The sequence below is a fragment of the Roseovarius sp. B-10 genome (assembly GCF_056859295.1).
This window is the reverse complement of record NZ_JBSXOE010000036.1, coordinates 55933-142480: the sequence shown is the minus strand read 5'-3', so window position 1 is coordinate 142480 and position 86548 is coordinate 55933. Positions and strand designations below refer to the sequence as shown.

Genomic DNA, 86548 nt, shown 5'->3' with positions numbered 1-86548 from the left:
TCGCTCAAGGACCGGGATTTGACCCTCTATCGGCGAGATCATGTCGGGTTCGTTTTTCAGTTCTACAACCTTGTGGCCAGCCTGACGGCGCGCGAGAACGTGCAGCTGGTCACCGATGTCGCGCCCAACCCGATGCCCGCCCAAGCTGGACATGGTCAGCTATCCCTACTTGCCACACGCCGAGGTCGAGACGATCTCTGACCTGCCCCTCCATCATCCATGAGATGCTGCGGTGTGGCCCGTGGAAGCGAACATTCACCGCGAGCGTGAATTCTGCCTTTCAGGGGCCAGTAGGCAAGCACGACAAGCCGGTCACCTCTCACCGTGGCCCTGAGAAATCGTCTCGCGGCCAGTCGGGACTTGCCTGGATTGCCGGGTGATTGCTGCGCCGCGTGCCGCGGAAGGTCGAGATTTCGGTTGGGCATCAGGTGGCTTTTTCACAGGCCGGATCAGTTTCTCCTCGTCCAGCAGGCCACTCGCAACGCCAGCCCGCGAGGTGGATCATCGGCGGTGTAGGCCTGCACCGATCTTGGCCCGCCTCATCAATAGGAACTGACGATGGCGTCGAACTCCTCGGACAGCGCCGTTTCCTTGTGCACCAGATCGTAATGGCACACGATGCAGGTGATGTTCTTTTCCTGTGCCTCGGCATGTTGGCGCTGGCCGCGCACGCGCTCGGGCTTGATTTTCTCCATCACATGGCAGGAGCGGCAGTTCTCGCTGTCATTGTTGACAAGATGCATGCGCACCCGGTTCGCGGCATCAAAGCGAACCTCCTCGAACTCCTCTACCGTGTCGATGCCCAGGATGAGGTTGGCATAAAGCTCCCGCGTCCCCTTGATGTGATCGATGTAGGCACCGATCAGATCCTCGGACACATGGCAGTCTTTGCACTGCGGAACGACACCGGAGAAGGTGGTCCCGTGGGCGGATTCTGCCAGTTCGACTGCCACTGTCGCTTCCATTACATGGCAGGTCTGTGCGCAGAACTTGTTCGACGAAAAGTACCGGTCGACGCCATCGGCGGCTGGCGCGCCAACGACAACCCCGACACCTATGCCGACCAGCACGGCGATGCCTGTCAGCCCGCCTGTCCATTTCCAGAGCCGCATCTCGTCTCCCCTTCCTGTGAAGTTGTCCGGGATCGGGCTGGCGTTGCATCATGTGCCGGTGCGACGCCAACCCGAAATGCGTGGGGCAAGCCGCTTACTGAAGCGGCGTTGCCTGGATATCACCCTCGGCCCCGAAGCCTATGGAGACCGGGAAGCCAACGTAGTGGAAGCGAGTGGTGACATTGTCGTCGTGAACCGCAAAGCCAAAGTTGTAGGCCTTGCCGTCTTCGATGATCTTGTCGTCCTCCGGGTGGCCAGTGTCCCGCTTGCGCGTCCACTCAACCGTCCAGACACCGTCTTCCCACTTGCTCGTCACCTGGTCGTTGTCAGCGGCCGAGCCCTCGGCGCCGGCACGGCTCACCAAACGACCGGGAAGCACGTCACCCGCCTTCCAGTCCGCGTCGGGATCGTAGGCGACGACGTTCTCCTCGTGGATAAGCACATAAGGCTTCGAAGGATCGCCGATGTCATCGACGGTGATCGCCTTCACGCCGACTTTCTCGGCGTCGAACATGAACTTCGGCGTCATGGTCTTGCGATCGACGTTCCAGCTGAACGGGTTTTTACCGGCGTCGAACAGGCGATATTCAAGCACATAGCCGTCGTCCGCCATGCCCACCGGCGCGCTGCGCGCCGCCCGCCACTGCATGAGGTCGACGAACTTGCCCTCGGCCTTGAGCGCGGCGATCTCGTCGGCGAGCTTCGTCGCATCCCAGCTCGCCTCCTCATCGGTGCGCGAGGGCGGCAGGTACTTGCGGATGTCGCTCTTGTTCAGGCCCTCGCTTCCCAGAATGGGGTTTGAAGCGATGTCGTCCTTGCTCGCCTCCTCGGGCATGTCGCGCATGCCGTTGTGGCAAGAAAGCCAGCAGCCCTGCGCGGCGAAATTCGGCACCGAGCCGTCATCGACCATGATCGCCAGCCGGTCCTCGTAGAGCGGCGGCTGCTCGCCGCTGCGTACCTTCGAGGACGCCCGGTGGCTGCCGTAGAACTCCCACGCCTCGCCGTTGTAGCGGATGTAGTTGTGCATTTGGCCCGGGCGGTCCATCTGGGTCTTCCACTGGAACCGGAAGTGGGTGTTTTCATCGTCGTAGGCGACCTGCATGGCAAGGTCGACAGTGGGGTTCTTGCCCTCGATCGGATCGGGCTCAAGCCGCTCGCCCGTGACGATCAGCTGGCCAATATCCTTCTCCTCGCCTTCGTGGCAGGAGACGCAGGAATCGCCCTCGATCACCTTTGAATAGGCCCGCTTGTGGTCGGAACTGCGCAGCCAGTCATAGCCGCTTTGCCCGGGGTAAAACAACGTAAGGGTGGTTGTCGGGATCGCCGACCAGTCCACCGCCGATTCCGCCCGGACATTCGATGGAAGCGAGAGCGCTGCAAGAACCCCCGTGGCAAGCCCGATCATAGGTGCAAGTGGTAACTTCATGGCAGATCCTCCTCTCGTTGTTGGGCTTCGATCTCAAAGAGACCCCGGAAACGGGGCGCCCTCCAAACACGTCGATCGACATTGAGAGAACCGGCTATGATCGGCTAAAGCGCCCACAAGCAATGGTTGAACCTCAGCGGACGCTACGGCCTCCGTTGCGTCCGCACATTGATCTCAATCAAGGCGGAACGCTCAAAGCGTGCCTCGTCTGGCTGATTCGTTGCGCATAGATGTGTCTGGGTGACTCAAGTCGGCCGACCCGAGCCAAGGCCACGTTGGCTCGACCGTGCTGCGTCCGCTTGTTCAGGCATATCTGAATGGCACTTCCAGTCTGGAAAGTGGTATCAACGATGCCGTTTGGGCGCTTGGTGTCAGCAGGGCAACGGACTGGCGTTGGATAAAGCGTCTCGCCGACTTCATGGACGCATACCACTTCGCTCGCAGACTCAAGACGCTCAGCGCGTCTCACACCCTACGAATACATCTGCAAAATCTGGACTTCAGAGCCAGATCGATTCATCCTCGATCCGATCCACCAAATGCTGGGACTGAACACCTAGAAAGGCCACTTGAGATACAAGTTATACATGGGCATCCCGCTGAGCAACCATGCCGTGTACGTCCGCACGGAAGAGCGGTCGCTCAACCTGTCAAGTTGATCAATCTGGTAGAGGGTGCTTGGTGTTTGCTTGGCATCCCAACAATAGGAGCGCGTGATCCCAGAGCTCGATTTAGGAGCTCGTCAGTCAAGAAATGATACCCGAGCGATACCCGAGGCAACTCTTAGCTACCGCGTCAGAGGCGAATTTTTACGTAAACCTATGATTTTGTTTGTATTTAATGGTGCCCGGGGGCGGAATCGAACCACCGACACGAGGATTTTCAATCCACTGCTCTACCCCTGAGCTACCCGGGCACGGGTGAGGGTCTGGCCCTCGGGTGGGCGTGTCTTAGGCGAGCGTGGGCGGGCTGTCCAGAGGCTTCGCGCGATTTCAGTGCGGTTTTTGCGCTTCGTTTTCCGCCGCTTCCACGGCCTCGGCGATCTCGTCGGGATCGTCAGACGGCACGCGGTATCCCTCGGCGAACCACTTGCCAAGATCAATATCGGCGCAGCGGCGCGAGCAGAACGGGCGATAGCGCGCCACCGTCGCCTTGCCGCAGATCGGACAGCTCATCGCATCACCTCGGCAAGCGGGATGCGCGCGCGCTGTCGCTGCAACTCGTAATGGCCGAGCGGGGTCCATCCGGCCAGAACCGTCTCCACCTCGTCGCGGCGGAACGCGGCGCGCAGCGCGTCCTCGAACACGCGGCGGTCTTTCTTCGGCATCGGCGCGAGGTCGAGCGTGATTTGCCCGCCGAGGCCCCGCAGCCGCAACTGCCGCGGCAGGTCGCGCGCCAGCGCAAGGTTGGCCTTGAGACCGGCAGCGGGGCTCGTGTCGGTGCCGGTGTTCACATCCACCGCGATGAGCGCGCGCGTCGGCTCGACAAAGGCACTCGCGCCACCCGGCAGGGTCATCCTCGGCGTGCATAGATCGTCGATCCGCTCGAGAACCCCGAACTCTTCGAAACAGCCGGGCTCGCGGCCCAGCTCGTCGGGCAGCGGCCAGTCGCGCCACGCGCGGGCATGGGGACCATCCCCCTCGAGCAGCTTTTCCGGCCCACGCCCCTCGGCGTCGCTCTTCACCGCCTCGGCCACCTCGCGCATCTGCGCGATATCGGCGGCGATCTCGTCATCCCCGGCGCTCTCGCAGGCCGAGCGCAGGATCAGCCCCATGCTACTCCCGCCCATTGCCTCCGCCGCAATCGCGTGGAGCCGCGCGCGCTCGTCCTCATCGCGGATCGCGCGCGAGACGTTCTGCCCCGGCGCCTCGGGGGTGACGATGGCATACCGGCTCTTGAAGAGTACCCGCGCGGTGACCGGGATTGCCTTTCCCGGCTCGGCATGACCCGTCACCTGGACGAGCAGCGCCTGTCCGGGTGTAATCCCCTTGACCTGCCGCAGGAAGGCATTGCCATCAGGCGTGCGCAGGAACAGGCCGCCCTGCCCCTTGACCGGGCGGTCCGCGATGGCGCGATAGATGGTGCCCGGACGGGGAGTTTCACCGTCGATGAGAAGATCCTCGAGCCGACCACCATGCATCAGCGCCGCCGCCTCGCGACCGCCAAGGTGATCGAGCGCGACAGTGATGCGTTCCGTCATGCGTCGGCCTTCCACATTGGGTAGCCTGCGGCCTGCAACAGCCCGGCGGTTTCAGTCAGCGGCAGCCCGACGATGCCTGTGAACGATCCCGATATCCACGCCGCAAACGCCCCGGCCATGCCCTGGATGCCATAGCCGCCCGCCTTGCCCTGCCACTCGCCGGAGATGAGGTAGGCGTTGATCTCCTCGTCCGAGAGCCGCTTGATCTTCACCGCGCTCACCACGTCGCGCTGCCACAGCCGCCCGTCGCGCCGCACCGCCACCGCGGTGATGACCCGGTGCCGCCGCCCCGAGAGCGCGTGGAGGAATTGCGCCGCCTCGCCCACATCGGCGGGCTTGCCGAGGATGCGGCGGCCCATGGCGACAGTGGTATCGGCAGCAAGCACGATGTCATCCGTGTCGGCTTCGACGGCCCGCGCCTTTTCCCGGGCCATGCGCGCGCAATAGGGGCGGGGCAACTCACCCTTACCGGGGGTCTCGTCGATCTCGGGCGGGCGGATCGCATCGGCGATCACGCCGATCTGCGCCAGCAGGTCACGGCGGCGCGGGCTGCCCGAGCCGAGGATCAAGCGCATCGAACCGCGCTTACTTGAAGCGGTAATTGATCCGGCCCTTGGTCAGGTCATAGGGTGTCATTTCCACCTGCACCTTGTCACCCGCAAGAACCCGGATCCGGTTCTTGCGCATCTTGCCTGCCGTGTGCGCGATGATCTCATGGCCGTTCTCAAGCTCGACCCTGAATGTCGCGTTCGGCAGGAGTTCCTTGACGACACCGGGAAATTCGAGCGTGTCTTCCTTGGCCATGGTCTCTCCTTGCACATAGATTCCGCCCTCGTGCGGAACGCGCCTTTAAATGCGCCCGTTTCCGGCGATTTTCAAGGTCTAATCAGCGCAGGCGCTCGGGTGTGACCGTGGCGTCACGACCGGTCTGATCATCCCAGTGACGGCGGTTGAGCACGACGCCATCGGCGCGCACATGGGCAACGGTGCCGAGGTCCACCTCTGCCACGGTCCATCCGGGGCGGTTGAGCGTGCCCTCGGCGATCACACCGGTGGGCGGAAAGCCGGTATCGGGCGGGCCGAAGATGCCGCCCATGCCGGTATTGGCATCAACCGCCGGTGACCAGGCCGCATCCCCCACCGTCGAGGCCATGACGGTGACGCATTGCGCCTCGAGCGCGCGGGCCATCGCACCGATGCGAACGCGGGAATAGCCGGTGAGCGCCTCGGTGCAGGACGGGGCGAGGATCAGGTCGGCGTCGCTCAGCGCGCGGCCCAGCAGGGGAAACTCGCAGTCATAGCAGATCAGCACGCCGATTTTCCCAAGCGCAGTGTCGAAGAGCCGCAGCGGCCCGCCGGGCGCCACGCCCCACTCCTCGCGCTCGAAGCGCGTCATGATCTGCTTGTCCTGATGCCCACGCGCGCCGGTCGGGGTATAGAGCGTGGCGCGATTGACAGGCCGGTCGCCGAGTGCGGAATCGAAGACCGGGGCCGATGCACCGAGGATATGCAGCCCGTGGTGCGCAGCCAGATCGGCATGAAGATCGCCCGCATCCGTCATCGCGGCATCGACTGCGTGCAACGACCGCTCCAGGTCACCCGCGGCCTCCGCGCCCGAGAGCATCGCAAGCTCCATCGCCCCGTATTCGGGAAAGACGGCGAGATCGGCACCTTCGGCCGCCGCCCGGCCCACCCAGTCCGACAGCTTCGCGGCATACTCCGCCCATTGGCTGAACGGATCGAGGGGATAGGCGGCGGTGGCGATTTTCATGGCGGTCGACTCCGGGGTTGTGGTGCCTTCTTCCATATCGCCCGCATGCGGGCACGTCGAGCAATTGCCGCCATGTGCCGCACCGTGCTACGCTCACGCGAACGAGGCAGGGCAGCCCGGCACATGAGAAGAACGGCACTCCGGAAATACCAGCGGCTCGAAGCGGCGGGGCTGTGGCGGCCTGAGCCGGGCGCACAGCGGCTCGATGTCGTCGTGTCGCTCGGCGAGGCGACGCTCACCATCACCGATATGCGCGACCGTGTGCAGGCGCACTGGTCACTGGCGGCCATAGCCCGTGCAAATCCCGGTGCGTCCCCTGCGCTCTATCACCCCGATGCCGATCCCGGCGAGACGCTGGAGATCGCCGAGGGCGAGGACGAGATGATTGCCGCCATCGAGATGCTGCGCACCGCCATCGCGCGCCAACGGCCAAGACCCGGGCGCCTGCGCTTTGCCGGGATGGCGGTGAGCCTTCTGGCGGTGGTTCTGGTTGTCACGCTCTGGCTCCCGGGGGCAGCGCGCGATCACGCGTTGCGCGTCGTGCCAGAGGCCAAGCGCACCGAGATTGGGCAGGCGTTGCTCGATCACGTCTTCCGGGTGACAGGGCCGCCCTGCCGGACGCCGGGCGGCGCGGGTGCAGTCGCCGCTCTGGAACAGCGGCTGCCGCCGGAAGATGGGCGCGCACGGCTCGTGGTAGTGCGCAGCGGTGTCCGTGACGCGCTGCGGCTGACCGGCGGCACAACGCTTGTCAACGCCGATCTCGTCGAGGATCACGACACGCCGGACGCGGTGGCCGGTCACATCATCGCGGCACATCTGCGCGCCGAGGCCCGCGACCCACTCGACCGGCTTCTGGCCGACGCCGGTTTGTGGGAGGTGCTTCGGCTGATGGCCACCGGAAGCCTCAGCGACGAAACCCTGCGCGCCCATGCCGAAGCGTTGCTCAGGAACCCGCCTGAACCGCCGCCCAACGATGCGCTGATCGCTGGGTTTGCCCGCTGGCAGGTACGCGCCACGCCCTACGCCTATGCCCGCGACATCACCGGCGAGACGGTCCTCGGCCTGATCGAGGCCGATCCCTTCGCGCGTGACGCCGATCTGCCCCCCATCCTGAGCGACGGCAACTGGCTGCGTCTGCAGGGTATCTGCGGGGGGTGAAGCCTGGACGGCGACAAGGGGAAAGGGTGTCTTGTCCCGCTCGGTTATGGTATCCCGGCATCGGCAAAGGACCAGTTCGCCTCGCAGTTCCGGGCATTCACGCAAAGCCGGTGATGAGCTGCCGCAGGCCGAGCGCCGCCCCTGCGAAGATGGCAGCCAACGTGACCGGCGCGCTCAGCGCCAGCACCGAAAACGCCGACATACCCTGCCCGACCGAGCAACCCACAGCGATCACCCCGCCAAAACCCATGCAAACCCCGCCGAGAATCTGGCGGCGCAGTTCGCGCGGGTCTTCGCACGCCTCCCAACGGAAATGGCCCTGGACAAAGCTGCCCAGGAGCGCCCCCGCCAGCACGCCAAAAACCGAGGCAACGCCAAAGCTGATGCCGGTTCCGCTGCTCGCGGTCATCAGGTAGAGGATCGTATCGCCCAGCGGGGCCGAAAACGTGTGCGAGATCACCTCCTGCGGGGCGAAGCCGTGGGTAGCCACATGCGAGGTCACCGCCCAGCCCGAGGCAATGGCGAGTCCGACTGCCGAGCCCCAAAACACCGCGCGCCGATTGGCGAGGAACGGACCCGACGCCAGCGCCATCACCGCGATGCCAAGCGACAGGCCAAGCCCTGCCCAGACCAGCGGTAGCCCGGTAAGCGTGGACACAACCTCGGCATAGCTGCGGGTCTGCCAACCAAGGCTGGTGGCGTCGGTCAGGGCCACGCGTAGCGCGGCCAGCGGGCCGGACATCATGATATAGGCCGAGATGCCCATCACCAATACGATGACGAAGGCCCGCAGATCGCCTCCGCCCAACCGTGCCAACGCACCGTGGCCGCAATTCCCGGCGATCGACATGCCATAGCCGAAGAGCAGCCCGCCAACCGCGCTGGCAAGCGGCGACCACGGCGTGCGCCAGTAGACATTAGCGCCGATGTCGAAGAGGCCCAGCGCTGCCATGCCGAACCCTGCCACCCCGGCAAAGCCAATGGCCAGCCCCCACATCCGCAGGCGCGTGTCGCTACCTTGGTAGAGCAGATCCTCGATCGCACCCAGCGTACAGAACCGCCCGATCCGGGCCGCGAGCCCCAGAAGGATACCGCCACCGAACGCCACCAGCGCGATGAGGATCGGATCGGGAATGTCGGTGGCCATTACGCTTCCTCCCTCCGCCCGGCGCCACGACCCCTGTCACGCAGTATGGCAGAACAGGTCATACACCACCGAGAGCATTCTCCTGGTGCGCTCGTCTGTCAAACGATAATAGATCGTCTTGCCCTCACGTCTCGGAGTGACCAGCCCCTCCTGTCGCAGCCGCGAAAGCTGTTGCGACACCGCCGCCTGCCGCGCGGAGAGCAGCGTTTCAAGCTCGGAGACAGATTTCTCGCCGGTGGCAAGGTAGCACAGGATCATCAGCCGCCCCTCGTGGCTGATCGCCTTGAGAAACTCCGCCGCGTTGCAGGCGTGGCGGTGAAAATCGTCAAGGCTTTGCGGTGTGATGTCCATCGGATCAGGTCCGTCATTTGGGTGGGGTCACGGCAGGGACGTGGCCTTGGGATGCGCGTCAAGAAGCTGGCCGAGCAGGAACCAGAAGAACTCGTCGCCTGCGTAGCCCTCGATCCGGCCAAGCTCGCGCCCGTCGTCGATCAGCACGAAGGTGGGCGTGAACACTGGCCGCGAGGCGAACTCGACATTCTCCGGCAGGTCATTGATCTGCGCGCGGCGCAGCGGCGCGCGGGTGGCCTCGTCGGTCTTGGGATAGATCGGGCCGATCTCGGCGTTCCAGCGCTCGCACCAGTGACAGCCGTACCGCTCAACCATCAGCAATTCCGCCGCTTGCGGCGCGCCGGGCAGGACGGCGAGGATCAGACCGAGAATGAAGACGGGCACGCGCATAGGCGCTCCGATTGACGGATGTTCAAAAACATATGATAGTTTGAATGTGAATCTGTTGCAACCTTCCCGGGGGCCCTGATGTTCGATGTCTCCTTGCTGAGTGCCTTTCTTGGTGGGCTCGTGGTGTTCTTTTCGCCCTGCGTGCTTCCGATCGTGCCGTTCTACCTCAGCTACATGGCCGGGGCGTCTGTCTCTGCGGTAACGGCTGAGGGCGCCATTCCCGCGGGAATGCGGGCGCGTGCTTTCGCCGCCTCGGTAATGTTCTCGGCGGGGATCATTACGGTTTTCGTCCTTCTGGGTGCTGCTGCCTTCGGGCTGAGCCAGGCGTTTCGCGCGCATCAGACAGAATTTCGCGCAGTGGCTGCGCTCATCGTACTGGTGATGGGGTTGCACTTCCTGGGCGTGCTGCGCATCGGCTTTCTCAATCGCGTGTTCCAGATCGAGGCGGGCGAGACCAAGGGCATGTCGGTGATGGGCGCATATCTCGTCGGCTTTGCCTTTGCCGCCGGCTGGACGCCCTGCGTGGGCGGCGTGCTGACTGCGGTGGTGTTCACCGCGAGCACCGAGGCCACGGCGATCAAGGGGCTGGGGCTGATGCTGGTATTCGGCCTCGCCATGACAACGCCGTTCATGGTGGCGGCGCTCTTCATCGGGCCGTTCCTGCGCTTTGTCGCGCGGTTCCGGCGATATCTACCGGTGGTGGAAAAGGCGATGGGCGTGCTGCTGATCGTGTTCGCGGTGCTGATTGCCACCGACAGCGTCAACTACATCGCGCAATGGATGCTCGAGGCCTTTCCGGTCTTTCAGAAAATCTAGGGAGGAGACGACATGACACGAATTCTGACCCTGATGGCGGCGCTCCTGCTGGCGGTGCCGGTCGCCGCGGCGGAGCTCGGCGATGACGGGCTGCACAAGACCGACTGGATGCGCGAGACGTTCAAGGACTTGCGTGAGGATCTTGCCGAGGCCAATGCCGAGGGAAAGCGCCTGATGCTGATCGTGGAGCAGCGCGGCTGCATCTACTGCACAAAGATGCACGAGGAGGTGTTTCCGCGCGCCGAGATCGCAGACTATATCCGCGAAAACTATTTCGTGGTGCAGATCAACCTGCACGGCGATATCGAGGTGACCGATTTCGACGGGGAATCACTGAGCGAAAAACAGGCCACGCGAAAGTGGGGCCTGCTGTTCACTCCGTCGATCCTGTTCCTGCCCGAGGAGGTGCCGGAGGGGCAAACCGCGGCCGAGGCGGCGGTTGCGATGATGCCCGGCGCATTCGGCCCACAGACTACGCTCGACCTGCTGACATGGGTGAGGGAAAAGCGATACGCGCTTGATACGGATGAGGATTTTCAGAGGTATCACGCACGGATGATCGAGCAGCGCGCTGCCGCAAAGTCGGAGTGAACACGGCCAATCATGAGCGCGCGAATACATCAAATTCAATAATCAGAATTTAATGTTGTGTGCTCGCGCGTTTGTGTTCTATGATATACTGAATTCTGAATGTGTTAGGGAGGACGCATGAGACGCAATATTATTTCCCTGGCCCTCGCCTGTGCGGCTTCGGGTGCCGCGGCGGCGGAGGTCGCGCCTGGCGACGTGGTCTTCGAGGTGGGCGCCGTGGCGCAGTCTCTGACCGGACAACCTGGCGACCCGGTTCGGGGGCGCGAGGTGGTCGGGACGAAGTCACTCGGCAATTGCGTGGCGTGCCACGTCAATTCCGAGATGAGCGACGTTCCGTTTCAGGGCGAGATCGGCCCGCCCCTCGACGGGGTCGGCGACCGCTGGAGCGAGGCGGAACTGCGCGGCATCGTCACCAACGCCAAGATGATGTTTCCCGGCTCGATGATGCCGTCCTTCTACAAGGTCGACGGGTTCATCCGCCCTGGCAACGCCTATACCGGCGACGCGGCGGACGACAGCTTTGGCCCGCTTCTGACCGCACAGCAGATCGAGGATGTGGTCGCCTACCTGCTGACCCTCAAGGAATGATACCGCGCCCGCGCGCCGGGCGGCCTGTAAAGGAGAAACACGAGATGACACTGACAAGACGCAGCGTGATGGTGATGGGGGCGGGCGCGTTCGTGGCCTTCGGCCTGCCGATGCGGGCGACCGCCGCCGCCGAGGACCGGATCGCCGAGTTCACCGGCGGGGCGGAAATGGGCAGCGAAGGCATCACCCTGACCGCGCCCGAGATCGCCGAGAACGGCAATACCGTGCCGATCGAGGTGGATGCGCCCGGCGCCGAGGCGATTCTTGTGCTGGCAACGGGCAATCCGACGCCCGGCGTGGCCGAGTTCAAATTCGGCCCGCTGGCTGGATCGCAGAGCGCCTCGACCCGCATCCGGCTGGCTGGAACGCAGGACGTGGTGGCGATCGCCAAGATGAAGGACGGCTCGTTCGCCAAGGCATCGAGCAACGTCAAGGTCACCATCGGCGGCTGCGGCGGCTGAGGCAGAGACAGGAGACTAGGACAATGGCAGACAACGTCAGACCCCGCGTGAAAGCACCGCGCAAAGCCAAGGCCGGTGAGGTGGTTACCATCAAGACCCTCATCAGCCACCCGATGGAATCGGGCCAGCGCAAGGACAAGGATGGCAACACCATCCCGCGCTCGATCATCCACCGCTTCACCTGCGAGTACAACGGCGAGATGGTCGTCGACGTGGCGATGGAGCCCGCAATCTCGACCAACCCGTATTTCGAGTTCGAGGCCGTGGTGCCCGATGCCGGTGACTTCAAGTTCACCTGGTACGACGACGACGGCTCCGTCTACGAAGAGACCAAGAGCGTCGCGCTGGCCTGATCGGCCTCATCGTCAGGGAGGGACGAACATGAAAAGAACCGCAGCCATAACGGCGCTACTGGGCGCGATCACGGCGGGGGCGGCCTGGGCCGAACCCGTCGAGGATAAGCTGACCATCAATGGCGAGATCGAGATGACCACCTGGACCGAACCCTCTGCGGTGGTCGAGGGCGCCCTGCCCGAGGTGATCTCGGGCTGGCACTTCCGTGGCACCGAGACCCGGGCCATGCAGTCGGACGATTTCGACAATCCCGGCATGATCTTCGTCGAGGACGCGATGGCGGCCTGGGACGAGGTCGAGGGCGAGGCAGGCAAATCCTGTGCAAGCTGCCACGGTGACGTGGAGGACAGCATGAAGGGCGTGCGCGCGGTCTATCCCAAGTGGAACGAGACCGCGGGCGAGGTCCGCACGCTGGAGATGCAGGTGAATGCCTGCCGCACCGAGAACATGAAGGCCGAGCCGCTGAAATATACCGGCACCGACATGACGAGCATGGTGGCACTGATTTCCTCGGTCTCGCGCGGTCTGCCCGTCAACGTGGCCACGGATGGCCCGGTGGCCGAGACGTGGGAGAAGGGCAAGGAGCTCTACTACACCCGTACCGGCCAACTGGAGCTGAGCTGTGCCAATTGTCACGAGGACAATTACGGTCGCATGATCCGCGCCGACCATCTCAGCCAGGGGCAGATCAACGGCTTCCCGGTCTACCGGCTGAAGAACACCAAGCTGAATTCGGTGCATGCCCGGTTCAAGGGCTGCGTGCGCGACACCCGCGCCGAGACCTACAAGCCCGGCAGCCCCGAATTCGTGGCGCTGGAACTCTACGTCGCGAGCCGCGGCAATGGCCTGTCGGTCGAGGGACCGTCGGTCCGCAACTGATTGGAGAACCCCGCCGGGCGCTGCCCGTGCGGGGTTTTCTTCAAGCTTAAACATTCAAAAAACCGCATGGGTTTCATGCGGAACGTGGAAAGGCCCGACATGATCTCGCGTCGCGATTTTCTTCAAACGAGCATGGCCGCGTCGGCCATCCTTGGGGCATCGTCCTTTGGCAACTGGGCCAAGCTGGCCGCGCAGCAGGCGCTGACGCAGGACCAACTTTTGCAGTTCGACACATTCGGCAATGTGAGCCTCATCCACATCACCGACATTCACGGACAGCTCAAGCCGATCTACTTCCGTGAGCCGTCGATCAATATCGGCGTGGGCGACAATAAAGGTGCCGTTCCGCACGTCACCGGAGCCGACTTCCGCAAGCTCTACGGCATCGACGATGGCAGCCCGTCGCATTACGCCCTGTCCTCGGGTGATTTCAGCGCCCTCGCGCAGGCCTATGGAAAGGTGGGGGGACTGGACCGCATGGCCACAGTCATCAACGCGATCCGCGCCGATCGCCCCGACGCGATCCTGCTCGACGGCGGTGATACCTGGCACGGCTCCTACACCTGCTACCACACCGAAGGGCAGGACATGGTCAACGTGATGAACGCGCTCAAGCCGGATGCGATGACCTTTCACTGGGAATTCACCCTAGGTTCCGCCCGGATGCAGGAACTGGTCGAGGGCCTGCCTTTCGCCGCGCTCGGGCAGAACATCTTCGACGCCGAATGGGACGAGCCTGCCTCGGATATCTACCCTCCTTACAAGTTCTTCGAGCGGGGCGGCGCCAAGATCGCCGTGATCGGTCAGGCCTTCCCCTACATGCCGATTGCCAACCCGGGCTGGATGTTCCCCGAATATTCTTTCGGTATCCGCGACGAGAACATGCAAGCCATGGTCGACGAGGTGCGCGGGCAAGGGGCCGACCTGGTGGTCGTGCTCAGCCACAACGGCTTTGACGTGGACAAGAAGATGGCGGGCATCGTCAGCGGTATCGACGTGATCCTGTCGGGTCACACCCATGACGCCCTGCCCGAGCCGGTGCTGGTGGGCGAGACGATCATCGTGGCCTCCGGCTCCAACGGCAAATTCGTCAGCCGCGTCGATCTCGACGTGCGCGATGGCCGCATGATGGGCTTCCGCCACAAGCTGATCCCGATCTTCTCGGACGTGATCGCACCGGACAAGGAGGTGGCCGCGCTCATCGACGCCGAGCGCGCACCGTTCAAATCCGAGCTGGAAGAGGTGATCGGCCAGACCGAGAGCCTGCTCTACCGGCGCGGCAATTTCAACGGATCGTGGGACGATCTCATCTGCGAGGCGCTGATCGAGGAGCGCGAGGCGGATATCGCCATGTCGCCCGGCGTGCGCTGGGGTCCGAGCCTCATCCCCGGGCAGGACATCACCCGCGAGGACATCTTCAACGTCACCTCGATGACCTATGGCAAGGCGTATCGCTCGGAGATGACCGGCGAATTCATCAAGGTCATTCTCGAGGACGTGGCCGACAACATCTTCAACCCCGACCCCTATTACCAGCAGGGCGGCGACATGGTGCGCATCGGCGGTATGGGCTACCGGATCGACATCAACCAGCCGCAGGGCAGCCGGATCAGCGACATGACTCTGCTCAAGACCGGCGAGGCCATAGACCCCGAGAAGAATTACGTGGTCGCCGGTTGGGCCAGCGTCAACGAGGGCACCGAGGGGCCGCAGATCTGGGACGTGGTCGAGAGCCATATCCGCAAGCAGGGCACCGTGCGTGTCGCACCGAACGAGAGCGTCAAGGTTATTGGCGCGTAAGAGCATGTTGAAAGGAGGCATTGGCAATGTCTGAATTCTTCAAGGGCAAATCGACCTCGCGCCGCGCTTTCCTGCGGGGCAGCGTCGCTGCGGCGGCGGGGGCGGTGACGGCGGGGGCGGCGAAGGCCGGTCCCGATCCCCTCATCACCGAGGTGCAGCCCTGGGCCACTGGGCTGGGTGACGGGGTGGATGCCACGCCCTATGGCCTGCCCATCGAGTACGAATCCGACGTGGTGCGCCGTAATGTCGAGTGGCTGACCGCCGACACGATCTCATCGATCAACTTCACGCCGATTCACGCGCTCGACGGCACGATCACACCGCAGGGCTGCGCCTTCGAGCGGCACCATTCGGGTGCGATTGATCTGAAGAAAGAGGATTACCGCCTGATGATCAACGGGCTGGTGGATACGCCGCTCGTGTTCACCTATGCCGATCTCGAACGCTTCCCGCGCGAGAACCACGTCTATTTCTGCGAGTGTGCCGCCAATACCGGCATGGAATGGGCGGGTGCGCAATTGAACGGCGCGCAGTTCACCCACGGCATGATCCACAACATGGAATATACCGGCGTGCCGCTGCGCACTCTGCTGGAAGAGGCCGGGCTCGACGCGGCGGGCGATCTGCAGGACAAGTGGGTCTATGTCGAGGGCGCGGATGCGTCCTCCAACGGCCGCTCGATCCCGATGGGCAAGGCCCTTGGCGATTGCCTCGTGGCGTTCAAGGCCAATGGCGAGGCGCTGCGCAAGGAGCATGGATACCCCGTGCGCCTCGTCGTGCCGGGCTGGGAAGGCAACATGTGGGTCAAGTGGATCCGCCGGATCGAGGTGACCGACGGCCCGGTGGAAAGCCGCGAGGAAACCAGCAAGTACACCGATACGCTGGCAGATGGCACCAGCCGCAAATGGACCTGGGTGATGGACGCCAAATCGGTCATCACCAGCCCAAGCCCGCAAGCGCCGATCACCCATGGCACGGGCCCGCTTGTCATCACCGGCCTCGCATGGTCCGGTCACGGCGCCATCACCCGCGTCGATGTGTCGAAGGACGGCGGCAAGACGTGGGAAACCGCCCGCCTGGCCAAGGAAGGCGAGGCCAAGGCGCTGACCCGGTTCTACCTCGATACCGAGTGGAACGGCGAGGAGATGCTGCTGCAAAGCCGCGCGATGGACGAGACCGGCTATATCCAGCCCACCAAGGCGCAGCTACGCGAGGTGCGCGGGCTCAACTCGATCTATCACAACAACTGTATCCAGACATGGTGGGTGCGACCGAACGGGGAGGCGGAAAATGTCGAGGTTTCTTAAGTTTACCCTGATCGCGGGCCTGACCATCAGCGCCACCGCCACCGCCGTCTGGTCGGGCGAATACGGCCTTGGCCGCCCCGCGCTGCCCGAGGAGGTCGCCGCCTGGGATGTGAATGTCATGCCCGACGGGCGCGGCCTGCCCGAAGGGTCGGGCGACGTGTGGACCGGCGAGCAGGTGTTCATCGAGAACTGCGCCGTCTGTCACGGGGATTTCGCAGAAGGCGTGGGCAACTGGCCCAAGCTCGCTGGCGGCGAAGGCACGCTGGCCAACGAGGATCCGCTCAAGACCGTGGGCTCCTACTGGCCCCATCTCTCGACGGTCTGGGATTACGTGAACCGCTCGATGCCCTTCGGCAATGCGCAATCGCTCAGCCCCGACGATGTCTACGCAATCACCGCCTATATCCTCTATTCCAACTTCCTGGTTGAGGACGATTTCGTGCTCAGCCACGAGAACTTCGCCGAATTCGAGATGCCCAACGCGGACGGCTTCATCGTCGATGACCGCGCCGAAACGGAATACGCGACCTGGCATGGCGAGCCGTGCATGGAAAACTGCAAGGACAGCGTCGAGATCACGATGCGCGCCGCCGTCCTCGACGTGACGCCGGAGGAAGCGGGCACCGAGGCGGAGGAGGCCGCCGCCCCCGCCGCCGAGGAACAGCCGGTCGAGGTGGCTGCCGCCGAGCCGGAGACCGCCGCCGCTCCCGATCCCGAACTGGTCGCCGCCGGTGAAAAGGTGTTTCGTCAATGCAAGGCCTGCCACATGGTGGGCGAAGGCGCCAAGAACCGTGTCGGCCCGCAGCTCAACGGGGTGATGAACCGCGCCGCAGGGGCGGTGGACGGGTTCAAGTATTCCTCCGCGCTTCAGGACATGGCCACCGACGGTCTGGTCTGGAACGAGGAGAACCTCGCCGCCTTCCTCGCCGATCCGCGCGGCTTCATGAATGGGACGCGCATGGGCTTTGGCGGACTGCGCTCGGACGAGGATATCGCGGCCATCACTGCCTATCTCTCGACTTTCGGAGAATAGATCGTTGCGCCCGCTGCTGCCCGCCTTGACACTCGCCGCACTGATCGTCGCGGGCGGCGCTCGGGCAGACCTGATCGGCGATGCCGAAAAGGGCGCGCGGCACTTCAACGCGTGCACGGGCTGTCACCAGGTCGGCAAGGGGGCCGAGGACCGCATCGGCCCCCATCTCAACGGCCTTTTCGGGCGACGCGCAGCCGCACACGAGGGCTATCGCTATTCCGCCTCGATGGAGCGGGCGGGCATCGACGGGCTGACATGGACGCTGGAGACGCTCGACGCCTATATTGCCAATCCGCGCGCGCTCGTCTCCAAGACGCGGATGAGCTATCGCGGCCTGAAGGACGACCAGGCGCGCGCTGATCTGCTAGCTTTTCTGCGCCAATTCTCGGACAACCCGGCAAATATCCCGGAGGCCGCACCCACGGCTATCGGCACCGATCATTCGGTCGCCCCCGAGATCCTCGCGATCCAGGGCGACCCGGAATACGGCGAATATCTCAGCAGCGAATGCGTGAGTTGCCACCGCGCCGATGGCAGCGCCGAGGGCATCCCCTCGATCACCCGCTGGCCAGAGCAGGATTTCGTTGTGGCGATGCACGCCTACAAGGAAAAGCTGCGTCCCCATCCGGTGATGCAGATGATGGCCGGGCGCCTGTCGAACGAGGAGATCGCGGCGCTGGCGGCCTATTTCAGGGACCTCGAATAATCGGGGGCCATTCAAGGGAGGAAACATTGTGACTTTGAACCGACGCAAATTCATTGCCGTTGGAACGGCTGCGGCTGCCACCCTCTCGGCGCCTGCGTTGCTGGCTGACGGGCACGGCAAGCCACGCGTCGTCGTGATCGGCGGCGGCTCGGGCGGGGCCACGGCCGCGCGCTATATCGCCAAGGACAGCAAGGGCGCCATCGACGTCACGCTGGTCGAGCCCACGCGCAGCTATTTCACCTGCTATTTCTCCAACCTCTATATCGGCGGCTTCACCGACCTCGAAGATATCAGCCACACCTATGGCACCCTGGCCGCGAAATACGGGATCAACGTGGTGCATGATTGGGCGGTGGACGTGGATCGCGATTCCAAGACCGTCAGCCTCGCCGGCGGCGCGGTTCTGCCCTATGACAAGCTGATCCTCAGCCCCGGCATCGATTTTGTCGAGGATGCCGTGCCGGGCTGGTCCGTGGCCGAGCAGAACAAGATGCCCCATGCCTACAAGGCCGGATCCCAGAGCGAGCTTCTAAAGGCGCAGATCATGGCCATGCCAGAGGGCGGGCGCTTTGCCATGGTGGCCCCGCCCAATCCCTATCGCTGCCCGCCGGGCCCCTACGAGCGGATCTCGATGGTGGCGCATGTGCTGAGCCAGGTGAACCCCACCGCCAAGATCCTCGTGGCCGATCCCAAACCCAAGTTCTCCAAACAGGCGCTGTTCGAGGAGGGATGGCAGCGGCACTACAGCGGCATGATCGAGCGGATCGGCCCCGATTTCGGCGGCGAGAACGTGAGCGTGGACACCGACGCCATGACCATCGACATCGACGGTATCGTGGAGAAGGTCGATGTCTGCAACGTGATCCCGGCGCAGAAGGCTGGCCGCATCGCCGATATGGCGGGCGTCACCGATGGCCGTTGGGCTCCGGTCAACGCCGCCGATCTCTCGTCCACGGTCGACCCGGACGTGCACGTGCTTGGCGACGCCGCCGCTCAGGGCGACATGCCCAAGTCCGGCTTTGCCGCCAATTCGCAGGCCAAGGTCTGTGCAATGGCGGTGCGCGGTGCGCTGACGGGGTCCAAGGTGTTCCCGGCCAAGTTCACCAATACCTGCTGGTCGCTCATCGCCGAGGATGACGGCGTCAAGGTGGGGGCAACCTACGAGGCGACCGAGGAAAAGATCGCCAAGGTGGACGGTTTCATCTCGCAGACCGGCGAAGACGCCGCGACGCGCAAGGCCACCTACGAGGAATCGGTAGGTTGGTACTCGGGGATCACCACGGACATGTTCAGTTGACCGGCGCGCGAACGCCCGTCTGATAAAGGAGTAAAGGAAATGAAACAGACAATTCTGGCCGGGGTTTTCGGCCTCATGGCGCTGCCCGCAATGGCGCAAGAGGCGGTGACCTATCCATTCAATGGCACATTCGGCGATGCGACATTCGCGGTCGAAAGCGCCATCCTCGACCGGGGGCTGGTGATCGACCTCACCAGCCATGTGGGCGACATGCTCAACCGCACCGGCACGGATGTGGGCAGCGACGTCAAGATCTTCGAGGCGGCCGACATCTTCCTGTTCTGCTCTGCCACCCTCTCGCGCGAGGTGATGGAAGCCGACCCGATGAACATCGCGCATTGCCCCTATGGCGTCTTTGTCGCGGAACGTGAGGGAGAGGTGATGGTGGGCTATCGAACCTACCCCGAGGGCGAGATGCAGAAGGTGCAGGCATTTCTCGACGAGATCGTTCAAGACGCGCTGGAATAAGGCCTCCGACCGGGCCGCGCAGGCGGCCCGGTTGACCTGACTCAAGGCAGGCAGGCCGCGTGCAGGCCAGACCCGTGCAAGACCATGTGAAAGGCCCGCGATGCTGGAAACACTGATCGACACCTACGGGGATGGGGCCGTGCTGGCGATGGCCGGCGCGCTTGTCGGCGTGATCTTCGGGGTCGCGGCACAGCATTCGCGCTTCTGCCTGCGGGCAGCGACAATCGAGGTGGCCGAGCGCCATTTCGGCCCCCGCCTGTCGATCTGGCTCATCGCGTTCTCCGCCGGGGTGCTCTCCGTTCAGGGGGCCATCGCGACCGGGGTTCTCGATGTGAGCCAGTCGCGTCAGCTTGCCGCCACCGGTAGCATGTCCGGGGCAGTCATCGGCGGATTGATGTTCGGCGCGGGCATGATCCTCGCGCGCGGCTGCGCGAGCCGCCTGCTGGTGCTCTCCGCCACGGGCAACCTGCGCGCATTGATCACCGGGCTGGTCCTGACCATCGTGGCACAATCGGCGCTGCGCGGGGCCCTCTCGCCCGCACGCGAGGGGCTGGCGCGGCTCTGGCTGGTTCCGGGCGGAGAGGCGCGCGACCTGCTGGCGCATCTGGGCCTGACGCACGCCACGGCGGCGACGCTGGCCGCTCTGGCGCTGATGGCCAGTGTCATGCTGGCGCTGATGCGCCATGTACGGGTTAGTCATGTTCTGGCCGGGATGGGCGTCGGATTGGCCGTCGGACTAGGCTGGCTCGCGACCTACGCGGTCTCGCAGACGTCTTTCGAGGTGATCCCGATCTCCTCGGTCACCTTCACCGGTCCCTCCACCGACACGCTGATGGGGCTGGTCAACAGCACCTCGCTTCCCCTTGGTTTCGGCGTGGGGTTGGTGCCGGGTGTGTTCGTCGGTGCCGCCTCGATGGCGCTTGTCACCCGCGAGTGGAAGATCGAACGCTTCGGGCCCGACACACCGATGGAGCGCTATCTTCTGGGCGCGGTGCTCATGGGGTTTGGCTCGATGCTGGCGGGGGGCTGCGCCGTGGGCGCGGGAATGTCCGGTGGTGCGATCTTTGCGCTGACAGCCTGGGTCGCGGTCACCGCGATGTGGCTGGGCGCGATGGCCACGCATCTGCTGATGCTGCGCCCCACCCGGCGGGCAGCGCCGGGTTAGACGGCACACCCGGGGTATTGCTGCCAAGACGAAACCCGGTCCGGTTCACGCGATTGCCCGGCTTTTTCCTGGTTCAAATACTCTGCCCGAGTACCGATCTCACTCCCATTCCATCTGCTCGTAGACGCGACCCGCGTTCTTGGTGGCCAGCTCCTCGAACGTGTCGAGATGTGCGTAGGGGGACTGGTCCACGTAATAGGCGTCCGCGAGGTCACCGCCCGCATCGAGATGCTCGGCGATGCGCGCGCGCAGATACTCGAGATAGCCCTTCGTGTAGCGGCGCACCTGGTCCATGTTCGTGGGGTGGCCATGTCCGGGGATTACGTAGGTGGCGTTTAGCGCCTCGAACTCGGCATCCCAGGTATCCAGCCAGTCGCGCGTGATCGTCTCGGGAAAGATCGGCAGCATGCGCTCATGAAACGCCATGTCGCCGGAGATGACGAGGCTCTGTTCGGGCAGCCAGATCACGATATCGCCGGGGCTGTGGGCGGGGCCCAGGTGGCGCGCCTCGATCCGATACGCGCCCATCTCCAGCAGGTAGTCGTCGGCAAAGGTTTCGGTGGGCATCACCACCTCGGTCCCCTCGGCGCGTTCCTTGGTGACGCGGCGCGCGGCCTCCAGCGACGAGCCGCCGTAGCGCTCGATCTCGTGCAGCGCATCCTCGTGGGCGATCACCGGTACGCCCTGTTCCACCCAGTAGGAATTGCCCAGCATCGCGTGGCCCTGCCCGTTCTCGTTGAAGACATGGGTCACGGATTGATCGGTAATGGCCTTGATTTCATCGTGCAGGGCCTTGGCCAGCCCGTAGGAGGCGCCGCCGTTGATGACCACGACGCCCTCGCCGGTGACGATGAAACTCAGGTTGTTGTTGTGGCCCGCGTTCTCGTAAGTGGGCGGCGCGGTGGCGCCTATGGCGGACCAGATACCGGGGATGAACTCCACCGGTTTGGAATAAAGCAGCGAGCCGGGATACTGGTCGGCGATATCCTCGCTGGCAAGCGCAGGGGCGGCGACGAAAAGGGCGGCTATGAAGAGACTGCGCATCTGATCACACCTCCGTCACGAAGCGATAGGCGCCATCCGCGCGCTCCACCCGGCCAAGCCCGCCGCCGGGCAGGTGAAAGCCCACCATTGCCATGCCGTCGGTGGCCAACTGATCGAGCAGACGCACCCGCGTGGCGATGCCCTGTTCGGTATCCTGATCCGCGCCGCTAGCCCAGTCGGGATGCGCCAGCGCAAGGTGGCCGTTGCCGATGGCGTCGCCCACCACCATCACCGCCGTACTGTCCTGTCGGACCTCGAAGCTGATATGGCCGGGCGTGTGGCCGGGCGTATCGTGGGCGAGGATTCCGGGCAGCACCTCCTGCCCGCCAGTGAAGGTCTCAAGCCGGTCCGCGATCGCCTCGAGCCGCCGTGCCGCGCCAACGGCAAAGCTGGCGCGCGCTGTACCGATGGTGTCGACGGTGGCGGGATCGGTCCAGTAATCCAGCTCCGCCTGCCCGATCATGTGGGTGGCGTTAACGAAGACCGGATCATCAAAATCGTCGAGCACGCCCCAGAGGTGATCGGGATGGGCATGGGTGAGCAGCACGTGGGTGATCTCGTCTGCGGAGACCCCGGCGGCGTCAAGCGCATCGGCGAGACGGCCCGCGCTGGGCATGAAGGCATGGCCCGAGCCCGCGTCGAACAGCACCGTGTTGGTGCCGTCGCGGTAGAGGGTAACGTTGCAGGGCGGGGTGAGCGTGTCGCCGGTGATACCGTGCTGCGCGAGCGCCTCGATGGCCTGCGCCTGTGGCAGATCGCCGATGAGGAAATCGAGCGGCAGCACGAGATTGCCATCGCTGAGCGTGGTCAGGCGCGCGGTGCCGAGTTCCATGTCAGTGGCGGCGAAAGCCCGCAGCCCTACGCCTCCCGAGAGCGCAGCCAGCCCCCCGACCATGAGCTCGCGTCTGGTAATCCGCATCTCTCCCCCCGTTCGTTAAATGCAAATATACGAATATGATTTCACGATGAGCGGCAAATAGCAAGGAAGATGCGTTGTTACTGACCTCTGAGCGTCGAGGGTTGGCAGCACGCACGCACGAAGTCAGTCGAGGCGTATCAGACCCATACGCTTGCCTGTCATCGCACCATGAACCTGCTCCATGCCTATTGGCACTTGCTATGCCCGCAGCTTGCGCAGGTCATGCAGCCCTCGATCATGCGCATCTCGTAGCTGCCGCAGGCCGGGCAGACGGGGCCCCTCGGGACATTTTCCAGCCCCACGACCTGCGCCGTCGGATCGGACTTGAGGCCCAGCCCCTCACCCTCGAGAAATCCGATCTGCACCATGTGCCGCTCCAGAATGCCGCCGATCGCCGCGAGGATCGAGGGCACGTACTTGCCCTGCATCCACGCCCCGCCGCGCGGATCGAACACGGCCTTGAGTTCCTCCACCACGAAGGACACGTCGCCACCGCGCCGAAATACCGCCGAGATCATCCGCGTCAACGCCACGGTCCAAGCGTAATGCTCCATGTTCTTGGAATTGATGAACACTTCAAAGGGGCGCCGGTGCCCGTTCAGCACGATATCGTTCACCGTCACATAGATCGCATGGTTGCTGTCGGGCCATTTGAGCTTGTAGGTCGCCCCCTCCAGCTCCGCGGGCCGGTCGAGCGGCTCGGACATGTAAACGACTTCACCGCCCTCGGCGGGAAAGTCGCCCCGGGCCTGATCCGAGCCCTCCCCGGGCACCTTGTCCTCGGTTTCGCTCACGCTCAGCACGGACCCCGTCACCTCGTTGGGCCGGTAGGTTGTGCAACCCTTGCAGCCGGACTCCCAGGCCTGCATGTAGACATCCTTGAACGCCGCGAAGGAGATATCGGCGGGGCAGTTGATGGTTTTCGAGATGCTCGAATCCACCCATTTCTGCGCCGCCGCCTGCATCTTCACGTGATCCTCGGGTGCCAGCACCTGCGCGTTCACGAAATGCTCGGGCAGCGGGGCGTCACCCATCTTCTCCCGCCACATCTGCACGGCGTAATCGACGACCTCTTCCTCGGTGCGGCTTCCATCCTTTTGCAGCACCTTGCGGGTATAACTGTAGGCGAATACCGGCTCGATGCCGCTGCTGACATTGCCTGCGTAAAGGCTGATCGTGCCCGTCGGCGCGACCGAGGTCAGAAGCGCGTTGCGGATGCCATGCTTCGCGATCGCATCGCGCACGCTCTCGTCCATGTCCCGCATGGTGCCGGACGCGAGGTACTTGTCGGCATCAAACAGCGGAAACGCCCCCTTCTCCCGGGCGAGGTCTACCGAGGCGAGATAGGCGGCGACGGCGATCTTGTGCATCCAGATTTCGGTCTGCCGCGCCGCCTTGTCAGAGCCATAGCGCTGCCCCAGCATCAAGAGCGCATCCGCCAGCCCCGTGACCCCAAGCCCGATGCGGCGCTTGGCGCGCGCCTCCCCGGCCTGCGCCTCAAGCGGGAATTGCGACACGTCCACCACGTTGTCCATCATCCGCACCGCCACCCGCACCAGATCCTTGAGCGCGGCCGCGTCGAGCCGCGCACGCGGCCCGAACGGGTCAATCACCAGCCGTGCGAGGTTGATCGAGCCCAGCAGGCAGGCGCCGTAGGGCGGAAGTGGCTGTTCGCCGCAGGGATTGGTCGCAGAGATATTCTCTACATAGCTCAGGTTATTCGCCTGGTTGATCCGATCGATAAAGATCACTCCCGGCTCGGCATAGTCGTAGGTGGCCTGCATGATCCGGTTCCACAGGTCGCGCGCGGGCAGCGTGTGATAGACCTTGCCGCCGAATTGCAAATCCCACGGCCCGTCGGCCTTGACCGCGTCCATGAAGGCATCGGTCACCAGAACGCTCAGGTTGAACATGCGCAACCGCGCCGCGTCGGATTTGGCAGCGATGAATTCCTCGATATCGGGATGGTCGCAGCGCATCGTCGCCATCATCGCGCCCCGGCGGCTCCCCGCAGACATGATCGTGCGGCACATCGCGTCCCACACATCCATGAACGACAGCGGCCCGCTCGCATCCGCCGACACGCCCTTGACCACCGCGCCCCTGGGCCGGATCGTCGAGAAATCATAGCCGATCCCGCCGCCCTGCTGCATGGTCAGCGCCGCCTCGCGCAGGTTATCGAAGATACCGCCCATGTCGTCCGGGATCGTGCCCATGACGAAGCAATTGAAGAGCGTCACCTTGCGCCCGGTGCCCGCCCCGGCGGTGATCCGGCCCGCGGGCAGGAACTTGAAGTCCTCAAGCGCGGCATAGAACCGTTCCTCCCAGACATCCGGTTCGGCCTCGACCGCGGCCAGCGCCCGCGCAACACGCCGCCACGTGTCCTCGACGCTTGCATCGCCGCCCTCGTCGGCAACATAGCGGTACTTCATGGACCAGATCTGTTCGGCGATCGGGGCGGAAAAGCGGGTCATGAGGCGTGTCCCTTGCGCTGGAGCGGAGATTGACAATAGCCCGCGCGTCGCGCGATTTCCAGCCGTGCCGGTCGCTCCCGTCTCAGCCCCTGGACCTGCGTGCCTCGCGCGGGGCGTGGCCGAACCGGCGGCGATAGGCGCGCGAAAAGCTCGACCTGTCCGAGAACCCTGTGCGCAGGGCGATCTCCAGAAGCGGGTGATCGGTGTCGCTCATCATCCGCCGCGCCGCCTGTAGGCGCAAATCCAGGTAGCAGGCCGCAGGTGCCTTCCCGAGCCCGTCTCGGAATATCTGTTCCAGCCGCCGCGTCCCGACCCCGAGCGCCGCGGCAATCCGGGGGACAGGCAAGGGCGCATCGACCGCCTGCCCCATTATCGTCAGCGCCTTCGACAGCCGCCGGTCGCGCGCGCCGGGGACCAAACCGGGGCGTTGCGGGCGCGTGGCATCGGAATACTGGTCATAGAGAAACGAATCAGCCACCTGCCCCGCCACGCCGAGGCCGCAGCGCGCGCCGATGAGGTGCAACATCATGTCCGCCGCGGGCACCGCCCCGCCCGCCGTCAGCCGGTTGCCCGAGCGCACGTAGCGGTCCGCCACCACCTCGACCGCCGGAAAGGCGGCAGCGAAATCCTCCAGGTCCTCCCAGTGCACGGTGGCGCGGTGCCCGTCGAGCAGCCCGGCCCGCGCCATGATCCACGGCCCGGCGTCGATCCCGCCGATCGCACCGAACCGCCCGGCCATCCGGCGCAGCGCGGCAATCAGGCTCCGGGTTGCCACCTCGGCCTGATCGTAGCCGGAGATCACCATCAGAAGATCGGCCCCCGCAACGTCGGCAAAGGCCCCCGATGCGGGCAGTTCGATCCCGCAGGTCAGCGGCGCCGCCACCCCGTCGGGGGTCACCACCCGCCAGCGGAACGCCTCGCGCCGCATCTGCCGGTTGGCGTTGCGCATCGGATCGAGCACCGAGGCCACCTCGAGGATCGAGGCGCGCGGCAGGACCAGCACCGCGATGTCGAGGGTGGCGCGCGAGGGCGCAAAGATCGTTTCGGAATTTGCCATCTTCCTTTCGTAAATCGTCAATCATCTCACCGCAACTCTGCTAGGCTTTGCGACAGCCAAGGAGGAATCCATGCCACTCAACATGAATCGCGAGGTGTTCATCACCTGTGCCGTGACCGGATCGGGCGGCACGCAAGACCGCAGCCCCAACGTTCCCCGCTCGCCCGCGGCCATCGCCGAGAGCGCCATCGCCGCGGCAAAGGCCGGCGCGGCGGTGGTGCACTGCCATGTCCGCGACCCCGAGACCGGCGCGCCCTCGCGCGATCCCGCGCTCTTTCGCGAGGTGACAGAGCGCATCCGCGACAGCGCCACCGACGTGGTGCTCAACCTCACCGCCGGGATGGGCGGCGACCTGATGTTCGACGGCACCGAGGCGATGGCCCGGATGTCGGCCGCGTCGGACATGGCTGGCGCGGCGGAACGGGTGGCCCATGTCGTCGACTGCCGCCCCGAGATATGCACGCTGGATTGCGGCACGATGAATTTCGCCGAGGCCGACTACGTCATGGTCAACACGCCGGGAATGCTGCGCGACATGGCCGCACGGATGGTGGCCGCCGGCACGCGGATCGAGATCGAGGCGTTCGATACCGGCCACCTGTGGTTCGCGAAACAGCTCGTGGACGAAGGGATCATCCCCGAGCCGGTGCTGGTGCAGCTTTGCATGGGGGTGCCGTGGGGCGCGCCCGACGATCTCAACACCTTCCTCGCGATGGTGAACAACGTGCCCGCAGGCTGGCACTGGTCGGCCTTCGGCCTCGGGCGCAACGAGATGCCCTATGTCGCGGCGGCGGTGCTGGCGGGGGGCAATGTGCGCGTCGGGCTCGAGGATAACCTGATGCTCGACCGCGGTGTGCTCGCCACCAACGCGCAACTGGTCGAGCGCGCGGTGGGCATCGTCGAGGCGATGGGCGCACGCGTGGTCGGCCCCGACGCGGTGCGCGAGCGGCTGAGCCTCGAAAAGAGGGCACCACTGTGACCGGCGCACCCCGCAAGGCGGCCATCATCGGCGGCGGCGTCATCGGCGGCGGCTGGGCCGCGCGCTTCCTGCTCGCGGGCTGGGACGTGGCGGTGTTCGACCCCGACCCGCAGACCCCGCGCAAGATCGGCGAAGTGCTCGACAATGCCCGCGCCGCACTCCCCGCGCTTTCCGACCTGCCGATGCCGGAGGAGGGCCACCTCACCTTCGCCGACAGCGTCGCCGAGGCGGTGGCGGGGGCGGCCTATGTGCAGGAATCGGTGTCCGAGCGGATCGCGCTCAAGCACCGAGTCTATGCCGAGATACAAAAGACCGCGCCAGATGCGCCGCTCGGCTCTTCCACTTCGGGCTACCGCCCCTCGGTGTTGCAGGAAGAGGTGGCCAACCCGGCCTCGATCTTCGTCGCGCATCCGTTCAACCCGGTCTACCTGCTGCCCTTGGTCGAACTCGTGCCCTCTCCCGCCACCGCGCCGCAGGTCATCGAGACGGCCAAGGGGATATTGCAGGAAATCGGCATGTTCCCCCTCCATGTCCGCAAGGAGATCGACGCCCATATCGCCGACCGCCTGCTAGAGGCCGTCTGGCGCGAGGCGTTGTGGCTGGTGCGCGATGGCGTGGCCACCACCGAGGAAATCGACGACGCGATCCGCATGGGCTTTGGCCTGCGCTGGGCACAGATGGGCCTCTTCGAGACCTACCGCATCGCCGGGGGCGAGGCCGGGATGCGCCATTTCCTCGGTCAGTTCGGCCCCTGCCTGCAAGAGCCGTGGACGCGGCTAATGGACGTCCCCGAGTATGACGACGCCCTTGTTGACCTGATCGCCGGACAATCGGATGCGCAATCGGGCCACCATTCCATCCGCGAGCTGGAGCGTATCCGCGACCGCAACCTCGTGGGCTTTTTGCGGGTGCTGAAGGAAAACGGCTGGGGCGCGGGGCGCGTGATCGCCGATCACGACGCGCGCCGCGCAGGCGCAGGGGAGTGACCGCAATGGACTTTGCCCTCACCGACGAACAGCGCATGATCGTCGAAACCACCCGCGCCTTTGTCGAGGCCGAACTGCTGCCGCACGAGGCCCAAATCGAGCGCACCGGCCACCTGCCGATGGACCTCGTGGCCGAGGTTCAGAAAAAGGCGATGGCCGCCGGGCTCTATGCCGCCAACATGCCCGAGGAGGTGGGCGGCGCCGGGCTCGATACGCTCACCTGGCTGCTCTACGAGCGAGAGCTTGGCCGCGCCAATTACGCGCTGCACTGGACCTGCGTGGCACGCCCCTCCAACATCCTGCTCGCGGGCACGCCAGAACAGCGCGAGCGCTATCTCATGCCCTGCATCCGCGGCGAGACATGGGATTGCCTCGCCATGACCGAGCCCGACGCCGGATCGGACCTGCGCGGAATGCGCGCCACCGCCCGCCGGGTGGGCGGCGACTGGGTGCTCGACGGTACCAAGCATTTCATCAGCCACGCCGACATCGCGGGTTTCACCATCGCCTTCATGGCCACCGGCGAGGAGGACACGCCAAGGGGTAAGCGCAAGCGCATCACCGCGTTCTTCGTGGACAAGGGCACGCCCGGTTTCACGATCCGCCCCGGCTATCGCTCCGTCTCGCATCGCGGCTATACTAACGCGATCCTCGAATTCGACGGCTGCCGGGTGCCCGACGCCAACGTTCTGGGCGAGGTGCACAAGGGCTTCGACGTGGCCAACGAATGGCTGGGGGCCACCCGTCTCCAGGTCGCGGCCACAAGCCTCGGGCGGGCCGAGCGAGCGCTGGCCCTGTCCCTCGGCTGGGCCGCCGAGCGCCGCCAGTTCGGGCAGCGGATCGGCAAGTTCCAGGGCGTGTCCTTCAAGCTCGCCGACATGGCGACGGAACTGAAGGCCGCCGAGCTGCTCACCCTCTGGGCGGGTTGGAAGGCGGACCAGGGCACGGTCACCGATTCCGACATGGCGATGGCCAAGCTCAAGGCGACCGAGGTGCTGGCGATGATCGCTGACGAGGCAATCCAGATCCACGGCGGCATGGGGCTGATGGAGGAATTACCGCTTGAGCGCATCTGGCGCGACGCGCGGATCGAGCGCATCTGGGAAGGCACCTCCGAGATCCAGCGCCACATCATCAGCCGCGCGCTGCTCCGCCCGCTGGGCGGCTGAGGGAGGGGAGATGGGCGATCTGGCGCGCCTCCTGCGACCCCGGAGCATCGCCGTGATGGGCGCCGGCTGGGCGGCGAACGTGATCGCGCAATGCGACCGGATGGGGTTTTCGGGTGAGGTCTGGCCGGTACACCCGACGCGGGCCGAAATCGGCGGGCGACCCTGCTACCCGAGCCTCGCCGACCTACCCGCCGCGCCCGACGCCACCTTTCTCGGCATCAACCGCCACGCCACGGTCGAGATGGTCGGCGCGCTCGCGGGTATGGGCGCAGGCGGGGCGGTCTGTTTCGCCTCGGGTTGGCGCGAGGCGGGCGAGGACGGTCTGCAAGCCGCGCTCGTCGAGGCTGCCGGGCCGATGCCGGTGCTCGGCCCCAATTGCTACGGCTTCATCAACTACCTCGACGGCGCACTCCTGTGGCCCGATCAGCATGGCGGGCAGCGGGTCGAGACGGGCGTGGCGATCCTCAGCCAATCGTCGAACATCGCGATCAACCTCACCATGCAGGCGCGCGGCCTGCCCATCGCCTATATCGCCTGCCTCGGCAACGCAGCACAGGTGGGGCTGAGTGACCTCGCCCTCGCCATGCTCGACGACCCGCGCGTAACCGCGCTCGGCCTCTATATCGAGGGGGTGGGCGACGCCCCGGGTTTTGCCGCGATGGCCGAACGGGCACGCGCGGCAGGCAAGCCCATCATCGCTCTGAAATCCGGCAAGACCCCATCCGCGCAAGACGCTGCCGCGAGCCACACCGCCGCGCTCGCCGGCGAAGGCGCCGCTTCGGGCGCATTCCTGCGCCAATGCGGCGTGGCCGAGGTGGCAAGCCTCGACGCGCTGCTGGAAACGCTCAAGATCGTGCATGTTCACGGGGGGCTTTCCGGCACCCGGTTCTGCTCGGTATCGAGCTCGGGCGGCGAGGCAGGGCTCGTCGCCGATCTCGCGCCGCGCCACGGCCTGCGTTTCGAGCCACCCGCACCGGCGACAGCGGCGCGGCTCTCCGCCACGCTCGGGCCGCTGGTGCGCGTGGCAAACCCGCTCGATTACCACACCTTCATCTGGGGCGACGTGGCCCGCACCACCGACGTCTTTGCCACCATGCTCGGCGACTACGACGCCGGGCTTTTCATCATCGACCCGCCGCGCCCCGACCGCTGCGACCCGGCGAGCTTTCAGCCCGCGCTCGACGCCATCGAGGCGGCGCAGGCGGCGACCGGCCTGCCCGCCTTCCCCGTGGCCTCGCTGCCCGAGAATTTCGACGAGCCGCGCGCCATCGCCATGCTGGGGCGCGGGGTGGTGCCGCTGATGGGGATCGATACCGCGCTCGCGGCGCTTTCGGCGGCGTGCCTCCCACCCGTGTGCCCGGGCTGGCGGCCTTGGCCGGTGCGCTCGGGGGCGGAGCCGCGCCTGCTCGACGAGGCGGCGGCCAAGGCGCGACTCTCGGCGGCAGGCGTGGCGGCGCCACGCGGCATCACCGCGCCCTCGCTCGCGGCACTCGATCCGGGCGGTGCAGGGCTCGCGCCGCCCTTCGCGCTCAAGGGCCTGGGCCTTGCCCACAAGACCGAGGTCGGGGCCGTGCGGCTCGGCGTGACCGATCCGGCGCGCGAGGCCGATATGCCGGGCGTCACCGGCTACCTGCTCGAAGAGATGGTGACCGGCGGCGTGGCTGAGATACTGGTGGGCCTGCGCCGCGACCCGGTCTATGGCGCGACGCTGACGCTGGGCGTGGGCGGCGTGGCGGCCGAGCTTCTGGCCGACACGGTGACGCTCGTCTGCCCGGTCACCGCCGAGGACATCGCCGCCGCGTTGCGCGGCCTGCGGCTCTGGCCACTGCTCGACGGCTGGCGCGGGGGGCCGCGCGCCGATACCGTCGCGGTAGGGGCCGTGGCACTGGCGCTTCAGGACATGATGGAAAGCGACCCAAACATCGCCGAAATCGAAATCAACCCGCTGATCCTGTGCAGCAAAGGCGCGGTGGCGGCGGACGCATTCATCCGGGAGGAGACATGATGGACATGCTGACCGAAGGGCCGATCCGCACGCGGATCGAAGGGGCGGTGCTCGAGGTGACGCTCGACCGACCGAACGCCAACGCCATCGACCTGGCGACAAGCCGCATCATGGGCGAGGTATTCCGCGCCTTCCGGGACGATGACGCCCTGCGCGTCGCGATCCTGCGCGCGGCGGGCGAGAAATTCTTCTGCCCCGGTTGGGATCTCAAGGCCGCCGCCGGGGGCGACGCGGTAGACGGCGATTACGGTGTCGGCGGGTTCGGCGGATTGCAGGAATTGCCGCACCTGAACAAGCCGGTGGTCTGCGCGGTGAACGGCATCTGCTGCGGCGGCGGGCTGGAACTGGCACTGTCCTGCGATTTGATCCTCGCCGCCGACACCGCGCGCTTTGCCCTGCCCGAAATCCGCTCTGGCACGGTGGCCGATGCCGCCTCGATCAAGCTGCCCAAGCGCATCCCCTACCACGTCGCGATGGACCTGCTGCTGACCGGGCGCTGGTTCGACGCCGAGGAAGCCCTGCACTGGGGCCTGCTGCGCGAGGTCTGCGCGCCCCACAACCTGCTGGAGCAGACATGGGAACTGGCGCGGCACCTCGAAAGCGGCCCGCCGCTCGTCTACGCCGCCATCAAGGAGATCGTGCGCGAGGCCGAGGCGATGCGCTTTCAGGATGCGCTAAACCGGGTAACGCGGCGCCAATTCGCCACCGTCGACACGCTATACGGTAGCGAGGATCTGCTGGAGGGCCAGAACGCCTTTGCCGAGAAGCGCGACCCGGTCTGGAAGGGGCGCTGAACCTCCGAATTATTACGGTCGCGTGTTCGAGGAGCTCAAGACCGGTTCCCGCTCCTGAGCAACATGCTCAGCTCCCTTCGCCCTCCGAGACGAGGCTCGACAAATCCGCCGCTGCCTCGCGCATCGACGGCAGATACTCCAGCGCCCGCGCGATATCAAAGCGTTGCGTGGGCGCGTGAAAGGCCAGTGTCGCCATCAGCCGGTCGTTGACGTCCAGGATCGGCACGGCGAGCGCGATCATGTCGCGCATGAATTCCTCGCGGTCGAGCGAATAGCCCTGCGCCCGGACTTGGCTGATCTCAGCCATCAGCGCATCTGGATCGGTCAGGGTGTTGGGCGTGCGCGCCTCCAGATCGGTCGCCAAGAGGTATTTCATCAGATGCGGCCGCGCCAGCGACGACAGGTACATCTTGCCGCTCGCCGTGCAGTAGAATGGCACCCGTGTCCCGATGGGCAACTGGATGCGCAACGGCCATTGCGTTTCGACCCGTTCGAGATAGATCATCGCGTCGCGGTCCGGCAGGGCGATGTTGCAGGTCTCGCCAATCTCGCTGCTCACCCGCTTCAGGATCGCCTGCCGCGCCGTGCGGATGCGCAGCGATGACAGGATACCGCCCGCCAACCGGCGCAGACGCGGCCCCGGCGAATAGGTCCGCCCGTCCATGTCGCGTTGCAGGAATCCCTCCTCCTCCAGCGTGGCAAACAGGCGGTGGATGGTGGGCTTGGGCAGGCCGATGGCGGCGTTGACCTCGGTGGGCGTGACCGGCACGCCCGCCCGGGCGATCTCTTCGATCACCAGGAGCAGGCGCAGGTTGGTCGGGATCGTTCCCGTGCTGTCCCCGTCCATACAAACCCCACCGTCATCGGTTCGGCAAAAGCGCCGTCGAAAGCTGCGGCACCAGTGCGACGATGAACCAGACCGCCAGCAATGCCACAAGATACGGCACCGTGTAACGCAAAAGCCGGAAATAGGGAACGCCAGTCACACCGGATGCGACATAGAGATTGAGCCCGTAGGGCGGCGTGATAAAGCCGATGGAGGCCCCCACGAGGAAGATCACCGCGAATTGCACCGGCTCCACCCCCACCTCATGCGCGATCGGCGCAAGGATCGGGGCAAGGATGATCGTCACCGGCAGGCTTTCCAGCACCATGCCGCAGACGAAAACGATCGCCATCGAGGTAAACAACACCGCGTAATAACCGCCCATCGACGTCACGAAACCGCCAATCACCTCCTGCGCGCCCAGCACCGACATGATCTGCTGCATCACGACCGACACGGCGATGAGCGGCGCGAGAATGCCGGTGATCTGCGCGGACCGCATGGTGATCGACGGAAGCTCCAGCGGGCTGAACCCCTCGACCACCAGCATCTCCGAGACGCGCTTCTCGTTCACGTCACGCCCCTTGGCTCCACCCATGATCCGGTAGAGCGGCAGGCTGACAAAGCCCACGATCACGCAGAATCCCACTGTTACCCCCGCCGCCTCGGTGGGCGAGAACTTGCCCGTGTAGATACCCCAGAGCACCAGCCCGATGGCAAAGAACCCGAGCCATGCGCCAATCGCTGTCTTGATCACCCGCATCGGGCTCAATGGGATCAGGAACCCCCACTTGTTGCTCCAGCAGATCAGGAACGCGGCAAACATCATCGCGCCCACCATCAACGCGCCGGGCAGAATGCCGGCGACAAACAGCTCCGAGATGGGCAGGTTGAGCAGGAAGCCATAGACGATAAAGATGATCGAGGGCGGGATGATGATCCCCACCGTTCCGCCCGCGGCCGCTGTCGCGGCCGAGAACCGCTCGTCATAGCCGCCCTTGACCATCTCGGGATGCAGCATCGAGCCGATCGTCGCTGTCGTGGCCGAGTTGGAACCCGAAATCGCGGCAAAGAGCCCGCAGGCCCCGAGCGACGCCATCGCCAGCCCGCCGCGTATCCAGCCAAGGCAGGCATAGGCGAAATCACTGAGCCTGCGCGCGATCCCCGAGCGGTTGATCAGGTCTCCCGTCAGGATGAACAGCGGCATCGCCAGCAGGGCAAAACCGTCGGTGAACACATCCGCCAGCGCCCCGCCGATATTCTGCAACGGCATGCCAAGGACGAAGGACACGCCGATTACCCAGTAGCCGATCACCAGAAAGACCGGCACGCCCAGCATGAACAGAAGCGTCACCCCGATGGAGATGAGCGTGACAAGCGTCGATGGGTCGGTCATGTCAGTCGCCTCCGATCACGGCTTGGGTTATGAGGGTGTTTCCGTGCCGGAAATTGGCGATGTCAGCGAGCAGGTTCTCGATCACCCGCGCCACCAGCGTGGTGAACGCCAGCGGCACCGATAGCAGGAACCACCACTGCATCACGTTGTCCGTGCCCAGCATGATCTGGAAATTCGCGGCGGAATTGGCGGCCACCTTGGTCGAGGTGACAACCACGACCCAGGAAAACCCGATCCACAACAGCGCATCCAGCACCAGGCACGCCATCTGTCCGGCGCGCGGCATGGCCATGCGAAACTCGGCGAACGCCAGATGCGTGCGCAGCTTGACGTTAAAGCTGCACCCGAACCACGTCATGATAAGAAACAGGAAGGGCGGCAGCGTGGTGGACCACGGCGCCTGCTGTGACAGCACGAAGCGGCGGAACACCTCGACAAATATGATCCCGCCGATGGCAAGGTAGGAAACGACCATCAGCGTCTGTTCGAGGTTACGCTCGGTCCACGGCACAACGCGGTAAAGAACGAGAAACGCCAGCGCCAGCATCAGCATCGCCATCAGGCCCAGCGGCCAGACCGCCGGGGCGCGCATCGCTTCGCTCAACATCCATGAATCGCCCGAGGCGAGGGCACTCAGGATATCACCCGTGCCCTGAAACCAGCCGGTCATGCCCACTCCTCCCCTTGGGTTGCCGTATGTCGTGGCCGCACGTATCGGCGGCTTGGGGTGCCGGGCCGCGCGTGCGGCCCGGCCCGATGCTAGGCGATCACGCCGCGCGCCACCAGCGGCGCGGCTCGACATTCTCGGGCAGCGTATCCCTGGGGATCTCGCGTGCCACGTCATAAATCTCCTGGTAGGTGTCGATGCCACCCGCCCAGCCGTTGAGACGCTCGCGCCACTGCGCCCACGGCTCGGGGTTGAACTCGGGCGAGCACATCTCCTCGGCCATCTTGATCTGATCGTCGGCGAGGAAGGCGGGCCGCACGCCGTGCTCGGCAAAGATCGTGCCGGGAAGCTGCGGGTCCGAGAAACCGACGGTCTTGACCAGCGCCGCCTCGTTCGCCGCCTGCACATGCACCTGCGCAAGGTAGGCCGATTCCATGATCGCCTCTTGCAGATGCGGCTCCATCGCGTCGAAGACGCGCGCCGACATCGACGTATGCTCGGTCCCGCAGAAGAACTTGAGATCGACCGACTGGCTCACCACCGGTGACATGTTGGCATAGGCCACCGCGGATGCCCATGTCTCGGCCCCGTCGATCAGCCCCTGCTTGAGCCCGTCAAGCGTCTCTTCCCATGCCACCGGCACCGGGTTGAGATTCAGAAGCTGCATGGCGATGCGGCCAAGCTGCGTACCCGTGACGCGGTTCTTGGTGCCAAACAGCTCTTCGAGCTTGGTCACCGTGGGCTTCTCGGCGAAATTGTTGCCAAGCTGGATACCGCGCAACTCGCAATGCGAGAACAGGAATTTCAGCCCGTGCCGCTTTTCCAGCGGCTCGCGCAGGATGCGCTGCGATTCAGGGCTGTAGAGGAAATGATACTGCGAGGCCCGGCTCGGGAACATGTAGGCATAGTCGAGCACGTTGAGATACGGCGCGCCACCGGCCGAGTTCTGCGTAGAGGCGGCATACATGTCGATCACGCCGGTCTGCGTCTTCTCCACGCAGTTGAGCTGTCCGCAGATCTGGTTGTCACCGATGAACTCAACCCGGATCTCGCCCTCGGTCCGCTCCTCAAGGTCGCGGGCGAATTCCAGAACGCCGGCGCGCTCGATCAGAAGGTTGCGCGCGTTGAAGCCTGCGGCGCCCAGCTTCAGCGTGTGCTTTGGCTCCTTCGCGAAACGCTTATCATAGGTGCTCTCGGCGGCCCGCGCGAGCGAGGGCAGGCTGACCGCCCCGGTCAGCGCGCCCGCGCCCATCACCACGGATGACAGGCCAAACTGGCCGGTCAGGCGAAACAGGTCCCGGCGGGAAATCCCGCTGAGCGCTTTCGATACTTTCATGACGTCCTCCCTGATTTTGCAATAATGATACTTGCAGTCTCAATATTGATAGACATATGCTCGTTCTGGCAAGGAAAATCTTTTCCGCACATAATTTGTGCAAAGGTCGGTCGAAAATGTCTGAATTATCAGCGGATTACGTGATCGTCGGGGCAGGGTCTGCCGGGTGCGTGCTAGCGAATCGGCTTTCCGCCGACCCGAAGATCAAGGTCATCCTGATGGAGGCGGGCGGGCGCGACTGGAACCCGTGGATCCACATTCCGGTCGGCTATTTCAAGACCATGCACAACCCCTCGGTCGACTGGTGCTACCGGACCGAGCCCGACCCGGGGCTGAACGGGCGCGCCCTCGACTGGCCGCGCGGCAAGGTGCTTGGCGGCTCCTCCTCGCTCAACGGGTTGCTCTACGTGCGCGGCCAGCCGCAGGATTACGACCGCTGGGCGCAGATGGGAAATCCCGGATGGGGTTGGGACGACGTGCTGCCGCTGTTCAAGCGCTCAGAGCGGCAGGAACGCGGCGCCGACGATTATCACGGCGACCAAGGGTCGCTCTCGGTGTCCAACATGCGCCTGCAACGGCCCATCTGCGACGCATGGGTGGCCGCCGCCCAGGAGGCGGGCTATCCCTTCAATCCCGATTACAACGGCGCTCGCCAAGAGGGCGTGGGATACTTCCAGCTCACCGCGCGCAAAGGGCGGCGCTGCTCCGCCGCTGTGGCGTTCCTCAACCCTGTGCGCAAACGCGAGAACCTGACCATCCTGACCCGCGCGCAGGCCAGCCGCATCACCTTTGACGGCACCCGCGCCACCGGCGTGGCCTACCGCGACCGCGCAGGGGTGGAACATGTGGTCAAGGCCAATGCGGAAGTCATCCTGTCCTCCGGCGCCATCGGCTCGCCACACCTGATGATGCTCTCGGGTCTGGGCGAGGCGGCGCACCTGCAAGAGCACGGCATCGAGGTGCTGCGCGATATGCCCGGCGTCGGCCGCAACATGCAGGATCACCTGCAGGCGCGACTGGTGTTCAAGTGCAACGAGCCCACCCTCAACGACGAGGTGCGCAGCCTGTGGAACCAGGCGCGCATCGCATTGAAATACGCGATGTTCCGCGCCGGTCCGATGGCCATGGCCGCCAGCCTCGCCACCGGCTTCATGCGCACCGGCGACCATGTGGAAACACCCGATATCCAGTTCCACGTACAGCCCTGGTCCGCCGACAGCCCTGGCGAGGGGCCGCATCCATTCTCGGCCTTCACCATGTCGGTCTGCCAGCTGCGGCCAGAGAGCCGGGGCGAGATTCGCCTCGCCTCAGCCGACCCGGCCACCTACCCGAAAATCCACCCCAACTACCTCTCGACCGAAACCGACTGCCGGACCATCGTCGAGGGCGTCAAGATCGCCCGCCGTATCGCCCGCCACGCGCCGCTCAACTCCAAGATATCCGAGGAGTTCCGCCCCGACGCCGCGCTCGACCTCGACGATTACGAGGGCACGCTCGATTGGGCACGCAACTATTCCACCACGATCTACCACCCCACCGGCACCTGCAAGATGGGGCCGGGTGGCGACGCGGTGGTCGATGCCCGGCTGCGTGTGCACGGCATCACCGGGCTGCGCGTCGCCGATTGCTCGATCATGCCCGAGATCGTCTCGGGCAACACCAACGCCCCCGCCATCATGATCGGCGAAAAGGCCTCCGACATGATCCTCGAGGACCGCACCGGCTGAGCGGGTTCAGGCCGCCGTCTTGCGCGGGGCCCCCTCCCACTCAAGCCCGGGCCGGTAACGCGCGGCCACCCGGCCCTCCTCCAGTGCCAACAGGTGCAGCCAGCCGTTGTCAAACAGCGCCCGCACCTCCGCGTGCCGCGTCAGCACATCCGCGATCGCCTCGCGCGGGGCCTCTATCATCACCGACAGGCGCAGCGGCTCGTGTACCGCGCGCTCGCCGTCATGGACGGCCTGCCACGGCAGGCCGGGACGCAGGATGCCGCCATTGCCCTGCACCACGCCGATCCCGCCCACCACGTTGTGGATGCGCTTGTTGCCGCCGCCAAAGACCACCGGCGCCACGGTCGAGCCGTAATATTGCAGGCTGATCCAGCTTGCCACCACCATCGGCGCAGTGAGGATCAGCTCCAGCGTGCCAAAACCCGCATCCGCCCGCCAGTCATAGCTGTGGAGGAAGGCGCGCCCGCCCAGATCGGCCCCGGCGGTCACCCCGCGCGGCGCGGCGACAAAGGCGGCGCAGCCCGCCAGCCCCCATTCCGGGCGCAACTCGGCCCAGTCCAGCGCGCGCCGCGCCACCGTGTCGGCCCGCGCGCCGGGCAGACGGCCCGCCCGCTCCGCCCGCGCCACGCCCCCCGCCGCATTGAGCCACGCCCGCGCCTGCGCAATGTCGGCTTCATGGTCCGGGGCGGGGGCGTCCTCGTAGAGCGTGACCCTGTCGGTGGTGGTGTCGTGCAGCCCGGCCATGAACAGCGTGTCGCGGGGCAGGTCGATGCCGTGCTCGGGCAGGCCCGCCCGCGTCTCGGGATCGTTGAGCAACGCGGCCAGGAGCCGCGCCGAGACCTCGCCGGTCTGCCCCCCGCAGGCGCCGCAATGATAGGCGCTCTCGTGCGGGTTGTTGGTCACCTGCGCGCCGTGACCGAGGAGCAGCACCAGCCGCGCGTGCCCCGTGGCCAGGCTCATCGCGCGCAGCACCATTGCCGCCGTCCCGGCCTTCTGAGCGGCGCCCAGGCCGCCTTCGATCCGTGGGGCGGGATCGGGTGCGGGGCGCTCGGCCCCCAAGCCCAGTGCATCGCGCACCAGCTTCCAGCCATAGGCCGGGCCTGCCGCCTCGACAAAGGCAAAGGACGACACCGCCGCCTGCCGGAACCGGCCCCAGGCCCGCACCGCGCGGGCCGCGATGCGCGCCGCCTGCTCGACCTCGTCGCCCTCGTGGCTGCACGAGGTCAGCGCCGGTTTGAGCAGGACCGGCAGATGCGCCTGCGCCATGTCGGTGCCCTGCGGTTTGTGCGCCACCGGCAGGCCGAAGAACCCGGCAAACCCGATAGTCTCGATCCCACCGCCCTGCGCCTCGAGCGCGCGGCGGAACACCTCCGAGCGCACGTCGATGCAGAACGCAGCCTGCAGCGCCGGGCGTGCATCCTGCACCGTGGCCCCGGTCAGGGCCGCCGACAGGTGGCGCTGATAGGCGCGCTCGGCGGCGTCCTGAAGGATCGCGTCAATCGCTTGATCGGGCGTCGGGGCGACCGGCACGGCATGGGCGGCCGCCGCGTCCTGCCAGCCGCTTTCGACCTCCGGCGCATGGTCGATGAGCGCCTCCTCCCAGATCATGCGGATCGCCAGCAAGTCGGTGATGGTGGTGTCGCTCTCGCCCGCCATCTCGGCTTGCCACAGCAACCAGCGCGCGTGCTGCGCCCAGCCGCCCAGATCCATCAACAGCCGGTGAAAGGCCGTCCCGGCCGCCGCTTCCGTCAGGCCCAGCCGCTCGGCGGCGCGCAGGATCGCCCGCTCCGCCGTGTCCGGCGCGGCGGCGACATGCGCGCAAAAGCCGGTGAGCCCCGCGATCTCCGGCGTCAGGTCATGGGTCGCCCATTCGCGCCACGCGGCAAAGGCCCCGCGCCCCGGCGCGGGCGTCCACAGCGCCTGCCCCCGGTCGAAATGCCCCGCCGCCCACAGCCCGAAGCTGCGAGCGATCACGGCGGGCCAGTCGGTGCCGGTGGCCTGTGCCGCCAGCTCCGCCACCGTGGGCAGGGCCTGCGGCTCGGGGCTTTCCGTGGCAAGCTTCGCCTTCAACAACGCCAGATCGGCGGGTTTAAGCGGTGACGAATTTGCAAAGAGCGCGGCGGCGAGGTCGTCATCGGTGATCTCGCCCGCCTCCACTTTCGCGGCATACTCGGCGCGCGGGCGGGAGAGGCGCACCCCCGCCACCCGCGCCAGCCGTGCGGATGCGGTGGCAAGGTCTTCCTGCGCCTGCCCGAGGAACGGGTTGACCGCCACGGTCGCGTCCAGCGGGAATGCGGGCGGGATGGCCTTTGCCGCGGCCTCGGCGCTTGTCAGCAGGCCCGAGACCCGGTCGGCGGCGATCTGTGTATGCTTGAGGAACATCTGTCTCTACTCCTGCCCTGTCAGTTGGATTTCACGGTTTTCAGCCCGCCGATCAGGCGATCGAGAACGGCGTTGAGGTAAAGCCCGTTGGCCAGGTGCACCCGCAGCCCGGCGGTCGAGGGGTGGTGCGCCCAGAGCGGGAACAGCGCCTGCGCCACCGCCACCAGCCCGAACGAGCCCAGCGCCAGCACGATGAGGCCCCACTCCAGCGGCCCCGGCGCGGGCGGCACGGGCAGATGCGTGCCCCAGAGCACCCCCGACAGGACGTGAAAGCCGAAATAGGCCACCGCCGCCGCCAGCGAGGCGCGCGCCGTGTGCCATGTCAGCGCGCGCGGCGCGGCATCGGCCAGGCCCTGCGCCACCAGATAGGCCACCCCGAAGATCAGGATCGCCCCCAGCGCCAGCGCCTGCGCCGATTTCGGCCCCGCGATGAGGCCAAAGCCGGTGGCCACCACCGCGTAGAGCACCAGCGCCAGCGCGAAGGACCGTGCCACCGCCGACAGCCCCGGCACCGCCACCGGCCCCGGACGCCGCACCGACAGCACCGCCCGCACTGCCCCGCCCGAGGCGAGGAACGCGTGCGCCTTGTAGAGCGAGTGCGCCACGATATGCAGCATCGCCAGCGCCCACAGGCCAAGCCCGCATTGCAGCAGCATGAAGCCCATCTGCGCCACCGTGGACCACGCCAGCGCGGTCTTGACCGCCGATTGGGTCAGCATCACCGCCGCGCCGAAAATCGCGGTGAAGCCACCCAGCATCACCAGCGCGGCCATCGCGCCGGGGCTTGCCTGCACCACCTCGGCCAGCCGGATGAGCAGCAGCCCGCCGCCGTTGATGATGCCCGCGTGCAAGAGCGCCGAGACCGGAGTTGGGGCCTCCATCACCTCTGTGAGCCAGCCGTGCAGTGGAAAGGCCGCGGTCTTGAGCGCCGCCGCAATCACCAGCAACGCCACCGCGAGCTTGGCGGCGAGCGGCAGGCCCGCGCCCGCCGCCTGCGCAATCTCCGCGATCCCGATGGTGCCAAAGGCTTGCCACAGGAGGGCTGCGGCGAGGATCAGCGCCGCATCGCCCGCGCCCCACACGAGGGTGAACTTGGCCGCCGCGCGCCGCGCCTCGGCGCGCTCGGGGTAGAACAGCAAAAGCTGCCGGATGGCCAGGCCGGTGGCCATGAAACCGGCGGCCAGAACCGCGAGGTTCGCGGCCTGAACCTGCAGGTTCACCGCCGCCAACGCGGCCAGAAGCAGCCCGTGAAACGCCCCTTCGCGCGCCTCACCGTCGAGGTAGCTGCGCGTGTAGCGCACCACCACCCAGCCTACGAACGAGACCAGCACCACCATCGTCGCGCTCACCGCGTCGAGCCGCACAAGGCCCGCCAGCGTGACCGGACCAGCAATTACGAGTTGCGCCAGCCCCGCAACGCCAACGACCAACGCGGCCAGCGCGGCCCCCTCCGCCAGCCGCGGCAGGGCCCGCGGGCGGCGACCGGGCCGGGCGATGGCAAGCGCCGAAACGGCCAGTAAAATAAGGGGTGTAAAGAGGCTCAGAGGGGGCAGGTCCATATCTTGCGTCTCCTGTTCCAGAGGTTTGCAGGAGGAGATACGGCTTGCGCACCTTCTAGAAAATTACATATTATGGTCATTACTGTTAGATAAAATAGAACAATGGCTCAACTGAACCTTCATCATCTCCGCCTGTTTCGCGCCGTCGCCCGCGACGGCACGCTGACCGGCGCCGCGCGCGGCCTCAACCTGTCGCAATCGGCGCTGTCCACGCAGTTGCGCACGCTCGAGGCGGCGCTCGGGCACGACCTGTTCGAGCGCCGCGGGCGCGGCCTCGTCCTTACCGAGGCGGGCCGCATCGCGCTCGATCATGCCGAGGCGATCTTTCGCACCGCCGACGACCTGACCGCTACGCTGGCGCAGGCCCCCGGCTCGCGCCGGGTGCTGCGGGTGGGGGCGCTGTCGACGCTATCGCGCAATTTCCAGATCGGCTTTGTCGGGCCGCTGATCGGGCGCGCCGATGTCGAGGTGGTGCTGCGCTCGGGCGCGCAGGGCGACCTTTTGCGCGGTCTGGAGGCGCTGACGCTGGACATCGTGCTCACCAACCTCGTGCCCGCGCGGGACGCGGGCAGCCCCTATCTCGTACATGCGATCTCGGAACAGCCCGTCAGCCTCGTCGGCACGCCCCCCGGTGCGGACGCGGCGCAGGATGTGGCCGGGATGCTGGCAAGCGAGCCGTTGATCCTGCCCACGCCCGAATCGGCGCTGCGGGCGGCGTTTGACGCGCTGTTGGACCGGCTGGGCGTGGTGCCCCGCATCGCCGCCGAGGCAGACGACATGGCGATGCTGCGCCTGTTGGCGCGCAGCGGTACCAGCCTTGCCGTGATCCCGCCCATCGTGGTGCAGGACGAGCTGGCCTCGGGGATGCTGGTGGAGCGCGCACGGCTGGAGGGGATCACCGAGCGGTTTCTCGCAGTGACGCTGCGCCGCCGATTCCCCAATCCGCTGGTGGCCGAGGTGCTGGACACGGCGTCGGTGTGATACGGCCCTCTTGTCGATTATGGGTCGCCAGCGCCCGGCACCAAGGTGCCGAGCACCGGCGGGAACCCCTCACATCCCCTTGGCGATCTGGCGCAGCTCGAATTTCTGTATCTTGCCGGTCGAGGTCTTGGGCAGTTCCTGAAAGATCACCGCCTTGGGCGTCTTGAACCCGGCCAGCCGCTCGCGGGAGAACGCGATGAGGTCAGCCTCGCCAACTTCGGCCCCGTCCTTTAGCTCGACAAAGGCGCAGGGCACCTCGCCCCACTTGTCGTCGGGTTTCGCCACCACGGCACACAGCAGCACTGCCGGGTGCCGCATCAGCACGCCCTCCACCTCGACGGAGCTGATATTCTCGCCGCCCGAGATGATGATGTCCTTGGCGCGGTCGGCGATCTTGAGATAGCCGTCGGGATGCTGGAACGCGATGTCGCCGGAATGGAAATACCCGCCCGCGAACGTCTTCTCGGTGGCCTCGGGGTTCTTCAGGTACCCTTTCATCACGCTGTTGCCGCGAATCATGATCTCGCCGAGGCTCTCGCCGTCCATCGGGATCTGCTCCATCGTCTCGGGGTCCATCGCCGTGATGTCCTCCATCATCGGCATGAGGATGCCGGTGCGTGCCTTGATGGCATAGCGCTCGTCGTCGGACAGACCGTCCCAGCCGTGCTGCCACAGGCACTCGGTGACATGGCCATAGGTCTCGGTCAGGCCATAGACCTGCGTCACGGTAAAGCCCAGCGGCTCTATCGCCGCCAACGTCGCGGCGGGCGGCGGGGCACCGGCGGTGAACACGTCCACCACGTGGTCGAAGTCGCGCCGCTCGTCGTCGCGGGCGTTGACGATCATGTTGAGCACGATGGGCGCACCGCCGAAATGCGTCACCCCCTCGTCGGCGATGGCGTCATAGATGGCGCGGGCGTTGATGTCGCGGCAGCAAACCACGGTACCGCCCAGCATCGGCATCAGCCAGACATGGTTCCAGTTGTTGCAATGAAACAGCGGCACGATGGTCAGGTACTTGGGATAGCGCGGCAATTGCCAGCTCACCACCGTGCCCATCGTCATCAGATAGGCGCCACGATGGTGACAGACCACGCCCTTGGGCCGCCCGGTGGTCCCCGAGGTATAGTTGAGCGCGAGGCTCTCCCACTCGTCCTCGGGCATGATCCAGGAAAACTCCGGGTCGCCGGTGGCGAGAAACTCCTCGTAGCTCATGTAATCGGAATGCGCGTGCACGCCCGCGCCGTCATCGGGCACCTCGATGATCGCGGGGGCGGGCCGTTCCATGATCTCGATCGCCGCGCTGAGGGTCGGCAGGAACTGCGTGTCGCACAGCACCACCCGTGCCTCGCCGTGATCGAGGATATAGGCGATGGTGTCGGCCTCGAGCCGCGTATTGATCGCGTTGAGCACCGCCCCCGCCGCCGGCACGCCGAAATGCGCCTCGCAATGGGCGGGAATGTTGGGCAGGATGCTGGCCACCACGTCGCCCGGCTCGACCCCGATATTCACCAGCGCCGAGGCAAGCTGCGAGACGCGCGCGTGATACTCGGCATAGGTCTTGCGGTGACCGTGATAGACCACCGCCTCGCGGTCGGGAAAGACATGTGCGGCCCGCTTCAGGTGCGACAACGGTGTGAGCGGCACGAAATTCGCCGCCGTCTTGCCGAGTCCGGTCTCGTCCTTCATCCAGCCCATCGCACGCCTCCCCTACTTGCGTCACACGCCTTTAGGCGATTAGCAGGAAGCATCGCTCTGAGGTCAAGAGCGCGTTGGCCAAGCGGCCCCGGATTGTTCCCATTCAGCCTGAAAGCCCGGCCATGCCGCAGACGATCCGCCATTCCTCGGCCGTCACCGGCTGCACCGAGAGGCGCGAGTTGCGCACCAGCACCATCTCTGACAGGCGCGGATCGGCCTTGATCATATCGAGCGTCGCGGGCTCTCGCGCACTCTCCAGCGCCTTGATGTCCACACACTCCCAGCGCGGATCGTCGGTGGTGCTGTCGGGATGCGCCTCGGCGATCACCTCTACCGTGCCGACAACCGCCTTTTCCTTTTGTGAATGGTAGAAAAACCCGCGATCGCCCACCGCCATCTCGCGCATGAAATTGCGTGCCTGGTAGTTGCGCACACCGTCCCATTCCTCGCCGGTCTCGCCCTTGGCAAGCTGATCCTGCCATGACCAGGTGGACGGCTCGGACTTGAACAGCCAGTAGCGCATCAGATCACCTTCTTCCACGGGATCAGCTCGACGCCGGAAAACAGCTCGGCCTTGGCATAGGGGTCGTTGTTGGCCCAGTCCTGCGCCGCCTTCATGTCCTCGACATCGAGGATGACCAGCGAGCCCACCATTTCGCCCTCGTCATTCAGCAGCGGCCCGGCCTGCGACACCACGCCGGTCTCCTTGAGATAGGCGACATGGGCGTCGCGGTTGTCTAGACGGGTTTGCAGGGCGCCGGGCTTGTCGCGGGCGATAAGGGCAATCAGCATCATTCTTCCTTCAGTGGCCTGGACAGCAGCATATCCACCGCCTGCGCCACGCGCAATTCACCTGCGACCAGCGCGGCCACCGCCGCCGTCACCGGCATGTCGAGGCCCAGCGCGCGCGCGCGGCCCAGCACCGCCCGCGCCGTCGCCGCCCCCTCCACGGTGATCGCCGGGTCAAAGGCATCGCCCCGCCCCAGGCTCTCGCCGTAGCGATAGTTGCGCGACTGAGCGCTCGTGCAGGTTAGCGCCAGGTCGCCGAACCCCGACAGCCCTGCCAGCGTCTCAGGGCCCGCGCCCAAGGCATGGGCCAGCCGGTTCATCTCGGCGAAACCACGGGTCATCAGCGCGGCGCGCGCACTCTCGCCCAGGCCCGCGCCCATCACCGCGCCGCAACCGATGGCGATCACGTTCTTGAGCGCCCCGCCCAGTTCCGCGCCGATGGTATCGGTGGTGCGGTAGAGACGCAGGGTGGGTGTGGTGAGCGTGGATTGCAGCGCCTCTCCGGCCGCCGCATCGGCACAGGCCAGCGTTAGCGCCGTGGGCAGACCAAGGGCGATGTCGCGCGCGAAACTGGGGCCGGTGAGGATCGCAGGGGTGGCCTGCGCGCAGATCTGCGCGATGAGTCCGGTGGGGCCGAGGCCGGTGGCGAGGTCCATTCCCTTGCAGCAGGCGACGAGGGGTCGCGACCCGAGCGCGTCGTGATGATCGCGGAGAAAACCCCCCAGCGTCTGCATCGGCATCGCCAGCAGGCAGGGGGTATCGCCGCCGGGCACCTCGCCCGAGACCACGGTGATCGCACCGGGCAGGGCGATATCGGGCAGGCGGCGATCGTTGCGGCCCGTTGCGCGCATCTCGGCGGCATGGGCCGCGTCGCGCGCCCAGAGCGTGACGGGGCCGTTTTGCGCCAGTGTCACCGCCAGGGCCGTGCCGAACGCCCCCGCGCCGCAAACCAGGATCATGCCTTGGCCCCCTTCTTGCCGCTGCCCAGCATCGCCGGGCTTGCCGCATCCAGCGGCCATCGCGGTCGCGCGGCAAGCGTCATGTCATCGCGATGGCCCGACCGGTAGAGCGCGCCGCCGGCATAGGCGATCATCGCCGCGTTGTCGGTGCATAACTCAAGCGGTGGCGCAAGGAAGCGCGCGCCCGCCTGCGCCGCCACGTCTTTCAGGGCCGCACGAACGGGGCCGTTGGCCGCAACGCCGCCCGCCACCGCGATGAGCGGCGCAGGCGGCGCCTCCTCCATGTAGAGCGCCAGCGCGCGCCGGGTCTTTTCCGCCAGCACGTCGCAGACCGCCGCCTGAAACCCGGCGCAAAGATCGGCCCTATCCTGCCGCGTCAGCCCGCCCTTTTCCGCAACGACCGCATCGCGCGCGCGCAGCACCGCCGTCTTGAGCCCGGAAAAGGACAGATCGCACCCCGCCCGGTCCAGAAGCGGGCGCGGGAACCGGAACCGGCCCGCGTCGCCCACCGCGGAGGCGCGCTCCACCTCCGGGCCGCCGGGCTGCGGCAGGCCCAGAAGCCGCGCCACCTTGTCGAACGCCTCGCCCGGCGCGTCGTCGATGGTGCCGCCAAGGCGGCTGAAATCATCCGGCCCGCGCACGATGAGGAACTGGCAATGCCCGCCCGAGACGAGCAGCATGAGATAGGGAAAACCCGCTTTGTCTGTAAGCCGGGGTGTCAGCGCATGGCCCGCGAGGTGGTTGACCCCGACGAGCGGCAGGCCAGCGCCAGCGGCGATCCCCTTGGCGCACATCACCCCGGCGAGCACCCCGCCGATCAGCCCCGGCCCGGCGGTGACTGCCACCACGTCCACATCGGCAAGCGTCAGCCCCGCACGCGCCATAGCCTCGCGCACCGCAAGATCGAGCTTTTCGGCATGGGCGCGGGCCGCGATCTCTGGCACCACGCCGCCGAAATCCGCGTGCAGCGCCGTCTGCCCGTGCACCACCGAGGACAACACTTGCGCAGAGTCGCCGTCGAGCCGCACCAACGCGGCGGCGGTATCGTCACAACTGCTCTCGATCCCGAGTATGGTCAGCGGCGTGCTCATCCCGGCCCTGCTGCATTGCCCCGCGCGTCTGCGGCAGGTAACACCTTATCAGGAGGCTAACAACTGCGGAGCGATCATGCCCCTGCGCCTGCTCATCACCCGGCCCGAACCCGCCGCGACCCGCTTCGCGGGGGAATTGCGGGCAGCGTTTCCGGGGGCAGAGGTGCTCGTCTCGCCACTCATGCACATCACTTATGACGGCACTCTTCCCGCGCTTGCCCCCGGCGAGGTGCTCATCTTCACCTCGCGGCACGGGGTCGAGGGATTTTGCCGCCTGTCGCCCCGGCGCGACCTGCCCGCCTGCATCGTGGGCGAGGCCACGGCAGAGGAGGCGAGGCAGCGAGGCATTTCAGTGATCGCGGTGGCCGAGGATGCCGAGGCCCTGCTCTACCTTCTCGCCGACGAAGGGGTGGCGGGGCCGTTCCTGCACGCGCGCGGCGCGCATGTAGCCGCCGATATCGTCGGCGCGCTGCGGCAGGCGGGCCACGCCGCGCGTGAGGCGGTGGTCTATGACCAACAGGCGCTGCCGCTGAGCGACGCCGCCCGCACCATGCTGGAGGGTGACGCCCCCGTGATCCTTCCCCTGATGTCGCCGCGCAGCGCCGTGCTCTTCTTTGACGTGGCGGGCACCCCGCGCGCACCGCTCTTCGTCGCGGCGATCAGCCGCAACGTGGCCGCACGCGTCCCCGACGGCGTTGCACATCGCGTGGCCGTGGCCCGCACGCCGGATGCCCGCGCATTGCGCATCGTGCTGAACGATCTGGCGAAACACGCCAAGCGGGTTGAGAGCCACAAGGGGGCACAGTAAGGTCAGGTTGACAGTCGAGCGTGACAAGATTCGAGAAGGTGGCGTGCCGTGGCAAGAAAGAAGAAGTCCGAGACGGACAAACCCGACGCGCCCGAAGGCGCAGCCGAGGATGTGACCGCCCCCTCCGCCGCGGCGCAAGACACGCCCGAGACCACCGAAACGCAAGCGCCCGACACTGCATCGGATGCCGCCCTTTCCAAGGCGGGCGAGGACACGGTCGAGGATACCTCCGCCACTGACGCGCCTGAGCAGGACTCCCCCGAAGCTGAAGAGGCACAGGAAACGGAAAGCGAGGTGACCGAGGGCGGAGCCACACCTGACGCAGAGCCCGCAGACGACGCCGCGACGCCGGAGGGCGAGACCTCCACGTCCCCATCGGACGAAACGGGTGAAACCCCGCAAGGCGAGGACGGAGAACACCCGGCAGAAGAGACCGGCCCACCGTCCCCTGAGCATAATGAAGAACCCACACCCGTGGTGCGTACCGAGCAGGTCACGGTGCGGCAGGGCGGGTTTTGGTCGATGTTGATCGGCGGGGTCGCGGCAGCGGGGATCGGCGTGGCGGCGGCCCCTTATATCTACCCTCACCTGCCGGTCGGGCAGGAGGCCGCACCCGCACCCACGCCCGCCGATGACGGGATCGAGACGCGGCTCGACGCGCAGGCACAGCGGATTTCCGATCTCGGGGCACGGATCGACGGGTTGCCGGAGCCGGCAGATCCCTCCGACGAGCTGTCCGGGCTGAGCGAGACCGTGACATCCTTGGCCGAACGGGTCGCGAACCTGGAGGTTCAGCTCTCGAACCTCGAGGTTCCGCAGGTGCCCGAGGCCCTGGATACCGCCGCCACCGACGCGGCGCTCGACGAACTGCGCGACAGCCTCGCCGCGCAAAGCGCCGAGATCGAGGACTTGCGGGCGACGCTAGAGGCCGAGGAGCAGGCGGCCCGCGACAGTGCCCGCGCGACACTGCAGCGTGCGGCGCTCACTCGGGTGATGACTGCGCTTGACACCGGCGACGCCTTCGACACCGCGCTCACCGATCTGCGCGACACGGGGGCCACGGTGCCCGATGCACTCGCCGAGGTGGCCGAGACCGGCGTGCCGACCCGGGCGCAGCTTGTCGAGAGCTTCCCCGAGGCTGCGCGCGCGGCGCTGGCGACGGCGCGCGCCTCGGATACCGGCGACGGCGCGTCGGTCGGCGATTTCCTGCGCGCGCAGCTCGGTATCCGGTCGCTCAAGCCGCGCGAGGGCGATGGACCGGACGCCATCCTGTCGCGCGCCGAAGCCGCGCTGGCAGAGGGGCGGACCGGCGATGCGCTGGCCGAGATCGAGACCTTGCCGAAGGACGCGCGCGCCGCCATGTCCGGCTGGGCGGCCAATGCCGCCGCGCGACGCGACGCACTGGCCGCCGCCGAGGCGCTGTCGGCGGAACTGAATTGAGTTTGAAAGGGCGGGTCTGATGCTTTGGTCCATCGTGAAGGTTGCAGTGTTCATCGCCCTTGTCGGGGCCATCACCTTCGGGGCGTCCTACCTGCTCGAACTCGAAGGCGGCGTGCGCATCGTCATGGCCGGGATCGAGGTCAACCTCACGCCCATCAAGGCGGTGATCGCGCTGGGCATCCTGGTGTTTGCGATCTGGCTGCTGATGAAGCTGGCAGGGATGCTGGTGGCGGTGCTGCGCTTTATCAACGGCGACGAGACAGCGCTGTCTCGCTATTTCGATCGCAACCGTCAGGAAAAGGGCTATCGCGCGTTGGGCGAGGGCGTGCTGGCGCTTGCCTCGGGCGAGGGTGACAAGGCCGTCCTGCAGGCAGCCAAGGCAGAGAAATTTCTGCACAAACCCGCGCTCACCGATCTCATCACCGCTCAGGGCGCGGAGATGGCGGGCGACAAGGCAAAGGCCGAAGCGGCGTTCAAACGCCTGCTCACCAACGAGAAAACCCGCTTCGTTGGGGTGCGCGGCATCCTGCGGCAAAAGCTGGAGGCCGGTGAGACCGACGCCGCGCTCAAGCTGGCCAAGACCGCGTTCGCGCTCAAGCCCCGGCAGGTCGAGATACAGGACACGCTGTTGCAGCTTCAGGCCGACAAGAGCGACTGGAAGGGCGCGCGCGCCACGCTGGGTGCCAAGCTCAAATACGGCGCACTGCCGCGCGACGTGCACAAGCGGCGCGATGCCGTTCTGGCGCTGTCGGAGGCACGCGACGTGCTGGACCAAGGCAAGACAATCGAGGCGCGCGAGGCGGCGATAGAGGCCAACCGGATGTCACCCGACCTCGTCCCGGCTGCCGTACTGGCCGCGCGCGGCTATGTCGAGGCGGGCAAGAAGCGCGCCGCCGTGCGCGTCATCAACAAGGCCTGGCTGATGCGGCCGCATCCCGACCTCGCCGCCGCCTTCGCGTCGATCGAGCCGGACGAGACGCCGCAGGCGCGGCTCAAGCGCTTCGCCAAGCTGCTCAAGGTGCATCCTGACGACCGCGAGACGCGGCTTCTGGAGGCGGAACTGTGCCTCGCGGCAGAGGATTTCCCGGCGGCGCGGCGCGCGCTCGGCGACCTCGCGGAGGTGGAGCCGGACGCCCGCGTGCTGACGATCATGGCGGCGATCGAGCGCGGCGAGGGTGCGTCGGATGCCGTGGTCAAGGGCTGGCTGGCGCGGGCGCTGGGCGCGCCGCGCGGCCCGCAATGGTGCTGCGACAACTGCCAGCACATCCATGCCGAGTGGCAGCCCGTCTGCGAGAACTGTCATTCATTCGATACGCTGAGCTGGCGTGCGCCGCCCGATACGGCGGTGAGCACGCCCACCGGGCTGGAGATGCTGCCGCTGCTGATCGGTCCGGTCGAAGAGCCGGCGGAAGAGGACACCGCCACTGAGGACACCGCCGAAGAGGACGAGACGGTGCCCGATGCCGAGATCGTCGAGGACGCCCCCGGGACGGATGAAGCGGAACCGGCCGGGGAGCGGCGGTGACGGCTTCGCGATGCGCCTGACACTCCGGGCTCTGGTCGTTCTGACGGCACTGGGCGTCATTCTTGGCGTATTTCTGATCTCGCTCGGCTTCTTCCGCTCGGAAGAACAGGCCAAGGCGGAGGGCCGCCTGTCGCTCTATCGCAGCATGGTGATATCGGAGATCGAGCGGTTTTCGCACCTGACCTATGTGTTGGCGCGGGACCGGCATGTGATGGACACCGCCGCCGGGCGCGCAACGGATGTGCTTGACCGCAGGCTTGCGGCCTTTGCCGCGGAATCGGGGCTCGACGCGATCTATCTCATGCGCCCCGACGGCGTGACCATCGCCGCCTCCAATGCCGGGACACCGGAAAGCTTTGTGGGCCAAGATTACGCATTCCGGCCCTATTTCCAGACCGCGCTCGCCGGTGGACAGGGACGGTTCTACGGGATCGGGGCGACGACCGGCCTGCCGGGTTATTTCATTGCAGATCCGGTACGCGGACCCGGCGGAGAGACTCTGGGCGTGATCGCGATCAAGCTTGACCTTACCGATCTGGAGGAGACGTGGCGCGCGGCGGGAGAGCAGGTATTGCTCGCCAACCGCGACGGCGTGGTTCTGTTGTCCTCCGATCCCGGCTGGCGGTATCGCGCGCTCGGCACGCTGGATACGGAACAGCGCGCGCGGATCGCGCAGGACCGGCAATTTCCGGGGCAGGCGCTCGCACCGCTCGACTGGCGGCCCGCAGACAATAGGCGCGCCGTGATCGGAGGGGCGGAGCGGCTGCACCTCTCCGGCATGTTGACCCCGCATGGATGGGTTCTGCACTACTTTGCCGATGACAGCGCCGCTGTCACGCGAAGCTGGCTTCTGGCCGGGATCGTGACGACACTGGCCGGAGGTGGGTTGCTTGCGTCGCAGGTGCGGCGCACGCGGCGGATCGGGGCGGCACTGCGCCGGTCCGAGGCGGAGGAGGCACAGCTTCGCGAGGCCAACGAACGGCTGGCAGTCGAGATCGAGGAACGCCGCGCAGCCGAACGGCGGCTGGCGCGGACGCAGGACGAGCTTGAGCGCGCAAGCCGTCTGGCAGCGCTGGGACAGTTGGCCGCCTCTGTCACGCATGAGCTTGGGCAGCCAATCGCGGCAATGCGCAATCATCTGACGGCGGCGGAGATCGGGGGGCAGAGCGAGGGGCGGCTCGCACCGCGGATCGCCGCTATCGTTGATCGGATGGAGGGGATTACCCGGCAGCTCAAGTTCTTTGCCCGCAATGACCGCGAGGAATTCGGCCCGGTCGACCTGTTCGCCGCGGTGCAAGCAGCGCTGGCGCTGGTGGAACCCAATATCGCACGGGTCGCGGCCACGGTATCGGTGACCGCCCCTGATCAACCGGTGACGGTGCGCGGCAATCAGCTTCGGATCGAACAGGTGCTGACCAACGTGCTGCGTAACGCTATCGACGCGGTCGAAGATCGCGACGTGCGAAGGATCGAGGTGCGGGTCGCGCTGCGCGACGGCGCGGGTCGGGTCGAGGTGCGCGATACCGGCCACGGGCTGGGACAGGCGCGGCTCGAGGACTTGCAGGAGCCGTTTGTCACGACCCGCGAAAGCGGGCGCGGCATGGGGCTCGGGCTTGCCATCTCGGCCAATATTGTTCGCGCGCATGAGGGGCGGATCAGCGCCCGCGACGCCGAAGGCGGCGGCGCGGTGTTCTGCATCGACATCCCGCTGGAACGCGACGACGCCGGAGCGAGCGCGGCGTGAGCGGCCCGGCGATTCCCCGCATCCTCGTTGTCGAGGATGACCGCGCAATGCGCCTGTCGCTGGTCGACCTGCTCGATGCGTCGGGCTGGCAGGTGGAGGCAATGCCGCGTGCCGAGCGTCTGATCGAGCGGTTGGCGGAGTTTCAGCCGGATGTGATCCTGTCGGATGTGCGGATGCCGGGCATGTCGGGGCTCCAGCTTCTGGACAGCCTGGACCGCGATCTCGCGCCGCCGCTGGTGCTGATTTCGGCGCATGGCGATATCGCGATGGCCGTCGATGCGATGCAGCGCGGCGCCTATAGTTTCGTCGAAAAGCCCTATGAGCCGCGCCGCTTGCTCAACATCCTGCGCCATGCCGCCGATCAGCACGCGATGCGCCGCACCAATGCGCGGCTCAAGACGCGGCTGATGCAACTATCGGGGCTGGACCGGGTGCTGCTCGGGCAGACGCCCGAGACCGTTGCCCTGCGCGAGGACGTTCTGGACCTGTCGCAGAGCGGCGCGGCGGTGATGTTGCAGGGCGAGACCGGCACCGGCAAGGAACTGGTGGCGCGGGCGCTGCACGATCTGGGCGCGGATGCGACGGGGCCATTCGTGGCGCTCAACTGCGCCGCGCTCGCGGTTGAGGGCTTCGAGGCCGAGATGTTCGGCACCGGGGGCGGAGCCAAAGGACGGTTGCAGGGTGCGGATGGCGGCACGCTGTTCCTGGATGAAATCTGCACCTGCCCGATGCCGGTGCAGGCCAAGCTGTTGCGGGTGATCGAGGACAAGCAGGTTCTGCCGCTGGGGGCGGAGACGCCAGTGCCGCTGTCGTTCCGGGTGATCTCGGCGACCAACGAGGACGCCGAAGAGGCGGAGCGCGAAGGGCGGCTGCGTGCCGATCTGCTCTATCGGCTCAATACCACGGTGATCACCCTGCCCACGCTGCGGCAGCGGCGGGATGACGTGATGCTGCTGGCGGCGCGGTTCCTTGACGAGTTCGCCCGCGTCTACGAGACCCGCGTGCCCGACCTGACGCCCGAGGACAGCGCCGCGCTGCTGGCTCATGACTGGCCGGGCAATGTGCGCGAACTGCGCAATGTCTGCGAGCGCCGGGTGCTCATGGCGCGGCGCGGCGGAGGTTCGGTCGCGCAGGCACTGCGGCGCGATTCGGTGAGCGACGATGTGCCTGACACGCTGCGCGCCGCCGTCGCAGCGTTTGAGCGCGAGTTGATCGCCAAGGCGATCACCGCACACGAGGGCCGGATGGACGCGGTGGCGGAAACGCTCGGCATCGGGCGACGCACCCTCAACGAGAAGATCGTCAAGCTGGGACTGGACAAGGAGGCGCTGCTGTAGTCACCTTGCGGATATCCGCAGGGCGGCTGCCGGGGCATGCGCGGTTTTCTTCATAGCCATCGGGACGGGCATGTCCCAAGGTAGCGGCCATCATGACGCATGAAATCTGGGAGGAAAACCATGCAGAAATATCTCAGCTATACCGCCGTGGCTGCAATCAGCCTTGCCTTTGCCGGTGAGGCGATGGCAACCGAGTGGAATGTTTCGCTCTGGGGCAAGCGCCGCGCATTCACCGAGCATGTCGAGAAGCTGGCCGAGCTTGTGAGCGCCAAGACCGACGGCGATTTCACCCTCAACATCAGCTATGGCGGCCTCAGCAACAACCGCGAGAACCTCGACGGTATCTCCATCGGGGCGTTCGAGATGGCGCAGTTCTGTGCCGGCTATCACCGCGACAAGAACCCGTCTATCACCGTGCTGGAGCTGCCTTTTCTGGGCGTCGAGACGCTGGAGCAGGAGCGCAAGCTGTCGATGGCGCTCTACGATCACCCGGCAGTCGAGGCCGATCTCGCGCGCTGGAACGCGACGCTGCTGATGCCTTCGCCGATGCCGCAATACAACCTCGTGGGCATGGGCGACGCCCCCCGCAGCCTTGATGATTTCGAGGGGCTGAGCGTGCGCGCCACCGGCGGGATCGGTGCGGCGATGGAGGCCGTAGGCGCGGTGCCCACCTCGATGACCGCAACCGAGGTGCGGCAGGCGATGGACAGTGGCGTGGTCAAGGCCGTGGCCTTTGCCCCGCACGCGCACATGGCCTTCGGCACCATCGAGAACGGCGACTGGTGGACCGCGAACCTCAACCCCGGCACGGTTAATTGCCCGGTCGTGGCCAATACCGATGCGCTCGAAGGTTTGTCTGACGAGCATCGCGAGGCGCTGTTGGGCTCGATCGACGAAGCGCTCGACCACTATGTCGACAACTACACGAACAACACGATGGAAGCCTGGGGCCCGGCGCTCGAAGAGCGCGGGATCGAGGTCATCAGCTTCGACGAGGCGTCACTCAAGGCGTTCGAAGAGGCCGTGGCTGGCCCCGCCGCGGCGGCGTGGATCGAGGACATGGGAAACCGCGGCCTGCCCGCGCAGGATCTCTATGACTTCGCCACCGACAAGCTGGCCGAGCTGAAGGGTGGCTCCTGAGCCTGACCTCTCTGGCCCGCTGCGCAAGAACCGCAGCGGGCCGATTCATGCAGGGATAGCGGGGGAGACGAGCGATGGCGGGTGTGGCCTCTGTGCTGTCGGACGACAGCACGCTAAGCAGGCTTGATCTTGGACTCTACCGGGTCGAGCGGCAACTCGCTCTGCTGAGCGGGATCGCGGTGTTCTCGCTCATGGTGCTGGCGGTGGTGTCCGTGGGGGGGCGCAATTTCTTCAATCAACCTCTGCCCGGCTACGTGGACTGGATCGAACAGATCATGCCGCTCATCGCCTTTATGGGCGTGGCCTACACACAGCGCGACGGCGGCCATATCCGCATGGATATCTTCGTCGGTCTGTTTCAGGGCCGCGCGCTATGGCTGATCGAGTTGATCACGACGCTGGCGGTCCTGCTGCTGATGCTGCTGCTGGTCTGGGGAAGCTGGGCGCATTTCGAGCGCAGTTTCGACTGGGACGCGCCACTGTGGAGCCGCGACAGCACGATCGACATCGCCCTGCCGATCTGGCCCGCCAAGATTCTCGCGCCGATTGCCTTTGGCGTTCTGTCGCTGCGGCTGGCACTTCAGGTCTGGGGGTTCGCGCGCGCGCTCGTCACCGGAGCGGAGCGCCCGGTCGCCGTACCGCTGATCGAGGACGTGGCGACACAGGCCGCGCGCGAGGCCGCGCATGTCAGCGGCCATGACGAATAAGGAACCCGCCTGATGGAGCCCATCGAGATCGGACTTGCCGTGACCGGCCTGATGCTGGTCGTCGTCATCCTCGGCATGCGCGTAGCATTTGCCGCCGCGCTGGCCGGGATGCTGGGGCTAATCTGGATATTCTGGTCCAAGAAGGGCTATGCTGGCGACGAATTCATCTGGGCGCTGACAGTCGCGGTCAAGACCGCGGGTCAGGTGCCGCATTCCAAGGTGTCCAGCCAGGCGCTGAGCCTGATCCCGACCTTTATCCTGATCGGATACCTTGCCTATTACGCGGGGCTCACCAAGGCGCTCTTCGAGGCAGCGAAGCGCTGGATCGCCTGGGTGCCGGGGGGCCTCGCGGTCTCGACCGTGTTCGCTACCGCGGGGTTTGCCGCCGTGTCAGGCGCGAGCGTGGCGACGGCGGCGGTGTTTGCCCGGATCGCCATCCCCGAGATGCTCAAGATCGGCTATGACAAGCGCTTTGCCGCTGGCGTCGTGGCGGCGGGCGGAACCCTGGCGAGCCTCATACCGCCATCGGCGCTCCTGGTGATCTACGCGATCATCGTCGAGCAGGACGTGGGCAAGCTCTTGCTCGCGGGCTTCATTCCCGGTGTCTTTTCGGCCTTTGTCTATGCGTTTCTCATCATCGGGCTGGCGCTGACGATCAAGGGGTTCGGCCCCCCGGTGAGCGGCTTTACCTGGCGCGAGCGCTTTGCCTCGCTGCCACCTGCCCTGCCCATCGTCTTCGTCGTCGTGACGATCATCTTCTTCGTCTACAACCCGTTCGGCGGCGATGCCTGGGGCACGCCCACCGAGGGCGGTGCGATCGGGGCCTTTGTCGTGTTCCTCATGGCGGTTTATCGCGGGATGCGCTGGGCGGAGTTGAAGGATGCGCTGCTGGAGACAGCCAAGCTCTCGGTGATGATCTTCACCATCATCTGGGGGGTGCTGATCTATGTGCGCTTTCTCGGCTTCGCCGATCTGCCGTCGGCCTTCGCCGACTGGATCACCTCTCTCGCCCTGTCGCCGATGCTGATCCTGATCTGCATCCTGCTCGCCTATGCGGTGCTGGGCATGTTCATGGATGCAATCGGCATGCTGCTGCTGACGTTGCCGGTGGTCTACCCGGCGGTGATGGCGCTCAACGGCGGGGCGATGGTCTCTGCCGCGGACAGCACCTTCGGCATGTCGGGGCCGATGTGCGCGGTCTGGTTCGGCATCCTCGTCGTGAAGATGGCCGAATTCTGCCTCATCACCCCGCCCATCGGCCTCAACTGTTTCGTGGTGGCCGGCGTGCGGCCCGACCTGAGCGTGCAGGACGTGTTTCGCGGCGTCACACCGTTCTTTGTCGCCGACGCTGTCACTATCGCGCTTCTGGTCGCGTTCCCGGCGATCGTGCTGTGGCTGCCAGGGCTGGCCTGAACCGGTAAAACTTGGCGAATTAACAGCCCGTTAAACGGTCATGTGCTACGCCTTGTTCCGGGTGTGAAACAGGTGGTGAGTTATGGACGCGCGCAGCAATGCGGCGCCGGTCATCATCAAACGGAAGAAGGTCGTGAGTGGCGGCGGGCATCATGGGGGTGCCTGGAAGGTGGCATATGCCGACTTCGTCACCGCGATGATGGCGTTCTTCCTGCTGATGTGGCTTCTTGGCGCGACAACCGAAAAACAACGCAAGGGCATCGCCGACTACTTTAGCCCGACCGTTCCGATAAACCGGGTATCCGGCGGTGGCAGCGGCGCGTTCGGTGGCGATACCGTCTTCTCTGAACAGAGCCTGGCCCAGAGCGGAACCGGCGCGGAGAATCAGCATAGTACCGAAAGCCACCAGGCCCGCGGCGATACCGGCGTGATGAGCGACGGGGCGAGTGTCAGGTTAACCGAAGCGGACGCCGCCGCATTCTCCGAAATCGACGACCGTCTCCGGGGCCGCAGCGGCGAGAGCCTCGCCTCCGATGACGTGCTCCGCCACATCGTGACCCGGGTCACCGACGAGGGGCTCATCATCGAGATATTCGACGTGGGCGACGCGACGCTTTTCGTGTCTGATCAAAGTGAGCCGACCGACACCTTGCGCGAGATCGCACGAGTCATCGCAACGGTAGCCACTCCGATTGTCAACGACATCGCCATCGCCGGACATACCCGCGCGCGGCCTGTCACCCTTGTCGACAACCCGGTCTGGGACCTGTCGGCGGCACGCGCTAACCGGACGCGGATTCTGCTTGAGGATTCGGGGATCGCGCGCGCACGCATGCGTCGGCTCACCGGCCATGCCGACCGCTCTCCGGCAACGGCGGATCCCATGTCGCCGCGCAACAACCGCCTGGAGGTGACTTTCCTGCGATCTCTCTAAAAACACTTGATTTTAGCGATTAGCGCCATGTTAAGGCAACGCGCCTATGACTGTGTCGAGACGATGCTCGATCCAGTTGAAAGGCGTACCCATGACAATTTCCTCTTCCCTGAATGCCGGCGTCGCGGGGCTCAGTGCCAACGCATCCCGCCTGGCGGCGATCTCCGACAATATCGCCAATGCCTCGACCTTCGGCTATCGCCGCGTCGAGACGAGTTTTGACTCGCTTGTCGTCAGTGGCAACGGCGGGAATTACGCGGCGGGCGGCGTGCGCGCGACAACGGAACGGCTCATCGACCAGGGCGGCTCGCTCGTCACAACCGACAACCCCACCGATCTCGCGGTGCGCGGGCGCGGCTTCATACCCGTTGCGTCGAGCAGCGAAGTCGCGGTCTCGAACGGCACGCCGCAGATGCTCCTTACGACGACCGGATCGTTTCGCACCGATGCCGAGGGACGGCTCGTCACGGCGTCTGGCCTGACGCTCCTTGGTTGGCCCGCCAGTCCCGATGGCTCGATTCCCTCTTTCCCGCGGGACACCAGCGAAGGTCTGGTTCCGGTCCAGATCAATGCCAACCAACTGACCAGCGAACCGACAACGGCAATCACCCTCGGTGTCAATCTTCCGGCGACCGAAACCAACGCGGAGGCCGATGGCGCCCCGCAGCAACTGTCGATCGAGTATTTCGATAATCTTGGCCGGTCGGAAACTATCCAAGCGTCCTTCACACCGCAGATTCCGGCAAACGGCACGTCCAATATCTGGACCATGACCCTCAGAGACTCGGCGAGCGGCAATGCCGTCATCGGCGAGTACGAGCTCGAATTCGCCGATTCGCGAGCCGCGGGCGGCACCCTGCTCGACGTGACCACTATCAGCGGCGGGGCTTACGATCCGGCCACGGGCAGCCTGATCGCAACTGTCGACGGGGGGCCGATCGAGATCAGCATCGGTCGCCCGGGCACGACCGAAGGACTCACACAGCTCTCCGACAGCTTCGCTCCGCTCTCCATTTCCAAGGACGGCTCACCCGTCGGGAACATGGTGTCCATCGAGGTGGATGGCAACGGGTTTGTCCACGCCACGTTCGACACCGGTGTGACACGAGCGATCTTCCAGGTTCCGCTCGTCGACCTGCCCAATCCGAATGGGATGGTGGCCCTCGATCGCCAGACCTACCGGCCCTCCCTCGACAGCGGCAGCTTCTTTCTCTGGGATGCCGGCGATGGACCCACCGGCGATCTCATTTCCTTCTCCCGGCAGGGATCGGCCACCGATGTCGCGCGCGAACTCACTGACATGATCCAGACGCAGCGCTCCTATTCTTCCAATGCGCGCGTGATCCAGACCGTCGACGAGATGCTGCAGGAAACGACCAACATCATCCGCTGATTGCCGACCCTCGCGTAAAGGACCAGACCGATGTCCATATCCGCCGCCTTCAACAGTGCCCTGAGCGGGCTGAACGCAAGCTCGCGGTTGACCGACGTGATCTCGGGCAATCTCGCGAATGCGCTCACGCCCGGTTATGCCCCGCGCGAGCTTGGCCTGCAGGCGCAGGGCACACGCGGCGGTGTGGAAGTGACTGGCGTGACGCGCCACGTCGATCCGGTGCTTCTCGGAGATCGACGACTTGCCGACAGCGCGCTGGCCGATGCACAAACGCGCGCTGGCTTTGCCGCCTCCGTCGAGCGTGCGCTGGGTCTGCCGGGCGAGGGCGGCAGCATTGCGGACCGGCTCGCCGCCTTCGAGGCGGCCATCGTCTCGGCCTCGTCCAGGCCCGAGGACGATACACGGCTGGGCGCGGTGCTGAACGAAGCGACGGCGCTCGGCGCGGCGCTGAACGGCGCGGCACGGCAGGTCGAGACCCTGCGCAGCCGGGCCGATGCCGATATCTCCGATGCCGTCGAACGGCTCAATACCGGCCTTGCACAGGTGGCCGAGATCAACACGCAAATCGTCGTCGCGCGATCCTCGGGCCACGACACGGCATCGCTCGAGGATCGACGGCAGCAGGCGATCGACTCGATCTCCGAACTGGTGCCCATCCGGCAACTTGAGCGGTCTCGAGGAGAGATCGCCCTGGTTTCTACCGGCGGTGCGCTGCTGCTCGACGGGCGCCCGGCGCAAATCGGCTTCGAGGCGACACCGCTGGTGGCGGCGCACATGACGGTGCAGAACGGGCTCCTCTCCGGGCTCGAGATCGGCGGGTACCCGGTGCCGACCGGCACGGGCGGCCCGCTCGCAGGCGGATGGCTTGCGGCGCTCATCGACAACCGCGACGCGCTCGGGCTCGACGCGCAACGCGGGCTCGATGCGCTCGCCCGCGACCTCGTCGAGCGGGTCGAGAGCCTCACTCCGCCACCATCACCAGGGGTCTTCACCGATGCCGGAGCCCGCTTCGACCCCGCGGCCGAGGCGGGGCTCGCCGGGCGGATCGCGATCAACCCCGCGGTCAATCCCGAGCGTGGCGGCGCGCTCTTCCGGCTACGCGTCGGACCGGATGCCGTGAGCCCCGGGGCCCCGGCGGACGCCCCGTATCTCGCGGCGCTCGGCAATGTGCTGTCGGCGCGCCAGGCACCGGCACCGGGCGAGGTGCAGCGTGATCTCTCCGGTCATGCCGCCCAGCTCTCGAGCCGGGTCGCGCAGGCACGGCTGACGGCCGAGAATACGACAAGCTTTGCCTCCGGGCAGGCCGGAGAACTGCGCGAGCTGGAACTGCGCGGCGGCGTGGATAGCGATGCAGAGTTGCAGCGGCTGTTGCTCGTGGAGCAGGCCTTCTCGGCCAATGCCCGCATGATCCAGACGCTCGACGACATGATGCAAACCCTTCTGAGGATATGACATGGCCCTGCAATCAATCGGTGATCTCGCCCAAGGCTTCGTTTTGCGACAGCAGGGCGCACATCTTGCCCGCGAGACGACCCGCCTGACCCGCGAGGTGTCGACGGGCCGCACCACGGACACCGCGAGGCACCTGTCCGGCAATCTTGTCCCTCTGGCGGATGTCGAGCGGGCGCTCACCCTGGCGGATGCGCATCGGGACGTGGCGCGAATCGCTTCGGTGGATGCGGAAATCATGCAGACGGCGCTCGGTCGCGTAGCGGAGAGCGGCGAGGCGCTTGCCCAAGCGGCACTCACAGCCGATTCGGTCGGCGGAGCGATACAATCTACCGTCCTCGCACAGGGGGCGCGCGCCGCCCTGTCGACGATGATCGGGGCGCTCAACACCACCTCGGCGGGCCGCGCCCTGTTCGGCGGCGACCTGGCTGATCGCTCGCCACTCGCCGATACCGACACGCTTTTGCAGGAACTGCACACGGTGCTGACGGCAGCCCCAGACGCAACCACATTGCGGAGCGAGCTTGATGCCTTCTTCGATGCACCGGGCGGCGGGTTTTCCACGGTGGTTTATCGTGGTGGACAGGCGCCGGCGGCGGCTTTTGCGCTCGGTGCGGGAGAGACCGTCGCGCTGCGCATCCACGCAGACGATGCCGCATTGCGAGGCCAGATCAAGCAGGCGGCGATGCTATCACTTCTCGACGACCCGGCTCTCGCGCTTGGCCACGAAGACCGCGCCGCCCTTGTCCGCGACATGGGGACGGGGCTTCTCTCCGGGCAGGACGGGGTAACGCGGCTGCGCGCGCAGCTCGGTTTTGCCGAGGAGCGGATCGCGCAGGCCCGGAGCCGGATCGACGCCGAGATCACAAGCCTTGGGATAGCGCGCAACGATCTCGTCTCGGTGGATATCTTCGAGAGCGCGACGGCACTCGAACAGGTGCAGTCCCAACTGGAGACACTCTATACCATCACAGCGCGCACCGCGCGCCTCAATCTCGCGAGTTTCCTGTCATGACGCCGCCGTTGCGCACGATCCTGGCCTTGTTGCTGATGTGCCTCACGACAGTCCATGCCGCCGGCGCCGGTACGGTCCGGATCAAAGACCTTGTGGAGTTCGACGGGGTACGCGGCAACGATCTGCTTGGCTACGGGCTTGTCGTCGGGCTCAACGGAAGCGGCGACGGCCTGCGCAACTCGCCCTTCACCGAGGAGCTCATGTCCAACATTCTCGAGCGGCTCGGGATCAACGTCACAGGCGAGCAGTTCCGCCCCAAGAATGTCGCCGCCGTGCTCGTCACCGCGGCGCTGCCACCGTTTGCCCGAGCAGGTAGTCAGATCGACGTGACGGTTTCGGCCATCGGCGATGCCAAGAGCCTGCTGGGCGGCACGCTGGTAATGACGCCGCTCAACGCCGCGGACGGCCAGATCTATGCCGTGGCACAGGGCACGATCATCGCCGGTGGAGCGTCTGCCGAGGGCGAGGCGGGTAGCGTTGTGCAGGGCGTGCCGACATCGGGAACCATCCCTTCCGGGGCTCGGGTCGAGCGCGAGGTGGATTTCGATTTCGCAGGGTTGGAAAGCCTGCGGCTCGCGCTGCGCGAGCCGGATTTTACCACCGCGGCCCGAATCGAGCGCGCGATCAACGGAGTCGTGGGCCGGCCTGTGGCGCTGATGCTCGATTCTGGCACCGTGCGGCTCGATATCACGGAGATGCGCGCGCGCTCGCCCGCACACGCGCTCGGTCGGGTAGAGAATCTGATGGTCGAGCCGCAGCGCAAGGCACGGGTCGTGGTCGACCAGAGATCGGGCACCATCGTGATGGGACAGGATGTGCGAATCTCTCGCGTCGCGGTCTCGCAGGGCAACCTGACCCTGCGCATCCAGGAGACCCCGCTCGCCATCCAGCCCAACCCGTTTGCACGGGGCGAGACGGTGGTTGTGCCGCGCACCGAGGCCGAGATCGACGAAGAGCCGGGCATCGGCCTGGCGGAGGTGCCCGAGGGCACCTCGCTCGCCGAGGTGATCGCCGGGCTGAACGCGCTCGGCGTCGCGCCGCGCGACATGATCGATATTCTCAAAAGCATAAAGGCCGCTGGCGCCCTGCACGCCGAGTTCATCGTTCGCTGAGCGCGCTCAGACCACCACGTCGATCTCGGTCTGCGCGCCGACATCGAAGACCCGGCGATAACGGGCAATCTCATCCGGCGGTCCCATCGCCTTGCGGGGATTGTCCGATAGCTTCACGGTCGGGTGCCCCTCGGCAGAAACGGCCTTGCAGACAAGCGAGAAGGGCGCGAGTGCATCGTCACGGGTGAGACCCCGAAAATCGTTGGTAAGCAGCGTGCCCCAGCCGAAGGACGTGCGCACCCGGCCCGCGAAACGCCGGTGAAGCTCGGAGATGCGTGCCACGTCCAGCCCGTCGGAGAAGATGATCATCTTGTCGCGGGGGTCTTCGCCATGCGCTTTCCACCACTCGATCGCGGCCTCTGCCGCCTCGTCGGGCTGACCGGAATCGATACGGATACCCGTCCAGCCTGCGAGCCAATCAGGCGCGTGCCGCAGGAATCCCTCGGTGCCGAACGTGTCGGGCAGAATGATGCGAAGGTTGCCATCGTGCTCCTCATGCCAATCGGCGAGCACCTTGTAGGGTGCGCGGGCAAGCTCGGCGTCAGTCTGTGCAAGTGCGGCATAAACCATCGGCAATTCGTGCGCGTTGGTGCCGATCGCTTCAAGATCGCGATTCTTGGCGATCAGGCAGTTGGAGGTGCCGACGAAGCCGTCGCCAAGACCCTCGCGCATAGCCTGCACGCACCAGTCCTGCCAGAGAAAAGAATGCCGCCGCCGCGTGCCAAAATCGGCGATGCGGAGGCCCTCGAGAGGGCGCAGGAGTTCAACCTTTTCCCACAGCTTGGTCATGGCGCGGGCATAGAGCACCTGAAGCTCGAATTTCTTCATCTTGCCGAGCACGGCGCGCGCCCGAAGCTCCATCAGCACGGCAAGCGCGGGGATTTCCCACAGCATGACCTCGGGCCACGTGCCCTCGAAGGTGAGCTCGTACTGACCGTCGCGCCGCTCGAGGTGATAGGGCGGCAGACGCAACCCCTCGAACCAGTCCATGAACTCGGGTGTGAACATCTGGCGTTTGCCATAGAAGGTATTGCCTCGCATCCACGTGCTCTCGCCGCGCGAGAGCGACAGGGTGCGGATGTGATCCAGTTGTTCGCGCAATTCGCCCTCGTCCACGAGATCGGCAAGCCGGACCGAGGTGGTGCGGTTGATAAGCGAGAAGGTCACGTTCGTGTCGGGCCTGTTTCGGCGCACCGTCTGGCACATCAGCAGCTTGTAGAAATCGGTATCGATGAGCGAGCGGACGATGGGATCCATCTTCCAGCGGTGGTTGTAGACACGGGTGGCGATATCGACCATCGGGCGGCCTCCGGGCTGGGCAACGCGACGCTTAAATCAAAGCGGTGCCGTGGGTGCAAGACTGAGCGTGTCGGCCAGCCTCTGCCAGTCGTCCTCCCAGCCGCTGCCCTCGATGCCGGGCAGGCGGATCATCCATATCACCATGTCCAGCGCCGGAACGTCGCGACCGAGATGCACGAGCCGACCCGCTGACAGGTCGCCGCGTGCCATGGATTCGGGCAGCCACGCCACCCCGATCGCCCGCCGCGCGTATTCGTGCGCGGCAAGCGTGAGCGCCGTCTCGGCGCAGCGACGCAACCGCCGGTCCCGCCCTATCCGCGGCAGAAGCGCCCGGTCCATCACCTGCCCGAGAAAGACATCGCCGGGATAGCCAATATAGGGAAGGTCACTGCCGGTAAGCAGGCCGGGTGCGGCCACCGGGATGAGCCGCTCAGGGCCGAGCGACACGCGCTCGAACGCGCCGCCGAGGGCAAGCGGCGCGATCTGGGGCACGTCGTAGACCACGGCGAGATCGGCCTCGGCGGCAAGGAGCCGCAGCAGGCAATCCTCGCGGTTCTCCGAGCGCACGCGCACGGGCCGCGCCTGTCCCTCGGTCAGCGCGGCGACGATGGCCGGGGAATGGGTGGTGGTGATCGCGTGCTGGCAAGCCAGCGTCAGACCCCGCGCGCCGCCGCTCTGTGCCAACCCGTCGCGCAACTGGCGCAGTTGCGCCGCGAGGCTGCGCATCGCAGGCAGGTGGGGCACGATCTCGGGCAGGAGCGTCAGCGGTTTGTGGCGTCGTTCGAACAACGGCACGCCGAGCGCAGCCTCTATTACACGCAGCCGTCGGGTGAGCGCCGGCTGGCTGACATGGCGCAACTCGGCGGCGCGCGCCAGCGATCCAGCATCGGCCACGGCGAGGATATCATCAAGCCACTCCAGACGCATATTGCATATCTCGCATAATCCTTGGCAGGATTGGCATTGGACGGGCAAAATGTCACGCCATAATATCCCTCAAACGCATATTACCTGGAGGCCGCCATGCATCTCGCCCGCTTTCCCCGCCATTTTCTCGCGCACCTGCCCACGCCGCTCGAACGGCTTGATCGGCTGAGCGCCGAGCTGGGCGGCCCGGAAATCTGGATCAAGCGCGACGATTGCACCGGCCTCAGCACCGGGGGCAACAAGACCCGCAAGCTCGAATTCCTGATGGCCGAAGCAGAGGCGCAGGGCGCCGACATGGTGATGACCCAGGGCGCCACACAATCCAACCATGCCCGCCAAACCGCCGCCTTCGCCGCCAAGATGGGAATGGATTGCCATATCCTGCTGGAGGATCGGACCGGCTCGAACAATGCCAACTACAATAACAACGGCAACGTTCTGCTCGATCACCTGCACGGCGCCACCACTGAGAAGCGCCCCGGCGGCGGCGACATGAATGCCGAGATGGAGAAGGTGGCCGAGCGGTTCCGCGCCGAAGGGCGGAAGGTTTATACTATCCCCGGCGGCGGGTCGAACCCCACCGGCGCGCTCGGCTATGTCAACTGCGCGTTCGAGATGCTGGGGCAGTTCAACGACCGGGGCCTCAAGGTCGATCACATCGTTCACGCCACCGGCAGCGCCGGTACGCAGGCGGGGCTGATTACCGGGCTCAAGGCGATGAACGCGCAAATCCCGCTCCTTGGCATCGGGGTGCGCGCGCCCAAGCCCAAGCAGGAGGAGAACGTCTATAACCTCGCGTGTGCGACGGCGGAAAAGCTGGGCTGTCCGGGCGTGGTCAATCGCGAGGACGTGGTCGCCAATACCGATTACGTGGGCGAAGGCTATGGCATCCCCACGGAAAGCGGTATCGAGGCGATCCGCATGTTCGCGGAACTCGAAGCGATCCTGCTCGACCCGGTCTATTCCGCCAAGGGCGCGGCAGGCTTCATCGACCTGATCCGCAAAGGCCATTTCAAGAAGGGCGAGCGCGTGGTGTTCCTGCATACCGGGGGCGCGGTCGCGCTCTTCGGATACGACAACGCCTTTGACTTCTCGGGGCGCTGGACAAGCTGAACCCGCCCACCACCGACGCAAGAGGAAAGCCCCGCCGCGAAGCGGGGTTTTCCATGCCCGCCATATCCGCTAAAGCGCGGAGTGACCCGGCATTGCAGGCGGAAAGATCCATGAAATTCACACTGTCCTGGCTAAAAGATCACCTCGACACCACGGCGACCGTGGACGAGATCGCCGAGACGCTGACCGATCTCGGCCTCGAGGTGGAAAGCGTGAGCGACCCGGCGGCACGGCTGCACGATTTCACCATCGGCAAGGTGATCAGCGCCGAAAAGCATCCCGATGCAGACAAGCTACGGGTCTGCCAGGTGGCGACCGCTGCAGGCGAGACGCAAATCATCTGCGGTGCGCCCAACGCACGCGAGGGCATTACCGTGGTCATCGCCAGTCCCGGCGTCTACGTGCCGGGCATCGACACCACCATCGGCGTAGGCAAGATCCGCGGCATCGAGAGCCACGGCATGATGTGCTCGGAGCGCGAGATGGAGCTCTCGGACGAGCATGAAGGCATTATCGAACTGCCCTCGGGCGAGGTAGGCGAGCGCTTTACCGACTGGCTGGCGGCAAACGACCCGGCCAAGGTGGACCCGGTGATCGAGATCGCCATCACGCCGAACCGGCCCGACGCGCTCGGCGTGCGGGGGATCGCGCGCGATCTGGCGGCGCGGGGTCTTGGCACGCTGCGGCCCGCCGCGACGGCGGATATCGAGGGGCAGTTCACCTGCCCCATCGGCATCACCATCGACGAGGACACGGCCGAGGGTGGCTGTCACGTCTTTGCCGGGCGTCTCATCCGTGGGGTGCAGAACGGCCCCTCGCCCGCCTGGCTTCAGGACCGTCTGCGCGCCATCGGGCTGCGGCCCATCTCGGCGCTGGTCGATATCACCAATTTCTTTACCTATGACCGCAACCGCCCGCTCCACGTCTTTGACGCGGACAAGATGGCGGGCAATCTGCGGGTGCATCGCACCAAGGGTGGCGAAACGCTGACCGGCCTCGACGAGAAGGAGTATACCTTTGGCCCTGGCCAGGTGGTGATCTCTGACGACACCGGCATCGAGAGCATCGGCGGTATCATGGGCGGGCTGGCGACCGGTTGCACGGGCGAGACGGTCAATGTGTTTCTCGAGGCAGCGGTTTGGGACCATATCCAGATCGCGATGACCGGCCGCGCGCTGCGGATCAATTCCGACGCGCGCTATCGCAACGAGCGCGGCATCGACCCGGCCTTCAACATGGAGGGACTGGACCTCGCAACGCAGATGATCCTCGATCTGTGCGGTGGCACCCCTTCCAACAGAGTGGTGGCTGGAAAAGTACCGGACACGGCCCGCGCCTACCGGCTCGATCCCGCGCGGGTGCGCTCGCTCGTCGGCATGGAGATCCCCGAAAGTGATCAGCGCCAAACCTTGACGGCGCTCGGCTTTCGGCTCGAGGGCAGCATGGCGCATGTGCCGAGCTGGCGGCCCGACATCATGGGCGAGGCGGACCTCGTCGAGGAGGTGGCACGGATCGCGTCGCTCACGCGACTCGAGGGGCGACCGATGGCCCGGGTGCAGCCGGGCGTGCCCAAGCCGATCCTCAGCCCGATGCAGAAGCGTACACAGATCGCGCGGCGCAGCGCGGCGGCGCTCGGCTACAACGAATGCGTTACCTACAGCTTCATCGACCGTGAGGCCGCGGCGCTCTTCGGCGGGGGCGATGACGCCAGCCGGCTCGCCAACCCGATCAGTTCCGAGATGAGCCATTTGCGCCCGGCGTTGCTGCCCGGCCTGTTGCAGGCGGCGGCGCGCAACCAGGCGCGCGGGATCATGGACATGGCACTGTTCGAGGTGGGACACGTCTTTCATGGCGGCGAGCCGGAGGAACAGGGCCTGCTGGTGAGCGGTATCCTCGTGGGCCAGACCAGTCCCAAGGACGTACATGGCGGCGCGCGCGCCGCCGATCTCTACGACGCCAAGGCCGATGCCGAAGCGATCCTCGCGGGCATGGGCGCACCGGCCAAGGTGCAGATCCTGCGCGGGGCGGGCGACTGGTGGCACCCGGGGCGGCACGGCATGATCTGCCTCGGGCCTAAAAAGGTGCTGGCCGTGTTTGGCGAGTTGCACCCGCGCGTTCTGCGCGCGCTCGACGTGAAGGGGCCAGTCGTCGCCTACACGCTCTACCCGCAAGAAATCCCGCTGCCGCGCAACACATCAGCCTCACGCGGTGCGCTTGGGATCAGCGATCTTCAGGCCGTCGAGCGCGACTTCGCCTTCGTGGTGGACGCAGGTATCGAGGCGGCGACGCTGGTCAATGCCGCAACAGGCGCAGACAAGGCGCTCATCGAGCGTGTGCGTGTCTTTGACGAATTCATCGGCGGCAGCCTGGGCGAAGGCAAGAAATCGCTCGCCGTGACGGTGCGGATGCAGCCGCGTGAAAAGACGCTCACCGAGGCCGAGATCGAAGCGGTTTCGGCCCGGATCGTCGAGAAGGTGCAGAAAGCCACGGGCGGCGTGCTACGCGGCTGACAAGGGGAGGAACGGATGCTGAGAATCTATCTTTCGGGCGAGATCCACACCGACTGGCGCGACCGGATCATCGCCGGGGCCAAGGAGCTCGATGTCGAGTTTTCGGGCCCGGTGACAGATCATGCGGCGAGCGACGATTGCGGGGTCGCGATCCTCGGGGACGAGGCGGACAAGTACTGGCACGATCACAAGGGCGCGATGGTCAACGCCATCCGCACACGCAAGGGGATCGCGGAGGCCGATATCGTGGTGGTCCGCTTCGGCGACAAGTACAAGCAGTGGAACGCCGCCTTTGACGCGGGCTATGCTGCGGCGCTTGGCAAGTCGCTTATCGTGCTGCAACCACCCGAGCACGACCACGCGCTCAAGGAGGTGGACGCCGCCGCGCTCGCCGTGGCGCGGAAGCCAGAGCAGGTCGTCGATATCCTGAGATACGTTCTGGACGGCACGCTGCGCGGTTAGCTGCGCACCACGTAGACCGAGCATTCGGCATGAGTCACGACGTGGCTCGCCGTGGTGCCGAGCAGGTAGTCCTGCACCTTGGGGTTGGCCGATTCCATCACGATCAGATCGACCTTGCGCTCGTCGGCGAGCTTGACGATCTGGCGGTGCACCGCGCCCTTGCGCACGATCAATTCGACATCGACGCCTTCAGCGGGATGGGCGGCCACGAATTTCTTGAGCTCCTCACCCCAGTAAACATCTGAATTATAGATGTTCATGTTGCGCTCGATCTCGGGCGCGACGGTGGCCACGATGAGCTTGGCCCCGCGCCGCTGCGCCATTTCCACCGCCTCGCTATAGGCGTTGTACTCAACCTTCACGTGGCGCAGGTTGACGGGACATAGGATAAGGTGAGTCTGGCGGGGCATGGGGCCTCCGGAATTTGCGCTATGGCGGGACGCTATCAGATTCATCGGTGTCCCGCGCCCCTGTTGCGACCCATCACGGGCAGTGGCGACCTGCAGCGGCGGATCAGCGGCAGTTTCCACTTTCCTTCCCCGGAATTTCGCGCGACGAAACCTCATGCCGATTCTCGCATTTCTTCGCGATAACGCGCCGTGGCTCACGGCGGGGGTTCTGCTCACCTTTCTGTCGAGCTTTGGTCAAACCTATTTCATCTCGGTTTTTGCCGGAGAAATCCGAGGCGTGTTCGATCTCAGCCACGGGCAATGGGGGGGTATCTATAGCCTCGGCACCACCGCATCGGCACTGGCGATGGTATGGGCCGGGGGGCTGACGGACCTGTTTCGCGTGCGCGTTCTTGCGCCCATAGTGCTCGTCGCGATGATGCTGGCCTGCCTCGCGATGGCACTCAACCCGGTGTGGTGGCTCTTGCCCGTGGTCGTCTTTGCGCTGCGTTTCACCGGGCAAGGGATGATGAGCCACCTCGCCGTGGTGGCGATGGCGCGCTGGTTCGTGGCCAGCCGGGGCAAGGCCCTGTCGGTGGCGACACTGGGCAACGCGCTCGGCGAGGCGATCCTGCCGCTGACATTCGCGTCGCTGCTCATCGCGCATGACTGGCGCAGCCTTTGGATCGTGGCGTCAGCGATCGCGATCCTCGGCGTCCCGTTCCTGCTGCTATTGCTGCGGCGCGAACGCACACCACAAAGCTGGGCGCAGAGCAGCCAGTCGCTCGGGATGGACGGGCGGCACTGGACGCGGGGCGAGGCGCTGGGGCACTTCCTGTTCTGGTTCATGGTCCCGGCGCTGCTTGGGCCCTCGGCCTTCAACACGGCGTTCTTCTTTCACCAGGTGCATATCGCCGAGGTCAAGCAGGTCTCGCATGTGGAACTGGTCGCGATGTTTCCGCTGTATACCGCGATCAGCATCGGCGCGATGGTGACCGCGGGCCTCATGCTCGACCGGCTGGGCACGCCGCGCGTGCTGCCTTTCATCCAGATCCCGATGGTCGCCGCGTTCTTGCTGTTCTCGGTCTCCGAGGGGCCACTCCTGCTGCTTGCAGGTTTCGTCATGCTGGCGCTTACTACCGGTGCCAACAGCGTGGTGCCCAACGCGTTCTGGGCGGAATTCTATGGCAGCGCGCATATGGGTCGGATCAAGGCGATGGCCGCCGCGATCATGGTTCTCGGCTCGGCGATCGGCCCGGGTATCACCGGGCTGGCGATCGACCTCGGTATCGGGATCGAAGCGCAGTTCGTCATCATCGCCGGCTATTTCGCCTTTACCACGGTGATGATGATGATCGGCGTGGCCCGCGCGCGACCGGCGCTAGCGCCGACGCCGTAGATAGACGTAATAGGCCCCACCTCCACCGTGGCGGATATGCGCCTCGGTCACCTGCAACACCAGCGGCCCAAGCGGCGGAAGGCGCAGCCATTGCGGCACGTTGTGGCGCAGCACGCCGTGACGCACCGGGATCGGTCCGCCACCGTCGCGATCCTTGCCCTTACCGGTGACGACGAGCACCAGCCGCTTGCCCGCGCCATGCGCGCGCAGCATGAAACCGACGAGTGCGCCATGCGCCTGATCGAGGGTCATGCCGTGCAGGTCGAGCTTGGCCTCAGGGCTGAGCTTGCCCCGCTTGAGCCGTTGGAAAGACTTGCGATCCATCGCCACGGGCGCCGAGGCAATCCTCTCGGCGATACCCGGCAGAACATCGTGACGCGAGTCGTCGCCCTGCGCCGCCGCGCCCAGGCGGAACCGAGGGAGGGAGAGGCTCTCCTCTGGGGGCGGGTTAGCCGTCTTCGGCGCGTTGGCGGGCGTCATCGTCGTCTGCTTGCGCCTTCGGCCGAGCGGCTCGGTACGGCGTGCGACCTCTTGCCAGAGCGCCATCTCGTCGGGACGCAATTGACGCTTGCGGGTCATTGGAACGGGTCCGTGAGCATGGCATAGGCCCGCTGGATCGGCATGAGCACCAGCATCCGCCCGCCATCGCGCAGCTTTCCGGCCCGTCGGCCCGCCGCGTCGCCGGTACCGAAGAAGATGTCCGCGCGTTGCGGTCCGTTGATGGCCGAGCCTGTATCCTGCGCGATCATCAGGCGGTGCATTGGGTCGCGCCCATCCTTTTCGATCCAGACCGGCGCGCCCAGGGGCACATGGCCCGGATCAATCGCGATCGTGCGCCCCGGTGTCACCGAGCGATTCATCGCGCCCAACGGGCCGCGCTCGGGCGGCACTTCGTCGATCCGGCGAAAGAACACGTAGGAGGGGTTGTGAAAAAGCAGCTCCTTGCCGGCGACGGAATTGCGCCGCACCCAGTTCTTGATGACCTGCGCCGAGACCTGGTGTGCCTTGTAGATGCCCCGCTGCACGAGCTCGACCCCGATGGAGCGGTAAGGATGGCCGTTCGACCCCGCATATCCCACCCGGATCACGCGTCCGTCGGGCAGGCGAATGCGTCCCGATCCCTGGATCTGGAGAAAGAACAGCTCCACCGGGTCATCCACCCAGGCGATCTCGAGGCCCCGCCCTGCCATCACGTTGCTGGAGAGAATCTCGCGGCGCGACAGCCAGACGCTCGCGTCCCGCGCCTCTGGCGGCATCCGGTAGACGGGATGGCGATAGCGCCCGTCAGGACGAAGGGAGCCGGAGAGCTCGGGCTCGAAATAGCCGGTGAACAATGCCGGCCTGCCATCGCTGATGAGGACGGGACGGAAGAACAGCTCGAAGAAGGTGCGCGGTTCTGGTCCCGTCTGCGCCAGCGCGCAGAGCGCCTGCCAATCCGCCCCCGTCATGTCGGGGCATGTCTCGAGGAACACCGACAGCGCGGCGGCGTGATCGTCATTGGGCCATCGCGGCAGGTCGGAAAAATCGGCGACCTCGTGGCGGATATCCGCCGCCGTGGCCGGACCGGCCGACGACAGCGCCAGCATGAGAAGTATCGCGCGAAGCGCCCCGGTCATTCGCCCGTTGCGACGAGCCGCCAGTTTGGATCACCCGCGCCCATGATGCGCTCGTAGGTCCAACTGTCCTTCTGCCGCTTGCTACGTCCCGGCTCGCCCTCGACGATCTCGCCGTTGGCATTGCGCACCACGGTGATGAGCTCACCGACATAGTGCACGTCGATTTCGGCGCGGCGGGCGTCGGCGTCAAAGCGGGCATCGGCGATGGATATATGTCGGGTGCCCACGAATTCCGCCTCAACCGTCAGCCCTTGTTGCTGGCGCGCGTCCACGACCTCGGCAAAGGCTTCGTAGACATCGGGCGACAGGAAGGGCGTTACCTCGTCGAGCGTACCTCGCTCGAAGGCCATGAGAATCATCTCGTAGGCACCGCGCGCGCCTTGAAGAAAATCGGTCACGCCGAAATCAGGTTCGATGCGCTTCATCTCGGCCAGCGCAGCGGCGGCGTCGGAATCTTCGGGGACGTTGTCGGTGATGTCACGGTCAGGGCCACCTTCGATGACCTCGAACCCATGCCTCTCGGCGGCCCTTTCGACGGGCTTGGTGCGTGGGGTGCCCTCAAAGCCGTCCCGCGTGCCGAGAACGCTCTTCAGCCGAAGGATGAGAAAAATGGCGATGCCGGCGAGCACCAGCAATTGCAGGATCGGCGAATTCATGAGCACCTCTTGTCGTGCGGGGCATGGCAGGCTGTCTCTTGCGTCCTTATGTAGGTGACGCAAGGGGCCAAGTCCACCACAAGGCTCTTGAAAGGAAGGGGTGTGCCAATGTGGCTTCTGATTGCGTTCATCATCGTGCCGCTGATCGAGATCGCACTGTTCATCGAAGTTGGCGGGGCAATCGGTCTGTGGCCGACGCTGGCGGTCGTGGTGCTGACCGCCGTGATCGGCACCGCGCTCTTGCGCCGGCAAGGGTTGGCCGAGATGAATCGGCTGCGCGCCGCGCTTGACGGACATGGTGATCCGTCGGCGCCGCTGGTGCATGGCGCGATGATACTGTTTGCCGGGGCGCTGCTGCTGACGCCGGGGTTCTTTACCGATGCGGTCGGCTTTGCATTGCTGCTGCCCCCGGTTCGCAACTTCGTCTTTGCCCGGATACGCGAGCGGATCGTGGTTCACGGCACGCGCGGTGGCGATGGCGGCAACCCGGCCCGGCCCGACATCATCGAAGGCGACTACGAGACCATCGACCCGGCCGAGCGCGGCACCTCTGGCTGGACAAGGCATTGAGGCCGATACAACCGCCTGCTAAGCACTGCCGCAGCCAATTTTCACCAGGAGACACCGATGGCCGATCAGGATAACGGCGCCGACCAACAGACAACCGACGGTGCAACGGCACCGCAGATGCGGATGCAGATTCTCACGCAGTTCGTGCGCGATCTCTCGTTCGAGAACGTACTTGCTCAGCGGGGCACCGGTGGCGAGGTCCAGCCCGATGTGCAGGTGTCCGTCAATCTCGATGCCAAGAAGCGATCCACGGAGCATCAGTTCGAGGTGGCGTGCAAGCTTAACGTCACCTCGCGGAACAAGGAAAGCCAGGAGGTGCTGTTCGTCATGGAGATGGAGTATGTGGGCGTGTTCCACATCGAGGGCGTGCCCGACGACCAAATCCATCCCTACCTGCTGATAGAGTGTCCGCGCCAGATCTTCCCGTTCATGCGCCGCATCGTGAGCGACGTGACCCGCGACGGCGGATTCCCGCCGCTCAACCTCGAAAGCATAGATTTCGTACAGCTTTACCGGCAGGAAATCGCGCGCAGGCAGGCTGCGCAATCCCAGACCTCCGACGCCTGAGCCGCCACGCCGGGCCCCGGCGTCGCGGGGCCCGGCATTCAGCCTTCAAGCTTGGCGCGCAACTCACGCAGTACCGGCAGGCTCGAACGCACGCGATCCTCACCGAGATCGGCAATCAGGTCCGACACCATCGGGGTAATGGCCGATAGGGCGGCGTCACGCGCCATGCGCCCGGGGCGGCTAATCGAGACCATCTTGCGACGCGCATCCTCCCAGTCGGGGCGGATATGGACGTACCCCGCCCACTCTAGCTTGGACAACGTGTTGGTCATGGCGCCGCGAGTGACGTGAAAGCTCTTGGCCAGTTGCGCCGGGCTGCGCTCTTCGCCGGTGCGGGCAAGGTGGTTGAGCACCGCGAAATGCGAGATTTCCATTCCCTTGGGCAGAACACGGCTAAGCCGCGAGCGAATCAGTTGATCGTTCGTCAGGATCTCGCTGAAAAGCGCGACCGCGAGGGAATTGCTCTGCGTCTCTTCCATTCAGGGGCCATCGAAATCCCGGTCATGGCGCAGCGACGGCACGCGCCTGCGAGCTTGTGCCACCTCCGAGAGGTCGAGATCAACCGTGATGATCCCCGCCTCGGTGCCACCATCGGCGATCACCTCGCCCCACGGACCGATCACAAGACTGTGCCCATGAGTGCGCCGTGCCTGCCCCCGGCTGGCAGTGTGGCTGCCGGTTTGCGCAGGTGCGAGCACGAAACACCCAGTTTCGATAGCACGCGCACGCAGCAGACTTTGCCAATGGGCGGCGCCAGTTACATGGGAAAACGCCGCCGGGACGGTCAGGATCTCGGCCCCCGCCTGCGCCAGCCGGCGATAGAGGTGGGGAAATCGCACGTCGTAACAGACGCTCAGCCCGATCTTGCCCCAGGGCGTGTCAGACAGCACCGCGCGGGTGCCGGGACGAAAGCCGTCGGATTCGCGATACGTCTCCTCGGGGCTCACATCCACGTCGAACATGTGAATCTTGTCATAGCGCGCGCGGATCGCGCCATCGTCCCCGATGAGGAAAGACCGGTTGGCAAAGCGCCCGTCAGGATCATCGGTCTTGAGCGCGAGAGAGCCGATGAGCAGCCAGACCCCGAGCCGTTCCGCCTCGGCGCGCAGCGCGGCCAGCGTGGGGTCGTCCGATTCGTGGTTCAGAACCGCCCGTTGATGGGTGCGGCTGGTCGAGACGCAATTCGTCACCTCCGGCGTCAGAATGATCTCGGCCCCGTCCGCCGCCGCGTCCCCCATCCACGCACGCACCACGGCGAGGTTCTCAACGGGATCATCGCTCGACGTGAGTTGTAGAAGCGCGGCGCGCATGGCTCACCCCTGCAAAAGCGTGTCGAGCTTGCCCGCACGATCGAGCGCATAAAGCTCATCGCAGCCGCCGACATGGGTCTCGCCAATAAAGATTTGCGGCACAGTGTGGCGACCGCTCGCGCGACCCATCATCTCGGCCTTGCGCTTGGGTTGTGCAAGCACGTTGATTTCTGAGAAGGCGGCTCCCTTCTGTTTCAGGAGCCGCTTGGCAGCATGGCAGAAGCCACAAAGCGGTGAGGTGTATATCTCGATCTGGGGCATGTGTCGTCCTGTGTCGTCCTGTCCTGTTCTGACAGGAACTTAGGCATCCCTGACAGCGCGCGCCAGTGCGAGAATGCACACATCCTCCGCCCCGGCCGCGAAACACGCCTGTGCCGCCGCCGAGAAGGTTGCGCCCGATGTCATCACGTCATCGACCAGGAGCACGCGCGCGCCGCGCACCGCATCGGCATGGCGCGGGTTGGGGCAGATCGCACCGTCGAGCGTCGCATGGCGTGCGGCCCGGTCGAGCCCCTTGAGGCTCCGCGTCCGCCGCTGCCGGAACAAGAGATCGGGCACATTTGTCAGCCCGGTTTCCCGCGCAAGCGCATGCGACAGCAACGCCGACTGGTTGAATCGCCGCGTGAGCAACCGTGTCCAATGCAGCGGCACCGGCGCGATCAACATGCCGGGCAAGAGCATCGGCTGCGCGCTCCGCGCGAGCCACTTGCCAGCGGGATGGGCCACGTCGTGCCGGTCGCCATGCTTGAGCGCCAGCGTCAGACGCCGCCCATTCGCGTCATAGCGCAGCGCCGCCCGCCCGCGCGTCCAGGGCCGCGCGCTGACAAGGCAATCATCGCAGTGCTCCGTATCCGCGCCCGCATCGCCGGGCAGCGGCGCGCCGCACAGGTCGCATACTAGCCCGGTGATGAAAGGCGTGTCACGCCAGCACGCCCCGCACAGGCCAAACGCATCATCCACCGTCACGCCGCACAGCGTGCAGCGCGGCGGATAGACGAGACGAACTGCCATTTGTAAAGCCGGGTGCGCCATTCTATTTTCCCCCCATGAGCCAAGCCAAGCTGACCGACCGCCCCGCCCTCTTGCGCCAGCGCGCCCGTGCGCTGCGTGCACCCGTGACATTCCTGCACGAACTTGCCGCCGAGGAGATCGAGGATCGGCTGCGGATGGTTAACAGATCCTTTACGGCTCCGGCCCTCATCACCGGTTTTCCGGATTTCTGGCGGGCGCGGCATACGGATGCGACCGTGGTCGCGGATGACGAGACGCTGACGCTGCGGCCCGGGGCGCATGATCTGGTGATCCATGCGTTGTGCCTGCACTGGGCGGACGACCCGGTGGGACAACTTGTGCAGGCGCGCCGCGCGCTTTGCCCGGACGGGCTCATGCTCGCAGTGCTGTTCGGCGGGGGCAGCCTGCAGGAATTGCGCGCCGCGCTTGCGCAGGCCGAGGCGGACGTGACCGGGGGTCTGTCGCCGCGCGTCCTGCCGATGGGGGATATCCGCGATCTCGGCGCGCTGTTGCAGCGCGCCGGGTTTGCGCTGCCGGTGGCCGACAGGCTGCCGCTCGACCTGCGCTATGCGGACGCGCTCGCGCTCATGCGCGAGCTGCGCGCCATGGGCGAGACCAACGCGATGGACGCGCGCCCGCGTGGTGCGCTGCGGCGCGACGTACTGGCACGGGCTTGCGACATCTACGCGCGCGACTTCGCCCATCCCGAGGGCGGGGTCCGCGTCAGCGCCGAGATGGTCTTTCTGACCGGCTGGGCCCCGGACCCGAGCCAGCCGCAGCCGCTACGTCCCGGATCGGCCGCCGCACGGCTGGCGGATGCGCTGGAAACACGGGAAAATCCCCTCGAAGATTGACCTCGCTTGCGTAACCGTTATGTCAACGGTGATCCGTGCAAAGGAACCTCTGCGCCATGCTTGATGCCAGCCGCGACGCGACGCGACCCAGCCACGCCCCCACCGACCACCCCAAGGTGCCACGCGCCAGGACCGGCGTTCTGTTGGCCAATCTCGGCACGCCGGATCACTACAGCTATTGGCCAATGCGCCGTTATCTCAACGAGTTTCTTTCGGATCGCCGTGTGATCGACTACGCGCCGTGGAAATGGCAGCCGCTGTTGCAGCTTGTCATCCTCAGCAAGCGACCGTTCACCTCGGGCGCCGCCTACAAGTCGATCTGGAACGAGGAAAAGGGCGAGAGCCCACTGATGACCATCACGCGCGATCAGACCGAGAAGCTCGCACATGCAATGAAGGCGCGGTATGGCGACGACGTGATGGTCGATTTCTGCATGCGCTATGGCAGCCCATCCACGAAATCCAAGGTGCGCGCGCTGACCGAGGCGGGTTGCACCCGCATCCTGTTCTTCCCGCTCTATCCGCATTACGCGGGCGCCACCTCGGCCACGGCCAACGATCAATTCTTCCGCGCGCTGATGCAGGAAACATGGCAGCCGGTGGCGCGGGTGGTCGAGCCGTATTTCGAGCATCCCCTCTATATCGAGGCGCTCGCGCAATCGGTGGAGCGCGCCTATGCAGTGGCGGAGACGCGGCCGGAGATTCTGGTCGTGTCCTATCACGGGATGCCAAAGCGATACCTGATGCAGGGAGACCCGTATCACTGCCAGTGCCAGAAGACGACGCGGCTCTTGCGCGAGCGTCTCGGCTGGGAGCAGACGGAGATCACAACCACGTTCCAGTCGGTCTTTGGCCCGGAGGAATGGCTCAAACCCTACACGGTGAACGAGGTTGCCCGCCTCGCGCGCGAAGAGGGCAAGAAGCGCATCGCGGTGATGGCTCCTGCCTTTTCCGCCGATTGCATCGAGACGCTGGAAGAGATCAACGAGGAAATCCGCGAAAGCTTCGAGGAGGCGGGCGGAAAGGAATTCACCTACATTCCATGTCTCAACGATGACGAGGCGCATATCACGGCCCTGTCGGCCATCGTGGAAAAGAATCTCGCCGGTTGGCTCGATTGAACGTCACTGGCGGAATGCGGACATGAAAAAAGGCAGCGCCGAAGCGCTGCCTTTTCTCTTGTTACGAAAAACCGGATCAGTCGGCGGCAACAACCGCGGCAACAATCGCCAGCAGCAGCAGCGGCACCCAGACGGCAGCGGCAGACGAGCTGGCGTTGGTTTCTTCGACGATGACCGGGGCCTCAACCATAGGCTCTTCCAGGTTTCCAGCGAAACCGGTGGATGCAGCGGCGGAAAAGGCGGCAGCGAGAACGAGTTTTTTCATCATAATCCTCCAGATGCGGGCTTGGTCATCACAGAAACGACCAAGCGCCCAAGACTTACCTCGTAACTTTTTCTAATCAGCAAATCGTGAAGAATGCAAACTCAACTTGCCGCTTGATGCACATTTGCCGCCGCGATTTTGTCAAATAAGCAACACCTGCGTGCCAACCTTGGCGAGCGCAAACAACTCCTGGATGTGCTCGTTATAAAGCCCGATGCACCCGTTCGATGATCGCCGCCCGATCTTGCGCGTGTCATGCGTGCCGTGGATGCGGTAGTAGGTCCAGCTCAGATAGAGCGCGTGGGTGCCCAGCGGGTTGTCGGGCCCCGGTGGCACGTAGGCGGGCCAGTCAGGGTTACGCTTGAGCATCGACGGCGTGGGTCGCCAACTCGGCCCTACGACCTTGCGTACAACTCGTGTGCGGCCGCGGCGCGTTAGCTCATCGGTCAGCGGAACGGAGGACGGGTAGAGCTTGTAAGTCTCGCCGTCCTCGTCCCAGTAATGCACCGCCCGCGAATCCGTGTCGCAAAGGATCGCGCCATTCCGGAGGTTAGAGAAATAAGGCTTCCAGTCGAGCATGCGGAACGCCGAGATGTTGCGCCGCACCGACTCTGTGACCTCGCTCTCAATTTCGACCGTACCATCACCATCGACATTCTGGGCCAGCGCGGGCGCGCCGATCATTGCCGCGCTGCCGGCGAGAAATGCGCGCCGCTTCATCTTTTTCGGGATGTATGACGACATCGTTTTCACTCCACCTGCCTTGCCACCTTGGCGCATAATATATGGCTTTCAGGACGCAGTCGCAAATCAAACAAGCGCGAAAATGCTACATCAGGCTCATGCCGGTTTGAAAATGCGTGCAGGTCGGGCTAAAGCAGGTTTTCGTAACAGGCTCGGGTGGCACAGCAACATGATACGCGTATTCGTTCTTCTTATGGTCTCCGTTCTGGCCCTGTCGGCCTGCGCCGCACCGCCGTCGCCACCTCAGATGGGGCCCGACGGCAAGCCGCTGCCGCGGGTCTACCGGATATCGCCGGGCGATACCCGCGAGATCCGGTTCCGGATGCTGGATGCGGTCAATTCCCTGCGCGAGGCCGCCGGTGTCAGCCCGCTCGTTCTCGATGACAAGCTGACCGCCGCCGCCGCGACCCATTCCCGCGACATGTCGGTGCAGGAGCGCCCGTGGCATTTCGGCTCCGACGGCTCTTCACCGCTCGACCGGGTAAAGCGCGTCGGCTACCAGGGAGAATTCATCGGCGAGACGATCTCGGAGACCTACGAGAGCGAGCTCCAAACACTCGCCGCCTGGATGGAGGACGATGTCACGCGCCGCGTCATACTTTCGCCCGAGGCACGCCGAATGGGCTTTGCCTGGCACCAGGATCGGGGCGGCAAGCTGTGGTGGACGCTGACGCTCGGTGCCTGATCATCCATATAGGGTGATCGGCGTGCCGTTGCGGACCATGGCGTAGATATCCTCCATCTCGCGATTCTTGACCGAGATGCAGCCTGCGGTCCAATCCGACTTGAGAAATGCGAACGTCTTCGCCTCGCCGTGAATGAAGATGTCGCCCCCCGGGGACTTGCCGAGCAGACGGGCATAGGCGATGTCCGCCTCGTTGGGATAGGAGATGCCGAGCGAGAGGTGATAGGCGCTGTTGGGGTTGCGCCGGTCGATGAGATAATCGCCCTCCGGCGTCTTGCCGTCGCCCTCGAACTGCTTGTGACCATCGGGCGCAAAGCCCAGGTCGATCTTGTAGCGTTTCAGCGTACTGCCTTGATGCAAAAGGAACATTTCGCGCGCGCCCTTGTCGACGATGACGCGGGTGACCTCGGGTCCGCGATAGGTGCGAAACTTCGATGGCCCGGCGCATCCTGCAAGCGCGGCGGCACCGGCGAGAAGGGTGAAACGTCTGGTTATATTCACGGGTTTGCCCACACTGCCGACCTCTGGATTTTTTTCTGAATATACCGGATTCGTCGAAAATTGCCTAGCTGTATCGTGTCGGTATCGTGTCGGTATCGCGTCAGTGCAGATGAAAGCCCGCGACCAACTCGACATGCGCCGACCAGCGGAACTGATCGACAACGCGCACCGGCCCCATTCGATACCCCGCCGCCAACAGCGTCCCGGCATCGCGGGCAAACGTCATCGGGTTGCAGGAGACATGGGCAATGAGCGGCACGCCCGAACGCGCCAGTTCGGCGATCTGCGCCTCGGCCCCGGCGCGCGGCGGGTCGATCACCACGGCGTCAAACTGAGCCAAATCCTGCGCATCGAGCGGGCGGCGAAAGAGGTCGCGCACCTCGTGGGTGACGGGCCGCAGCCCCTGCGCGTGGCGCGCGGCGTGATCGAGCGCGGCGATCATCCCGGGCGCGCCTTCGACCGCGTGCACCGCCGCGCGCCGCGCCAGCGGAAAGGTGAAGGTGCCGCACCCAGCAAAGAGATCGGCCACGCGCCGCACGCCGTCGAGAAGCGCCATGACCTCGGCCATCAACGCCGCCTCGCCCTCGGCTGTGGCCTGAAGGAACGCACCGGGCGGGGGCACAACCGGCACCCCGGCAAAATCTTGCACCGGCGCGCGGCGGGTGAGCACGGTTTCGTCCTCCCAGGCCAGCCGCGCCAGATCATGCCGCTCGGCCAGCGCGGCGAGCGACAGGCGCAACGGCCCGTCGAGCGGCTTGCCGCCCGCGACCGCCAGATCGAGACCGGCGCGCGACAGCGTCGCCGTGACCGCGATTTCGGCCTTGCGGCTCGTCCCGGTGAGCGCGAGATCGCGGGCAGCGGCAAGCGCGGGCATGAGATCGGGGTGCAGCAGGTGGCAATCGGGCACCTCGACCACCTGATCGCTGGCCCGCGCGTGAAACCCCGCCAGCGCGCCGGATTTCGTGCGCCGCGCCGCCAGAACCGCGCGGCGGCGCGAAGCGGGAGGCGAGGTCAGAACGGGAGCGATCTTGGCCTCGATCCCACGACCGCGCAGGGCGGCGCACACCTGCTCTGCCTTCCACTCCGCGACGAAGCCGTCAGAGGCGTGCTGAAGCTGGCAGCCGCCGCATTGCGCGAAATGGCGGCAAGGGGCGCGGACGCGATCGGACGAGGGCGTGAGGATGCGGATATCGGTGAGGCGCTGGCCATCGGGCGTGCCGCTCACCTCCTCGCCCGGCAGGGTGCGCGGCGCGAAGAGCGGACCCTCGGCCACGCCATCGCCCCGCGCGCCAAGCCGCAGGATGCGGTGCGTGCTCACAGCAGGTCCTCGCGGCGCAGGGTAAAGCCCGAGGCGATCCAGCGAGTCTCGATCTCGGACAGGCGGCGGCCGAGGTCGGCGCCGGAGTGCTCTGGCATCAGGTCGGCGGCGCGGACCGGGCACACCGCCGCCGCGCCGCGCCTGATGTCGTCGAGTGCGTCCGGCGCAAGCGGGGTGCCAAGGAGTGCCGCCCGCAGGAGCACGATATCGGCCCCCTCCCCGGCCCCGAAGCGATAGCCGATCTCGGCGGTGGACATGCCGCTCTCGATCCCGTCGCGCAGGCGCGCCAGCCGCCGGCCTTCGGCGCGCGAGAGGCGCAGCCGTTCTGACGCATCCTCGCCGCCCAGCGCGGTAAGACGGCGGAGGGCATCGGGGGCCGTCTCCGTTTCCGCCTCGAGGTGGACGAGCGGGGCAAGTGCCGCCGCGTCGGCCCCCGGCAAGATCGCCCCGAGCACGCCCGCGGCCTGCATCGCTGCGACCGAGGGCGCGGGATCGGGGGCGGCCAGAAGCTTGCGCATCTCGGCCCCGATTCGCTCTCGCGAGAGGGCGGCAAGGCTGTCGCGGGCGGCGGCGCAGGCAGCGAGCCCGTCAGGATCGAGGCCACCCTGCGGATCGCCGTAGCAGGCGTGAAAGCGGAAGAATCGCAGGATGCGCAAGGTATCCTCGCGAATGCGCTGTGCCGGGTCGTCGATGAACCGCACGCGGCGCGCGCGCAGGTCGGGCAGCCCGCCAAGCGGGTCGAGCACATGGCCATCGCACTCGGCATAGAGCGCGTTCATGGTGAAATCGCGGCGGCGTGCGTCAGCCTCGATGCTATGGCCAAAGGCGACCTGCGCGTGACGTCCATACGTCTCTATATCGGCGCGAAAGGTGGTGACCTCGTGCGGCAGCCCGCCCGAGACCACGGTGATCGTGCCGTGGTCGATCCCGGTCGGGACCGGCTTGAGCCCCGCCTCGCGCGCCAGCGTCATCACCGTTTCGGGATGCGCGTCTGTGGCGATGTCGATATCGCCCACCGGCACACCGAGAATCGCGTTGCGCACGCAGCCACCGACGAACAGCGCCCTGTGGCCGCCAGCGGACAGCGCGTCAAACACCGCGCGTGTCTCAGGGCGCACGATCCAGTCATCCTCGATCCTCATGGCCGTCCCGCCATGTCGGCCATCACTCGCAGGATGCGGGCGGTCGCGCCCCAGATGTAATACGGTCCGTAAGGCACCGTGTAATAGCGCCGCCACGTCCCTTTCCAGCGGCGCTGCTCGACGCGAAAACGCGCAGGGTCGAGAACATGCGCAAGCGGGACAGCGAAGATCTCGGCCACCTCGCCCGGCTCGGCCACGGGGCTGAAAGGGGTGGAGACACGGGCAAGCACCGGCATGACATCGAAACCTGTAACGGTCTCGTGGCGAGGCAGGTCGGCGAGAATCTCGACGGCGTCCGGGGCGAGGCCGATTTCCTCGCGCGCCTCGCGCAGGGCGGTGGCGTGCAGGTCAGCATCGCCCAAATCCTGCTTGCCGCCGGGAAAAGCGATCTGGCCCGGATGATGCCGCAGCGCCGAAGAGCGCGTGGTCAGGATCACACGCGGTACATCGCCGCCTGTCTCGACAGCGACGAGCACGGCCGCGGGCCGCAGCTTTCGCCCCTCGGGTAGCGAGATCCCGCGGTTGAGGTCGTAATCCGACGACCCCGCTCGCGGCGCGCCCGCCGCGTTCAGAATGCGGGTGAGGGGATCACTCGGTGTCACCCGGGGCCTCCGGGGCATCAAAGCCGAGAGTTTCAGGAGCGAGCCGGTAATGCGCCCCGCAGAACTGGCAATCGGCGGTGACGATGCCCTCTGCGGTGGTCATGCTGGCGATGTCGCGAGCCGAGTATATCGACAGGCTGTTGCGCACCCGCTCCTCGGAGCAGGTGCAACCGAAACGCACGGGCTGCGTCTCGAACACGCGGGGGCCTTCCTCGTGGAAGAGCCGCACCAGCAGGTCGGCCGGCGAGACGGACGGACCGATCAGTTCCAGCGTCTCGACCGTATCGAGCAGGTGATTGGCGCGGCCCCAGTTCTCGGCATCGTCGCCGTGCACGATGTCGCGCGCGGCGAGCAGCCCGCCCTTGCCAGAGCCGCCGTCCTTGGCGAAGGGCGAGGCCTTGGGCATGTGTTGCAGCATCACGCCGCCCGCGCGCCAATGCTCGGCACCCCCTTGCTCGGTAGACCTGCCGAAGCTGAGTGCGAACCGCGTTGGCAATTGCTCTGACTGTGCGAAATAGGCCTCGGCGCAGTTGCGCAGCGCCTTGCCGGTTATCGGGGTGATACCCTGGTAGGGCGTCGTGCCCTGCCCTTGATCGAGGAGCACGGCGAAATAACCCTCGTCCAGTTGCGCGAAGGCGTCGCCGTCGCCGATCCTGTCCGGGTCGAAGCTGGCATAGGCACGCATGCGGGCCGGCTCGCCCTCGCGGGTGGGGGCGAAATAATCGCTGGCGATGCGGCGGACCCCGCCCTTGCTCTGAAGTTGGAGCGAGAGCTTCCAGCGCAGCTTTATCGTCTGACCAATGAGCGCCGTCAGGAGCGCCATCTCGGCGATCAGGGCCTCGACGGGGGGCGGGTAGTCGTGCTGTTTCAGGATCGCGTCGAGAACACCGTCGAGCCGCGCGACCCGGCCCCGGATATCCGCGTGATCTAGCTGGAACGGCAGGACCGTGTCGTCCCACGCTAACCTCTGTCCAAGCGTCATGGGCTTTCCTTCGCTGCGCGGTTTGGGCATATCGCGACGGGCAGGGCAGGACAAGGCGGGCGTGAAGGAGACGGAATGACACGGCGATTCGGAGAGCCCCCGCGGCCCGGTATCCGCTATCGGCTCCGCCCTGGCGTCTATGCCGTGCTGCCGCGGGGCGGGCGGCTTCTGGTGACGCATCAGGCCACGCCGGTGCCCGAGCTGCAATTGCCCGGGGGTGGTATCGACCCGGGCGAATCACCCCTGCGGGCGCTCTATCGCGAAGTGTGGGAGGAAACCGGCTGGCTGATTGCGCGGCCGCGGCGGATCGGGGCGTTTCGCCGGTTCACCTACATGCCGGACTACGATCTCTGGGCGGAAAAGCTTTGCGTGATTTATCGCGCCTGCCCGGTGCGCCGGCTGGGTCCGCCATCGGAGCCGGGGCACCGGGCGCTGTGGATCACGCCCGCGCGCGCCGCGCGCGAGCTTGGCAACGCCGGGGATCGCCACTTCGTCAGCCAGGCCGGGGCATGGGCCTGAATTCCAGAAGAACCGCCGAGATATCATCGGTAAAGCGCGCCTCGCCTGCGTGATCGGACAGCTTCCACATGAGCGATTCGAGAAAGGCCGGGCCACGTGTCTGGCGCAGGT

At 65.9% G+C, this 86548-nt stretch carries 86 protein-coding genes, 1 tRNA gene and 3 pseudogenes (1 of these 90 cut by a window edge); 46 read left to right on the top strand and 44 right to left on the bottom strand.

Annotation, left to right across the window (positions count from 1 at the left end):
• A pseudogene (locus AC13D8_RS14085) lies at positions 1 to 141 on the top strand (ABC transporter ATP-binding protein); the annotation flags it as partial.
• A gap of 401 nt (positions 142 to 542) precedes the next feature.
• Here the strand turns inward: AC13D8_RS14085 and AC13D8_RS14080 are convergent.
• Together AC13D8_RS14080 and AC13D8_RS14075 are read right to left on the bottom strand one after the other, a co-directional pair.
• Entirely contained in the window at positions 543 to 1112 is a 570-nt protein-coding gene (locus tag AC13D8_RS14080; RefSeq protein WP_482969343.1) for a NapC/NirT family cytochrome c, read from the bottom strand.
• Positions 1113 to 1206: 94 nt separating this feature from the next.
• Complete coding sequence (locus AC13D8_RS14075; RefSeq protein ID WP_482969342.1) at positions 1207 to 2517, bottom strand: ethylbenzene dehydrogenase-related protein; 1311 nt, start codon at positions 2515 to 2517, stop codon at positions 1207 to 1209.
• Between the two features lie 421 nt (positions 2518 to 2938).
• Here AC13D8_RS14075 and AC13D8_RS14070 point away from each other — a divergent pair.
• A pseudogene (locus AC13D8_RS14070) lies at positions 2939 to 3098 on the top strand (IS481 family transposase); the annotation flags it as partial.
• Between the two features lie 281 nt (positions 3099 to 3379).
• On the opposite strand, the gene AC13D8_RS14065 reads toward AC13D8_RS14070, so the two are convergent.
• The 6 genes from AC13D8_RS14065 to AC13D8_RS14040 all read right to left on the bottom strand — a co-directional run bounded on the left by AC13D8_RS14065 (position 3380) and on the right by AC13D8_RS14040 (position 6509).
• A tRNA-Phe gene (locus AC13D8_RS14065) sits at positions 3380 to 3454 on the bottom strand.
• Between the two features lie 76 nt (positions 3455 to 3530).
• Positions 3531 to 3713 carry a DNA gyrase inhibitor YacG gene (locus tag AC13D8_RS14060; protein ID WP_129431158.1) on the bottom strand — a complete coding sequence of 61 codons (183 nt, stop codon included), beginning with the start codon at positions 3711 to 3713 and terminating at the stop codon, positions 3531 to 3533.
• Positions 3710 to 4738 carry a ribonuclease E/G gene (locus tag AC13D8_RS14055; protein WP_482969341.1) on the bottom strand — a complete coding sequence of 343 codons (1029 nt, stop codon included), beginning with the start codon at positions 4736 to 4738 and terminating at the stop codon, positions 3710 to 3712. Before AC13D8_RS14055 ends, AC13D8_RS14060 begins: the two co-directional genes overlap by 4 nt.
• Positions 4735 to 5313, bottom strand: a complete 579-nt coding sequence (locus tag AC13D8_RS14050; protein WP_482969340.1) for a Maf family protein — start codon at positions 5311 to 5313, stop codon at positions 4735 to 4737. Before AC13D8_RS14050 ends, AC13D8_RS14055 begins: the two co-directional genes overlap by 4 nt.
• A gap of 10 nt (positions 5314 to 5323) precedes the next feature.
• On the bottom strand, positions 5324 to 5542 hold the full coding sequence (gene infA / locus AC13D8_RS14045; protein WP_005978431.1) for a translation initiation factor IF-1: 219 nt from the start codon (positions 5540 to 5542) through the stop codon (positions 5324 to 5326).
• An 82-nt stretch (positions 5543 to 5624) separates the two neighbouring features.
• Complete coding sequence (locus AC13D8_RS14040) at positions 5625 to 6509, bottom strand: carbon-nitrogen hydrolase family protein (RefSeq protein WP_482969339.1); 885 nt, start codon at positions 6507 to 6509, stop codon at positions 5625 to 5627.
• Positions 6510 to 6632: 123 nt separating this feature from the next.
• On the opposite strand from AC13D8_RS14040, the gene AC13D8_RS14035 reads away from it, so the two are divergent.
• Entirely contained in the window at positions 6633 to 7667 is a 1035-nt protein-coding gene (locus AC13D8_RS14035; protein WP_482969338.1) for a hypothetical protein, read from the top strand.
• Between the two features lie 97 nt (positions 7668 to 7764).
• On the opposite strand, the gene AC13D8_RS14030 is transcribed toward AC13D8_RS14035, so the two are convergent.
• From AC13D8_RS14030 to AC13D8_RS14020, 3 genes are read right to left on the bottom strand one after another with little or no spacing between them, the layout of a single operon-like run.
• Positions 7765 to 8814, bottom strand: a complete 1050-nt coding sequence (locus AC13D8_RS14030; protein WP_482969337.1) for a YeeE/YedE family protein — start codon at positions 8812 to 8814, stop codon at positions 7765 to 7767.
• Between the two features lie 36 nt (positions 8815 to 8850).
• Positions 8851 to 9165 carry an ArsR/SmtB family transcription factor gene (locus tag AC13D8_RS14025; RefSeq protein WP_104020036.1) on the bottom strand — a complete coding sequence of 105 codons (315 nt, stop codon included), beginning with the start codon at positions 9163 to 9165 and terminating at the stop codon, positions 8851 to 8853.
• A gap of 27 nt (positions 9166 to 9192) precedes the next feature.
• Positions 9193 to 9555 carry a hypothetical protein gene (locus AC13D8_RS14020; RefSeq protein WP_482969336.1) on the bottom strand — a complete coding sequence of 121 codons (363 nt, stop codon included), beginning with the start codon at positions 9553 to 9555 and terminating at the stop codon, positions 9193 to 9195.
• A 78-nt stretch (positions 9556 to 9633) separates the two neighbouring features.
• On the opposite strand from AC13D8_RS14020, the gene AC13D8_RS14015 reads away from it, so the two are divergent.
• From AC13D8_RS14015 to AC13D8_RS13955, 13 genes are all read left to right on the top strand, one after another.
• A complete protein-coding gene (locus tag AC13D8_RS14015) occupies positions 9634 to 10371 on the top strand; it encodes a cytochrome c biogenesis CcdA family protein (protein ID WP_482969335.1) in 738 nt (245 codons plus the stop codon).
• Positions 10372 to 10383: 12 nt separating this feature from the next.
• Positions 10384 to 10962, top strand: a complete 579-nt coding sequence (locus tag AC13D8_RS14010) for a thioredoxin family protein (protein ID WP_129431151.1) — start codon at positions 10384 to 10386, stop codon at positions 10960 to 10962.
• 117 nt (positions 10963 to 11079) lie between these two features.
• Positions 11080 to 11550 carry a sulfur oxidation c-type cytochrome SoxX gene (gene soxX / locus AC13D8_RS14005; protein WP_482969334.1) on the top strand — a complete coding sequence of 157 codons (471 nt, stop codon included), beginning with the start codon at positions 11080 to 11082 and terminating at the stop codon, positions 11548 to 11550.
• Between the two features lie 44 nt (positions 11551 to 11594).
• Complete coding sequence (soxY, locus tag AC13D8_RS14000) at positions 11595 to 12011, top strand: thiosulfate oxidation carrier protein SoxY (protein WP_104020031.1); 417 nt, start codon at positions 11595 to 11597, stop codon at positions 12009 to 12011.
• 23 nt (positions 12012 to 12034) lie between these two features.
• Positions 12035 to 12364: a thiosulfate oxidation carrier complex protein SoxZ gene (gene soxZ / locus AC13D8_RS13995; protein ID WP_104020030.1), complete on the top strand. Its 330-nt coding sequence runs from the start codon at positions 12035 to 12037 to the stop codon at positions 12362 to 12364.
• A 28-nt stretch (positions 12365 to 12392) separates the two neighbouring features.
• A complete protein-coding gene (gene soxA / locus AC13D8_RS13990) occupies positions 12393 to 13244 on the top strand; it encodes a sulfur oxidation c-type cytochrome SoxA (RefSeq protein ID WP_482969333.1) in 852 nt (283 codons plus the stop codon).
• Positions 13245 to 13343: 99 nt separating this feature from the next.
• Positions 13344 to 15044, top strand: a complete 1701-nt coding sequence (soxB, locus tag AC13D8_RS13985) for a thiosulfohydrolase SoxB (protein ID WP_482969332.1) — start codon at positions 13344 to 13346, stop codon at positions 15042 to 15044.
• Between the two features lie 26 nt (positions 15045 to 15070).
• Complete coding sequence (gene soxC / locus AC13D8_RS13980; RefSeq protein WP_482969331.1) at positions 15071 to 16351, top strand: sulfite dehydrogenase; 1281 nt, start codon at positions 15071 to 15073, stop codon at positions 16349 to 16351.
• On the top strand, positions 16335 to 17384 hold the full coding sequence (locus tag AC13D8_RS13975; RefSeq protein WP_482969330.1) for a c-type cytochrome: 1050 nt from the start codon (positions 16335 to 16337) through the stop codon (positions 17382 to 17384). Before soxC ends, AC13D8_RS13975 begins: the two co-directional genes overlap by 17 nt.
• A gap of 4 nt (positions 17385 to 17388) precedes the next feature.
• On the top strand, positions 17389 to 18090 hold the full coding sequence (locus AC13D8_RS13970) for a c-type cytochrome (protein WP_482969329.1): 702 nt from the start codon (positions 17389 to 17391) through the stop codon (positions 18088 to 18090).
• A 28-nt stretch (positions 18091 to 18118) separates the two neighbouring features.
• Positions 18119 to 19387 (top strand): FCSD flavin-binding domain-containing protein, encoded by a 1269-nt coding sequence (locus tag AC13D8_RS13965; RefSeq protein WP_482969328.1) that lies wholly within the window; start codon positions 18119 to 18121, stop codon positions 19385 to 19387.
• Positions 19388 to 19426: 39 nt separating this feature from the next.
• Positions 19427 to 19855: a DUF302 domain-containing protein gene (locus tag AC13D8_RS13960; RefSeq protein WP_104020023.1), complete on the top strand. Its 429-nt coding sequence runs from the start codon at positions 19427 to 19429 to the stop codon at positions 19853 to 19855.
• Positions 19856 to 19955: 100 nt separating this feature from the next.
• A complete protein-coding gene (locus tag AC13D8_RS13955) occupies positions 19956 to 21020 on the top strand; it encodes a YeeE/YedE family protein (protein ID WP_482969327.1) in 1065 nt (354 codons plus the stop codon).
• 99 nt (positions 21021 to 21119) lie between these two features.
• Here the strand turns inward: AC13D8_RS13955 and AC13D8_RS13950 are convergent, their stop codons facing one another.
• From AC13D8_RS13950 to AC13D8_RS13935, 4 genes are all read right to left on the bottom strand, one after another.
• The gene (locus tag AC13D8_RS13950) at positions 21120 to 22064 is read right to left on the bottom strand and encodes an MBL fold metallo-hydrolase (RefSeq protein ID WP_482969326.1); all 945 of its coding nucleotides are present in this window, start codon (positions 22062 to 22064) and stop codon (positions 21120 to 21122) included.
• A gap of 4 nt (positions 22065 to 22068) precedes the next feature.
• Entirely contained in the window at positions 22069 to 22983 is a 915-nt protein-coding gene (locus tag AC13D8_RS13945) for an MBL fold metallo-hydrolase (protein ID WP_482969325.1), read from the bottom strand.
• Positions 22984 to 23168: 185 nt separating this feature from the next.
• Entirely contained in the window at positions 23169 to 25457 is a 2289-nt protein-coding gene (locus AC13D8_RS13940) for an adenosylcobalamin-dependent ribonucleoside-diphosphate reductase (RefSeq protein ID WP_482969324.1), read from the bottom strand.
• An 82-nt stretch (positions 25458 to 25539) separates the two neighbouring features.
• The gene (locus AC13D8_RS13935) at positions 25540 to 26514 is read right to left on the bottom strand and encodes a GlxA family transcriptional regulator (protein ID WP_482969323.1); all 975 of its coding nucleotides are present in this window, start codon (positions 26512 to 26514) and stop codon (positions 25540 to 25542) included.
• Positions 26515 to 26584: 70 nt separating this feature from the next.
• Here AC13D8_RS13935 and bcoG point away from each other — a divergent pair, with 70 nt between their 5' ends.
• The 5 genes and pseudogenes from bcoG (at position 26585) to AC13D8_RS13910 (ending at position 32447) form a co-directional block, all read left to right on the top strand.
• Positions 26585 to 27493, top strand: a complete 909-nt coding sequence (gene bcoG / locus AC13D8_RS13930; protein ID WP_482969322.1) for a 3-dehydrocarnitine:acetyl-CoA trimethylamine transferase BcoG — start codon at positions 26585 to 26587, stop codon at positions 27491 to 27493.
• Positions 27490 to 28461: pseudogene (locus AC13D8_RS13925) on the top strand (3-hydroxyacyl-CoA dehydrogenase NAD-binding domain-containing protein); the annotation flags it as partial. The gene bcoG and the pseudogene AC13D8_RS13925, both read left to right, overlap by 4 nt.
• Before the next feature lie 23 nt (positions 28462 to 28484).
• Entirely contained in the window at positions 28485 to 29648 is a 1164-nt protein-coding gene (locus tag AC13D8_RS13920) for an acyl-CoA dehydrogenase family protein (RefSeq protein ID WP_482969321.1), read from the top strand.
• Between the two features lie 10 nt (positions 29649 to 29658).
• Positions 29659 to 31653: an acetate--CoA ligase family protein gene (locus AC13D8_RS13915; RefSeq protein WP_482969320.1), complete on the top strand. Its 1995-nt coding sequence runs from the start codon at positions 29659 to 29661 to the stop codon at positions 31651 to 31653.
• Entirely contained in the window at positions 31650 to 32447 is a 798-nt protein-coding gene (locus AC13D8_RS13910) for a carnitinyl-CoA dehydratase (protein WP_482969319.1), read from the top strand. The genes AC13D8_RS13915 and AC13D8_RS13910 overlap by 4 nt, the downstream gene beginning before the upstream one ends.
• A gap of 67 nt (positions 32448 to 32514) precedes the next feature.
• On the opposite strand, the gene AC13D8_RS13905 is transcribed toward AC13D8_RS13910, so the two are convergent.
• The 4 genes from AC13D8_RS13905 to AC13D8_RS13890 all read right to left on the bottom strand — a co-directional run bounded on the left by AC13D8_RS13905 (position 32515) and on the right by AC13D8_RS13890 (position 36672).
• The gene (locus AC13D8_RS13905; protein WP_482969318.1) at positions 32515 to 33294 is read right to left on the bottom strand and encodes an IclR family transcriptional regulator; all 780 of its coding nucleotides are present in this window, start codon (positions 33292 to 33294) and stop codon (positions 32515 to 32517) included.
• Between the two features lie 13 nt (positions 33295 to 33307).
• Positions 33308 to 34669, bottom strand: a complete 1362-nt coding sequence (locus AC13D8_RS13900; protein WP_482969317.1) for a TRAP transporter large permease — start codon at positions 34667 to 34669, stop codon at positions 33308 to 33310.
• 1 nt (position 34670) lies between these two features.
• A complete protein-coding gene (locus tag AC13D8_RS13895; protein ID WP_482969316.1) occupies positions 34671 to 35339 on the bottom strand; it encodes a TRAP transporter small permease in 669 nt (222 codons plus the stop codon).
• Positions 35340 to 35436: 97 nt separating this feature from the next.
• Positions 35437 to 36672, bottom strand: a complete 1236-nt coding sequence (locus tag AC13D8_RS13890; RefSeq protein ID WP_129431130.1) for a TRAP transporter substrate-binding protein — start codon at positions 36670 to 36672, stop codon at positions 35437 to 35439.
• Positions 36673 to 36788: 116 nt separating this feature from the next.
• On the opposite strand from AC13D8_RS13890, the gene AC13D8_RS13885 reads away from it, so the two are divergent.
• Positions 36789 to 38399 (top strand): GMC family oxidoreductase, encoded by a 1611-nt coding sequence (locus AC13D8_RS13885; protein WP_482969315.1) that lies wholly within the window; start codon positions 36789 to 36791, stop codon positions 38397 to 38399.
• A gap of 6 nt (positions 38400 to 38405) precedes the next feature.
• On the opposite strand, the gene AC13D8_RS13880 is transcribed toward AC13D8_RS13885, so the two are convergent.
• A complete protein-coding gene (locus tag AC13D8_RS13880; protein WP_482969314.1) occupies positions 38406 to 40781 on the bottom strand; it encodes a YbcC family protein in 2376 nt (791 codons plus the stop codon).
• Positions 40782 to 40801: 20 nt separating this feature from the next.
• Entirely contained in the window at positions 40802 to 42340 is a 1539-nt protein-coding gene (locus AC13D8_RS13875) for a proton-conducting transporter transmembrane domain-containing protein (protein WP_482969313.1), read from the bottom strand.
• A gap of 102 nt (positions 42341 to 42442) precedes the next feature.
• On the opposite strand from AC13D8_RS13875, the gene AC13D8_RS13870 reads away from it, so the two are divergent.
• Positions 42443 to 43321 carry a LysR family transcriptional regulator gene (locus tag AC13D8_RS13870; RefSeq protein ID WP_129431126.1) on the top strand — a complete coding sequence of 293 codons (879 nt, stop codon included), beginning with the start codon at positions 42443 to 42445 and terminating at the stop codon, positions 43319 to 43321.
• A gap of 69 nt (positions 43322 to 43390) precedes the next feature.
• Here the strand turns inward: AC13D8_RS13870 and AC13D8_RS13865 are convergent, their stop codons facing one another.
• From AC13D8_RS13865 to tsaD, 5 genes are all read right to left on the bottom strand, one after another.
• Complete coding sequence (locus AC13D8_RS13865; protein ID WP_482969312.1) at positions 43391 to 45019, bottom strand: AMP-binding protein; 1629 nt, start codon at positions 45017 to 45019, stop codon at positions 43391 to 43393.
• Between the two features lie 103 nt (positions 45020 to 45122).
• Positions 45123 to 45542 (bottom strand): EVE domain-containing protein, encoded by a 420-nt coding sequence (locus AC13D8_RS13860; RefSeq protein WP_482969311.1) that lies wholly within the window; start codon positions 45540 to 45542, stop codon positions 45123 to 45125.
• Positions 45542 to 45811, bottom strand: a complete 270-nt coding sequence (locus tag AC13D8_RS13855) for a YciI family protein (RefSeq protein WP_129431123.1) — start codon at positions 45809 to 45811, stop codon at positions 45542 to 45544. The genes AC13D8_RS13860 and AC13D8_RS13855 overlap by 1 nt, the downstream gene beginning before the upstream one ends.
• The gene (locus AC13D8_RS13850; RefSeq protein WP_482969310.1) at positions 45811 to 46767 is read right to left on the bottom strand and encodes an NAD(P)H-dependent glycerol-3-phosphate dehydrogenase; all 957 of its coding nucleotides are present in this window, start codon (positions 46765 to 46767) and stop codon (positions 45811 to 45813) included. Before AC13D8_RS13850 ends, AC13D8_RS13855 begins: the two co-directional genes overlap by 1 nt.
• On the bottom strand, positions 46764 to 47858 hold the full coding sequence (tsaD, locus tag AC13D8_RS13845) for a tRNA (adenosine(37)-N6)-threonylcarbamoyltransferase complex transferase subunit TsaD (protein WP_482969309.1): 1095 nt from the start codon (positions 47856 to 47858) through the stop codon (positions 46764 to 46766). Before tsaD ends, AC13D8_RS13850 begins: the two co-directional genes overlap by 4 nt.
• Positions 47859 to 47934: 76 nt before the next feature.
• Here tsaD and AC13D8_RS13840 point away from each other — a divergent pair, with 76 nt between their 5' ends.
• The 13 genes from AC13D8_RS13840 to AC13D8_RS13780 all read left to right on the top strand — a co-directional run bounded on the left by AC13D8_RS13840 (position 47935) and on the right by AC13D8_RS13780 (position 63875).
• Positions 47935 to 48666 carry a uroporphyrinogen-III synthase gene (locus tag AC13D8_RS13840; RefSeq protein ID WP_482969308.1) on the top strand — a complete coding sequence of 244 codons (732 nt, stop codon included), beginning with the start codon at positions 47935 to 47937 and terminating at the stop codon, positions 48664 to 48666.
• Between the two features lie 48 nt (positions 48667 to 48714).
• Positions 48715 to 50106 carry a COG4223 family protein gene (locus AC13D8_RS13835; RefSeq protein WP_482969307.1) on the top strand — a complete coding sequence of 464 codons (1392 nt, stop codon included), beginning with the start codon at positions 48715 to 48717 and terminating at the stop codon, positions 50104 to 50106.
• 19 nt (positions 50107 to 50125) lie between these two features.
• Positions 50126 to 51631: a heme biosynthesis HemY N-terminal domain-containing protein gene (locus tag AC13D8_RS13830; protein ID WP_482969306.1), complete on the top strand. Its 1506-nt coding sequence runs from the start codon at positions 50126 to 50128 to the stop codon at positions 51629 to 51631.
• A 10-nt stretch (positions 51632 to 51641) separates the two neighbouring features.
• A complete protein-coding gene (locus AC13D8_RS13825) occupies positions 51642 to 53375 on the top strand; it encodes a sensor histidine kinase (protein ID WP_482969305.1) in 1734 nt (577 codons plus the stop codon).
• Positions 53372 to 54712 (top strand): sigma-54-dependent transcriptional regulator, encoded by a 1341-nt coding sequence (locus AC13D8_RS13820; protein WP_482969304.1) that lies wholly within the window; start codon positions 53372 to 53374, stop codon positions 54710 to 54712. Before AC13D8_RS13825 ends, AC13D8_RS13820 begins: the two co-directional genes overlap by 4 nt.
• A 120-nt stretch (positions 54713 to 54832) precedes the next feature.
• Positions 54833 to 55852 (top strand): C4-dicarboxylate TRAP transporter substrate-binding protein, encoded by a 1020-nt coding sequence (locus tag AC13D8_RS13815; RefSeq protein WP_482969303.1) that lies wholly within the window; start codon positions 54833 to 54835, stop codon positions 55850 to 55852.
• Positions 55853 to 55926: 74 nt separating this feature from the next.
• The gene (locus tag AC13D8_RS13810; RefSeq protein ID WP_482969302.1) at positions 55927 to 56559 is read left to right on the top strand and encodes a TRAP transporter small permease subunit; all 633 of its coding nucleotides are present in this window, start codon (positions 55927 to 55929) and stop codon (positions 56557 to 56559) included.
• Between the two features lie 12 nt (positions 56560 to 56571).
• Positions 56572 to 57972, top strand: a complete 1401-nt coding sequence (locus AC13D8_RS13805) for a TRAP transporter large permease (protein WP_482969301.1) — start codon at positions 56572 to 56574, stop codon at positions 57970 to 57972.
• Positions 57973 to 58054: 82 nt separating this feature from the next.
• Entirely contained in the window at positions 58055 to 58906 is an 852-nt protein-coding gene (locus AC13D8_RS13800) for a flagellar motor protein MotB (protein WP_482969300.1), read from the top strand.
• 91 nt (positions 58907 to 58997) lie between these two features.
• A complete protein-coding gene (locus AC13D8_RS13795; RefSeq protein ID WP_482969299.1) occupies positions 58998 to 60299 on the top strand; it encodes a flagellar hook protein FlgE in 1302 nt (433 codons plus the stop codon).
• A gap of 30 nt (positions 60300 to 60329) precedes the next feature.
• Positions 60330 to 61751, top strand: coding sequence for a flagellar hook-associated protein FlgK (flgK, locus tag AC13D8_RS13790; RefSeq protein WP_482969298.1), 1422 nt, complete (start codon positions 60330 to 60332; stop codon positions 61749 to 61751).
• A 1-nt stretch (position 61752) separates the two neighbouring features.
• Positions 61753 to 62763 carry a flagellin gene (locus tag AC13D8_RS13785; RefSeq protein ID WP_482969297.1) on the top strand — a complete coding sequence of 337 codons (1011 nt, stop codon included), beginning with the start codon at positions 61753 to 61755 and terminating at the stop codon, positions 62761 to 62763.
• Entirely contained in the window at positions 62760 to 63875 is a 1116-nt protein-coding gene (locus tag AC13D8_RS13780) for a flagellar basal body P-ring protein FlgI (RefSeq protein ID WP_482969296.1), read from the top strand. Before AC13D8_RS13785 ends, AC13D8_RS13780 begins: the two co-directional genes overlap by 4 nt.
• Positions 63876 to 63881: 6 nt before the next feature.
• Here the strand turns inward: AC13D8_RS13780 and pncB are convergent, their stop codons facing one another.
• Positions 63882 to 65174: a nicotinate phosphoribosyltransferase gene (gene pncB / locus AC13D8_RS13775; protein ID WP_482969295.1), complete on the bottom strand. Its 1293-nt coding sequence runs from the start codon at positions 65172 to 65174 to the stop codon at positions 63882 to 63884.
• A 36-nt stretch (positions 65175 to 65210) separates the two neighbouring features.
• Positions 65211 to 66101 carry a LysR family transcriptional regulator gene (locus AC13D8_RS13770; protein ID WP_482969294.1) on the bottom strand — a complete coding sequence of 297 codons (891 nt, stop codon included), beginning with the start codon at positions 66099 to 66101 and terminating at the stop codon, positions 65211 to 65213.
• 96 nt (positions 66102 to 66197) lie between these two features.
• Between AC13D8_RS13770 and cuyA the strand changes: the two genes are divergently transcribed.
• The 3 genes from cuyA to AC13D8_RS13755 all read left to right on the top strand — a co-directional run bounded on the left by cuyA (position 66198) and on the right by AC13D8_RS13755 (position 70186).
• On the top strand, positions 66198 to 67214 hold the full coding sequence (gene cuyA / locus AC13D8_RS13765) for a D-cysteate sulfo-lyase (RefSeq protein WP_482969293.1): 1017 nt from the start codon (positions 66198 to 66200) through the stop codon (positions 67212 to 67214).
• 110 nt (positions 67215 to 67324) lie between these two features.
• Complete coding sequence (gene pheT / locus AC13D8_RS13760; protein WP_482969292.1) at positions 67325 to 69724, top strand: phenylalanine--tRNA ligase subunit beta; 2400 nt, start codon at positions 67325 to 67327, stop codon at positions 69722 to 69724.
• Between the two features lie 15 nt (positions 69725 to 69739).
• Positions 69740 to 70186, top strand: a complete 447-nt coding sequence (locus tag AC13D8_RS13755) for a YtoQ family protein (RefSeq protein WP_482969291.1) — start codon at positions 69740 to 69742, stop codon at positions 70184 to 70186.
• Here AC13D8_RS13755 and AC13D8_RS13750 read toward each other — a convergent pair.
• Complete coding sequence (locus AC13D8_RS13750; protein WP_482969290.1) at positions 70183 to 70596, bottom strand: universal stress protein; 414 nt, start codon at positions 70594 to 70596, stop codon at positions 70183 to 70185. The genes AC13D8_RS13755 and AC13D8_RS13750 overlap by 4 nt on opposite strands.
• 154 nt (positions 70597 to 70750) lie before the next feature.
• On the opposite strand from AC13D8_RS13750, the gene AC13D8_RS13745 reads away from it, so the two are divergent.
• On the top strand, positions 70751 to 71974 hold the full coding sequence (locus tag AC13D8_RS13745; RefSeq protein ID WP_482969289.1) for an MFS transporter: 1224 nt from the start codon (positions 70751 to 70753) through the stop codon (positions 71972 to 71974).
• Here the strand turns inward: AC13D8_RS13745 and AC13D8_RS13740 are convergent.
• The 3 genes from AC13D8_RS13740 to AC13D8_RS13730 are packed head-to-tail and all read right to left on the bottom strand — an operon-like array spanning position 71957 to position 74246.
• Positions 71957 to 72553 (bottom strand): Smr/MutS family protein, encoded by a 597-nt coding sequence (locus AC13D8_RS13740; RefSeq protein WP_482969288.1) that lies wholly within the window; start codon positions 72551 to 72553, stop codon positions 71957 to 71959. The genes AC13D8_RS13745 and AC13D8_RS13740 overlap by 18 nt on opposite strands.
• Positions 72550 to 73590 (bottom strand): murein transglycosylase A, encoded by a 1041-nt coding sequence (mltA, locus tag AC13D8_RS13735; protein ID WP_129431100.1) that lies wholly within the window; start codon positions 73588 to 73590, stop codon positions 72550 to 72552. Before mltA ends, AC13D8_RS13740 begins: the two co-directional genes overlap by 4 nt.
• Positions 73587 to 74246 carry a Tim44/TimA family putative adaptor protein gene (locus AC13D8_RS13730; RefSeq protein WP_482969287.1) on the bottom strand — a complete coding sequence of 220 codons (660 nt, stop codon included), beginning with the start codon at positions 74244 to 74246 and terminating at the stop codon, positions 73587 to 73589. The genes mltA and AC13D8_RS13730 overlap by 4 nt, the downstream gene beginning before the upstream one ends.
• Positions 74247 to 74354: 108 nt before the next feature.
• Here AC13D8_RS13730 and AC13D8_RS13725 point away from each other — a divergent pair, with 108 nt between their 5' ends.
• Together AC13D8_RS13725 and secB are read left to right on the top strand one after the other, a co-directional pair.
• Complete coding sequence (locus tag AC13D8_RS13725; protein ID WP_482969286.1) at positions 74355 to 74816, top strand: FxsA family protein; 462 nt, start codon at positions 74355 to 74357, stop codon at positions 74814 to 74816.
• A gap of 57 nt (positions 74817 to 74873) precedes the next feature.
• A complete protein-coding gene (gene secB / locus AC13D8_RS13720; RefSeq protein ID WP_129431097.1) occupies positions 74874 to 75383 on the top strand; it encodes a protein-export chaperone SecB in 510 nt (169 codons plus the stop codon).
• Between the two features lie 38 nt (positions 75384 to 75421).
• On the opposite strand, the gene AC13D8_RS13715 is transcribed toward secB, so the two are convergent.
• Genes AC13D8_RS13715 through AC13D8_RS13700 form a run of 4 tightly spaced genes read right to left on the bottom strand, consistent with a single transcriptional unit; the run spans position 75422 to position 77704 of the window.
• Positions 75422 to 75862 carry a MarR family winged helix-turn-helix transcriptional regulator gene (locus AC13D8_RS13715; RefSeq protein ID WP_104019977.1) on the bottom strand — a complete coding sequence of 147 codons (441 nt, stop codon included), beginning with the start codon at positions 75860 to 75862 and terminating at the stop codon, positions 75422 to 75424.
• Complete coding sequence (locus tag AC13D8_RS13710; protein WP_482969285.1) at positions 75863 to 76693, bottom strand: carbon-nitrogen hydrolase family protein; 831 nt, start codon at positions 76691 to 76693, stop codon at positions 75863 to 75865.
• Between the two features lie 3 nt (positions 76694 to 76696).
• Complete coding sequence (gene grxC / locus AC13D8_RS13705) at positions 76697 to 76954, bottom strand: glutaredoxin 3 (RefSeq protein WP_104019975.1); 258 nt, start codon at positions 76952 to 76954, stop codon at positions 76697 to 76699.
• A gap of 39 nt (positions 76955 to 76993) precedes the next feature.
• Positions 76994 to 77704, bottom strand: a complete 711-nt coding sequence (locus AC13D8_RS13700) for a double zinc ribbon domain-containing protein (protein WP_482969284.1) — start codon at positions 77702 to 77704, stop codon at positions 76994 to 76996.
• A 35-nt stretch (positions 77705 to 77739) separates the two neighbouring features.
• Here AC13D8_RS13700 and AC13D8_RS13695 point away from each other — a divergent pair, with 35 nt between their 5' ends.
• Together AC13D8_RS13695 and hemH are read left to right on the top strand one after the other, a co-directional pair.
• On the top strand, positions 77740 to 78558 hold the full coding sequence (locus AC13D8_RS13695) for a methyltransferase domain-containing protein (RefSeq protein ID WP_129431094.1): 819 nt from the start codon (positions 77740 to 77742) through the stop codon (positions 78556 to 78558).
• Between the two features lie 56 nt (positions 78559 to 78614).
• A complete protein-coding gene (gene hemH, locus AC13D8_RS13690) occupies positions 78615 to 79679 on the top strand; it encodes a ferrochelatase (RefSeq protein ID WP_482969283.1) in 1065 nt (354 codons plus the stop codon).
• Positions 79680 to 79755: 76 nt separating this feature from the next.
• On the opposite strand, the gene AC13D8_RS13685 is transcribed toward hemH, so the two are convergent.
• The gene (locus AC13D8_RS13685) at positions 79756 to 79944 is read right to left on the bottom strand and encodes a hypothetical protein (protein ID WP_129431092.1); all 189 of its coding nucleotides are present in this window, start codon (positions 79942 to 79944) and stop codon (positions 79756 to 79758) included.
• 141 nt (positions 79945 to 80085) lie between these two features.
• Entirely contained in the window at positions 80086 to 80688 is a 603-nt protein-coding gene (locus tag AC13D8_RS13680; RefSeq protein WP_482969282.1) for a L,D-transpeptidase, read from the bottom strand.
• Between the two features lie 169 nt (positions 80689 to 80857).
• On the opposite strand from AC13D8_RS13680, the gene dalA reads away from it, so the two are divergent.
• Positions 80858 to 81373 carry a divisome-associated lipoprotein DalA gene (gene dalA, locus AC13D8_RS13675; protein WP_129431090.1) on the top strand — a complete coding sequence of 172 codons (516 nt, stop codon included), beginning with the start codon at positions 80858 to 80860 and terminating at the stop codon, positions 81371 to 81373.
• Here the strand turns inward: dalA and AC13D8_RS13670 are convergent, their stop codons facing one another.
• The 5 genes from AC13D8_RS13670 to hslO form a co-directional block, all read right to left on the bottom strand.
• Positions 81374 to 81874: a L,D-transpeptidase family protein gene (locus tag AC13D8_RS13670; RefSeq protein WP_129431089.1), complete on the bottom strand. Its 501-nt coding sequence runs from the start codon at positions 81872 to 81874 to the stop codon at positions 81374 to 81376.
• A gap of 100 nt (positions 81875 to 81974) precedes the next feature.
• Positions 81975 to 83192: a class I SAM-dependent RNA methyltransferase gene (locus AC13D8_RS13665; RefSeq protein WP_482969281.1), complete on the bottom strand. Its 1218-nt coding sequence runs from the start codon at positions 83190 to 83192 to the stop codon at positions 81975 to 81977.
• Entirely contained in the window at positions 83189 to 84334 is a 1146-nt protein-coding gene (locus AC13D8_RS13660) for a CCA tRNA nucleotidyltransferase (RefSeq protein ID WP_482969280.1), read from the bottom strand. The genes AC13D8_RS13665 and AC13D8_RS13660 overlap by 4 nt, the downstream gene beginning before the upstream one ends.
• Positions 84331 to 84954: a CoA pyrophosphatase gene (locus tag AC13D8_RS13655; protein ID WP_482969279.1), complete on the bottom strand. Its 624-nt coding sequence runs from the start codon at positions 84952 to 84954 to the stop codon at positions 84331 to 84333. The genes AC13D8_RS13660 and AC13D8_RS13655 overlap by 4 nt, the downstream gene beginning before the upstream one ends.
• A complete protein-coding gene (hslO, locus tag AC13D8_RS13650) occupies positions 84923 to 85918 on the bottom strand; it encodes an Hsp33 family molecular chaperone HslO (RefSeq protein WP_482969278.1) in 996 nt (331 codons plus the stop codon). Before hslO ends, AC13D8_RS13655 begins: the two co-directional genes overlap by 32 nt.
• A gap of 75 nt (positions 85919 to 85993) precedes the next feature.
• Between hslO and AC13D8_RS13645 the strand changes: the two genes are divergently transcribed.
• Positions 85994 to 86437 (top strand): NUDIX hydrolase, encoded by a 444-nt coding sequence (locus AC13D8_RS13645; RefSeq protein ID WP_482969277.1) that lies wholly within the window; start codon positions 85994 to 85996, stop codon positions 86435 to 86437.
• On the opposite strand, the gene AC13D8_RS13640 is transcribed toward AC13D8_RS13645, so the two are convergent.
• A protein-coding gene (locus AC13D8_RS13640; protein ID WP_482969276.1) for a PP2C family protein-serine/threonine phosphatase crosses the window boundary here: on the bottom strand, positions 86412 to 86548 show its final stretch. The gene runs 1123 nt beyond the window's last position; only the last 137 of its 1260 coding nucleotides appear in the window; its start codon lies off the right edge, out of view; it ends in the stop codon at positions 86412 to 86414. The genes AC13D8_RS13645 and AC13D8_RS13640 overlap by 26 nt on opposite strands.

What these genes read in the sequence shown, in the direction of transcription:
- AC13D8_RS14080 (WP_482969343.1), bottom strand. Translation starts at nt 1,112, where the DNA reads ATGCGGCTCTGGAAATGGACAGGCGGGCTGACAGGCATCGCCGTGCTG.
- AC13D8_RS14075 (WP_482969342.1), bottom strand. Translation starts at nt 2,517, where the DNA reads ATGATCGGGCTTGCCACGGGGGTTCTTGCAGCGCTCTCGCTTCCATCG.
- AC13D8_RS14060 (WP_129431158.1), bottom strand. Translation starts at nt 3,713, where the DNA reads ATGAGCTGTCCGATCTGCGGCAAGGCGACGGTGGCGCGCTATCGCCCG.
- AC13D8_RS14055 (WP_482969341.1), bottom strand. Translation starts at nt 4,738, where the DNA reads ATGACGGAACGCATCACTGTCGCGCTCGATCACCTTGGCGGTCGCGAG.
- AC13D8_RS14050 (WP_482969340.1), bottom strand. Translation starts at nt 5,313, where the DNA reads ATGCGCTTGATCCTCGGCTCGGGCAGCCCGCGCCGCCGTGACCTGCTG.
- infA (WP_005978431.1), bottom strand. Translation starts at nt 5,542, where the DNA reads ATGGCCAAGGAAGACACGCTCGAATTTCCCGGTGTCGTCAAGGAACTC.
- AC13D8_RS14040 (WP_482969339.1), bottom strand. Translation starts at nt 6,509, where the DNA reads ATGAAAATCGCCACCGCCGCCTATCCCCTCGATCCGTTCAGCCAATGG.
- AC13D8_RS14035 (WP_482969338.1), top strand. Translation starts at nt 6,633, where the DNA reads ATGAGAAGAACGGCACTCCGGAAATACCAGCGGCTCGAAGCGGCGGGG.
- AC13D8_RS14030 (WP_482969337.1), bottom strand. Translation starts at nt 8,814, where the DNA reads ATGGCCACCGACATTCCCGATCCGATCCTCATCGCGCTGGTGGCGTTC.
- AC13D8_RS14025 (WP_104020036.1), bottom strand. Translation starts at nt 9,165, where the DNA reads ATGGACATCACACCGCAAAGCCTTGACGATTTTCACCGCCACGCCTGC.
- AC13D8_RS14020 (WP_482969336.1), bottom strand. Translation starts at nt 9,555, where the DNA reads ATGCGCGTGCCCGTCTTCATTCTCGGTCTGATCCTCGCCGTCCTGCCC.
- AC13D8_RS14015 (WP_482969335.1), top strand. Translation starts at nt 9,634, where the DNA reads ATGTTCGATGTCTCCTTGCTGAGTGCCTTTCTTGGTGGGCTCGTGGTG.
- AC13D8_RS14010 (WP_129431151.1), top strand. Translation starts at nt 10,384, where the DNA reads ATGACACGAATTCTGACCCTGATGGCGGCGCTCCTGCTGGCGGTGCCG.
- soxX (WP_482969334.1), top strand. Translation starts at nt 11,080, where the DNA reads ATGAGACGCAATATTATTTCCCTGGCCCTCGCCTGTGCGGCTTCGGGT.
- soxY (WP_104020031.1), top strand. Translation starts at nt 11,595, where the DNA reads ATGACACTGACAAGACGCAGCGTGATGGTGATGGGGGCGGGCGCGTTC.
- soxZ (WP_104020030.1), top strand. Translation starts at nt 12,035, where the DNA reads ATGGCAGACAACGTCAGACCCCGCGTGAAAGCACCGCGCAAAGCCAAG.
- soxA (WP_482969333.1), top strand. Translation starts at nt 12,393, where the DNA reads ATGAAAAGAACCGCAGCCATAACGGCGCTACTGGGCGCGATCACGGCG.
- soxB (WP_482969332.1), top strand. Translation starts at nt 13,344, where the DNA reads ATGATCTCGCGTCGCGATTTTCTTCAAACGAGCATGGCCGCGTCGGCC.
- soxC (WP_482969331.1), top strand. Translation starts at nt 15,071, where the DNA reads ATGTCTGAATTCTTCAAGGGCAAATCGACCTCGCGCCGCGCTTTCCTG.
- AC13D8_RS13975 (WP_482969330.1), top strand. Translation starts at nt 16,335, where the DNA reads ATGTCGAGGTTTCTTAAGTTTACCCTGATCGCGGGCCTGACCATCAGC.
- AC13D8_RS13960 (WP_104020023.1), top strand. Translation starts at nt 19,427, where the DNA reads ATGAAACAGACAATTCTGGCCGGGGTTTTCGGCCTCATGGCGCTGCCC.
- AC13D8_RS13955 (WP_482969327.1), top strand. Translation starts at nt 19,956, where the DNA reads ATGCTGGAAACACTGATCGACACCTACGGGGATGGGGCCGTGCTGGCG.
- AC13D8_RS13950 (WP_482969326.1), bottom strand. Translation starts at nt 22,064, where the DNA reads ATGCGCAGTCTCTTCATAGCCGCCCTTTTCGTCGCCGCCCCTGCGCTT.
- AC13D8_RS13945 (WP_482969325.1), bottom strand. Translation starts at nt 22,983, where the DNA reads ATGCGGATTACCAGACGCGAGCTCATGGTCGGGGGGCTGGCTGCGCTC.
- AC13D8_RS13940 (WP_482969324.1), bottom strand. Translation starts at nt 25,457, where the DNA reads ATGACCCGCTTTTCCGCCCCGATCGCCGAACAGATCTGGTCCATGAAG.
- AC13D8_RS13935 (WP_482969323.1), bottom strand. Translation starts at nt 26,514, where the DNA reads ATGGCAAATTCCGAAACGATCTTTGCGCCCTCGCGCGCCACCCTCGAC.
- bcoG (WP_482969322.1), top strand. Translation starts at nt 26,585, where the DNA reads ATGCCACTCAACATGAATCGCGAGGTGTTCATCACCTGTGCCGTGACC.
- AC13D8_RS13920 (WP_482969321.1), top strand. Translation starts at nt 28,485, where the DNA reads ATGGACTTTGCCCTCACCGACGAACAGCGCATGATCGTCGAAACCACC.
- AC13D8_RS13915 (WP_482969320.1), top strand. Translation starts at nt 29,659, where the DNA reads ATGGGCGATCTGGCGCGCCTCCTGCGACCCCGGAGCATCGCCGTGATG.
- AC13D8_RS13910 (WP_482969319.1), top strand. Translation starts at nt 31,650, where the DNA reads ATGATGGACATGCTGACCGAAGGGCCGATCCGCACGCGGATCGAAGGG.
- AC13D8_RS13905 (WP_482969318.1), bottom strand. Translation starts at nt 33,294, where the DNA reads ATGGACGGGGACAGCACGGGAACGATCCCGACCAACCTGCGCCTGCTC.
- AC13D8_RS13900 (WP_482969317.1), bottom strand. Translation starts at nt 34,669, where the DNA reads ATGACCGACCCATCGACGCTTGTCACGCTCATCTCCATCGGGGTGACG.
- AC13D8_RS13895 (WP_482969316.1), bottom strand. Translation starts at nt 35,339, where the DNA reads ATGACCGGCTGGTTTCAGGGCACGGGTGATATCCTGAGTGCCCTCGCC.
- AC13D8_RS13890 (WP_129431130.1), bottom strand. Translation starts at nt 36,672, where the DNA reads ATGAAAGTATCGAAAGCGCTCAGCGGGATTTCCCGCCGGGACCTGTTT.
- AC13D8_RS13885 (WP_482969315.1), top strand. Translation starts at nt 36,789, where the DNA reads ATGTCTGAATTATCAGCGGATTACGTGATCGTCGGGGCAGGGTCTGCC.
- AC13D8_RS13880 (WP_482969314.1), bottom strand. Translation starts at nt 40,781, where the DNA reads ATGTTCCTCAAGCATACACAGATCGCCGCCGACCGGGTCTCGGGCCTG.
- AC13D8_RS13875 (WP_482969313.1), bottom strand. Translation starts at nt 42,340, where the DNA reads ATGGACCTGCCCCCTCTGAGCCTCTTTACACCCCTTATTTTACTGGCC.
- AC13D8_RS13870 (WP_129431126.1), top strand. Translation starts at nt 42,443, where the DNA reads ATGGCTCAACTGAACCTTCATCATCTCCGCCTGTTTCGCGCCGTCGCC.
- AC13D8_RS13865 (WP_482969312.1), bottom strand. Translation starts at nt 45,019, where the DNA reads ATGGGCTGGATGAAGGACGAGACCGGACTCGGCAAGACGGCGGCGAAT.
- AC13D8_RS13860 (WP_482969311.1), bottom strand. Translation starts at nt 45,542, where the DNA reads ATGCGCTACTGGCTGTTCAAGTCCGAGCCGTCCACCTGGTCATGGCAG.
- AC13D8_RS13855 (WP_129431123.1), bottom strand. Translation starts at nt 45,811, where the DNA reads ATGCTGATTGCCCTTATCGCCCGCGACAAGCCCGGCGCCCTGCAAACC.
- AC13D8_RS13850 (WP_482969310.1), bottom strand. Translation starts at nt 46,767, where the DNA reads ATGATCCTGGTTTGCGGCGCGGGGGCGTTCGGCACGGCCCTGGCGGTG.
- tsaD (WP_482969309.1), bottom strand. Translation starts at nt 47,858, where the DNA reads ATGAGCACGCCGCTGACCATACTCGGGATCGAGAGCAGTTGTGACGAT.
- AC13D8_RS13840 (WP_482969308.1), top strand. Translation starts at nt 47,935, where the DNA reads ATGCCCCTGCGCCTGCTCATCACCCGGCCCGAACCCGCCGCGACCCGC.
- AC13D8_RS13830 (WP_482969306.1), top strand. Translation starts at nt 50,126, where the DNA reads ATGCTTTGGTCCATCGTGAAGGTTGCAGTGTTCATCGCCCTTGTCGGG.
- AC13D8_RS13825 (WP_482969305.1), top strand. Translation starts at nt 51,642, where the DNA reads ATGCGCCTGACACTCCGGGCTCTGGTCGTTCTGACGGCACTGGGCGTC.
- AC13D8_RS13815 (WP_482969303.1), top strand. Translation starts at nt 54,833, where the DNA reads ATGCAGAAATATCTCAGCTATACCGCCGTGGCTGCAATCAGCCTTGCC.
- AC13D8_RS13810 (WP_482969302.1), top strand. Translation starts at nt 55,927, where the DNA reads ATGGCGGGTGTGGCCTCTGTGCTGTCGGACGACAGCACGCTAAGCAGG.
- AC13D8_RS13805 (WP_482969301.1), top strand. Translation starts at nt 56,572, where the DNA reads ATGGAGCCCATCGAGATCGGACTTGCCGTGACCGGCCTGATGCTGGTC.
- AC13D8_RS13800 (WP_482969300.1), top strand. Translation starts at nt 58,055, where the DNA reads ATGGACGCGCGCAGCAATGCGGCGCCGGTCATCATCAAACGGAAGAAG.
- AC13D8_RS13795 (WP_482969299.1), top strand. Translation starts at nt 58,998, where the DNA reads ATGACAATTTCCTCTTCCCTGAATGCCGGCGTCGCGGGGCTCAGTGCC.
- flgK (WP_482969298.1), top strand. Translation starts at nt 60,330, where the DNA reads ATGTCCATATCCGCCGCCTTCAACAGTGCCCTGAGCGGGCTGAACGCA.
- AC13D8_RS13785 (WP_482969297.1), top strand. Translation starts at nt 61,753, where the DNA reads ATGGCCCTGCAATCAATCGGTGATCTCGCCCAAGGCTTCGTTTTGCGA.
- AC13D8_RS13780 (WP_482969296.1), top strand. Translation starts at nt 62,760, where the DNA reads ATGACGCCGCCGTTGCGCACGATCCTGGCCTTGTTGCTGATGTGCCTC.
- pncB (WP_482969295.1), bottom strand. Translation starts at nt 65,174, where the DNA reads ATGGTCGATATCGCCACCCGTGTCTACAACCACCGCTGGAAGATGGAT.
- AC13D8_RS13770 (WP_482969294.1), bottom strand. Translation starts at nt 66,101, where the DNA reads ATGCGTCTGGAGTGGCTTGATGATATCCTCGCCGTGGCCGATGCTGGA.
- cuyA (WP_482969293.1), top strand. Translation starts at nt 66,198, where the DNA reads ATGCATCTCGCCCGCTTTCCCCGCCATTTTCTCGCGCACCTGCCCACG.
- pheT (WP_482969292.1), top strand. Translation starts at nt 67,325, where the DNA reads ATGAAATTCACACTGTCCTGGCTAAAAGATCACCTCGACACCACGGCG.
- AC13D8_RS13755 (WP_482969291.1), top strand. Translation starts at nt 69,740, where the DNA reads ATGCTGAGAATCTATCTTTCGGGCGAGATCCACACCGACTGGCGCGAC.
- AC13D8_RS13750 (WP_482969290.1), bottom strand. Translation starts at nt 70,596, where the DNA reads ATGCCCCGCCAGACTCACCTTATCCTATGTCCCGTCAACCTGCGCCAC.
- AC13D8_RS13745 (WP_482969289.1), top strand. Translation starts at nt 70,751, where the DNA reads ATGCCGATTCTCGCATTTCTTCGCGATAACGCGCCGTGGCTCACGGCG.
- AC13D8_RS13740 (WP_482969288.1), bottom strand. Translation starts at nt 72,553, where the DNA reads ATGACCCGCAAGCGTCAATTGCGTCCCGACGAGATGGCGCTCTGGCAA.
- mltA (WP_129431100.1), bottom strand. Translation starts at nt 73,590, where the DNA reads ATGACCGGGGCGCTTCGCGCGATACTTCTCATGCTGGCGCTGTCGTCG.
- AC13D8_RS13730 (WP_482969287.1), bottom strand. Translation starts at nt 74,246, where the DNA reads ATGAATTCGCCGATCCTGCAATTGCTGGTGCTCGCCGGCATCGCCATT.
- AC13D8_RS13725 (WP_482969286.1), top strand. Translation starts at nt 74,355, where the DNA reads ATGTGGCTTCTGATTGCGTTCATCATCGTGCCGCTGATCGAGATCGCA.
- secB (WP_129431097.1), top strand. Translation starts at nt 74,874, where the DNA reads ATGGCCGATCAGGATAACGGCGCCGACCAACAGACAACCGACGGTGCA.
- AC13D8_RS13715 (WP_104019977.1), bottom strand. Translation starts at nt 75,862, where the DNA reads ATGGAAGAGACGCAGAGCAATTCCCTCGCGGTCGCGCTTTTCAGCGAG.
- AC13D8_RS13710 (WP_482969285.1), bottom strand. Translation starts at nt 76,693, where the DNA reads ATGCGCGCCGCGCTTCTACAACTCACGTCGAGCGATGATCCCGTTGAG.
- grxC (WP_104019975.1), bottom strand. Translation starts at nt 76,954, where the DNA reads ATGCCCCAGATCGAGATATACACCTCACCGCTTTGTGGCTTCTGCCAT.
- AC13D8_RS13700 (WP_482969284.1), bottom strand. Translation starts at nt 77,704, where the DNA reads ATGGCAGTTCGTCTCGTCTATCCGCCGCGCTGCACGCTGTGCGGCGTG.
- AC13D8_RS13695 (WP_129431094.1), top strand. Translation starts at nt 77,740, where the DNA reads ATGAGCCAAGCCAAGCTGACCGACCGCCCCGCCCTCTTGCGCCAGCGC.
- hemH (WP_482969283.1), top strand. Translation starts at nt 78,615, where the DNA reads ATGCTTGATGCCAGCCGCGACGCGACGCGACCCAGCCACGCCCCCACC.
- AC13D8_RS13685 (WP_129431092.1), bottom strand. Translation starts at nt 79,944, where the DNA reads ATGAAAAAACTCGTTCTCGCTGCCGCCTTTTCCGCCGCTGCATCCACC.
- AC13D8_RS13680 (WP_482969282.1), bottom strand. Translation starts at nt 80,688, where the DNA reads ATGTCGTCATACATCCCGAAAAAGATGAAGCGGCGCGCATTTCTCGCC.
- dalA (WP_129431090.1), top strand. Translation starts at nt 80,858, where the DNA reads ATGATACGCGTATTCGTTCTTCTTATGGTCTCCGTTCTGGCCCTGTCG.
- AC13D8_RS13660 (WP_482969280.1), bottom strand. Translation starts at nt 84,334, where the DNA reads ATGAGGATCGAGGATGACTGGATCGTGCGCCCTGAGACACGCGCGGTG.
- AC13D8_RS13655 (WP_482969279.1), bottom strand. Translation starts at nt 84,954, where the DNA reads ATGCCCCGGAGGCCCCGGGTGACACCGAGTGATCCCCTCACCCGCATT.
- hslO (WP_482969278.1), bottom strand. Translation starts at nt 85,918, where the DNA reads ATGACGCTTGGACAGAGGTTAGCGTGGGACGACACGGTCCTGCCGTTC.
- AC13D8_RS13645 (WP_482969277.1), top strand. Translation starts at nt 85,994, where the DNA reads ATGACACGGCGATTCGGAGAGCCCCCGCGGCCCGGTATCCGCTATCGG.